The organism is uncultured Sphingomonas sp. (assembly GCF_936927845.1).
Taxonomy (GTDB): domain Bacteria; phylum Pseudomonadota; class Alphaproteobacteria; order Sphingomonadales; family Sphingomonadaceae; genus Sphingomonas.
In genome coordinates this window covers 112,420-225,239 of record NZ_CAKZHV010000057.1, presented here as the reverse complement: position 1 = coordinate 225,239, position 112,820 = coordinate 112,420, and the positions used below count along the sequence as shown (strand labels likewise).

Below are 112,820 nucleotides of genomic sequence, written 5' to 3'. Positions count from 1 at the left end.
CGCGCCAGTTTCAAGATCGTCGGCAATGTCGCGATGGGCGAGCCGACGACGCTGATCCCCGGCGCAATCGGCCGCGATGCGATCGAGAACCTGTCGGACCACGTCGTTGACCTCGACGTGACCGAGGTCGTGCTTGCGATCGAGGAGCGGCGCAACTCGCTTCCGCTGCGCGACCTGCTGCGTGTCAAGACGACCGGCGTCGGTGTCATGGATTACTCGACCTTTCTCGAGCGCGAGACGGGTCGGATCGATCTCGACAGCGTCAACCCGTCGTGGCTGATCTTCTCCGATGGTTTCTCGTCGGGGCGGATGCTGTCGAGCATCTCCAAGCGCGCGTTCGACGTCGCGGTGAGCCTGCTGCTGCTCGCCTTCGCGTTGCCGGTCATCCTCGTTACCGCGATCGCGATCAAGCTTGAGAGCGCGGGGCCTGCCTTCTACCGCCAGCGCCGCGTCGGGCTGTTGAACCAGCCGTTCGACATCCTGAAGCTGCGCTCGATGCGGCAGGATGCGGAGATCGCGGGAACAGCGGTATGGGCCGCGGAGGATGATCCCCGCATCACGCGGATCGGCAAGTGGATTCGCAAGGTCCGCATCGACGAGCTGCCACAATGCTGGAGCGTGCTGAAGGGCGAAATGAGCTTCGTCGGACCGCGTCCCGAGCGGCCGCAGTTCGTCGCCGATCTGGAGCGCGAACTGCCATATTATGCCGAGCGGCATATGGTGAAGCCGGGGATCACCGGCTGGGCGCAGATCAACTATCCCTACGGCGCCTCAACCGAGGATGCGCGTCACAAGCTCGAATACGACCTGTATTACGCCAAAAACTACACGCCCTTTCTCGACCTGCTGATCCTGCTTCAGACGCTGCGCGTCGTGTTGTGGCCCGAAGGCGCACGCTGAGGTGACCGGCGGCGCGTTCATCATCTGGCTGCACGGATTGTCGGCGCTCTTGTTCTGCGGCGCGGCGATCGTCGAAGCGCAGCGACCGTCGCGCTTCGTTGGGCATCACTTGCTGCTCGCGGCGCTTGGGATCACCGCATTGTGGGCGCTGGGTGTCGCGGGGATCGGCGACGGCGAGATGCCGGTGCGTGTCGCCTTGACGTTACGCAACCTCGCTTGGCTCGCGGTGCTGTTCGCTCTGTCTCGCCGCACGCTGCGGCATGTGCGCGGGCGGCAGGGCGCGTTTGTTGCCGCGGCGGGTTGCGCCGCGCTCGCGGGCGTGGTCGCGATCACGCTTGCGAACCTGCAGGCGAATGCCGCGCGCGCAGCAGCGGAGATGACGTGGCTGGTATTGCGCCTGCTCTCGACCATCACCGCTTTGGTCCTGCTTCACCATCACGCGAGCGCTTCTACGAAGCGACGCAGCGGCGGTGAGACAATGCTGGTGGCGGCAATCGGGATGATGTGGTCGACCGACCTGCTCGTGCTGGTGTTCGCCTATGCGGCGGGTAGCTGGTCGGAGTGGTTGACTGCGCTGCGCGGCGTCGTGACCGTGGTTGTGGCACTCGCGGTCACGATCGCGCTGCAACGCGAGGGTGATCGGTCGCTGAGCGTGTCGCGGACCGCAACCGCACAGGCGATTCTGCTGCTCGGTGCAATGCTGTACGTCGCGGCGGCGATCGGCGTGACGGGGGCGCTCGGCCAAGTGGGGGGCGCGCACGCGCGCGTGATCCAGACGGCCTTCGTGTTCGGAAGCGGCGCGGCGTTGCTGACGTTCCTTACGACGCCGTGGCTGCGCGCCTGGGCCAAGGTGATGGTCGCGAAGCACCTGTTCAGCCACCGCTACGATTACCGCGCCGAGTGGATGCGTTTCACCGACACGCTCGGCATCTCGGGCGACGATGTCTCGGCCTTGCCGAACCGCGTCGTGCAGGCGGTGGCGGATCTGACGGCATCGCCGGCGGGCCTGTTGCTGCTCGCCGAGCGTGACGGCATGGTCGCCGGTCCGGCGTGGCGCTGGGACGAAGCCCCCGCGATCGCGGCGACCACGGCTCTGACCGACTATCTGGCGCGCACCGCACGCATCATCGATCTCGATTCCTGCCGCGTAGGCGAGGCACCGGCCGCGGAGATCGCGGCACTGCCCGAGTGGCTGGTCGCGCGCCCGGAGGCTTGGGCGGTCGTGCCGCTGTTACGTGCCGATACGCTGATCGGCGCCATCGTGCTCGCGCGACCGCCGCTCACGCGCGCGCTCGATTGGGAAGATTTCGATCTGCTCGGCGCTGCCGGACGGCAGGCGGCAAGCTATCTCGCGGAAGAGCGCGCGCATGCCGCACTGGCTGACGCGCAGCGCTTTGACGAGTTCAATCGCCGCTTCGCCTTCATTATGCACGATCTGAAGAATCTCGTCAGCCAGACCGCATTGGTCGCGCGCAATGCGGAGCGGCACGCCGACAACCCTGCATTCCGCGCCGACATGATCGCCACATTGCGCGATACGTCGCAGCGGATGACGGGACTGCTCGCGCGATTGTCGCACCACCAGCTGACGGCTGGTGATGCGGTGCAGCCGGTTGAGCTGCTCAGGCTTGTCAAACGCCTGGCCGAGGCGCGGCGCACGCAGCATGTGGTGCGCGTGAGCGGGGGCGAGGCGATCGCGTTGGCCGACGCCGCGGCGCTAGAGACACTGCTCAGCCACCTGGTGCAGAATGCGATCGAGGCGACACAGAGCGACGCCCCGGTCGAACTGCACGTGGAGACGATCGCGGGCGGGGCGGCGGCCGGAGAGGCCGTGGTCACCGTTGTCGATCACGGCTGTGGCATGACCCCGGCGTTCGTGCGCGATCAGCTGTTCCGTCCCTTCGTCTCGGGTAAGGCGGGTGGCTTCGGATTGGGTGCGTTCGAGGCGCGTCAGATGATTGAGAAGATGGGTGGCAGCATCACCGTCACGACGCGTGTGGGCGAGGGCAGCAGCTTTCGCGTTACGCTGCCGCTCGCCCCCGCGCTGGAGCAGGCGGCATGAGTGCACCCAAGACGCTGCTGATCGTCGAGGACGATCTTGGGCTGCAACGCCAGTTACGCTGGTCGTACGAGGATTACGAGGTTGTCGTCGCCAGCGACCGCGCGAGCGCCATCGACGCGGTGCGCGCGTCCGAGCCGCAGGTGGTAACGCTCGACCTTGGCCTGCCTCCTGATCCCGACGGCGCGTCCGAAGGACTGCGCGCGCTGGCTGAAATACTGGCGATCAAGCCCGACACCAAGGTGATCGTTGCCTCGGGGAATGGCGCGCGCGACGCGGCGTTGGCGGCGATTGCGGGCGGGGCGTGGGACTTCTACAGCAAGCCTATCGAGATCGACGCGCTCGGCCTGATCGTCGCGCGTGCGTTCCACGTCCACGCGCTTGAGGCCGAGAACCGGCGGCTCGCCGCTCGCGCGCAGACGGGCGCGGGGCTGGGCGGGCTCATCACTGCAGCGCCTGAGATGTTGCACGTTACCCGCACGATCGAGCGCGTCGCCCCTGCTGACGTGTCGGTCATGCTGCTGGGCGCGAGCGGCACCGGCAAGGAATTGCTCGCGCGCGGGCTGCACGACGCCAGCCCGCGCCGCGATGGGCCGTTCGTCGCGATCAACTGTGCCGCCATTCCCGAGACGTTGCTGGAAAGCGAGCTGTTCGGGCACGAAAAAGGCGCGTTCACCGGCGCGGTTAAGACAACGGCGGGCAAGATCGAGGCCGCGGACGGCGGCACCTTGTTCCTCGACGAGATCGGCGACGTGCCGCTGGCGTTGCAGGTCAAGCTGCTGCGGTTCCTGCAGGAACGCGTGATCGAGCGTGTCGGTGGGCGACGGGCGATCCCAGTCGACGTGCGGATCGTCTGCGCGACGCACCAGAACATCGACGCGATGGTCGCGGACGGGCGTTTCCGCGAGGACCTTTATTACCGTCTGGCCGAGATCGTGGTGCGCATCCCGGCGCTCGCCGAGCGGAGCGGCGACGCGGCGCTGCTCGCGCGGCATTTCGTGCAGCAGCACAAGCGTACGCTCAATCCGGCGGTGCAGGGGTTGAGCCCCGACGCCGCCGCCGCGATCGATGCGTGGGGCTGGCCCGGCAACGTGCGCGAACTGGAGAACCGCGTAAAGCGCGCGGTGATCATGGCGGAAGGCAAATACGTCACCGCTGCCGACCTGGACCTGCCGGGCACGCCGGACGCGCGACCGATCAACCTGCGTGCCGCGCGCGAGCGGGCGGACCGCAGCGCGATCACGCGCGCGCTGGCGCAGGCCGACGGCAATATCTCGGGCACCGCGCGACTGCTCGGTATCAGCCGGCCGACGCTCTACGATCTGCTGAAAAGCTACGATCTGCATGCGTGAAGGCCCGGCGACCTATCCGCTGCTGCGCGGTCGGCGCAAGCGGCGGCGGGGCTGGTGGCTGCAGCGATTGAACGCTCTGATACGCACGCGTGTCGTGCAGCGTGCCGGGATCATAACGGCCGCTGCGGTAATCGCGTTCGGCATCGCGCTCCTCGCGCGGCGCGCCGACGTTCCGGCCGCCAGCGAGTCGATCGCGCGCGGGCAGGCCGCGCTCGCACGCGCCAATTATTCAGCGGCGCGCAACGACTTCATCGAAGCAACCCGCGCCGAGCCGGGCAACGCGGCCGCGCAGATCGCGCTCGCACGAACCTATCTGCTGCTGGAGGACGGCGTCGCCGCCGGCGGCGCGATCGACCGTGCGCGCAGCGCAGGGGCGTCGGCGGCCCGGCTCCACCACCTGCGCGCCGCGGCATTGCTGCTGCAAGGTGACGAGGACGGCGCAATCGTCGAAGCCGATCAGGCGACCGGCGGAGATACCGCATTCGCCCAGCGCGCAAAGGCACGCGCGCTCGCCGCGCGGGGCGATCGCGCCGCGGGTGCAGCGTTGCTCGAACGATTGATCGCGCGTGACCCGCGCGATGCGGGCGCGTGGCGCGATCTCGCGCGCATCCGGCTCGACATCGGCGATATCGGCGGCGCGAACGTGGCGGCACAGCGCGCACTCTCGCTCGAGCCGAACGATCTTGCCGCGCTGGTGCTGCGCGGCGAACTGGTGCGCGGCCAATATGGGCTGATCGCGGCGCTGCCGTGGTTCGAGGCCGCGCTCGCCCGCGACGCTTACTATCACCGCGCGCTGATCGAATATGCCGGAACACTGGGAGATATAGGCCGTAGCGCCGATAGTGTCGCGACCGCGCGCCGTGCGCTCGCCGCGCGGCCCGGTGACCCGCAGGCATTGTACCTGCTGGCGGTGATTGCGGCACGCGCGGGCGATCTGTCGCTCGCGAGCGACCTGCTCGATCGGAGTAGCGGCGGGCTCGACGGCCTGCCCGGCGGGCTGCTGCTGTCGGGCGCGATCGATTACGCCAATGCGCGCTATCAGCAGGCAGCGGTCAAGTGGCAGGCTCTGTTGGGGGCACAGCCGATGAACCTCGTTGCCCGGCGGCTGCTCGGTGCCGCGCTGCTGCGGTCGGGTGACAGCAAGGGGGCACTCGACGTGCTACGTCCCATCGCGCTGCGCGAGGACGCCGACCGCTACACGCTGACGCTGGTCGGGCGCGCGTTCGAGGCGCAGGGGCTGCGCGACTGGGCGGCGCGCTTCCTTGATCGTGCCGCCCGCGCGCCCATCACGCGCGCGGCGCCGTTCGGGCAGGACGACGACGCGGGTGTGCTCGCCGAGGCCGTTGCCGAAGCGCCGAGCGATCCCGCCGCGGCGGTGGACGCGATCCGCGGCCTGATCGAGCGCGGGCAGTTCGCCGAGGCGGTGCGGCGGAGCGAGGAGATGGCGCGCGCCTCTCCGGGCGCACCGCCGGCGCAACAATTGCTGGGCGACGCGCTGACCGCCGCCGGCCGGTCCGTGCCCGCGGCCAACGCCTACGCACGCGCGGCGGATCTGCGTTTCGATCAGCCGGTGCTGCTGCGGCTGGTGGAGGCATGGGTGCAGACGGGCGATCGGGCGGGTGCCGCGCGTGCGATCGCGCTGTACCTGGCGCAGAACCCGGCATCGGTGGTCGCGAGGCGGCTGCTGGCCAATCTTCAGCTCGCCTCCGGCGACAGCGCCAACGCGGTCAGGACGCTGGAGCAATTGCGCCGCCAGATCGGTGACGGCGACGCGTTGGTGCTGATGCAACTTGCGCAAGCCTATACCGAGGCGGGCGATCCGAAGGCGGCGCTGCCGTTCGCCCGCGCGGCCTATCGACTGTCGCCGATGAGCGCGGGCACGAGCGACGCTTATGGTGCCGCGCTATTCGGCCTGGGCGATACGCGCGGCGCGCTGCAGCTGCTGACCAAAGCGGTGCGATTGGCGCCCGCGGCGGCCGACATCCGCTGGCATTATGCGCAGGCGCTGGCCGATGCGGGTCGGGTCGGCGAGGCGCGGCAGTCAATCGCGCTCGCGCTCAAGGATGGAACGTTCACCCAGCGCGTGGCGGCGACACGGCTGCTGGCGGCGCTGCCGCGCTGACGCGCCCAATTGAGCACACTCGGTTGAGTGAGCGCTGACCCGGCGTATAGCCGCCTGATGGACGACGCCCTGATCCGCATCGCCGCCGCACTGGAGCGGTTGAGCCCGCCACCGCCCGCGCCGGCCGATCCGATCGCGCAGCCGGCCTATGTGTGGCGCGATGGCGTGCTGATCGCGGCGCGCGACTTTCGCCCGCTCCGGCTCGATCTGCTGCACGGTGTCGATGCGCAGAAAGGGGCGTTGCTCGGCAATCTCGAACGATTGGCGGCGGGGCACGCGGCGCAGGACGTGCTGTTGTGGGGCGCGCGCGGCACCGGCAAGTCGGCGCTGGTGAAGGCGAGCGTCGGCTCGGTGCAGGCGGCAGGCGGTGCGCTGGCACTGGTGGAGGTGGCGGCGGATTGGCTCGGTACGCTGCCGCGGCTGTTCGACGCGATCGCGGGCGTGCCGCGCGCGTTCGTGCTGTTCCTCGATGATCTCGGTTTCGACGCGGTCGGCGACGCGCGCGCGTTGCGCTCGCTGCTGGAAGGCGGGGCGGAGGCGCGGCCGGCGAACGCGCGGCTGGTGGTGACCTCGAACCAGCGCCACCTCGTGCCGCGCGACATGGGCGCGCAGGAACGCGCGGTGAATGCGCGCGACGTCGCCGACGACCAGCTCGCGCTCGCCGATCGTTTCGGGCTGAGCCTGGGCTTTCACGTCGTCGATCAGGAACAATATCTCGGCATCGTGCGTGGCTATACCGAGGCGCATGCGCTGCCGTTCGACGCGTCCGACGCGGTGCAATGGGCGACACGGCGCGGCAGCCGGTCGGGTCGCGTCGCGTGGCAGTATGTCGTCGACCTCGCCGGGCGCGAGGGTCGCGCGCTCCCGAACTAGCCGAGTGCCTCGACCTGCTCGGCGAGGTCGAGCCAGCGCAGCTCGGCGCTGTCCTTTTCATCGCGCAGCGCGGCGATTTCGCGCATCAGCCGGTCGAACGCGGCGGGATCACGCGCGTAGAGGCCGGTGTCGGCGAGCAGATCCTCCTTCGCCGCGATCTGATTGTCGATCTCCTCGATCCGGCGCGGCAGCAGCTCGAAGTCGCGCTGGTCCTTGTAGCTGAGCTTGACGCGCGTCGGGGGTGGAGGCGCGGGCGGCGTGGCGCTCGCCTTTGCCGCCGACCGCTTCGCCTCGACGCGCGGGCGGCGCTTGGCGACCCAATCCTCGTACCCGCCTGCCACCACGTCGACGTGACCGCTGCCATCGAGCCCGAGCGTCACCGTCACGGTGCGATCGAGGAAGTCGCGATCGTGGCTGACGATCAGCACGGTGCCGTCGTAATCGGCGATCACTTCCTGCAACAGGTCAAGCGTTTCGAGGTCGAGGTCATTGGTGGGCTCGTCCATGACCAGCAGGTTGGACGAGCGCGCGAACTCGCGCGCGAGCAGCAGCCGCGAGCGCTCGCCGCCCGACAGCGTGCCGACGCGCGCGTCGACCATGTTGGGATCGAACAGGAACTCTTTCAGGTATCCGTGGATGTGCTTGCGCGTGCCGAGCACGTCGATCCACTCGCCGCCGTCCGCCAGCACGTCGCGCACCTTCTTCTCGGGCGCCATCAGGCTGCGTTGCTGGTCGATGACGATCCCGTCGAGCGTCTTGGCAAGCTTGACGGTGCCAGCGTCGGGCTGGAGCTCGCCGGTCAGCAGCTTGAGCAGGGTCGACTTGCCCGCGCCGTTGCTGCCGACGATGCCGATGCGGTCGCCGCGCGTGACCCGCAACGAGAGGTCGCGGATGATCGTGCGGTCGCCGAACGATTTCGATACATGTTCGGCGTCGATCACGACCTTGGTCTTCACATCGTCGCTGCCGACCGAGAGCGCGGCGGCGCCCTGCGGCCCAATCATCGCGGCGCGTTCGGCGCGCATCTCCTTCAGCTTGGTCAGCCGGCCCTGGTTGCGGCGGCGGCGGCCGGTGACGCCGCGCTGGAGCCAATGTTCCTCGAGTTTCAGCTTGGCGTCGAGCTTCTGCGCGGCGCGCTCCTCTTCGGCGTAGACGGCTTCGGTCCAGGCGTCGAACCCGCCGAAGCCGACCTCGTTGCGGCGCAGCGACCCGCGCTCCAGCCACAAGGTCTGGCGCGTCAGCCGCGTCAGGAAGGTACGGTCATGGCTGATGACGACGAACGCGCCGGTGTAGCGGTTGAGCCATTCCTCCAGCCACTCGATCGCGCCGAGGTCGAGGTGGTTGGTCGGCTCGTCGAGCAGCAGCACGTCGGGGTTGAGCGCCAGCGCTCGCACGATCGCCGCCCGCCGCCGCTCGCCGCCCGCCGCCGACGCGCAGACACGGGTGAGGTCGATGCCGAGCTGCCCCGCGATCGCCTCCGCCTCGTACGGCTCGGGCGCGCGATCGCCCGACAGGACGTAATCGGCCAGCGTCTCGAACCCGGCGAGGTTCGGTTCCTGTTCCAGCATTACGACATTGGTGCCCGGCACAATCGTGCGCCGGCCTTCGTCGCTATCGATCGCGCCCGCGATGAGCTTGAGCAGCGTCGACTTGCCCGCGCCGTTGCGCCCGATCAGCGCCAGCCGATCGCGCTGACCGATGTATACGTCGAGGTGGCGGAACAGCCATCCCGCACCCTGCACCAGGCCGAGGTCTTCATACGCTAGGATCGGAGCTGCCATGCCAGCGCACCTAGGGAACCGACCGCGACCGGGCAAGTTACCGACCGCTGACCGCGTTATTCACAGGGTGTTCAATCCGTTGTGGCTATGCAACTCCTCGTGAAGATGATCGCGTTCCTTCTGCTGCTGTCCCTGGCACCCTCCGCCGCAATCGCCGCGCCCGGCGAGCAGGAGAGCGAGCGCGCGTTCGCGTGGCGCGCGACGCGATCGGGCAAGCTGCTGCCGATCAAGGAGATCGAGCGGCGCGTGATCCCGACGATGAAGGGCGCGCAATATATCGGCTTCAACCTCGATCCGCAGTCGGCGGTCTACACGCTCAAGTTCCTCCACGACGGCGAGGTGATCTGGGTCGACGTGGACGGGCGATCGGGGCAGGTGCTGGGGCAGACCGGCCGCTAACCATTGATCTGGCCCGGCGCTCGCCGATAAGCGGGTGCCGACGTGCCGCAGGGAGACAATAATGCGTGTTCTGATCGTCGAGGACGAGCCGAACCTCGGCCAGCAGTTAAAGTCGACGCTGGAAGGGGCGGGTTATGCGATCGACCTCGCGACCGATGGCGAGGAGGGGCATTTCCTCGGCTCGACCGAGAATTACGACGCGATCGTGCTTGATCTGGGTTTGCCCGAGATCGATGGGCTGACGGTGCTCGATCGCTGGCGCAAGGAGGGGAAGGTGACCCCGGTGCTGGTGCTGACCGCGCGCGACAGCTGGTCGGACAAGGTGGCGGGGCTGGACGCGGGCGCGGACGATTATGTCGCGAAACCGTTCCAGACCGAGGAGCTGATCGCGCGGCTGCGCGCGCTGATCCGTCGCGCCTCGGGCAATGCCTCGTCGGAACTGACCGCCGGCGACGTGCGGCTCGATACGCGCAGCGGCAAGGTGACGCGGGCGGGTGAGCCGGTGAAGCTGACCGCGCAGGAATATAAACTGCTCAGCTACCTGCTGCACCACAAGGGCAAGGTGGTGAGCCGAACCGAGTTGATCGAGCATATCTACGATCAGGATTTCGACCGCGATTCGAACACGATCGAGGTGTTCGTGACGCGTATCCGCAAGAAGCTGGGGCAGGACGTCATTACCACGATCCGCGGGCTGGGCTACAGCCTGGAGGACCCGGACGGCTGAGGCGTGGCGGCTTCGTTACAGCTCCTGACCGCTGGCGTGCGCCGCTTCGACGCGGGCGGCGATCTGCTGCACCGTGGTCAGGTCGGCGAACCCGTCCTGCTCGGCCGGGATCACGCGCGCGGTGCGAAGCGGGGGGGGCGGCAGGTAATTGGGGGTGACACCCGCGACCGCGTAGGACGCGAGCAGCATACCGGACAGCATCGACACCAGGGTTCCACCCAGGACTGCAACGATCATGGCGGGTATGTTTCTACCTCTCCGCATGGTCTTTCCTCCTGTTTGTCGCTGAACCGGCGTGCGACGACATGGTTCCGGAACGCGACGAGATGAGCAGGCGGCGACGAACGCAGGGCTCGCTGTCGCGGCGGATGATCCTGATCGCGGCGGCGTGGATATCGATCCTGCTGGCGGGCGGCGGCTTCGCGCTCGACCGCGTGCTGGTCGCCGCGGTCACGCGCAACGCCGACGATCAGCTCGGCTACGTGCTGCGCTCGCTGCTCGTCTCGGCGGAGATCGACACAGCGGGAGAGGTGACGTTCAACCGCGAACCCGCCGACCAGCGCTTCCTCGAACCCTATTCGGGGCTCTACTGGCAGGTGTCGGCGCCGGGGCACGAGACCTGGCCGTCGCGTTCGTTGTGGGATCGTCAGCTCGCCTACGGCCAGCCGCACAACGACCGCAGCGTCCACAGCTACGACAGCCGCCAGTTCAAGGACGAGAAGCTGCGCGTCGTCGAGCAGGACGTGAAGCTGCCCGGATCGCCCGTGCGCTGGCGCTTCCAGGTCGCCTCAAGCCGCGAGGCGCTCGATGCGCAGATCACCATTTTGCGCCGCACGCTGATCCGCAGTTTTCTGCTGCTGGGCATCGGGCTGGTCGCGCTTGCCGCGTTGCAGACCTTCTACGGCTTGCTGCCATTGCGGCGGGTGCGTCTGGCGATCGCGCGGATGCGGGCGGGCAAGGCGAACCGGGTCGAAGGCGACATGCCCGTCGAGGTGCTGCCGATGATCGACGAGCTGAACGCGCTGGTCGAACATAACGAGCGGCAGGCCGAGGAAGCACGGCGGCACGCCGGCAATCTGGCGCACGCGCTCAAGACGCCGCTGACCGTCATCATGAATGCCGCCACCGCCAACTCGGACGATCTCGCCGACACCGTGATCCGCGAAGCGCGCACGATGCGGCGGCAGGTCGACCATCATCTGGCGCGCGCGCGCGCGGTCGGGCGGCGCGGCTCCGCGCACAGCCGCGCCGAAGTGTGGCCAAGCGTCGAATCGGTCGAGCGCGCGGTGCGCCGGCTCTACCCGCACGTCCGCGTCGACATGGACGGACCCAAGGATCTGGTCGCGCACATCGAACGGCAGGATTTGGACGAGATCATGGGCAATCTGGTCGAGAATGCCGCCAAATACGGCGGCGGCAGCGTATTCGTGACCGTCGGCGCGCATTCGGGTTTCGTGGAAATCCAGGTCGAGGACGACGGCGTCGGCATCCCCGAGGCCGACCGCGTGCGCATCTTCGATCGCGGCGTTCGGCTCGATTCGGGCAAGCCCGGGACGGGCCTTGGCCTCGCGATCGTCCGCGACGTGGCCGAGATCTACGACGGCACGGTCAGTCTCGAGGAAAGCGAGGATCTGGGCGGACTGCTGGTGCGGTTGCGGCTGCCGGCGGCTGCGCCGGTCGACGCCTAGACTCGGCTTCTGCTGCGACGCCGACCGGCGGGAAGCGCGCACATCTGGTCACGCGCGTTTCGCCGGCCGGGTCCTAGTATATCGCGCGGCGTCTGTTCTAACGGCGCGGCATGGCGCACGGTCATCACCACCACGGACACTCGCACGGCCATGGCCATTCGCATGGTCACGCGCACGGCCACGGCCATGCCCACGCAGCGCCGCCCGAGCGCTGGGATCGCGCCTTCGCGATCGGGATCGGGCTCAACCTGGCCTATCTGATCGTCGAGGCGGTCGCGGGCTGGCTCTACGGCTCGGTCGCGCTGCTGGCGGATGCGGGGCACAATCTGTCCGACGTGCTGGGGCTCGCGATCGCCTGGGGCGGGGCGGCGCTGGCGCGGACACCACCGTCCAAGCGCTTCACCTACGGACTGAAAGGCTCAACCATTCTCGCCGCGCTCGCCAATGCGTTGCTGCTGCTGGTCGCGCTCGGCGCGATCGCGGCCGAAGCGGTGCAGCGCTTCGCCGAGCCGCCGCACGTCCCGGGCCTGTCGGTCGCGGCAGTGGCGGCGGGCGGGATCGTGGTCAATGCGATCACCGCCTGGCTGTTCGCGCGCGGGCGGAAAGGTGACGTCAACATTCGCGGCGCGTTCCTCCACATGCTGTCCGACGCCTTGGTGTCGGCGGGCGTGGTCGTCGCAGGGATCGTCATCTGGGCGACCGGGGCGGGCTGGATCGACCCGCTCGTCAGCCTAGTGATCGCGGGCGTGATCTTCTGGCAGACCTGGGGCTTGCTGCGCGAAACGGTCGAGATGTCGCTCGCCGCGGTGCCGCGTGGCATCGATTATGACGGGGTGCGCGGCGCGCTCGTCGACTTGCCCGGCGTCACCGAGGTGCACGATCTGCACATCTGGCCGATGTCGACCACCGAGCCGGGGCTGACCGCGCACCTATGCGTGCCCGCGGGCCATCCCGGCGACGCGTTCCTCCACGGCATTCAGACCATGCTGCACGATCGGTTCGGCATCGGCCACGCGACCATCCAGGTCGAGACCGGCGTGCACGGTTGTGAGCTGGCGGACGAACGACGGGTCTGACCCGCGGATCCCTCGACCAACTAGGTCAATACGCGCGCGCCACCGCGAACTCGACCGCCTCGACCATCGCATCCTTGGCGGCACCCCCCGCGAACGGCCCGAGTGCGTCGATCGCGCGCTGACCATAGTGGCGCGCCCGCGCCAACGTGTCGTCAACCGAACGGGTGGCGCGGACGAGCTCGATCGCGTGCGCGAAATCGGAGTCGCTCGAGCGGCGGCCCTCGATCGCGTCCTTCCAGAAGGTGCGGTCCTCCGCCGAGCCGCGCGCATACGCGAGGATGACGGGCAGGGTGACCTTGCCCTCGCGGAAGTCGTCGCCCGCATCCTTGCCCATCGTGCCCGCGTCCGAGGTATAGTCGATCGCGTCGTCGACCAGCTGGAAGGCGATGCCGAGGTAGCGGCCATAGGCGTCGAGCGCTTCCTCCTCGGCGTCGGGCCGTTCGGCGACCACGGCCGAGATACGGCAGGCGGCGGCGAACAGCGCGGCGGTCTTCGCGCCGATGATGTCGAGGTAGCGGTCCTCGCCCAGGTCGACGCGGCGCACCGCGGTCAGTTGGTTGACCTCGCCTTCCGCGATCACGGCGGACGCGTGGCTGAGGATCTTGAGCGATTTCAGACTGTCGGCCTCGACCATCAGCTCGAAGCTGCGGCTGAACAGGAAGTCGCCGACCAGCACGCTCGCCGGATTGCCCCAGATGATGTTGGCGGTGCGCTTGCCGCGGCGCAGGTCGGAGCCGTCGACGACGTCGTCGTGCAGCAGCGTCGCGGTGTGGATGAACTCGACCGCGGCGGCGAGGCGGTGGTGGCGCGTGCCGGTGTAGCCGATCAGCTTCGCGCTCGCGAGCGTCAGCATAGGCCGCATCCGCTTGCCGCCGCCCGCGATCAGATGCCCGGCGAGTTTGGGGATCAGCGGGATCTGCGACTGCATCCGGTCGAGGATCACGGTGTTGACCGCATTCATGTCGGCGGCGACCAGATCGACCATCGGATCGAGCGAAGGGGTGCGGCCCGAGAGCCGGTGGATCGATGCACTCATCTCCCCGCGCGTGTACGAGCGGACGCCGGGGCAAGGCAAGTCGCGATCGTCCTTGCGAGCCGGGCGTGTCTGCGCAACATGGGCCGCGGAGGGCCGCATGACCGACGACGTGCTGAAGGGTTACCGCAAGAGTATCGACAATATCGATGCCGCGCTCGTCTGCCTGCTGGCCGAGCGGTTCAAGGTGACGCAGGCGGTCGGGCGGCACAAGGCGGCGAGCGGTCTGCCTGCCGCCGATCCGGGCCGCGAGGAACAGCAGATCGCGCGGCTGCGTCAACTCGCGCTCGATGCCGAGCTCGACCCCGAATTCTCCGAAAAATTCCTGCGATTCATCATCGACGAGGTGATCCGTCACCACCGTGCTGCCGCGAGGTCATGATCGTCTCGACTTGGTAACATGGATTAGCTAATGCGCCAGGATGACTGACCAGCAAGATGCGCGGTTTCGACGCATCGTCTACTCCAGCACGGCGACCGCCCCGACCGACGACGATACGCAGATCGACATCCTGCGCCAGTCGCGCGCCAACAACGGGCTGAATGGTATTTCGGGCATCCTGCTGTCGGACGGGCGGCGCTTTCTCCAGGTGCTGGAGGGCACGCCCGAGGCGATCGAGCATGTGTTCGCGCGGATCAGTGCCGACCCGCGCCACGCCGAGGTGAAGACGCTGCACGACGAACTCGACTCGCGCCGCATCTTCAGCGGCTGGACCATGGCGAGCATGTCGGACAGTCGCCAGACCGACGCGATCCGCGAGCGGTTGCAGGTGCTGCTGCGCAGCGCGCCCGACGACATCCGCGTGGAGTTCGAGGACATTCTGCGGACGGTGAACTGACCGCGAGCGCGGGCGACTATCGCGGTAGCGCGGCGACCACCTCGTCATATTCCGCCATCGTTTCGGCGAAGATCTGCGCCACCGGTTTCACTGCGTCGATCCGCCCCGCGACCTGCCCGGTCAGCGCGATACCTGCTTCCAGGTCGCCGCCAAAATACACCGCCTGCGTGTCGGCGAATTCGGCGAAGATGCTGGGGCTTCCGTCCGCCTCGATCCGCGTCGTGCGTTTCGTCCGCAGCGCGCGCAGCGCCGGGCCCGGGCCGCTGCGGTTCAGGAACACCGTGTCGGTCGCGTCGGCGTCGATGATCGCCTGTTTCCAATTGTCGTGCACCGGACATTCGCTGGCCGAGAGGATGCGCGTGCCCATCAACACGCCCTCCGCGCCGAGCGCGAAGGCGGCCGCCATCGAGCGTCCGTCGACGATGCCGCCGGCGGCGACCACGGGCACGTCGACCGCCGCGACCACCTGCGGCACCAGCACCATCGTCGACACGTCCTTGGCGTTCTTGAACCCGCCGCCTTCGCCGCCCTCGACGATCAGCCCGTCGACGCCGGCCTCGACCGCGCGCAAGGCACCGGCGAGATTGGGCACGACGTGAAAGACGGTCAGCCCGGCCGCTTTCAGGGTCGCGGTGTATTTCATCGGATCACCCGCCGAGGTGGTGACGAAGCGGACGCCCTGATCGATCACGAACTGGATGATGCAGGGGTCGCGCACGAACGCCTGCGCGACGTTGACCCCGAACGGTTTGGTGGTGAGGTCGCGCATCCTGACGATCTCGCCGCGGATGACGTCGAGTTCGGCCGACGAGGTTTCGATGATCCCCATGCCGCCCGCGTTCGACACCGCGCTCGACAAGGGCGCGCGCGCGATCCAGCCCATCGCCGCCTGGATGATCGGCTTCTCGATGCCGAGCATCTCGGTCACGCGCGTCTTCATGCGAAGACCTCGCTCAGGAAATTCTGCATCGCCTGCCAGCTCCGACGGTCGGCCCGCTCCTCGTAAGCGACGCCGGGGATGGTCGATCCCCTCATGCTCGCGTCGGTGAAGGCGTGGCCGGCGTTGCCGTAAGCGTGGATCTGCCAGTCGGCGCCGCTCTGCGTCAGCTCCTGTCCCAGCGCGACCACCGTCTCTGGCTTGCCGAGCGGATCGTCCCAGCCGTGGCAGATCAGCAGCTTGGTCCTGATCGGTGAGACATTGTCGTAATCGGGGCGATCGTAGACACCGTGGAAGCTGACACCGCCCAGGATGTCGAGGCCGCTGCGCGCCATGTCGAGTACGCACTTGCCGCCGAAGCAGAAACCGATCGCGGCAGTCTTCGCCGCGTCGACCTCGGGCTGGGCCTTCAGTGCCGACAGGCTGGCGTCCAACCGGTCGCGCAGCAGCGCGCGGTCTGCGTTCATCTCGTCCATGTAGCGCGATGCCTCGGGTCCGCGCTGCGTCCGCTTGCCCTGACCATAGACGTCGCCCGCGAAGGAGGCGTAGCCGAGCGCGGCGAGCGCCTCTGCCTTGGCGTTGTCCTCCTCCTTCTGGCCGAGGATGTTGGGGATCACCAGGACGCCGGGGCGGGGGCCTGGGTGTGCGCTGTCCCAGGCGAACACGCCCTCGAACCGGCCACCCGGGCCGTCATGGATCAACGTCCTGCGCTCAACTGCCATGTGCGATCCTCCGTGCTTGCCCGCCGGCCGCGGCGCGATACACCGCTACACAACACCTTGGCAGCGGAGCGCGCAAGTGCAGGTACGTCGCGACGATCCCACCAACCCAGCGATCGCAGCGCTGCTCGCCGCGCATGTCGCCGAACAGCGCGGCGCGGTGCCCGAGGGCTTCTCCTTCGCGCTCGACGGGCGGGCGCTGTCGGCGCCCGAGATCGCGTTCTTCATCGCATGGAACGATGGCGTCGTCGCCGGCATGGGCGCGCTCAAGCAACTGGGTGACGGGGGCGGGGAGGTGAAGTCGATGCGCAGCACGGCCGCCGCGCGCGGGCGCGGCGCGGGCCATGCGATCCTGTCGGCGATTATTGGGGAGGCGCGTCGGCGCGGTTTGACGCGCCTTTATCTGGAGACGGGCACGACGCCGGCGTACGACGCCGCGATCCGGCTCTACAAGCGCGCCGGCTTCGTCCCCTGCGATGCGTTTGCCGATTATCGGCCCAGCCCGCACAATCGTTTCTTCGTGCTGCACCTGTAGCCATCGCGGCTTGCCCGCGCCCGCCGCTTTCCCCTAGCGAGGGGTAAACCGCCGCCGCCGTGCGGCCCCGCACAGAGGTTCCATCCATGCCCACACTTGTCCTCATCCGCCACGGCCAGTCGTCGTGGAACCTGGAGAATCGCTTCACCGGATGGTGGGACGTCGACGTGACCGAGAAAGGCGCGGCCGAGGCGCGTGCGGCGGGCGAACTGATGGCGGCGAAAGGCCTCGACTTTGACCAAACGTTCACCAGCCTGCAGACGCGCGCGATCAAGACGCTCAACCTCGCGCTGGAGGCGATGGGGCGGTTGTGGCTGCCGGTCGAGAAGCATTGGCGGCTGAACGAGCGGCACTACGGTGGGCTGACCGGGCTCGACAAGGCGGAGACCGCGGCCCGCCACGGCGACGAGCAGGTGCATATCTGGCGCCGCAGCTTCGATGTGCCGCCCCCAGTGATGGAGGCGGGGAGCGAGTACGACCTGTCGGGCGATCGTCGCTACGCGGGCATCGACGTGCCCGCGACCGAGAGCCTGAAGGACACGATCGCGCGCGTGCTGCCGTACTGGGACGAGCGGATCGCCCCTGCGCTGAAGGACGGGCAGCGCGTGCTGATCTCCGCGCACGGCAATTCGTTGCGCGCGTTGGTCAAGCATCTAAGCGACATTCCAGACGACGAGATCACCGGGCTGGAGATCCCGACCGGCCAGCCGATCGTCTACGAACTCGACGCGGACCTGAACGCGACCGATCGCTACTATCTGAGCGAGCGGTAAGCGAAAGCGCGCGCGGCGCTCAGGCGGGTTCGAGCAGACGCTCGGCCTGCGCGCGCGCCTCGTCGGTGACGGTCGCGCCCGACAACATCCGCGCGATCTCCTCGCGCCGCTCGGCGGCTGACAGCGGGCGGACACCGGTGCGTGTGACCTTGCCGTCGTTGCTCTTGGCGATCAGCAGGTGCGCAGCGCCACGTGCCGCGACCTGCGGCGAGTGCGTGACGACGAGCAGTTGCGCGCGCGTCGCCAGCCGCGCGAGCCGGTCGCCGATCGCGCTCGCCACCGCGCCGCCGACGCCGCGGTCGATCTCGTCGAAGATCATCGTCGCGGCACCGCCCTGCTGCGCCAGCGCGACCTTGAGCGCGAGAATGAAGCGCGACAGCTCGCCGCCGCTCGCAATCTTGGCCAATGGTGCGAAGGGCGCGCCGGGGTTGGTCGAAATCTCGAACTCGACGCGGTCACATCCGGCGGGCGACCACTCACCCTCGCTAAGCGGGGCAACGATCGTGCGGAACCGCGCGGCGTCGAGCTTGAGTGGCGCGAGCTCGCCCGCGACTGCAGCATCGAGCCGTTTCGCCGCGGCGGCGCGCTGCTTCGTGAGGGCGTCGGCGGCCGCGACATAGGCGGCGCGCGCCTTGTCGACCCGCGCCTCCAGCCCGGCGAGACCTTCCTCGCCCGCGTTCAAACGTTCGAGCTGCGCGCGCTGTCGATCGGCGAGCGCGGCGAGGTCGTCGGGCTGGACGCGGTGCTTGCGCGCCATCGCGCGCAGCTCGAACAACCGTGCCTCATCCTCCTCCAGCTGACGTGGATCGTGCATCAGCGCGGCGGCAGCATCGCGCAGCTTTTCCTCCGCGACCGCCCCCTCGATCACCGCGCGGTCGATCGCGGCGAGCGCTTCGGCGAGCGCGGGGTGATCCTCCGCGATGCGCTCGAGCACGCGCGCGGCCTGGCGCAGCTGCGTCATCGCGCCGTCGCGGCCGTCAACGTGTCCGGTCACGTCGTTCAGATCGTCGGCGATCTTCTCCGCGCGCTGCATGCCGCGGCGGCGTTCGGCGAGCGCTTCCTCCTCACCGGGTTCGGGCGCGAGCTTGTCGAGTTCGGCGACCGCGTGTTCGAGCCATTCGCGGTCGCGCTGCGCGGTCGCGATCTCGGCCTGCGCGTCCTCCAGCGCGGACGCGGCGGCGCGCCAGGCGGCATGGGCGGCGGACACTTTCGCCACGTCGGCGCGCGCAAACGCATCGAGCAGCGCGCGGTGGCCGGCGGGGGCGAGCATGCCGCGGTCGTCGTGCTGTCCGTGGATCTCGACCAGCATCTGCCCGATCTCGCGCAGCAGCGCGGCGGAGGCGGGCTGGTTGTTGACGAAGGCGCGACTGCCGCCGTCCGCCTTGACGATGCGGCGGACAATCAGCGGCTCGCCCGGTTCGGCGTCGATGCCATTTTCCTCCAGCACCGCGTCGACGCCCGCGGGTGCGTCAAACGTCGCGGTGACGCTCGCCTGCGCGGCACCGTGACGCACCAGCCCGCTGTCGCCGCGCCGCCCGAGCGCGAGGCCGAGCGAGTCGAGCAGAATCGACTTACCCGCACCCGTTTCGCCGGTCAGCACACCGAGCCCGTCGCCGAACTCAAGGTCGAGCGCTTCGATCAACACCACGTCGCGAATGGAAAGGGCGGTCAGCATAGGTCGCCAACGCCTTTAGCGCAGATCGGACGCGAAGTTACCCTTTTTGTTCCGCGAACACGCACGTCGCGCCCCTTACGGGGTCGGCGTGCTCGACGTCGGATTGGGGGTGTTCGCGGGCGAGGTCGTATCGGGCGGCAAGGTGCCCGCGGGATCGCCGCCGGTGGTCGCCGGCGTGACCGCGTTCGGCGCATCGGCCTTGGCCGGCACGCTGGTGGTCGCTTCGCCCGCCACCGTCGTGGTGCGCGTGCCCGGCGGCACCACCTGCGCGCCCGGCGCGAGCGGCGCGATCGCGGTCGAGGGATATTCGCGCATCAGCTTGTAGGCGCGCTGATACCAGTCGGAGCCCGGGTAATTGGCGCCGAGCACGGCGGCGGCCTTTTCCGCTTCGTTGCGGACGCCGAGCGCGAGATAGGTCTCGGTCAGTCGCATCAGCGCCTCGGGCGCGTGCGTCGTTGTCTGATATTCGTCGATCACCTTGCGGAAGCGCAGCGTCGCGGACAGCCACTGCCGGCGGCGTTCGTAGAAGCGGCCGACCTCCATCTCCTTGCCCGCGAGGTGATCGCGCACGAGGTCGAGCTTCAGCCGCGCATCGGCGGCGTAGCGCGTGTTGGGGTAGCGCCGGACGAGCTCGCCGAGCGATTCCTGCGCCTGCGTGGTGATCTTCTGATCGCGCGTCACGTCGCTGATCTGCTCGTAATAGCTCATCGCGACGAGGTAATAAGCGTAAGGCGCGTCGCGATTGCCCGGGTGGACCGACAGGAAGCGCTGCGCACCCTGGATCGCGTTGGTGTAATCGCGCGCGAGATAATAGCTGAAGGCACCCATCAACTGCGCGCGGCGCGCCCAGACCGAATAAGGATGCTGGCGCTCGACCTCGTCGAACAGCGCGGCCGCTTCCTTGTAGCGCCCCTGATCCAGCCGCGTCTTGGCCGAGGTGTACAAGGTGCCGACGTCGCGCGCGACATAGGGCAGGTCGCTGCCAGCGCGGCTGCGCGCACAACCAGCAATGGGGAGCGCGAGCGCGGCGATCAGCGCGATTGGCAGACCACGAGCCGAAAGGCCACGAACGGGAAGGGTACGCATCGGCGCAGGCCTTAGCGCATGCGAACGCGTCGGAACAACGGCTTTTGCGTTACGCTCACCGATCAGCTGTTTGCACTCGCGTTGCGCAACGGACGTGTTACCGCGGGCGTTGTTCCGCCTCTTACGACCAACAGGAGTTCCCATGCCCGCCACCCTGCTTGCCACCAAGCGCGTCGAGAAGCCGTGGGGCCGGCACACGCTTTATCCCGGCTTTCCCGATCCGTCGCCCGAAGGCGAGCCGATCGGCGAGGTGTGGTTCCAGTCACCGCGTCCGGAACAGTCGGAATTGCTGATCAAATATCTGTTCACCAGCGAGAAATTGTCGGTGCAGGATCACCCGTCGGACGAGGAAGCGCAGAAGCGTGGCCTGCCGCGCGGCAAGGACGAATGCTGGACGATCCTGGATGCCGAGCCCGATTCGACGATCGCGATCGGTCCGCTGGCGCCGATGACCGCGGATGAACTGCGGGAAAGCGCGCTCGACGGGTCGATCGAGCACAAGCTCGATTGGAAGCCGGTGAAGAAGGGCGACTTCTTCTACTCGCACTCAGGCGTGATCCACGCGATCGGCGCCGGGCTGACGTTGATCGAGGTGCAGCAGAATTCGGACACGACCTACCGCCTGTACGATTACGGCCGCCCGCGCGAACTGCACCTGGACGACGGGATCGCGGTCGCGGAGCTGACGCCGTGGACGCCGCCGAGCGCGCCGGGCGAGGTCGAGCCGGGTCGCACGATCCTGGTCGAAGGGCCGAAGTTCGTGCTGGAGCGCTGGACCGGCGGCGACCGGGAGATTGACTTGCCCGAGGGAAAGACCGGCTGGCTGGTGCCGATCAAGGGTGAGGGCGTCGTCGCAGGCGTCGCGTGGAAGGCGGGCGAGTGCGTCACCGTGACGGGTACGGAGAAGCTGCACGCGTCGAACGATGCCGACCTGCTGTTCGCTTACGTGGGTGGCCACCGTATCTGATTGCGCATGAGCCCGGCGGACCTGACGCGCCGGGCTGACCATCAATGGAAACATGAACGGGCGAGATGCTGGAGCAGCTCGCCCGTTCCTCGTTCAGATCGCGCCCGAGAAGGTGTCGCACGCCGCGGGGTCACCGCTTTCCATCCCGCGGCGCAACCAGAACTGGCGCTGCGCCGAGGTGCCGTGGGTGAAGCTGTCGGGTACGACGCGGCCCTGCGCCTCGCGCTGGAGCGTGTCGTCGCCGATCGCCTGCGCGGCGCGCATGCCTTCCTCGACGTCGCCCGGCTCTAACCGATCGCGATTCTTCGCCGCCCAGACGCCGGCGTAGCAATCGGCCTGCAGCTCGAGCCGGACCGAGGCGGCGTTGCCCTCCGTCTCGCTGCTGCTGCGCTGGACCTGCTGCACCTGCGCCGATGTGCCGAGCAGGTTCTGGATGTGGTGGCCGAATTCGTGCGCGACGACGTAATATTGCGCGAAGTCGCCCGGCGCCTTGAAGCGGTTGGTCAGCTCGTTGAAGAAGCTGGTGTCGAGATAGATGTCGCTGTCCGTCGGACAGTAGAACGGCCCCATCGCGCTCTGCGCCGCGCCGCAGCCGGACTGACCCTGGCCGCTGAAGAAGCGCAGACCGGGTGCGCGGAAAGGCTGGCCCGAGGCGGCGAAGATCTGTTCCCAAGTATTCTCGGCATTGCTGAACGCGTTGCAGGTCGCGCGTCGTTCGGGGCTGGCGTCGCAGATCTGCTGCACGCTGCCGCCGCCCGACTGCTGGCCGACCTGCGTCGAGGGGGCGCTGCCTCCGCCGCCGCCGAGGATGCCGCCCAGCCCGCCGAGGCCGCCACCGAATACCGCCATCAGGATCAGCACGACGACGATCCCGCCGCAGCCGAACCGGCTGCCGATCAGCGGCAGCAACCCGAACAGCAGCCCGCCGCCGCCGCCGCCGAAGCCGCCGCGCGATGTGGCATCGCCGACGTCGATGTCATTCTCGTAATCGTCGAGCCGCATGGCCTGCCCCCCGGTGCAATCGTTGCTGTTGCGGCATGAACCCCTTTGGCGGGCTCCGGGTTGCAACGCGTCGGCTAGTGGTTGATGCAGAGCGGAGAGGAGAAGGCCATGTTCCTGAAGGGTAAGAGCGCGATCGTTACCGGATCGACCTCGGGCATCGGCCTCGCGATCGCGCGTGCGCTGGCGGCGGAGGGCGCGAGCGTGATGCTGAACGGCTTCGGCGAGGCCGACACGATCGAGCAGGCACGCGCGGAGATCGAGGCGACGAGCGGCGCGCGCGCGCTCCACGACGCGGCCGACATGACCAAGCCCGACGAGATCGCGGCGATGGTGGCGCGGGCCCACGCGGAGCTCGGCGGGCCCGACGTGCTAGTCAACAATGCCGGCATCCAATATGTCGCCCCGGTTCACGACTTTCCGGTCGAGAAATGGGACGCGATCCTGGCGATCAACCTGTCGAGTGCGTTTCACGCGATGCGCGCGGCGGTGCCGTTGATGCGCGAAAAGGGCTGGGGTCGGATCATCACCACGGCGAGCGCGCACAGCCTCGTCGCCAGCCCGAACAAATCGGCCTATGTCGCGGCCAAGCACGGCGTCGCCGGATTGACCAAGGCCGTGGCGCTTGAGAATGCGACGCACGGCATCACCGTCAACTGCATCTCGCCCGGCTATGTCTGGACCCCGCTGGTCGAGAGCCAAATTCCCGACACGATGAAGGCGCGGGGCATGACGCGCGAGCAGGTGATGAACGACGTGCTGCTCGCCGCGCAACCGACCAAGGAGTTCGTGACGCCCGAGCAGGTCGCCGCCTTCGCGCTGTTCCTGTGCCGCGAGGAGGCAAAGGCGATCACGGGTGCGAACCTGTCCGCGGACGGCGGCTGGACCGCGGCGTGAGCGCCAAGCGGCTCGCCTGCGCCGGGCTGGTGCTGGCGGTGCTCGGTGGATGCGGTGGAGGGAGTGCTGACATGGGTGTGCGGTCGGCCGTGGACGAGCCGGCCGGGCGCTCGGCGGGTGACGCGCGTGGCTGGCGAACGATCGCGACCGGGTCAGACCGGCAGCGGCTGCGCGGATGGCGTACCGCCTGGATCGCGGCGCTGGGCAAGGCGCGCGGCAGCGGTGCGGGGGCCAAGATCGACGCCGATCCGCCGCTCTACGCCTATGACACGGCGCTACCCGATCCGCTGCCGCCCGCGGGCGATTACCGCTGTCGCACGGTGAAGCTCGGCGCCAAGACGCCTGGCGGGCTCGACTATGTTGCTTACCCGTTCTTTCGCTGTCGCGTCGCCGCCGAAGGAGGCGAGGTGACGCTCGCCAAGCTTACGGGATCGCAGCGCGTGATCGGGACCATCTATCCGCACGACACGACGCGCGCGGTGTTCCTGGGCACGATCGCCCTCGGCGACGAGCGGAGCGCGATGCGGTACGGGCGCGACGCGACCCGCGATGTCGCGGGCTGGGTCGAGCGGATCGCGCCGGCGCGCTGGCGCGTCGCGCAACCCTATCCGGCGTTCGAGTCGACCCTTGACGTGCTGGAGTTGGTGCCCGCGTGAGGTGCCGGGACTATTGGGTGTCTGGCTTGCCCTTCATCGTGCCGGGGTCGGAGACGGGCGCGTCGATCGGGCGCACGCCGTCGATTGCGGGCAGCGTGGCAAGATAGTCCTTTCCGGCCTTCTCGATCACGCTGACATGGCCGGCGTTGGCGTTCTCCACCGCGAGCAGGAAGCTGCTCGGCTTCTTCATCAGCTTAGGGTGATCGAGCCCGGTCAGCCCGCTCGCCCGCGCCGCCTCGCGCACGAAGTGGACGCAGTTGCGCTTGCCCAGATTGTAGGTGCTGTCGCCCGTCTTTTCGCTCCAGCCCGCGATCAGCCGCAGCACCGCGTCATATTGCGCGTCGGTCAGCGTGACCGCGAAGCGCACGTGACTGCCGTTCATGTAGTTGAGCTTGGGCGTCTCGACGCGCCCCTTGACGTTGCCAAACAGCAGCGCCGGGGTGACCGACTGCGCGGTGAAGCCGTAGCTGGCGTCGACCGCCGGCCCGCCGCGATCGGGTGCGCCGCGCAGCATGAAGAAGGCGTGCGGAAAGTAGTTGCCGAAGTCGCGGTTCCAGAAGGTGATCGTGACCGCCGCCTGCGCCGGCAGCGCGGTGGCGAGCAGCAGCATGGCGCCAAGCGAGCTGGCGAGCCGGTTGAACAGCGTCATCACGCAGCGGCTCCGTCCGACACCGCGTCGCTCGTCTTTTCAGGGCGAATGTAGATCGAGGACAAGCGCGGCTCCGCCTTCTTCAGCGTTTGTTCGATCTCCTCGATCATCGTCTCGCCCTGTCCCATCGTGAGATTGTCGTCGAAATCGGCGCTGATCGCAACGAAGATGCTGTCGGGCGCGGTGTGGATCGTGCGGACGTGGTTGACCGCGGTGATCGCCGGATGTGCCGCAACTGCTTCGCGAACGCGCGCGACCACCTGCGGGTCGGCACGCTCGCCGATCAACAGGCCCTTCGCCTCGCGCGCGAGCAGCACCGCGACGATGCCAAGCACGCCGCCGATCGCGACCGAGGCGTAGCCGTCGATCCGCGGGTCGCCGAACGCGTGACTTGCCCAGACGCCGACCGCGGCGAGGACGAGCCCGGCGAGCGCCGCCGAATCCTCGAACAACACGATGAAGCCGGGCGGGTCCTTCGACTGGTGGATCGCCTCCCACCAGCCGAGATCGCCCTTTGATTGCTTGAACTCGCGCCGCGCGATCCACCACGACGATCCCTCCAGCGCGAAGGAGATCGCGATCACGACATAGTTGATCGTCGGGTTGGTCAGCTCCTCGGGCTCGATGATGTGGAGATAACCCTCGTAGACCGAGACGCCGGCGCCGATCGCGAAGATCAGGATCGCGACCACGAACGCCCAGAAATACAGCTCGCGTCCGTAGCCGAACGGATGCGCCGCGTCCGCCGGGCGCTTGGCGCGTTTCTGCCCGTAGAGCAGCAGCACCTGGTTGCCGCTGTCCACGACCGAATGGACCCCCTCGGTCAGCATCGACGACGATCCGGTGATGCCGGCGGCAACGAATTTCGCCACTGCGATGCCGAGGTTGGCGGCGAGCGCGCCGAACAGGACGATGTTGTCGCGGATACGGGCGGTAAGGTCGGACAGCGTGCGGGTTCCCGGTTCAGTTCGGGCGTGTAAACAAATGTGTCGCCAAGTCGTTCATCGCCGCGTTGCGGGGGCGAGGGCGACGCGATACGCCTGCGTCATGACGCCACGCCTCACGCTCGCCGCGCTCGCGCTGTCCACCGCAACCGCAGCTCACGCGCAAGAGCGCGTAACCCCGATGACCCCCGACGTCGTCGCCTCCTACGATCAGGTCCGCGCGCAGGCAGATTACATCAAGCGCGTGGTGATGGTGCCGATGCGCGACGGCACCAAATTGTACACTGTCATCCTGATGAAGAAGGGCACGCGGAACGGCCCGATCCTGTTGTCGCGAACGCCCTATGACGCGGCGGGATCGACCGCGCGGACCGCGAGCCAGCGGCTGGTCGACATCCTGCCGGTGATGGACGCCGAGTTCGTCGACGACGGCTATGTCCGCGTTTATCAGGACATTCGCGGGATGCACCATTCCGAAGGGCAGTTCGTCATGACGCGGCCGCTGTCGGGGCCGCTCAACAACACGGGCATCGACGAGTCGACCGACGCCTACGACACGATCGACTGGCTGGTGAAGAACGTGCCGGAAGGAAACGGCAAGGTCGGCGTGATCGGCAGCAGCTACCTGGGTTTCACCACCTTGATGGCCGAGATCAATCCGCATCCCGCGCTCAAGGCCGCGATGCCGCAGAGCCCGATGGTCGATACCTGGATCGGCGACGACGATTTCCACAATGGCGCGTTCCGCGTCGGCACGCTCGATTATGCGGTCGAGATGAGCACCGGCCACGGCGACGCGGGCGCGAAGATCGCGCGCGGGGCAGGGGACGATTACACGACCTACCTGAACGCAGGATCGATCGGCGATTACGCGCGGGCTTGGGGAATCGAGCACTATCCCACCGTGCGCAAGGTGATGGAGAACCCGGCCTACACCGATTTCTGGTCATTGCAGGCGGTCGACAAATGGATGGCGGCGCGCCCGCTGACCGTGCCGACGATGCTGGTGGTCGGGCAATGGGACCAGGAGGACAGCTACGGCGCCCCCGCGGTGTACGAGGCGCTGGAGCCGAAGGACAGCGCCAACAACATGGTGTCGCTGGTGATCGGGCCGTGGCGGCATTCGGGCGTCAACCATTACGGATATGAGCTCGGCGCGCTGACGTTCGACGGCGATACCGCGCTGCAATTCCGCCAGCGCTACATGAAGCCGTTCTTCGACCATTACCTGCGCGGCACCCCCGCCGCGATCCCGCCGGTACTGACCTATGCGACGGGCGCGAACCGGTGGCAGGTGTCGCCGAAGTGGCCGATGGGGACGCCGACGCCGCTCTACCTCGGCGCGAACGGCACCGCTTCGTTCGCGAAGCCGGCGGGCGCGGGGAGCACCAGCTACGTGTCCGATCCCGCCAGCCCGGTGCCGTTCCTGCCGCGTCCGATCGACATCGGCGACGGCGACCAGTGGAAGACGTGGCTGGTGCGCGACCAGCGCTTCGTCGCCGGGCGCCCTGACGTGGTCGAGTGGCAGACGGGCGCGCTCGACAAGCCGGTCCACATCATGGGCGCGCCTGAGGTCAATCTGTTCGCCGCCACCAGCGGCAGCGACAGCGACTGGGTCGTGAAGGTGATCGACGTCTATCCCGACACCCTGCCCGAGCCGGCGAGCCAGGGGTCGAAGCCCGCGATGACCGGCTATCAACTGCCGATCGGGATCGAGATCTACCGCGGGCGCTACGTCCACGGGCGTGCGACACCCGCCAAGCTGACTCCGGGCAAGATCGAGAACTACCGGTTCGCGCTGCCCAACGTCGACCACGTCTTCCTGCCGGGCCACCGCATCATGGTGCAGGTGCAGTCGAGCCTGTTCCCGCTCTACGACCGCAATCCGCAGACGTTCGTACCTAACATCTTCAACGCGAAACCCGGCGACTATAAGGCTGCGACGCAACGCGTGACCTGGGGTGGTGCGCAGGCGAGTTCGGTGCTGCTGCCGATCGTCGACGATGCCGCGGCGGCGCAGGTGACGGCGGCGCGCTGAAAGTCAGAACCGCCAGGCGAGCGTCACGGGAATGATGTGGTTGACGTACGTTCGTTCGGAGCGAAACACGTGCTCGTTGTAATAAGCGACATTGAGTGTCGCCTGGTCGGTCAGCTTGGTCGACACGGTCGCGGTTAGCCGTAGCTGGTCGAGCGTGCGCGGCGCGTCGCTGTTGCGGTTGATCGTCACGAACGGCTCGGCTGCGCCGGAGATCTCGACCATGTCGCTGATCGGCAGCGTCAGGCGGACCTGCTGGCGCAGTCGCCACGCCATGTTGCCGCTGTTGCGAAAGAACCGCGCTTCCGCACGGCTGCGCAGCGTGAGGTCGAATGGACCGAGCGCGCCGGCCCTCCAGTCGAGCTGTCCCGTGGCGCGCTGTTCGAGGCCATGGCGGCGATCGTGGTTGAACGTTTCGGCACGAACGTAGCCGAGCCAGATCGTCACCTCGTCCGACAGCGCGCGGCCGGCTTGCAGGCGCACGAGTAATTGCCGTGCGCGATTGTCGGTCGCGCTCCGGCCCGAGATGTCGCTGGCGAGCAACCAGCCATCCGCGACCCGGCCGGTGAGCTGGAGTTGCGACCATACCTGGACGCCGCCCGCGGACACGGGCGTCGCGGCGAACGCAGCGAACAGCAGCCCGCCGCGGACTGCCGCCGGTCGCGCGATCAAACGCCTGCGTCGGTCAGGCGGGCGAGTTGATCGTCGCTCAGGCGCAGTTCCATCGCGGGCAGCAGGTCGGCGATCTGCTCCGCCGAGGTCGCGCTCGCGATCGGTGCGGTGACGCCGGGCTGCGCGATCAGCCACGCCAGCGCGATCTGCGCGTGGGTGGCGCCGGTTTCCTCCGCCACGCCGTCCATCGCGGCGAGCATCGCCTGCCCCTTGCCCTCGAGCAGTTCCGCCATCCGCCCGCCGCGCACGCTCTTGTTCAAGTCCTCGGCGGAGCGATATTTGCCGGTCAGAAAGCCCGAGGCGAGCCCGTAATAGGGCACAACGCCGATGTTGAACTCGACGCAATAATCCTGCAGCTCGCCCTCGAACTTGGTCCGGCTGACGAGATTATATTCGGGCTGGAGCACCTGATAGTGCGGTAGCCCCGCGGCGCGCGCGCCTTCGATCGCCGACTTCAACCGTGCGGCGTGGAAGTTGGACGCGCCGAGTACACGCACCTTTCCCGCCTCGACCAGCCGGGCGAACGCTTCTGCCACCACGTCCTGCGGGGTCGCGTCATCGTCCTGATGCGCGAAATACAGGTCGATATGGTCGGTGCCGAGCCGCTGGAGCGAGGCGTCGCACGCGGCAGCGATGCGGGCCGGCGACAGTTTCTCGCCGCCGTCGCCCGGCAGCATCCCGACCTTGGTCGCGATCTGCACGCGGTCGCGCTTGCCGCTGGTCCGCAGCCACTCGCCGATCATCGTCTCCGACTCGCCGCCGCGGTGGCCGGGCACCCAGGCGGAATAAACGTCCGCGGTATCGATCATCGTGCCGCCGCCGTCGACGAACGCGTCGAGCACCGCGAAGCTGGCGTCGCGGTCGGCCGTCCAGCCGAACACGTTGCCGCCGAGCACCAGCGGTGCGATCTTGAGGTCGGAAGCGCCCAGGCGGCGAAGGTCGGTCATTGTTCGTTCTCCACGGCGATTTGGTCGGGCTCGTCTTCCAGCGCGACGCTGTTGGCGTCGAGCATCTCGGCAGAGCGATTGAGGCGGGCGTCCTGATCGGCGGTCAGTTGCCCCGGCTGGTCGGGCGACGAGCAGGCACCGAGCGCCGCTAGCGTTGCCGCCGCGATCCACCGCATCAGCGTCGCATCGCGTTGCCGGTGTCGGTCAGGGCGTTGCCCGTCGCGTCCGTTGCCGCATCGGCCGTGTTGGCGGCGGCATTGCCCGCGCGGTCGATCGAGCTGGCGGCGCGATCGAGCGCGGCGTCGCTCGCCGCCTGCACGTCGTTCACCGCATTGGCGGTGGTCGCGCTGGTGTCGGCCGCGACTGCATTCGCCGCCTCGGCGCTCTCATTCTGCGCCTTCTGGCTGCACGCGGCGAGCGACAGTGCGGCGGCAGCGAGTGCGATGACGAGCTTCATGATGTTTCCCCTTCGTTGATCGTGCCGCGCCAACGCCGCAACATCGCGCAGGCTCCCGCGCTCTCATATCGTGCTGCCGCGTTGACCGCATATAAAGATATCTTTATATCTTGAGATCATGGACGCCGCGCTCGACATCTTTCGTGCCCTCGCCGATCATTCGCGGCTTCGGATCGTCTGCCTGTTGCGCACGATGGAACTGTCGGTCGGCGAGCTCGCGCAGGTGCTGGGGCAGAGCCAGCCGCGCGTCAGCCGGCACGTCAAGATCCTGACCGACGCGGGTCTTGCCGAGCGGCGCAAGGAAGGTAGCTGGGTGTTCGTCGCGCTGGGCGAGGAAGCGCGCGTCGCGCCGGTGCTCGCCGCGCTCGACGCGTGGGAGGCGGGCACGTCCGACCGGCAGACGAGCGCCGATGCGGCGCGGCTGGCGGCGGTGCGCGCCGATCGCGCGGCGGCGGCGGCGGGCTGGTTCGAGAGCCACGCGCGCGAGTGGGATGCGATCCGCTCGCTCCACGTTGCGGAGGAGCAGGTCGAGGCCGCGATGGTTCGCGTGCTGGCGGGCGAGCCGATCGGGCGGTTGATCGACATCGGCACCGGCACCGGCCGCATGATCGAGCTGTTCGCGCGTTCGGCCACCACCGCGCTCGGCATCGATCGCAGTTCGGAAATGCTGCGGCTCGCGCGCGCGAAGCTCGGCGAGCAGGGGCTCGGCAATGCCGAGCTGCGCCAGGCCGATCTCTACGCTTTGCCGCTCGCCGACGGGGGCGCGGACGTCGCGATCCTGCACCACGTGCTCCATTTCGCGCAGCAGCCGGGGGCGGCGATCGCGGAGGCGGCGCGGGTGTTGTCGCCGGGCGGGCGGCTGCTGATTGCGGATTTCGCGCCGCACGACCGTGAGGAATTGCGCACGCAGGACGCGCACACGCGTCTGGGCTTCTCCGACGCGCAGATCGAGGGCTGGTTCGCCGCTGCCGGGTTGATGCCCGCGCGGATCGAAACGCTGGAGGGTGGCGAACTGACGGTGAAATTGTGGCTCGCGCGTCAGGCGGGGCGCGCAGGCGAGGTGAAGGCGGCATGACCAAGCAGGTGAACGAAGCGGTGCTGGCGCACGACGGTCCGCTCTACGCCGATGTCGGCGGCGATATCGACGTGAGCTTCGAATTCTCGCCGCCCAAGACCGACAAGGCGGAGGAAACCTTGTGGCAGTCGATCGCGACGCTGCAGCCGCTCGCACCCCGTTTCCTGTCGGTGACTTACGGCGCGGGCGGATCGACGCGCGACCGCACCCATGCGACCGTGGCGCGGATCGCGCGCGAGACCGACGTGCCCGCGGCCGCGCACCTCACCTGCGTTGAGGCGACGCGCGAGGAACTGGACGCCATCGCGCAGGAATATTGGGCGGCGGGGGTGCGTCACATCGTCGCGCTGCGGGGCGACGCGCCCGCGGGGGCGGACGGCTACGCGCCGCATCCGGGCGGGTATGAGAATGCGGCGGCGCTGGTGGCGGGCTTGCGCCGGCTGCACCCGTTCGAGATTTCGGTCGCGGCCTATCCCGAGTGCCACCCGGATTCGAGCGATGCCGCGGCCGACCTCGACAATCTCAAGCGCAAGATCGACGCCGGCGCGAACCGCGCGATCACGCAATTTTTCTTCGAACCCGACACCTTCTTTCGCTACCGCGATGCGGCCGCTGCGGCGGGGATCAGTGCCGAGATCGTTCCCGGCATCATGCCGATCGCGAGCGTCGCGGGCGTGATGCGGATGGCGGCGATGTGCCAGACCGACGTGCCCGCGTGGCTGACGCGGCTGTTCGACGGGTTGGACGATCGTCCCGCCGCGCGCCAGCTCGTCGCCGCGACCGTCGCCGCCGAGCTTTGCCGCAAGCTGTACGCGGGCGGGGTGAAGCAATTCCACTTCTACACGATGAACAAGGCCGAGCTGAGCTTCGCGATCTGCCACCTGCTGGGCGTCCGCGCGGGCGGTGCTGCGCAAGCGAGGGCGGCGGCATGAGCGGGTTGGGCGACGCGAGCGTGCGCGACATCTTCAACGCGGAAGCCGCCAAGCGCATCCTCATCACCGACGGCGCGTTCGGAACCGAGATCCAGAACTGGAAACTGTCGGAGGCCGATTATGCCGGCACGCTGTCGCTCGGCCACGATCAGAAGGGCAACAACGACATCCTCGCGCTGACCAAGCCCGAGGTCCCCGCCGCGATCCACCGCGCCTATTTCGAGGCGGGGGCGGACATCGCCGAGACCAACACCTTCTCCGCCAACCGCATCAGCCAGGCCGATTACGGCGCCGAAGCGCTGGTGCGCGAGATCAACGTCGAGAGCGCGCGGCTGGCGCGGACCATCGCGGACGAGTTCACCGCCAGCGACGGACGCCCGCGCTTCGTCGCGGGCGCGGTCGGGCCGACCAACAAGACGCTGTCGCTGTCACCCGACGTCAATGATCCCGGTTATCGCGAGATCGACTTCGATTACCTGAAGGACGTGTACCGCGAGCAGATCGATGCTTTGGTCGAGGGCGGGGCGGACTTCGTGCTGATCGAGACGGTGTTCGACACGCTGAACGCCAAGGCGGGCGTGATGGCGGCGATCGAGGCAGGCGCAGCGCTCGGGCGCGACCTGCCGATCATGCTGTCGATGACGCTGACCGACCTGTCGGGGCGCAACCTGTCGGGGCATACGGTAGAGGCATTCTGGCACGCGGTGCGTCACGCGCGACCGCTGACGATCGGGCTTAACTGCTCGTTCGGTGCCGAGCAGCTCCGCCCGCACGTCAAGACGCTGAGCGAGATCTGCGACACGTTGATCATGGTCTATCCCAACGCCGGGCTGCCCAACGAACTAGGCGCGTACGACGAGGCACCCGCGACGACCGCGGGGCTGGTCGGGCAGTGGGCCGAGGCGGGGCAGGTCAATGTGCTGGGCGGCTGCTGCGGCTCGACGCCCGCGCATATCGCGGCGATCGCGCAAGGCGTGCGCGGGCTCGCACCGCGCGCCGTGCCGGTGCCGGCGGTCCGCACGCGGCTCGCCGGGCTGGAGCCGTTCTTCATGGCGGCGTGATTTATCCTCCCCGAAACGGGGAGGGGGACCAGCCGCAGGCTGGTGGAGGGGGAGCGCCGCGAACGCTCTCCTCACGGCGACCCCCCTCCACCATGCTTCGCACGGTCCCCCTCCCCGTGCCGGGGAGGATAGAGAAGGCACGATGACCAACACTTCCGCCAATTTCGTCAACGTCGGCGAGCGCACCAACGTCACCGGGTCGGCGGCGTTCAAGAAGATGATCATGGCCGGCGACTATACCCGCGCGGTCGAGGTCGCGCGCAGCCAGGTCGAGAACGGCGCGCAGGTGGTCGACGTCAACATGGACGAGGGCCTGCTCGACGCGGTCGAGGCGATGACCACGTTCCTGAAACTGATCGCGGCCGAACCCGATATCGCGCGCGTGCCGATCATGATCGATTCGTCGAAATGGGAGGTGATCGAGGCCGGGCTGAAATGCGTGTCGGGCAAGCCGATCGTCAATTCGATCAGCATGAAGGAAGGCGAGGACGCATTCCTCCATCACGCGCGACTGTGCATGAACTACGGCGCCGCTGCGGTCGTGATGGCGTTCGACGAGACGGGGCAGGCGGACACCAAGGATCGCAAGATCGAGATCTGCGAGCGCGCCTATAAGCTCCTGACCGGCATCGGCTTCCCGCCCGAGGACATCATCTTCGACCCCAATGTGTTCGCGGTCGCGACCGGCATCGAGGAGCACAATAATTACGGTGTCGACTTCATCGAGGCTTGCCGAGAGATCAAGGCGCGCTGCCCGCACGTCCATATCTCGGGCGGGCTGTCGAACCTGAGCTTCAGTTTCCGCGGCAATGAGCCGGTGCGCCGCGCGATGCATTCGGTGTTCCTGTACCACGCGATCCCCGCGGGCATGGACATGGCGATCGTCAACGCGGGGCAGCTCGACGTCTACGACACGATCGACCCCGAGCTGCGCACCGCGTGCGAGGACGTGGTGCTCAACCGCGATTCCGAAGCAGGCGATCGGCTCGTCGCGCTGGCAGAACGCTACCGCGGCACCGATGCGGTGGCGGAGAAGCAGGCAGCGGAGTGGCGTGGGCTGCCTGTCACCAAGCGGCTCGAATATGCGCTGGTCAAGGGCATCGACGCGCATGTCGTCGACGACACCGAGGAGTGCCGGCAGGCGTTCGCGCGCCCGATCGAGGTGATCGAGGGGCCGCTGATGGACGGGATGAACGTCGTCGGCGACCTGTTCGGATCTGGCAAGATGTTCCTGCCGCAGGTGGTCAAGTCCGCGCGCGTGATGAAAAAGGCGGTCGCGCACCTGCTGCCCTTCATCGAGGCGGCGAAGGAACCGGGGGCCAAGGGCAAGGGCCGGATCATCATGGCGACCGTCAAGGGCGACGTGCATGACATCGGCAAGAACATCGTCGGCGTCGTGCTCCAGTGCAACGGCTTCGAGGTCGTCGACCTGGGCGTGATGGTGCCGTGGTCGAAGATCCTGGAAGCGGCGAACGAGAATGACGCCGACATGATCGGTCTGTCGGGCCTCATCACGCCAAGCCTCGACGAGATGGTGACGGTCGCCGAGGAGATGCAACGCAGCGGCATGTCGATGCCACTGCTGATCGGCGGCGCAACCACCAGCAAGGTCCACACCGCGCTGCGCATTTCACCCGCATATCAAGGCCCGGTTGTCCACGTGCTCGACGCCAGCCGCGCGGTCGGCGTCGCGACGACATTGGTGTCGAATACGCAGCGCGACCCGTACGTGGCGCAGGTCGCGGCCGATTATCAGGCAGTGCGCGACGCGCGCGAGGGCAAGGGGCAGAATGCGCTGCTACCGCTCGCCGAGGCCCGCCGCCGCGGGTTCAAGGCCGACATGGCGATGAAGGCACCGGCGGTGCGCCAACCGGGCGTCCACGTGTTCGACGATTGGGGCCTCGCCGATCTGGTCGGCTACATCGATTGGACGCCCTTCTTCCGCGCCTGGGAACTCGCCGGCACCTACCCGGCTATCCTGTCGGACGAGATCGTCGGGGAAAGCGCCACGGGTTTGTACGAGGACGCGCGCGCGATGCTCGACCGCATCGTGTCCGAAAAGTGGCTGACCGCGCGCGGCGTTGCCGGGCTGTGGCCGTGCCACCGTCACGACGACGACGTCTGGGTGCACGATCGCCACGCCGAGGCGCACCGCAGCCCCGATGGCGCGGCCATCCCGGCAGGGTTCAGCGTCCCCAATCTCGACCGCCGCGACGAACATTCGACCCGGCTGCCGTTCCTGCGCCAGCAGATCGCCAAGCGAGAGGGCCGCGCCAACATGTGCCTGGCCGACTTCATAGATCCCGCGGGCGACTGGATCGGCGGCTTTGCGGTCGGCATCCACGGTATCGAACCGCATCTGGCAGCGTACAAGGCGGCGCACGACGATTATAACGACATCCTGCTCAAGGCGCTGGCCGACCGCCTGGCCGAGGCGTTCGCCGAACGGCTGCACCAGCACGTCCGCACCGAGTTGTGGGGGTACGCTCCCGATGAGCAACTGACCAACGAGGCGCTGGTGCGCGAACAATATCGCGGCATCCGCCCTGCGCCCGGCTATCCGGCGTGTCCCGAGCATTCGCTCAAGCGTACGTTGTTCGACCTGTTGAACGCCGATGCGAACGCGGGGCTGGAGTTGACCGAGAGTTTTGCGATGCTGCCGACCGCGGCGGTGAGCGGGTTCTACTTCGGGCACGCGCAGGCGGAATATTTCGGTGTCGCGCGGATCGGTGAGGACCAGTTGGAGGATTATGCGCATCGTCTCGGCGTCGACCGCGAGCGCGCCACCCGCTTGCTGCGCCCGAACCTCGACTGACCTTCGCGCGTTGGGCGGAGCGATGGCGCACAAGAAGCTAAACCTCCCCACCAAAACCTGCCCGGTATGCGAACGGCCATTTGCGTGGCGCAAGAAGTGGGAGCGCGACTGGGACAATGTCCTTTACTGTTCCGACCGCTGCCGTCGCGACGCTGGTTCTGCGAGACGTTAGCAACAGAAAGGCTGCGGTTGCAGAATTTGCATCCTGACAGCGATGACATTGCACTTGCGTCGATTGCTGCTGCGATGCACAAGGATCGGGCCTTTCAGGCATCCTCTCCTAAAAACTTTCACAGGCCGGGTCTTCCCGGCCTTTTTTTTGGTCTCGCGCTCGTCTAGGCGACCATCTTAGCCGCAAGCCATAATAATGCGCGCAGGAGGATGTCGCCGGTCGGACCGGCGTTGCAAGGGGGGTGAGCGGCGCGATGGCCGCTCACCCGGAAAGCCTCCCCCGGGTTCAGACACGCAGATAGCGGAAATACCAGACTTCGTGCCCGTAGCGGCGCGCCTTGCGCTCGTAGCGCGTCTCGGGCCAGTCATGGGGTCGCTCCAGAAAGTCGCGCGGGCTCTGTGCGGCCCACACGAAGTCGCGGCGCTGGTTCATGATCATCATCGCCCAGCGACAGTAAATCTCATCGTCGGTGCCGAGTCGGAACTCCGCCCCCGGCTTCAGCTTGGCGGCGACCAGGTCGAGCGGTCCGTGGTTGATCATCCGCCGCTTGGCATGGCGCGCCTTGGGCCAGGGATCAGGATGGAGCAGGTAGACACGCTCCAGGCTCTCGTCGGGCAGACGCTCGATCACGTCGAGCGCGTCGCCCATGTGGACGCGGACATTGCCAAGCGTGCCATCGCGGATGTGCCCCAGTGCGCCGACCACACCGTTCAGGAACGGCTCGCAGCCGATGAAGCCGGTGCCCGGCGCAGCCTTCGCCTGTTCGGCCAGATGCTCGCCCGCGCCGAAGCCGATCTCCACCTGCATCGCGCGCGCATCGCCGAACAACCGTTCGGCAGTGAGGGGGCCGTCATCGGGTACCGCAACGCGCGGCAGCATCTCGTCGACAAGCGCGGCCTGTCCCGCGCGCAACACATGGCCTTGCCGGCGTCCGTATAGCCGGCGGATCGTGGTGGGATCGTTCATCTGCGCGCGCCTAACCGCTGTGCTGGAAAAACGGAACGGGCCAAAACGAGGGCGGCTCGAACCAGGAGGAGCAAAGCAGCCTGCGTCGTCGATGGTTGCGCACTGCTGGCCAACCCGCTCGGCCTCGATACGGCAGCACTGCAACCCTGAACCCCGTCGCTTGTTCAGGAGCAATGTCAAAGCCTGACCCTTCCGAGCCCAACGACGAACGCCAAGAGATCGAAGAACTCAAGGCCGCCGACGCCAAGGAGGTGCACCGTGCCGTGCGCGAGGAGGGCGAGGAGGAGGTCAATCGCCCCGCCGCATCGCTGTTGTGGTCGGGGCTGGCCGCGGGGTTCGCGATCAACGCGTCGCTGCTCGCCGAAGCGGCCTTGCACGCCAGCATCGGCGACACCCCTTGGCGGACCCTGGTCGTCTCGCTCGGCTACCCGATCGGCTTCGTGATCGTGATCCTCGGCCGCATGCAATTCTTCACCGAGTCGACGATCACCGCGATGCTGCCGCTCGTTACGCGCCCGTCGATGTGGACGTTGAAGCGCACGCTACGGCTATGGGCGCTGGTCATTCTCGCCAATCTCGCCGGCACGGCGCTGACGACGCTGGCGCTGACGCACCTGCCGATGCTCGATCCGTCGTTGCGAGATGGGATGGTGAGCGTGTCGGAGGTGATCCTGCGCCACGACGCGGGGTCGACCTTCTGGACCGCGATCCCGGCCGGTTTCATGATCGCCTCCATCGCCTGGATGCTCCCCAACGCGCGCGAGCAGTCGTTTCTCGTCATCTTCGCCGTCACTTATGCCGTGGGTATCACGGGGTTGAGCCATTCGGTGGTCGGATCGGCGGAGGCATTCACCCTTTTGTGGAGCGGCCACATCGATCTCGCACGGGCGTTGCTGGTGCAGATCGCACCGGCGGTGATCGGCAATCTGGTCGGCGGAGCAGGGCTGTTCGCGGTGTTGGCGCACGGGCAGGTGCGGCCCGAGATGCCCGACGGAGGATCGGACCGATGAGCGTCGGGCGCGCGATCGAGCAGGCGGCGGTGACCGAGCACCGGTTGCTCGAACCCGTGCTCGGATGGAAGAACAGCGCGATCGTCGGCGCGCTGACGCCGTTGTGCAAGCTGGCCGACGAGATGCCGCTCATGATCATCAGCGGGGCGACCGTGGCCGCTGGCATCCTGTTCCGACGACCGGCGTTGGCTCGCACTGGTGCGCGGATGCTTGCCGCGCATCTGGTCGCGAATGCCGCCAAGACGGTGCTGAAAGGCAGCGTCGATCGTCTGCGCCCGAACGCGGTCGAGGACCAGCCCGCGATCAGCCCCGGCAGCGGCACCGACGACAAGGCGGAAAATGCGTTTCCATCGGGCCATACCGCCGGCGCGGTCGCGGTCGCACAGGCGGTGGCGCACGAAGCTCCCCGCTATGCCGTGCCTTCGCGCGTGATCGCCGGGGTGGCGGGCGCGACGCAGGTGCCGCGCGGCGCGCATTACCTCACCGACGTGCTGAGCGGGGCGGCAGTCGGATGGCTGTCGGAGCGCATTGCCGGGCAGATGGTGGACCGCGTCGCGCGCGTCATCGCCGAACGCCAACGCTAAACACGAAAGCCCTCCGCCATCATGCCGATAGCGAAGGGCTTTCATTATCCCGCCAGAGACTGGCTCAGCCGGCGACCGCGGCCTTGAGCTGATCGACGAGGTCGGTCCGCTCCCACGTGAACGTGTCACCTTCCGGCTCGCGGCCGAAGTGACCGTAAGCGGCGGTCTTGGAATAGATCGGCGCGTTGAGCGACAGATGCTCGCGGATGCCCTTGGGCGTCAGGCGGACGAGCTTCGGCAGCGCTTCCTCCAGAATTGCCTCGTCCACCTTTCCGGTGCCGTGCAGGTCGACGTAGACGCTTAGCGGTTCGGCGATGCCGATGGCGTAGGAGAGCTGGATGGTGCAGCGCTTGGCGAGCCCCGCCGCGACGACGTTCTTGGCGAGATAGCGTGCGACGTACGCGGCCGAGCGGTCGACCTTGGTCGGGTCCTTGCCGCTGAACGCGCCACCGCCGTGCGGGGCGGCACCGCCGTAGGTATCGACGATGATCTTGCGGCCGGTGAGGCCGGCGTCGCCGTCGGGACCGCCGATCTCGAACGCGCCGGTCGGATTGATGTAGATCGCGGTGTCGTCACCCACGAAGCCGTCGGGCAGTACGTCGCGCAGCACGCCGGTGACGTAATCCTTCAGCTGCGCGTACTTGGCGGCGTCGGCATTGTCGCCCTTCTCGCAGAAACCCTTCTTGTGCTGGGTCGAGACGACCAGCGCGGTGGCCTTGGTCGGCGTGCCGTTCTCATAATGCAGCGTCACCTGGCTCTTGGCGTCGGGCTCCAGGAACGGTGCGGCGCCCGAGTGCCGGTCGGCCGCCATGCGCTCGAGGATCTGGTGGCTGTAGTAGAGCGTCGCGGGCATCAGGCCCGGCGTCTCGTCGGTCGCGTAACCGAACATGATGCCCTGGTCGCCCGCGCCCTCGTCCTTGTTACCCGCCTCGTCGACGCCCATCGCGATCTCGGCCGACTGACCATGCAGGTTGTTCGAGAAATCGAACGTCTGCCAGTGAAAGCCGTCCTGCTCGTAACCGATGCGCTTGACCGTCTCGCGCACCGTCCGCTCGATCTCTTCCTCGATACCCGGTGCCCATGCACCGTTCTCGTACACGCCCTTGCCGCGGATCTCGCCCGCCAGCACGACCTTGTTGGTGGTGGTCAGCGTCTCGCACGCAACGCGCGCCTGCGGGTCCTTCGACAGGAACAGGTCGACGATCGCGTCGGAAATCTGGTCGGCGACCTTGTCGGGATGGCCCTCGGACACGGATTCGGAGGTGAACAGGAACGACTGGCGCATGAAAGCTCCGCAGCAGATAACGATATAAAGATAGCTTTAAGTGACCCCTATCGCGCCCGGCGGCGTAGGACAAGGGCAGCGAGGACGAGCAGGAGCGCGGTCGCGCCCGCCGCGAGATTACCCAGGCGGGAGAACAACGTCGGCGCGGACGCGGGCGGCAGCGCGGCCTCGATCGCGCCCGCCTGCATGTGCGGCACGGTGGCGAGCAGCGCGCCGTCCGCGGCGATCACCGCGGAGATGCCATTGGGCGTCGCGCGCACGATCGGCAATCCTTCCTCGATCGCGCGCATCCGTGCCTGCGCCAGATGCTGCGGTGGCCCCCAGCGGCCGAACCATGCATCGTTCGACGGATTGAACAACAGCCGCGGGCGATGCGCGGGATCGATCACCCGGCCCGAGAAGATGATCTCGTAGCAGATCTGGACGCCGATCGCGCCGAAGCCGGCGGTGTGGAGCGTCCGCGGCCCGGGCCCGGGCAGGAAGTCGACGTCGCCCGGCACCAGTCGCGCGAGGCCGAGCGGCTTCAACAGCCATGGCATCGGCAGATATTCGCCGTAGGGGACGAGATGCGCCTTGTCGTAGCGCGCGGTGATGCGCGCGTCGGGCGAGATCGCGAACACCGAATTATAGCCAGCGGCGATGTCGCCCGAGCGATCAAAGGTCAGCGCGGTGCCGCCCGTCAGCAGCAGGTCACGCGGGCCGAGCAGCGCGGCCATGCGCTCGCGAATGACGGCGGGGCTGCGATCGCCGTACACCCAGTAGGGGTAACCGTCCTCGACGAAGTCGCGCACCACACCCTCAGGCCATAGCACCAGCCGCGGCGCAGCGCCGGGACGACCGGAAAGCGCGGACAAGCGCCGCAGCATCATTTCGCCATCGCTCTCGCCGCGCTGGTCCTGCGCGACGTTGGGCTGGACGACGACGATGCGCGGGGTCGTCGGGCCGAGGCGAGGTGCAGCGCTGCGATAGCTGAACGCTTGCGCGATCAGCAGCGCCGCCACGACGCCGCCGGCGGCCACCAGCGCCGATCGCCGCGACAGCACCAGCGCCGCACCCGCCAGCGCGATCGTCAACCCCGACAGACCATAGGTGCCGACCCACCGTGCCAGCGCCGCGGCGGGCTGCACCGGCACCCAGATGACGCCGAGCGGATCCCAGGCATAGCCGGTGAACATCCAGCTTCGCACCCACTCGGTGGCGATCCACGCCGCAGCGAACAGCAGCACCCAGGCGTAGTCGATGCGTTGCTGGCGAAAGCGCCACGCGATCCCCGCCGCGATCATCGGATATACGGCCAGGTACAAGGCGAGCGCGAGCGGCGCGACATAGCCGAGCACCGGCGGCATCTTGTCCTGAAAATCGAACGAATGCTGAAACCAATTGTCGTTGATCGTGAAATGGCCGACCCCGAACACCCAGCCGCGCCACAGCGCCGCCTTCCACGTCGGCGCCGCGTGCACCAGCCACATCCAGCCTGCGAAGCAGGCGAGCGTCAGCATCCAGAGTTGCAGCGGCGCGAACCCGCACGCGGCCGCTGCGCCCAGCAACAGGGCAGAAAGAGCAGGGCGACGGGTAAGCAATGCGAACAATCGGAGTTCCTCGGATCACCGCCCGACCGAGTGGCGGCAGGCGGCACGTCGCGGCTGTTTGGGCGAGCGGCTCGCCCCGCACAAGCACCTCGTTCCGGCTTGCAACAAGCGAGTGACGCGCCCGCATCTACGCTGTAGCATATGGGCATGACACTCAGGCCATTCCACCTTGCCTTTCCCGTTCACGATCTTGCCGCGGCGCGTGCCTTCTACGCCGGCGTGCTCGGCTGCGGCGAGGGGCGATCGAGCGCGCAGTGGATCGATTTCGACCTGATGGGGCATCAGATCGTCGCCCACCTTGATCCGGCGGCCAAACCTGTCATGGTCGAGAATGCGATCGATGGTCACCATGTGCCCGTGCCGCACTTTGGCGTCGTGCTGACCATGTCCGACTGGCAGGCGCTCGCCGACCGAGTCAGCGCCGCGGGCGTGACCTTCGGCATCGAACCGCACGTCCGCTTCAAGGGCCAGGTCGGCCAACAGGCGACGATGTTCTTCCGCGATCCTTCGGGCAACGCGCTGGAGTTCAAGGCGTTCGCCGATGACGCCATGTTGTTCGCGACCGAGGAGACGCCGTCATGACCCAGCCGATCGAAGTCGACCTGCCGCACCGGTTGGGCAAGGCCGCGGCGAAGCAGCGGATCGAGGGCGGCTTCGGCAAGCTGGCTGGTTTCATCCCCGGCGGTCACGTCGCCGAGCATCAGTGGACCGGCGACACGCTCCATTTCGTCGCGGAGGGCATGGGCCAGCGTGTCGCGGTGCGCCTCGACGTGGGCGACAGCAACGTCCACGCCTCGTTCGAGCTACCCGGTTTCCTGTCGATGTTCGGCGAGCAACTACGCGCGAAGTTGCAGAAGGAAGGGCCCAAGCTGCTCGAATAGCGAATTGCCTCCGTTCTGGAGGATCGCGGAACGAAGGCGCGTGCCGGTCGCTTCCGGATGTGAAGGGACCTTTGTTGAATGTGTGACATGATGATTCCGGTGCTCGATGCGCCGGTGGGTGGGTCGGCGACGCCGGCACGCGACGATGCCGCCATGTTGCTGGCGCTACATAGGAATGTGCTCGAGACGATCCGAACGACGATCGCGCGGTGCGCGCATCCGGGCTGCCCGTCGTGCCACGAACTCGCCGCCGTGCTGGATGATTATCTGATCGCCTGATGGGGCCGGGCGAGGCGTCGCCTCATCGTGACCCGCACGATCGCCGCGGCTGCGACGATTGGCGCGGCACCGATAAAGGATGCCGCATCGAAGCCGATGGTCGGACCAAGCCGGTCCACCGCCGCATATTGCGCCACCTTTGCCAGCGTCACACTCACCGCGATGAACAGCAGCGCGCCAAGCACACGGCGCGATCGAGCCAGCACCCGCTGAACGTGCGCGCCGTATGCGATCGTCAGCGCGCCGTCGCGATCGGCTGCGGTGCGCTGACCCGCCAGATCGTGTTGCCGACATCGTCCGCCACCAGCAGCGCGCCGCGTCCGTCCGGCTTGATGTCGACCGGGCGGCCGTGCGCCTCGCCGTCGGCGTTGACGAAGCCTGTCATCACGTCGATCGGCTTGGCGCCCTTCACCGGCCAGCCCTGCGGGGTGAACGGCACGAACACGACCTTGTAGCCCGACAGCGGCTTGCGGTTCCACGAGCCGTGCTCACCGATGAAAGCGCCGCGCGCGAACTGCCCTCCGAGCCGAGTCTCGTTGGCGAACGACAGGCCGAGTGCCGCGACGTGCGACCCGAGCGCGTAATCCGGGCGCTTGGAATATTGCTGCAATTGCTGGTTCTTCGGCTCGACCCGCGGGTCAGGATAGCCGCCCCAATAATACCATGGCCAGCCGAAGTGATCGCCGAACTCGACCGCGGTCAGATAATCGGGGGCGAGGTCGGAGCCGAGCATGTCGCGCTCGTTGACCACGGTCCACAAGGCGCGCGTGTCGGGGTTAAGTGCCATGCCATTCGCGTTGCGCAGGCCCGCGGCATAGATGCGGAAGGTCTTCTCCTTGGGATAGACCTGCAGGATGACTGCGCGGTTTCGCTCCTGATCGAGGCCGTTCTCGGCGATATTCGACGACGATCCGACAGACAGGTAGAGCGTGCGCCCGTCCTCGGACGGAATGACGTTGCGCGCCCAATGATTGCCGCCGCCGGGATAACGCACGACGAGCTCGGGCTTCGCGGTGATCTTCGTTTCGCCCGCCGTGTAGGGCACGCGCACCAGCGAGTCGGTGTTGGCGATGTAGAGCGCGCCATCGAACAGGGTCATGCCCGACGGCGAGTTAAGCCCGGTCATGAACGGCGTCTTCACCTCGGCGACACCGTCGCCGTTCGCGTCGCGTAGCAGCGTGATGCGGTTGGCCGAGGGTACCCCTGCGCCAACCTTGCCGAGCAGGTGCTTCATCACCCAGCCCTGGATGCCGCCGCCCTCACGCGGGGGTGAGTTGGTTTCGGCGACCAGCACGTCGCCATTGGGCAGGCGATAGAGCCAGCGCGGATGCGCGAGTTCGGTCGCGAAGGGTTGAACGGTCAGGCCCGCGGCGACGGTCGGCTGCTCCCCGTTCTTCCACCCGATCGGGTCGGCGGTGCCGACGGTCGGGATCACCTGCTCTCGCGGCGCGGTGATGTCGGGGCGTCCGCCCGCGACTGCGTTGACGTCGAGCCGCGCCTTGTCGGGCCAGGCGAGATAAAGAAAGATGCCAACGGCGACGAGGGCGATCAGGCCGAAGACGGCGAGCACGTGCTTGAGCATGATCGCTATGTAGGCGCGATCGCCGTGCGATGCATCAAGCTTGTGCAGGTTCCCCGTCGCCAGTGACGCGGAGAACGGAGGTGGACCGCCGGCATGGGGGGCATACCGGCGGCCCCCGGCGGTTCAGCCAACGGGTGCGACCCGAAGGGCTTGTTCCGCCGGTCCGAAGGGAAGGGGGCGGGGCGCGCTTACCGCATCCCGCCCCCCGCCGAGCTCAGGTTCGTTTCGGTACCGGGCAGTGCCCGGCAGCGCAAGCATCACGCGTCGAGCAGGTCGTAGCGATCCGCGTTCATCACCTTGTTCCAGGCCGCCACGAAGTCGCCGACGAACTTGTCGCCCGCGTCGTCCATCGCATAAACCTCGGCTACCGCGCGCAACTGCGAGTTGGAGCCAAAGATCAGGTCGGTCCGTGACGCGGTCCAGCGATGCTCGTGCGTCAGGCGGTCGGTGCCGACATATTCCTGATCGCTCTTCTCATCGACCTGCTTCCACGCCGTCTTCATGTCGAGCAGGTTGACGAAGAAGTCGTTGGTCAGCTGACCCGGACGGTCGGTGAACACGCCGTGCTGCTTCGCCTTCGAGTGGTTGGCACCCAGCACGCGCAAACCACCAATCAGCACCGTCATCTCGGGCGTCGACAGGCCGAGCAGCTGCGCCTTGTCGACCATCAGCTCCTCGGTCGGCACGGTGAAGCGCACCTGCAGGTAGTTGCGGAACGCGTCCGCCTTGGGCTCCAGCACGTCGAAGCTCGCCGTGTCGGTCTGCTCCTCCAGCGCGTCGGTGCGGCCCGGGGTGAACGGCACCTCGATCGCCTTGCCCGCTGCCTTCGCCGCAGCCTCGATCCCGACGTTGCCGCCGAGCACGATCAGGTCCGCGATCGAAACCTTCTTGTCACCCTTGCCGTCGAACTCGGCCTTCAGCCCCTCGTAGACCGAGAGGACGCGGGCGAGCTGCTCGGGCTCGTTGACGTCCCAGTCACGCTGCGGCGCGAAGCGGATGCGCGCACCATTGGCACCGCCGCGGTGGTCCGACTTGCGGTAGGTCGAGGCCGATGCCCAGGCGGTGGTGACCAGCTCGCTGATCTCCAGCCCCGAATTGGCGATCGCCTGCTTGAGCGAGGCTACGTCCGACTGGTCGATCTGTGGATAATCGGCCTTGGGAATCGGATCCTGCCAGATAAGATCCTCCGACGGCACTTCCGGACCGATGTAGCGCTGCTTGGGACCCATGTCGCGGTGCGTCAGCTTGAACCACGCACGCGCCCAGGCGTCGGCGAAGTACGCCGGATCGGCGCGGAACTTCTCCATCACCGCGCGGTAGGCGGGGTCCTCGCGCAGCGCCATGTCGGCCGAGGTCATCATCGTCGGGACCTTCTTGCCCTCGACGTGCGCCGACGGGGCGAGCGTGTCCTCGGGATCGCCGACCGGATGGTACTGGTTCGCACCCGCCGGGCTCTTGGTCAGCTCATATTCGTGGTCCAGGAGCATGTCGAAGTACGTCATGTCCCAGGTGATCGGCGTCGGCGTCCACGCGCCCTCGATGCCCGAGGTGATCGTATCGTCGCCCATGCCGGTGCCGTGCGTGCTGGTCCAGCCCAGGCCCTGTGCCGCGATGTCCGAGCCTTCCGGCTCACGCCCGACCTTGGACGAGTCGCCGTTGCCGTGCGCCTTGCCGAACGTGTGACCGCCCGCGGTCAGCGCGGCGGTTTCCTCGTCGTTCATGCCCATGCGCGCGAACGTTTCGCGCATGTCACGCGCCGAGCCGAGCGGGTTGGGCTTGCCGCCCGGACCTTCGGGATTGACGTAGATCAGACCGTGCTGGATCGCGGCCAGCGGGCTCTCGAGCGCGAGACCAGCCTCCTCGTCGATGCGGGTCTGGCCGAGCCACTCTTCCTCGGTGCCCCAGTAGATGTCCTTGAGCGGCTCGAACACGTCCTCGCGCCCGCCCGAGAAGCCGAAGGTCGGTCCGCCCATCGACTCGATCGCGACATTGCCGGTCAGGATGAACAGGTCGGCCCAGCTGAGCGCACGGCCGTACTTCTGCTTGATCGGCCACAACAGGCGACGTGCCTTGTCGAGGTTGCCGTTGTCCGGCCACGAGTTGAGCGGGGCGAAACGCTGCGCGCCCGACGACGAACCGCCGCGACCATCGCCGGTGCGGTACGTGCCAGCCGAGTGCCACGCCATGCGGATGAAGAACGGGCCATAGTGACCGTAATCGGCCGGCCACCACGGCTGGCTGTCGGTCATCAGCGCCTTGAGGTCCTCCTTAACCGCGGCATAGTCGAGCGTCTTGAACGCTTCGCGATAGTTGAACTCGGCGCCCATCGGGTTGGCAGGCTGGCCATCGGTCTGCAGGATCTCGAGCGGCAGCGTGTCGGGCCACCAGTCGCGCGCAGTGCGGCCCAGCAGCGAGCGCATCGCGGCGGGCTGCTTGTTGGGATCGTTGATCGGGCTGCCTTCGGTAATCGCGTCCATCAGTATCGGCTCCTCGTCGGCGCGTTGCGGCCGCTTGGCCTCCGCGAATAGGCGGAGGAAGCTGCGGCTCGTGATAATGGGTATGTATGTCTAGCGCGTGACCAGTGATCGGGGAAACGTGAAATCACACGTGTATTGATCGCCGTGCTCGATCAATCATCGTCGCTGTCGGATGGCGTGACCGGAGGGTGGAGGCGGACGCGGTTGACGCGACGCTCGTCCGCATCGATTACCTCGATCTTCCAACCGCTCGGATGATCGAGGCAGTCGCCTACGACCGGAACATGGCCTGCGAGCACCGCGGTCAGCCCGCCGATCGTATCGACGTCATTCTCGACCTCGGCGAGCCGGGGATCGATCGCCTCGGCGATGTCCTCCAGTTCGACGCGCGCGTCGGCTTCCCACGCGCCGCGGTCGATCGGCACCAGCAGCGGGGCAGGCGCCTCGTCATGCTCGTCCTCGATCTCGCCGACGATCTCCTCGATCAGATCCTCGATCGTGACGAGCCCTTCGGTGCCCGAATATTCGTCGAGCACCACCGCCAGATGGACGCGCGTCTGGCGCATGTCGGCGAGCAGGTCGAGCGCGCCGCGCGACATCGGCACGTACAGCGGCTGGCGGATCAGGGCAGCGATGTCGGCCGGCCGCGCGGCGCTGCCCGCCAGGATGTTGAACACGTCCTTGATGTGGACCATGCCGATGATCGTATCGAGATTGTCGCGATATACGGGCAGGCGGCTGACGCCGGCCTCGGCGAACACCTGCACCAGATGGTCGAAGGTGGTGCGCTCTTCCACGGCGATGATGTCCGCGCGCGGCACGCCGACGTCGCCCGCGTCACGCTCGCCGAAATGGAGCAGGTTGCGCACCATCTGCCGCTCGAGCGGGGTCAGGTCACCCTTGGCGTCGGGGGAGGGATCGTCCTCGTGCCGGTCGATCACCTCTTCGAGCTGGTCGCGCAGCGTTTCCTCGCGCTGTTCGCCGAAGATCAGGTTGCGCAGACCGCTCCAGATATTCTGTTCATTGGGGTCGCCGCCGTGCGCGGCGCTACTTCGGTCCTCGGCCATGATGGCTGCGTCATTCCTCTCGGATTAGATACGGGTCGGCGATGCCGAGCTCGGAGAGTGCCGCGCGTTCGATTTCCTCCATCGCGTCCCCCTCTTCGTCGGTGCCGTGGTCATAGCCTAGCAGATGCAGCGTGCCGTGCACCACCAAGTGCGACAGGTGATGCTGGACCGAGATGCCGCGCTCTGACGCCTCAGCCGCACAGACACCGTGCGCGAGCACGATGTCGCCCAGCAGCACCTCACCGTCGTCGCTGTTCTGCGTGACCGTATCGATCAGGTCGGGCTGGACCATCGGGAAGGACAGCACGTTGGTCGGCTTGTCCTTGCCCCGATACTGCTTGTTGAGCGCGTGCACCTCGTCGTCGCTGGTCAGCCGCACGCTCACCTCGACGTGCGCCGGGGTGGTGAGCAATTCGCCGTGCGGCGTATGCGACACCGCCGCGCGCGCGGCAGCGAGGATCAGCGCTTCCCAGTCGGCGCGGTCCTCCCACGGTTCCTCGCGCGTCAGCTCGACGTGGATCACGCCTCGACCCCCTCGTACGCCTCAACGATGCGCCCGACGATCGGGTGGCGCACGACGTCGGCGGCGGTGAAGCGGCACAAGGAGATGCCCTCAACCCCGTCCAGCCGCTGCGTCGCGTCGGCGAGCCCGCTCGCGCGGACGCCGCCGGGCAGGTCGGTCTGGTTCGGGTCGCCGCAGATCACCATGCGGCTGTTCTGTCCGAAGCGGGTCAGGAACATCTTCATCTGCGCCGGCGTCGTGTTCTGCGCTTCGTCGAGGATCACGAACGCGTCGGCGAGCGTGCGCCCGCGCATGAACGCGATCGGTGCGATCTCGATCTCGCCGCTCGCGATCCGCCGCTCGACCTGCTCGGCGGGCAGGCAATCGTACAGCGCGTCGTACAGCGGGCGGAGGTAGGGATCGACCTTCTCCTTCATGTCGCCGGGCAGGAAGCCGAGCCGCTCGCCCGCCTCGACAGCCGGGCGCGACAGGATCAGCCGCTGGACGCTGCCGGTGATCAGCTGCGCCACCGCCTGCGCGACCGCGATATAGGTCTTGCCCGTGCCCGCGGGGCCGAGTGCGAAGATCATGTCGTGGGTGGTCAGCTCACGCATGTAATGCGCCTGCGCCGCGGTGCGCGGCACGATCGTCTTCTTGCGCGTGCGGATCATCACCGACGGCGCGCCGGGGCCGGCGTCGGCGCGGATGATCCCGGTCAGCACCGGCTCCGCTGCCATCGCGATTGACGCGTCGACGAGACCGGTATCGACCTCCTCGCCGCGTTGCAGCCGCTGGTAAAGATCGTTCAGCACATCGCGTGCGAGCGCGACCTGCTCGGCGGTTCCCTCCAGCCCGACGCGATTGCCGCGCGCGGTGATGTAGACCCCCAACCGGTTTTCCAATGCGACCAGATGCTGATCGTATTGTCCGAATAACTGCACCAGCAGTTGCGGCCTGTCGAACAGGAGTTCGACGCGGGCACGTTCCCCCGTCTGGGCGGGAGCAGGCTTGCGACTCATGCGGTCCTTTCGTTGCACACCCCAAGGTGAGCACTCGCGGGCGCGCGCGCAACTGCCGCGTGCATCGCCCAGATCAGGAAATCGTCACTCCCTGCGCTCAGGCGGCGACCGCGACGCGTGGCTCGCCCGCCAGCGAGTTCGGCCCCGCCTGTGTCAGGGTGACCTCCACCACGTCGCCGATCGCGTAATCGCCGATCAGATGCACCGATTGCAGCCACGGCGACTTGCCGAGCCACTGCCCCGGCAGCTTGCCGCGCCGCTCAACCAGCACGCTGCACGTCTGCCCGAGCGTGGCCGCGTTGAACGCCGCCTGATCGCGGTTGAGCGCGGCCTGTAGGCGTTGCAGGCGATCGTCCATCACCTCGGGCGCGACTTGATCGGTCATGTCGGCCGCCGGTGTGCCGGGGCGGGGGCTGTACTTGAACGAGAATGCCTGCGCGTAGCCTACCGCGTCCACCAGGCTCAGCGTCTCGGCGAACTCCGCCTCGGTTTCGCCGGGAAAGCCGACGATGAAGTCGCCCGACAGCGCGATGTCGGGACGCGCGTCGCGGATGCGGTCGAGCAGCCGCAGGTAGCCGTCGCGCGTGTGGCTGCGGTTCATCGCCTTCAGAACGCGATCCGCGCCCGCCTGCACCGGCAGGTGGAGGAATGGCATCAGACTTTCCACGTCGCGGTGCGCGTCGATCAATCCTTGTCGCATGTCGTTGGGATGGCTGGTGGTGTAGCGGATGCGCGACAGACCCGAGATGCGGTCCATCGCGCGTATCAAGTCGTGCAGGCCCCGACCATCCGCGTCCTCCCACGCGTTGACGTTCTGCCCAAGCAACGTGATCTCGCGCGCGCCGGCGTCGACCAGCGCCTTCGCTTCGTCGAGCACCTGCGCGAACGACCGGCTGACCTCCGCGCCGCGCGTGTAGGGGACGACGCAATAGGTGCAGAACTTGTTGCATCCCTCCTGCACGGTCAGGAACGCGCTCGGCCCGACCTTCCGCCGGGCGGGCAGTGCGCCGAACTTGGAGGCGAGCGGCATGTGGGTGTCGAGCGCGGCATTGCCCGACGCCGCGTCGGCGACGAGGCGCGGGAGGTTGTGGTACGCCTGCGGTCCGACCACCACGTCGACCTTGGCGCGACGCACGATCTCTGCGCCCTCGGCCTGCGCGACGCAGCCCGCCACCGCAATCATCGGCGCGCGCCCGTCCTTGCCGGCGTGCTTCCTGATCCGGCCGATATCCGAATAGACCTTCTCCGTCGCCTTTTCGCGAATGTGGCAGGTGTTGAGCACGACAAGGTCGGCGACGTTGGCGTCGTCGGTCGCGACCAGGCCGTCGGCGGCCATCAACTCGGCCATGCGCTCGCCGTCGTAGACGTTCATCTGGCAGCCGAACGACTTGACGTGAAAGGTTTTCGGGGGCGATTTCATGCGCGTGCCCATAAGACAAAGCGCTGCGGATCGCTACTGTGCGGCAGCGATCCGCGCGCGCGCCTCGGCCGCGATCGCCTTGCGGTCGCCGCTGGGCGCGAAGGGTTCGAGGAAGTGCAGCGTCGCGGTGAAGCGCCCGGGTCGTGCCAAGACGCGGCGCGCGTGGTCGATGCCGGGCTCGGCGCCAACCCAGGCGAGCTCGGCTGTCGCCGCACCATAATCGATCCGCACGGGCTGGACCATCAGCCCCGCGGGTGCGGGATCGAGCGCGCCGAGCAGCGCCGCCTTGAACGGCAGCAGCGTCACGCCGTCGCCGGTCGTGCCCTCGGGAAAGATCGTGACGGGCCACGGTTGCGCCAGCGCCGTGCGCAATTGCGCCACCTGCGCCGCGACGTTCATCCGGTCGCCGCGCGCGACGAAGATCGTGTGGTTAAGCGTGCACAGCCAACCGATCAGCGGCACGCCGCGCAATTCTTCCTTCGCGACGAAGGCGGTGCCGTTCGCGCCCGCGAGCAGCAGGATGTCGATCCAGCTCAGGTGGTTGGACAGCACCACCACGTCGCGGTGCAGCGGCTGCCCGATCACTTGCACCCGCGCGCCGACGATTCCCGCGACGGTGCCGAGAAACCGGCGCGGCCAGGGAGAGGGCGCGCGCGCCAGCCGCCATGCACCGTGCAGCACGAGGTCGACCAGCAGCGCGACGACGAGCAGCACCAGCCGCGCCGCTGTCCGCATCGCGCCGATCACGGTTGCGGGTCCCGCGCCGCGCTCAATCCTTGCGGCTGAGGCTGACGCCGTACAATTCCATCCGGTGATCGACCAGGCGGAAGCCGAGCTTCTCCGCGATAGCCTTCTGCAACTGCTCCAACTCGGGGTCGACGAACTCGATCACCTTGCCCGTCTCGACGTCGATCAAATGATCGTGGTGCGCCTCGGGACTCGGCTCGTAGCGCGCGCGCCCGTCACCGAAATCGTGTCGATCGAGAATGCCGGCTTCCTCGAACAGGCGCACGGTCCGATAGACGGTCGCGATCGAAATGCCGGAGTCGATCTTCGACGCGCGCTCATACACCTTTTCAACATCGGGATGGTCGTCGGCTTCGGACAGCACGCGCGCGATGACGCGGCGCTGCTCGGTGATGCGCAGGCCCTTCTGCTGGCACAGGGCTTCTAGATCGATGTTGCGAGGCATGAACGGGCTCTTAGTGCCTCGGGCTTGTTGCGAAAAGCGCTACCGACTCGCAAAAAGCCTAGACGTCGCGGGCATAGGTATGCGCGTCGAAGCTCTCGCCCGATTTGGCGCGGTAATAATCGCACCGCTCGCCCGCCTTCACGAAGCCGTGGGCGGCGTAGAGCGCGACCGCGGGGTTGTTGGCGCGCACCTCCAGGTGGACACGGCGCACGCCGCGTCCGCGGCATTCGGCCAGCATCGATCGCATCAGCGCACCCGCGACGCCGCGGCGGCGGCAGGCCGGATCGACCGCGATCAGCAGCAGTTCCGCCTCGTCGATGATCGCGCGCACCAGGGCGAAGCCGACCACATCGCCCTCGATCCGCGCCAGCGTCAGCCACACGCCCGGCATGGTCAGGATGCCGACGCACTGCGCACGCGTCCACGCTTCGCCGTAGCGCGGCTCGAACGCCGCCTGCATCACGCGGTCGACCGCGTCGGCGTCGCTGACGCGGCCGCTCGTCAGTTCGACCAGGTGGAGCCGCGTGTTCACCGCGCCACCTTGGGCGCCGCCCTGGACGTCGGCACCTTGGCATCGGGCGCGCGACCGTAGAGCGGCGCGGGGGGCAACGTGCGATACTCGGCGGGCAGCAGCAATGCGTTCGCGGCATCGGGCCACGCTTCCGAGACCGGAACGTCGGGATCGATGTCCGCCAGCCAGCGCGTTCCACTACCCAGCAAACGGCGCTTGCCCAGCGCGGCGAGCGCGGCATCGGGGCGGAGCGACTGCACCTCGCCCAATGCGCGGAAAGGGGCGGCGAACGCCTGCATGAAGACCTCACCGTGCCCGCCTTCGGTCACCACTGCAAGTTCGGGTGCAACCTCAGCCGCATCGTCCTCGGCCAACGCCGCGGCGGCGATCAGCGCGAGTGCGCTGTACCCGTGCGCCTCGGCACCCCAACCGAGCGCCAGCGCCCGCGCCGCGGCGATCCCGACGCGGATGCCGGTGAAGCTGCCCGGCCCGACATCGACCAGGATGTGTTGCGCGCGCCCACCGCCCGGCAGATCGGCGATCATCGGCAGCAACCGCTCGGCATGGCCGCGCCCGACCACGTCGTGCCGGCGTGCGAGTAGGGTCTCGCCCTCGAACAGCGCGACCGAGCAGGCGGCGGTCGCGGTGTCGATGACGAGCAGGCGGGCTGCGTCGCTCACGTCAACGGCTTGGTGATGAGGATCAGATGCATCGCGCAGGCTTTCGCCGCCCGCGCGGCTTCATGCAACCGTGTTGAACTTCTCGAACGCCGGGCGCGGGCTGCGATCAAAGATCGAGGCGGGATCGCCGTGGCCGATTGTCATGATAAAGTTGGTGCGCACCGCCGGCTGATCGGCGAAGAACGCCTTGTCGACCGCGCCGCCGTCGAACCCCGACATCGCGCCGGTATCGAACCCGAGCGCGCGCGCCGCCAGTAGCAGATACGCACCCTGCAACGACGAGTTGCGGAACGCCGACGCCTCGCGCAGTTCGCGATTGCCGTCGAACCAGCTCTTCGCATCGGTATGCGGGAACAGCTCGGGCAGATGCTCATGAAAGTCGGTGTCCATGCCGACGATGACCGTCACCGGCGCCTTCAACACCTTGGGCTTGTTCGCCTCCGAACAGCAGTCGGCGAGCTTCGCCTTGGCCGCGTCCGAGGTGCACCACACCAGCCGCGCGGGCAGCTGGTTGGCCGACGTCGGCCCCATTTTCGCCAGCTCCCAGATTGCGCGGCAATCGTCCTCGCTGACCGGCTGATCGGTATAACCGTTGTAGCTGCGCGCGGTGCGGAACAGCTGGTCGAGCGCGGCGTCGTTGAGCGGCTGGGACATGGAAACTCCGGCTAGTCGAGGCAGGGATGGCAGGGCGTGCCGCGGATCAGACCGCGCGCACCTCGCTCACTTCGGGCACGTAGTAACGCAGCAGTTGCTCGATGCCGTTCTTCAGCGTCGCGCTCGACGATGGGCAGCCCGCGCACGCCCCCTGCATCCGCAGATACACCTTGCCCTTATCGAACCCGCGATAGACGATGTCGCCGCCGTCGTTCGCCACCGCCGGGCGCACGCGCGTTTCAATCAAATCCTTGATCTGCGCGACGATGTCGGCGTCGGCGGGGTCGTCGGCAAAGGCTTCCTCCTCCGCCGGTACCGAAAAGCCGGCGGTGGCGGGGCGGAACAACGGCATCTGCGCCGCGAAATGATCCATCAGGATACCGAGCACATCGGGCTTGAGCGTCGCCCACGACGTGCCGGGCGCTGCCGTGACCGACACGAAATCGCGCCCGAAGAACACGCCGGTCACGTCGCCCAGGTCAAACAGCGCCTGCGCCAGCGGGCTGGCCTCGGCTTCCTCGAACGTCGCGAAGTCGCGCGTGCCCGCGTCCATCACGACGCGGCCGGGCAGGAACTTGAGGGTCGCCGGGTTCGGCGTGATTTCGGTCTCGATCAGCATCGCCGCGATGTGGCGTGGTGGGGCGACCGGATCAAGCGGCGCTTGCGAAAGCGATCGTTTCAGTGCGCGTGCCCGGCCTTCACACGTCCAACTGCTTCACCGCCGCGTTCCACTTGGCGACGTTGTCGCGCGCCTCCTGCACGAACGCGCTGCGCTTGACGAAGCCGAGGAACAGGTCGGCGAACCACTTGCCCGGCTGACGCAGCGGGCGCTCGAACTGGATCAGCAGCACGACGCGCGTGCTCTGCGTGTCATTCCACACCTCGTGATCGTAGGTGTCGTCGAACACGAGCGTCTGCCCCTCCGACCAGCGCACGATGCGGTCGTCGACGCGCATCCGCACGTCGCCCTCGCGCGGCACGATCAATCCCAGGTGACAGGTGATCAGCCCCTTGGTCACGCCGCGATGCGCCGGTATGTGCGTGCCTGGCGCCAGGATCGAGAAGAATGCCGAGTTCAGCCCCGGGATCGCCTCGATCACCGCCTTGGTGCGCGGGCAGCGCGCCAGATTGTCGTCGATCGGATAGCCGTAGCCCCATAGGAAGAACGACCGCCACTTGTTCACTTCCGCGATCGAGCGGTGGTCGGGCGAAATCGTCGCGAGGCTGGGCGCGGCGTGGCCGACCAGCGCGACCGCAGTCGCCTCGGCGCGGATCGCCTGCCAGTGATCGCGCAATCCTTGCGTCCACGCGAAATCACGCATGTCAAGCACCGGATCGTTCGGCACCAGCGACGATCCCGCGATCAGCCGATCGAACAAACCGCGCAGATGCTTGCCGACCCGGATGATCAGCGGACGATTGCCCTCCGCCTTCATCGCCGCGCCCGCGCTCGGCGCGCCCGAGATGACGTTCAGGTCGGGTGTCGTCGCCTTCGCGCCCGTGCTGCGCTGCCACGTGCGGGGTTCGACGACCTGTTCTGCAATCATGGTTACGTCCACTGCTTCGCTCGATCCGCTCCGGCCATGCGCGTGCCCGGGGTCAGTGGCGGTGTGCTAGCGACGCAACGCGACGAAATGATGGCATCGATGCGGCGAAGCGTGAGCAGTTGCGGCCAGGCCGGTAAGCATGTGTTTCCCCGCGCCTTCCTGGGCGGGCTCCGTGTCGCGCAGGCGTTGCGGACGCGCCCGGCGAGGCCTACACAGGTTACATATGAGTCTATCCGCACGCGCGCTGTCGAAGCCGCTCGTCGCCTTTCTCCTCGCCACCGCGCTTGTTCCGGCCGCTGCCGGACAGCGTGTCGGGAACGGCAAGCCGGCTCCGGCGGTCAAGGCGTCCACGCCCGACGCGACTCCGGTCGATCCCGCCTCGGTCAAGGTCGACACCGCACCCTGGCTGTTCAAGGGATCGGACATTCCGCCCGACCCGGCATGGTATTTCGGCCGGCTACCGAACGGGCTGCGCTACGCGGTGCGCAAGAACGGCGTGCCGCCGGGTCAGGTCGCGGTGCGCGTCCGCATCGACGCGGGATCGCTGTACGAGAAGGACGACGAGCAGGGGTTCGCGCACCTGATCGAGCATCTGTCGTTCCGCGGTTCCAAATACGTGCCCGATGGCGAGGCCAAGCGCGTGTGGCAGCGCTTCGGGGCGACCTTTGGCTCTGACTCGAACGCGTCGACTACGCCGACGCAGACGGTCTACAAGCTCGACCTGCCAGGGGCCACGCAGGCGAATCTCGACGAAAGCCTCAAGATTTTCGCCGGCATGATGCAGGAACCCGCGATCACCGCGCAGGGGCTCGCCGCCGAGCGTCCCGCGGTGCTCGCCGAGCAGCGCGAGGCGCCGGGGCCGCAGGTGCGTTACGGCGACGCGCTGCGCCAGACCTTCTTCGCGGGGCAACCGCTTGCCGACCGTTCGCCGATCGGCACGATCAAGACGCTGGAGGCTGCGACCCCGGCAGCGGTGCAGGCGTTCCACGATCGCTGGTACCGGCCCGAGAATACGGTCGTGATCCTGTCGGGCGACATCGACCCGGCCACGGCCGCGTCGCTGATCGTCAAGAATTTCGCGAGCTGGACCGGTCACGGCCCGTCAGTGCCCGCGCCCGATTTCGGCAAGCCTGATCCCAAGGCGGCGCCGACGAAAACGGTGGTCGAACCCTCGCTGCCCCCGATCGTTGCCACTGCGGTACTGCGCCCGTGGGAGTACCGCGACGACACGATCGTCTTCAATCAGAAGCGGCTGGTCGATTTCGTCGCGTTGCGCGTCATCAACCGCCGGCTGGAAACGCGCGCGCGCGCCGGCGGCAGCTTCCTGCAGGCATCGGTCAGCCTCGACGACGTGTCGCGCTCGGCGAACGGCACCTTCACCAACATCGTGCCGTTGGGCGACGATTGGGAGGCGGCGCTGAAGGACGTGCGCGCGGTGATCGCCGACGCGATGGCGACCGCGCCAACGCAGGCAGAGGTCGATCGCGAGCTGACCGAGTTCGACGCGGCGATGAAGAACGACGTCGCCACTGCGCGTGTCGAAGCGGGATCGAAGCAGGCCGACGATATGGTCGGCGCGCTCGACATCCGCGAAACGGTCGCGGGACCGGAGACTTCGTACAAGATCCTGCAGGATGCTCGCGCGAAAGGGTTCTTCACCCCCGCGGCGATGCTCGAATCGACCAACCGCCTGTTCAAGGGCGATGCGACCCGTGCGCTTCTCAACACGCGCACCCCCGACGCGGGCGCCGCGGCGAAGCTCGCCGCTGCGCTCAAAGCCGACGTGTCGAAGCTCGCGGGCAAGCGCAGCCAGCAGGCGGCGGTCGATTTCTCCAAGGTGCCCAAGCTCGGCGTGCCGGGGAAGGTAACCGCGCGTGCCACCGTTTCCGCCGATCCGGGGATCGAGCAGGTCACCTTCTCGAACGGCGTGCGCGCGCTGCTGTATCCAAACACATCGGAAACGGGCCGCGTCTACGTCCGCGTGCGCTTCGGCCGCGGCAATCTCGCGCTGCCGGGCGACAAGCCGACCGTCGCCTGGGCCGGCGACAATGCGCTGGTCGCGAGCGGGATTGGCAAGCTCCGCCAGGGCGATCTCGACCAGCTCACCGTCGGCCGCCGCATGGGCCTCGATTTCGACATCGGTGACGATGCGTTCACCTTCAGCGCGATCACCACGCCGGGCGATTACGCCGACAATCTGACGCTGATGGCGGCGAAGCTCGCCGCGCCCGGCTGGGACCCGCAACCGGTGGCGCGCGCGCGTGCCGCCGCGCTCGCGGGCTATGCCGGGCTGTCGTCCTCGCCCGACGGCGTGCTGTCGCGCGACCTCGAGCGACTGTTGCGAGACGGCGACCCGCGCTGGGGCACGCCGACGCTGCAGCAGATCGAGGCGCTCAACGCCGCCGACTTCCGCCGCTTGTTCGAACCGCTGCTGGCGACCGGCCCGATCGAGGTCGACGTGTTCGGCGACGTGAAGGCGGACGAGGCGATCGCCGCGATCGCCAAGAGCTTCGGCGCGCTCAAGCCCCGCGCGCCCGCGCCGACCAGTGCCGCACCCGTGCGCTTCCCCGCGCACAACGCGACGCCGGTTCTGCTGACGCACGACGGCGCCGATACGCAGGCCGCCGCAGTGATCGCCTGGCCGACCGGCGGCGGCTCGGCCGACCATGCCGAGGCGCGCCGCCTGGACGTGCTCGCCGCGGTCTTCTCCGATCGCCTGTTCGAACGGCTACGGTCGGTCGCGGGCGCGAGCTATTCACCGAGTGCGCAGAGCCAGTGGCCGACCGGACTGCCCGGCGGCGGGCGGCTCGTCGCGTTGGGACAGGTCGCGCCCGACCGCGTGCCCTTGTTCTTCCAGCTCTCGCGCCAGATCGCCGCCGAGCTGGTGTCGACCCCGATCGGCCCCGACGAGCTCAAGCGCACGATCGTGCCGATGCTCCAGTACATGGCGCGTGCCTCGTCGGGAAACCAGTTCTGGCTGATGCAGATGCAGGGCGGCAGCTACGATCCCAAACGGGTCGAGGCGACGCAGAGCATCGTCACCGACATGACGAGCATCACGCCCGAACTACTCCAGGCCACCGCGGCCAAATACCTGCGCCCGAACAAGGACTGGACGCTGGCGGTCATGCCGAAGAAAGCCGCGCCGGCCGGCGCCGCCGGCAGCAATTAGGCGCGGCACAGCGATGACGGCGGCGGCGCTGCGGCAGGAGTTGGAGGCGACAGCACGCCGCGCCGGGCTGGTCGCCGCCATCGACCTGCTGCGTACCCGTGCTGATGCGGGCGAGGTGCCTGCGCTGGAGATGCTAGCGCACTGGCATCTGTGGGGTAGCTACGTCCCGCGCGACGCGGCGGCTGGGCATGCGGCGCTGACACGCGCATCCGAGGCGGGATCGGTCGAGGCAACACTGACCCGCGCGGCGTTGCTGGCGACCGGCACCGGTGTCGCGGAAAATCCTGCCGCGGCGTTTGAGGTCGTACGCACCCTTGCCGATTGTTCGCCGCTTGCCGCACGCCAAATCGCCTTGATGGAAGCGCAGCCGGTCGGCTGCCCGGCGCGCGTGGTCCAGGCCGATCCGTATGTTGCCGTCATCGAAGGGCTGCTTAGCGCCGCGGAGTGCCGCTACCTGATCGATACGATCGGTCCGCGCGTGCAACCGTCGATGGTGGTCGATCCCGCCACGCGGCGGCGCATCCCCAATCCGGTCCGCGACTCGCATGGCACCAACGTCTCGCCGGTCGAGGAGGACGTGGTCGTGAACACGATCAACCGCCGCATCGCGACCGCTACCGGCACAGACTGGACGCAGGGCGAGCCGCTGCACCTGCTGCGCTACGCAGCCGGGCAGCAGTACAAGCCACATCTCGATGCGCTGCCGGGTGTCGACAATCAGCGCTCGGTCACGGTCCTGCTCTACCTGAACGACGCGTTCACGGGCGGGGAGACGTGGTTCAAGGGCGGGCTGACCCTACGCGGGCGGACTGGCGACGCGATCGTGTTCCGTAACCTCGACGACGACGGTCAAATCGACCGCCGCACCGAACATGCCGGGCTGCCGGTCACGTCGGGCACCAAATGGCTCGCGACGCGCTGGATACGCGAGCGCAGCTTCGATCCGTGGAGCGGGCAGGGCGGCTAGGCGCCCTTGTACAACCCCTCCAGCCGCTCGCCGTAGATTTTCCGCAACACGTGGCGCCGGATCTTGAGACTCGGCGTCAGCTGCTCGTTCTCGATGGTGAATGGCTCGTCCGCGATCACCCAGCGGCGTACCCGCTCGATCACCGACAGGTCGCGGTTGGTACGGTCGACCGCTTTTTGCAGCGCGGCGCGGTAATCCTGATTGTCGATCAAGCCCTTGTACCCGCCCGACAGGCCCTGTCCGCGCGCCCATTCCTGCGTCCACTCGGCGTCGGGCACCAGCACCGCGACCATGTGCGGCTTGCGGTCGCCAGTGATCATCGCCTGCGCGATCTCGGGCTGGAGCGTCAGCATGCCCTCGACCTTGGCGGGGGCGACATTGTCGCCCTTGTCGTTGATGATCAGGTCCTTCTTGCGGTCGGTGATGCGGATGCGCCCGGCTGCGTCGATCTCGCCGATATCGCCGGTGTGGAGCCAGCCGTCGTGGAGCACGCGCGCGGTCTCCGCCGGGTTGCGCCAGTAACCGTGCATGACGAGCTCGCCCTTGACCAGGATTTCGCCGTCCGCCGCGATCCGCACCTCGGTGTTGTCGAGCGCGGGTCCGACCCCGTCCATCGTCACCCCGGCCGACGGGCGGTTGCACGAGATCACCGGCGCCGCCTCGGTCTGGCCGTAGCCTTGCAGGAAGGTGAGCCCGAGCGACTGGAAGAACACGCCGACCTCGGGCGTCAGCGGCGCGCCGCCCGAGATCATCGCCTTGATCCGACCGCCAAATTTCTTCGCGATCTTGGGCTTGAACAGCGCGTCGACGAGCAGCGCCTTAGGCCGGTCGGCGAAGCGCAGCGTGCCCGCGTATCGCTTCGCACCGATGTCGAGCGCCGCCGCGAGCAGCCGCGCGGACATCCCGCCCTGCTTCTCGATTGCCTTCGAGATCCGCGTGCGCAGCACCTCGAACAGCCGCGGCACGACGAACATGATCGTCGGGCGCACCTCCTCGATGTTCGCGGCGAGCTTCTCGATCCCCTCGGCATAGTAGATCTGCCCGCCCATCCCGATCGGGAAATGCTGCCCGCCAGTATGCTCATAGGCGTGGCTGAGCGGCAGAAACGACAGGAACACCTCGTCGCCCCAGCCGAAATCCTCCGCCACGACGGCCGAGCAGCCCGCGACATTGTGCAGGATCGCGCCGTGGTGTTGCATCACCCCGCGCGGCGCCCCACCGGTGCCCGAGGTGTAGATGATGCAGGCGAGGTCCTCGCGCGCGAAATCGGCCTTGGCGCGCGCGCCCTCGACGCTCGCGGGGTGCGTGTCGATCAGCGTCTGCCAGTCGTAGACGTCGAACGGCGTCTGCCCGAGCCGCACGGGATCGATCCCGATCAGGATCTGCGGCTGGATCGAGCGCAGGATCGCGGGCATCAGCGTCTTTGCGAGCTTGTCGGTCGAGACGATCACCGCCTTCGCACCCGAATTCTCGATGATGTGGGTGTGGTCGCGCTCGGTGTTGGTGGTGTAGGTCGGCACCGTCACCGCGCCCGCCGCCATGATGGCGAGGTCGGACAGGCACCATTCGGGCCGGTTCTCGCTCACCAGCATGACGCGGTCGCCGCGCTCCACCCCGATCGCGGTCAGCGCGGCGGAGAGGCGCGCGACCTTCTCCGCCGCCTCGCGCCACGTGATCGCAGTCCAGGCGCCGTCGCGCTTTGCCCACAGGAACGGCGCGTCGCCTTTCTCGGCTGCGCGGGTGAGGAACATCGCGACCAGATTGGGGAAATGCTCAAGCCTGCGTGTCACCGATCATCCTCCCGCGCGCGGTGTCGATCGGCCGCGCTTCGGCCTTGCTCTAGGGGCAGGTGAGAAAAGGCGCTAGTGTGTGGCAGCGACACTTGGGCGAGGGACCATCATCGCCTCATCCTGGACTTGATCCGGGATCCCGCTTCGTTGTTCCGTCCGATAGCGAGCGGGAGACGACGAATGATCGTTGTATTTGGGTGAACCCTGTCGGCTTCGTAGGTCAGAAATCGCCGCCGCGGTCGTTCACGCCCCGATCATGGACGCGCTCACCCGCGAGCGTTATCGCAGCCTGATGCGCTTCCGCCTCCTCGCCGCCGCTGCTCTCCTCCTTGGCTCCTGCGCGCAGGTGCCCCCCGGCGCGCCGCGCGCTGCTCCGGACACCGCTGCCGCACCCCGCGCGCCGGGCTTCGTCGTTGCCGCCAACCCGCTCGCGGTCGACGCAGGGATGGCGGTGCTGCGCCGCGGCGGCAGCGCGGTCGACGCGGCGATCGCGGTGCAGGCGATGCTGTCGCTGGTCGAGCCGCAGAGCTCGGGCATCGGCGGCGGCGCGTTCATGACCTATTACGACGGTACGACGCGGGACGTGACCGTCTATGACGGCCGCGAGGTCGCGCCAGCCGGGGCCACGCCCGACATGTTCCTCGATCCCGCGACGGGCCAGCCGCTGCCGTTCGCGCAGGCCGTGCTGTCGGGTCGCGCGACCGGCGTGCCCGGCGCCGTCGCCATGCTCGCCGAGGCGCATCGCCGTCACGGCGCGCTCGCGTGGAGCGCGTTGTTCGACGACGCGCAGCGGACCGCGCGCAATGGATTCATTGTCTCGCCGCGGCTCGCGCGCATGCTCGGCGGCAGTTACGCTGAATTGTCCGCGCCCGACGTGCAGCGCTATTTCGCGCGGCCAGGCGGCGGGTTGCTCCAGGCCGGTGATCGATTGCGCAACCCGGCCTACGCCGCTTTCCTCTCACGCTTGGCGGCGCAAGGGTCGGCCGCCCTATATCGCGGCGAGACGGCACGGCGGATCGTCGCGCGCGTGCGTGCCGCGCCGCTCGCCGGCAGCCTGAGCGAAGCCGATCTCGCCGCTTACGCACCTGTTGCGCGCACGCCGGTTTGCGGTGCGTGGCGCGTCTACCGCGTGTGCGCCGCGCCGCCGCCCGCCAGCGGCGTCGGGCTGATCGAGCTGCTCGGGCTGCTCGAGCGTACCGACATTGCGAAGCGCGGGCCGAACGATCCGCAGGGATGGTACCTGTTCGCCGAGGCGAGCCGGCTGATGTATGCCGACCGCGACCGCTACGTCGCCGACCCCGCCTTCGTACGGGTGCCCGTCGCGGGGATGATCGATCGGGCCTATCTCGACGCGCGCGTGCGTCTGATCGGCCCGCGCGCCGGCCCGGCGCCGGTCGCGGGCACGCCGCCCGGAGCGCCGTCAACCGGTCCCGACGCGACGCGTGAGCCCGCCGGCACCTCGCACTTCATCGTCGGCGACGGCGCGGGCAACTTCGTATCGATGACCACGACGGTCGAGTCGATCTTCGGATCGGGCCGGATGGTCGACGGTTTCTTTCTCAACAATCAAATGACTGATTTCTCGTTCGCACCCCGCAATGCTGACGGCCGCGCCGCAGTGAATGCGGTGGCTCCGGGCAAGCGCCCGCGTTCGTCGATGACGCCGCTCGTCCTGCTCGATCGCGAGGGTCGTTTCGCGGGCGCGATCGGATCGGCGGGCGGCAACGCCATTCTTGCTTATGTCGCCAAATCGCTCGTCGCGGCGATCGACTGGAACCTGTCGGCGCAAGACGCGCTTGCGCAGCCCAATCTCGTTGCGCGCGGTGACGCGTTCCAGGGTGAGGTGACGAAGTTCTCGGCCCCAGTGCTCGCCGGCATCGCCGCCCGCGGTGTCGCGCTCAGACCGGGGCAGGGGGAGGATTCGGGCGTCCACGCGATGATCGTGCGCAGCGGCAACCGCTACGACGGCGGCTACGATCCGCGCCGTGAGGGCAAGGTGGTGGTCGAGGCGGTGCCCGTGCCGCGAATCAGGGGCTCAGCCATCCGCCCCGACCGCGTCCCCGACGCACGCGAACCCGTCGCGGCGCAGTAACGTATCCAATTCGCGCAGCATCCGCGCGGGCAGGGCGGGGCCGCCGTAGACCATCGCGGAATAGACCTGCACCAGGCTAGCGCCCGCCCGAATGCGCGCATAAGCTTCCGCGCCGGTATCGATCCCGCCGACCGCGACCAGCGGCAGCGCAGCTCCCGTGGCCCGCCGAAAGTCGACCAGCCGCGCGCGTGCCAGCGGCCTGAGCGGCGCGCCCGACAGCCCGCCCGCCTCGCCCTTGTGCCGCGACGCGAGCGCGGGCCGCGACACGGTGGTGTTCCCGATGATCAGCGCGTCGACCCCGCCATCGATCGCGGCGCGCGCGATGTCGTCGATCTGCGCGTGGGACAGATCAGGGGCGACCTTAAGGAACAGCGGCGTCGTGCCCTTGGCCGTGCTGGCGGCGGCGAGCAGGTCGCGCAGCGCCGCCCCCTCCTGCAGGTCGCGCAAGCCCGGCGTGTTGGGCGAGCTGATATTGATCGTCACGTAATCGGCGACCCGCGCCGCCGCGGTCACGCCGGCGACGTAATCCGCCACACGGTCCGCCGCGTCCTTGTTCGCGCCGACGTTGATGCCCAGCACGCCGCCGCGTGTCGCTGCCGCCGCACGCGCGATGCCCTCGGCTTGTCCGCCGTTGTTGAACCCGAAGCGGTTGATGACGCCTCCGTCCTCCTCCAGCCGGAACAGCCGCGGCTTCGCGTTGCCCGGCTGCGGCAGCGGCGTCAGCGTGCCGACCTCGACCGCACCGAAGCCGAGCGCGAACCAGCCGGAAATCGCGCGCGCGTCCTTGTCGACCCCGGCGGCGAGGCCGAGCGGATTGGCGAAGGTCAGCCCGGCGACGCGCGTCTCCAGCCGTGGCACGCGGGGTCGCATTGGCGCGCCGGCTGCGCCCCAGGCGGACAGCAGCCGCACCGCGGCGACGTGCGCGCGTTCGGGATCGAGCAGGCGAAGCAGGCGGGTGGCGTCGGGCATGACGCGCCTCTTCGCCGATCACGCGGGCCTGATCAAACCGGCATTTCGCGCCGCGGTTGTAAGGAACGTATGATCCGGCGCTTCTTCCGTCCAATACTTCGCCGATTAATCATGGTCTAACGTATCTGCGACCCGAAGGGCTTCGTTCCGCGAGGCTCTTGCACTCAGGCCCGGCACTCCCGCCGGGCCTTTTTTGTGTGCGGGCCGTCGATCGTTCTGATCGAGCTTTCCGCAATGCAGCACGCGCTTGATTTCCGCGGCCGCGCGCGCCATCTGCCAATCGGAACGATCTGATCCGATTTGAGAATTATTCGCAACATGCGCCTGTCATCGCTCACCGATTACGCCGTCGTGCTGCTCACCGCAGCCGCGCGTCATTGCGGCGGCGTGGCGCGGTTGAACGCGACGATGCTGGCGGAGGAAACCGGCGTGCCGCTGCCGACTGCGCAGAAGCTCGTCAGCCGCTTGTCCGCCGCGGGGCTGATCGACAGCGTGCGCGGCACGGGTGGCGGCTTTCGCCTGTCGCGCCCGCCCTCGGCGATTACGATTGCCGACGTGGTCGAGGCGGTCGAGGGTCCGATTCTGATGACCGCCTGCGTCGACGCGAGCGATCACGACTGCAATCTCTCCGGCGCGTGTCGCGTCAAGCCGCACTGGAACGCGGTCAACGAAGCGGTGCGCGGCGCGCTCGCGGGCATCACGCTCGCGCAGCTCGCCGTTCAGCCTGCTTCTTCTGAAACTCCGACAAAGGTTCTGGCATAATGGCCACCAAAAACGCCGAAGCCTATGCGGCCGTCTCCAAGACGTACGAATGGGGCTTCTCCTCCGACGTCGAGCAGGACTTCGCGCCCAAGGGGCTGAGCGAGGACACGGTCCGCTACATTTCCGCGAAGAAGGGCGAGCCCGAGTGGATGCTCGACTGGCGGCTGAAGGCGTATGCGCGCTGGCTCGAGATGGAGACGCCCGACTGGTCGAAGCTCAACATCGCGCCGATCGATTATCAGGACGCCTATTATTACGCGGAGCCCAAGGCGAAGCCCAAGCTCGGCTCGCTCGACGAGGTCGACCCCGAGATCCTGCGCGTTTACGAGAAGCTCGGCATTCCGATCGCCGAGCAGAAGATGCTCGCCGGTGTCGAGGAGCTCGACGAAAACGGTCAGCCGAAGCGCCGCGTCGCGGTCGACGCGGTGTTCGACAGCGTCTCGGTCGCGACGACCTTCCGCAAGGAGCTGGAGGCCGCCGGCGTCATCTTTCGCTCGATCTCGGAGGCGATCCGCGAGTATCCCGATCTGGTCCGCAAGTGGCTTGGCAAGGTCGTGCCGCAGCACGACAATTATTTCGCGACCTTGAACTCCGCGGTCTTCTCCGACGGCACCTTCGTCTACATTCCCGAGGGCGTCCGCTGCCCGATGGAGCTGTCGACCTATTTCCGCATCAACGCGGAGAACACCGGGCAGTTCGAGCGCACGCTGATCGTCGCCGACAAGGGCAGCTACGTCTCCTATCTGGAGGGCTGCACCGCTCCGATGCGGGACGAGAACCAGCTTCACGCCGCGGTGGTCGAACTCGTCGCCCTCGACGACGCCGAGATCAAATATTCGACCGTGCAGAACTGGTACCCCGGCGACGAGAACGGTGTCGGCGGGATCTACAATTTCGTCACCAAGCGCGCGCTTTGCCAGGGCAAGAACAGCAAGGTGTCGTGGACACAGGTCGAAACCGGCTCCGCCGTCACGTGGAAATACCCGTCCTGCGTGCTCGCGGGCGAGAACAGCGTCGGCGAATTCTACTCGGTCGCGGTCACCAACAACCGCCAGCAGGCCGACACCGGCACCAAGATGATCCATCTGGGCAAGGGTAGCCGCTCGACCATCGTATCGAAGGGGATCAGCGCGGGGCGCAGCGACAACACCTATCGCGGGCTCGTCCGCGTCGCGCCGACCGCGGAGGGCGTGCGCAACTTCACCCAGTGCGACAGCCTGCTCCTCGGTGACCAGTGCGGCGCACACACGATCCCGTACATCGAGGTGCGCAATCCTAGCGCGCAGATCGAGCACGAGGCGACTACCTCGAAGATCAGCGAGGATCAGCTCTTCTACGCGATGAGCCGCGGGCTCGATCAAGAGGCGGCGGTCGCGCTGATCGTCAACGGCTTCGCGCGCGAAGTACTGCAACAGCTTCCGATGGAGTTCGCGGTCGAGGCGCAGAAGCTGCTGGGCATCAGCCTTGAAGGAAGCGTGGGTTGAGCGCGGCCAGTTAGGGCGACGAACGCCACACGAGACATCAGCATCATTTTCCGAACGAGAAGCAAATGCTCAAAATTGAAAACCTCCATGCCGAGATCGACGGCAAGCCGATCCTCAAGGGCCTGTCGCTCACCGTGAACGCGGGCAAGATCCACGCGATCATGGGGCCGAACGGCGCGGGCAAGTCGACGCTCGGCTACGTGCTGGGCGGCCGTCCTGGCTACGAGGTGACCGAGGGATCGATCACCTTTGACGGGCAGGAACTGCTCGAGATGGAACCGCACGAGCGCGCCGCCGCGGGCGTGTTCCTCGGCTTCCAGTACCCGGTCGAGATCCCCGGCGTGTCGAACGTGCAGTTCCTGCGTGAGAGCCTGAATGCGCAGCGTAGCAGCCGCGATGAGAAGCCGCTGTCGGGTGCCGAGTTCCTGAAGCTTGCTCGCGCGGAGGCCGCGCGGCTGGAGATGGACGCCGAAATGCTCAAGCGTCCGGTCAACGTCGGCTTCTCGGGCGGCGAGAAGAAGCGCAACGAGATGGTGCAGATGGGGATCATCAGCCCGAAGTTCGCGATCCTCGACGAGACCGACTCAGGGCTAGACATCGATGCGCTGCGCATCGTCGGCGACGGCATCAACCGCATCATGCGTCAGCCCGACAAGTCGGTGCTGCTCATCACGCACTATCAGCGCCTGCTCGATTACGTGAAGCCCAACGTCGTCCACGTCCTCGCCGACGGCCGCATCACCCGCACCGGCGGCCCCGAGCTCGCGCAGCAGCTCGAGCGCGAAGGCTATACGGGCATTGAGGCCGAGGTCGCTGCGTGAGCATGCTCGAACTTCCCTCCAACCGCGCCGAGGCGTGGCGCTGGGCCGATCTCGGCGCGCTGTCCGCTGCCGCGGCGATGGCGCCGATCGCGCGTCCCGAGCACGATTTCCTCGACCTGCCCGGTGCACGGCTGCTCTTCGTTGATGGCGTGCTCGATGAGGGCGCCTCGACGCTCGGCGCGGTAACGCTCGGTGAGGTCATGGGCAGCGACCATGCGCTCGGCCGCCACGCGCGCGCCGGCTGGTCGCTCCGCCTCGACGCACGCGCTGCCGCCGACCCGGTGCAGATCGTCCATGTCGCGACGGCGGGCGAGAACCACCTCGCCGCCGAGATCGTACTGGCTGAGGATGCGGTCGGCGAAGTGGTCGAAACCTTCGTCGGCGCCGGCTGGGCCAATCGCTACACGCGCACCCGGCTCGCGCGCGGCGCGCGGCTGATGCGCAGCGTCCGTTTGCTCCAGCCCGCCGGCTTCGTGTCGCTGCGCGAGGAAGCCGACGTGGGCGAGGCGGCGAGCCTCGTGACCACCTTCCTGGGCGCGGGCGGGCAAGGCAGCCGCATCGACGCGCAGCTGACGATGTCGGGCGAGGGCGCCTTCGCCGAGTACGGTGGCGCGCTGCTCACCAGCGACACCCAGGCGCAGGAATGCGCCGTTCGCGTCAACCACGCGCAGCCCAACGGCTCCTCGCGCCAGGTGTGGCGCGCGGTCGCCGCCGACCAGAGCCGCGCCAGCCTCGCCGCCGCGGTTGAGGTCGCGCGCCACGCGCAAAAGACTGACGGTGAGCAGTCTCTACGCGGCCTGCTGCTCCATCGCACCGCAACGGTGAATTTGAAGCCCGAGCTCGAAATCTTCGCCGACGACGTCAAGTGCGCGCACGGCGCGACCGTTGGCGAGCTCGACCCGCGCGCGTTGTTCTACATGCAGAGCCGCGGCATCCCGCGTGCCCGTGCGCAGGCGATCCTGACGCACGCCTTCGTCGGCGACGTGCTGGAGCGGATCGGCAACGAAACCGTCCGCGCCGCTTTCGAGGCCGACGCAGACGCCTGGCTCAACGCCGCGCTGTGACTATGCACGCGCCGACCCGAGTGTCCTACACCGGCCATGCCGCCTACGCGCCGGTGTCGGCTCCGGGCCGGAACGTTTTCGCGCGTGCGTATATGCGTAGGGGTGTGACTTTAGCGACTTTCCAGCAGGTGCCGGCATGACCACGATCACCCAGGAACGCCCGCTCGACACCGTCGCCGACTTCCCTGCGATCCCTGACGGCTGGGCCTATCTCGACACCGCCGCCACGTCGCAGAAGCCGCAGACGGTGATCGACGCGATCACCCGCGGCTACGCCGAGACCTACGCCACCGTTCACCGCGGCGTATACCAGCGCAGTGCCGACATGACGCTCGCCTACGAGGCCGCCCGCAACCGCGTCGCCGCGTTCATTGGCGCTCGTGCCGATGAGATCGTTTTCGTCCGCGGCGCGACCGAGGGGATCAACCTCGTCGCGCACTCTTGGGCCGCGCAGCAGTTGAAGGCGGGCGACCGCATCCTGCTGTCGCAGCTAGAACACCACAGCAACATCGTGCCGTGGCAGATCGCGGCTGAGCGCGTCGGTGCCGCGATCGACGTGATCCCGCTGACCGAGGATCACCGCGTCGACCTTGACGCGATGGCGGCGATGATCACCCCCGCGCATAAGTTCGTCGCGCTCGCCCACGTCTCCAACGTGCTCGGCTCGGTGCTCGACGCAAGCCGCGCGAGAGAGATCGCTCATTCGGTCGGCGCGAAGATCCTGATTGACGGCTGCCAGTCGGTGCCGCGGATGGCGGTCGACGTCGCCGCGATCGGCTGCGACTTCTACGTCTTCTCCGGCCACAAGCTCTACGGCCCGACCGGCATCGGCGTGCTGTGGGGCAGGGGCGACTTGTTGAACCAGATGCCGCCCTACCAGGGCGGTGGCTCGATGATCGACCGCGTCTCGTTCGAGCGCTCGACCTATGCGCCTGCGCCGACCCGCTTCGAGGCCGGCACGCCGCACATCGTCGGCGCGCTGGGCTTGCACGCTGCGATCGACTACGTGTCCGCGATCGGGTTGGAGCGCATCCACGCGCACGAGGCGGCGCTGGTCGCCGACACGCGCGTCGCGCTGTCGCACCTCAATTCGGTTCGCGTGTTCGGCCCCGCTGACTCTGCCGGCATCGTCTCCTTCGCGATGGAGGGGGTGCATCCGCACGACATCGGCACCATCTTGGACGAGAGCCGGGTCGCGATCCGCGCCGGGCATCACTGCGCGCAGCCGCTGATGGCGAGCCTGGGCGTCGATGCCACCGCGCGGGTCAGCTTCGGCGTCTACAATGGACCTAGGGACGTCGAGGCGCTGGTCGCCGGCATGGAACGGGTGAAGAGGATTTTCGGATGAGCGAAGACGCCGACCGGATCGAAGTTCAGGAGGTAGCGGCGGTGACCGCACCGCCACGCGCGCGCGTCGAGGATGCGGTCGATGCTCCCCGCGAGCGCGACTATTTGACCGGCTTCCTTCAGCAGAAGCCTGCGGGCGACAAGCCCGGCGAACCCGGCGGCGCGCTGTACGAGGGCGTGATCGACGCGCTCAAGGACATCTTCGACCCTGAAATCCCGGTCAACATCTATGACCTTGGGCTGATCTACGGCGTCGAGGTGACCGACGAGGGCCAGGCGATCGTAACCATGACGCTCACCACGCCGCACTGCCCGGTCGCCGAGTCGATGCCGGCCGAGGTCGAGATGCGCGTGGCGGCGGTTCCCGGCATCGCCTTCGCCGACGTCAACCTCGTCTGGGACCCGCCGTGGGACCCGCAGAAGATGTCCGACGACGCCAAGCTCGAACTCGGCATGTTGTGAGGATCACTTGGTGACCAATCTAAAGACCCGCGCACGCCCTGCCGCACTCAACATGACGCCGACGGCCGAGGCACGCATCGCCGCGCTGATGGCGCGCGCACCTGAGGGCGCCATCGGCGTCAAACTCTCGACCCCGCGCCGCGGCTGCTCGGGCCTTGCCTATTCGGTCGATTACGTCACCGAGGCGAAGCCGTTCGACGAGAAGATCGAGACACCCGGCGGTACGCTCTACGTGGACGGCGGCTCGATCCTCTATCTCATTGGCTCGACGATGAACTGGGTCGAGGACGATTTCACCGCCGGCTTCGTGTTCAACAATCCCAATGCTAAGGGTGCGTGCGGCTGCGGCGAGAGCTTCACCGTTTGAGCGAATTCCTTCCGCTGATGCGACTGGACGTGACAAGAGGGCGTTCATCCCCCTAATTCTGTTCCAAGCAACATTCGGGGGTCCTGCTTGAACGCTCCAACCGTCGTCGCCGCGCCAACAACCGAGCGCGGGTCCTTGGCATCCGCCATCCTCGACACGCTCGTCCACCGTATCGGCAAGGACGAGCACGCCGCGCGCCCGCACGATTGGCTGGCGGCCACGATCCTGACCGTCCGCAACGACATCATCGAACGCTGGATGGACTCGACCCGCGCCGCGCATGCCGCGGGCGCCAAGCGCGTCTATTATCTCAGCCTCGAATTTCTGATCGGCCGGCTGCTGCGCGACACGCTGTCGAACTTGCTTAAGACCGACGAGGTCGCCTCGGCGCTGTCCGAACTCGGCGTTGGCCTCGCCGAGCTGGAGGAGATCGAGCCCGACGCGGCACTTGGCAACGGGGGCCTCGGCCGGCTCGCCGCCTGCTTCATGGAAAGCATGGCGACGCTCGATCTCCCTGCCTATGGATACGGCATTCGCTACGTCAACGGCATGTTCCGGCAGCGGATCGACAATGGCTGGCAGATGGAACTGCCCGAAACCTGGCTCGCCCACGGCAATCCGTGGGAGTTCGAGCGCCGCGAGAGCGCCTATTTCGTCGGTTTCGGCGGCGAGGTGACGGGGAACGAGCAGGGCGCGGTCCACTGGCACCCGGCCGAGGCGGTCGAGGCGGTCGCGGTCGACACGCCGATGGTCGGCTGGCGCGGTCGGCGCGTCAACACGCTGCGCCTGTGGACCGCGCGCGCGTTCGATCCGATCAAGCTCGACGCCTTCAACGCCGGCGACTTCCAAGCTGCGCTCGCCGATCAACTCCGCGCCGAGACGCTGACCCGCGTCCTCTACCCCAATGACAGCACCGCGGCGGGGCAGGAGCTGCGGCTCCGGCAGGAGTACTTCTTCTCCTCCGCCTCGATCCAGGACATTGTCCGTCGCCACGTCCAGTATTTCGGCGACATCCGCACGCTCCCAGACAAGGCCGCGATCCAGCTCAACGACACGCATCCCGCGGTATCGGTCGCGGAACTCATGCGGCTGCTGATCGACTATCACGAACTGACCTTCGACGAGGCGTGGGACGTGACCCGCGCCACCTTTGGCTACACCAACCATACGCTTCTGCCCGAAGCGCTGGAGAGCTGGCCGCTACCGCTGTTCGAGCGGATGCTGCCGCGTCACATGCAGCTCGTCTACGCGATCAACGCCAAACTGCTGCGAGAGGCGCGCGGAACGCAAGGCATCGACGACCGCGCGATCGCCGCGATCAGCCTGATCGATGAGGGCGGCGAGCGGCGGGTGCGGATGGCCAATCTCGCCTTCGCCGGCTCGCACAGCGTCAACGGCGTCGCCGCGCTCCACACCGATCTGATGAAGCAGACGGTGTTCGCCGACCTCCACCGGCTCTACCCGACGCGGATCAACAACAAGACCAACGGCATCACTCCACGGCGCTGGCTGCAGGAGTGCAATCCCGCGCTCACCGCGCTGATCCGTGACGCCATTGGCGACCGCTTCCTCGACGACGCGACCGCGCTGTCCGATCTCGCCCCGTTCGCCGAAGACGCCGCGTTCCGCGAGCGTTTCGCCGCAGTCAAGCGCACCAACAAGGCCGCGCTCGCGCAGTATCTGCGCGGCGACATGGGCCTCCGCCTCGATCCCGACGCGATCTTCGACGTGCAGATCAAGCGCATCCACGAATACAAGCGCCAGTTGCTCAACCTCGTCGAGACGGTCGCGCTCTACGACCAGATTCGCTCGCATCCCGATCGCGACTGGACCCCGCGCGTCAAGCTGTTCGCAGGAAAAGCGGCGTCGAGCTACCACAATGCCAAGCTCGTCATCAAACTGGCGAACGACGTCGCGCGCCGCATCAACGCCGACCCTGCGATCGGCGACCTGCTCAAGGTCGCGTTCGTGCCGAACTACAACGTCAGCCTGGCCGAGCGCATGGTTCCCGCCGCCGACCTGTCCGAGCAGATCTCGACCGCAGGGATGGAGGCATCGGGTACCGGCAACATGAAGTTCGCGTTGAACGGCGCGCTAACGATCGGCACACTCGACGGAGCGAACGTCGAGATCAGGGATCATGTCGGTGCGGACAATATCGTGATCTTCGGCATGACCGCCGACGAGGTCGCAGCAAAGCGGAGCGGCGGCTACGATCCGCGCCAAGTGATCGAGGGTTCGCGTGAGCTGTCGCAGGCGATCAACGCGATTGCCTCGGGCGTGTTCTCGCCCGACGATCCCCACCGCTACCGCGACCTGATGCAGGGATTGTACGACCACGATTGGTTCATGGTCGCCGGCGATTTCGACGCTTATGCCGCAGCCCAACGCGACGTCGATGCGCGCTGGCGCGACCGCGATGCCTGGGGACGCTCGGCCGTGCTCAACGTCGCCAACATGGGCTGGTTCTCGTCCGATCGCACCATTGCCGAATATGCCCGCGACATCTGGGGTGTGATGTGACGCCGCCGAGCGAGGCGATCGCCGCGCTGCTGGAGGGGCGGCACGACGATCCCTTCTCCCTCCTTGGCCCCCATGCCGGCCCCGAGGGCACGTTCGCGCGCACCTGGATCCCCGGCGCCGACCGCGTTGTCGCCCACTCGCTCGCCGGCGAGCCGCTCGGCGGGCTCGCGCGCGTCGATGATCGCGGGCTGTTCGAGGGCGTGATCGCCGGCGACCCGCAGCCGCTGCGCTACCGCGCCAGCGGGGCGGGCGGCGATTGGTGGGTCGGCGACCCGTACAGCTTCGGTCCTGTCCTGGGCCCGATCGACGACCTGCTAATGATCGAGGGCACGCACAAACGACTCTACGACAAGCTCGGCGCGCATCTGATCGAGCACGAGGGCGCGAGCGGCATTCACTTTGCGGTCTGGGCACCCAATGCGCAGCGCGTAGCGGTCGTCGGCGACTTCAACAATTGGAACGGCGCGCGCCACACGATGCGGCGCCGCGGCGACGCGGGGGTGTGGGATATCTTCGTGCCCGACCTCGGTGCGGGCCGCGCCTACAAATACGAGATCGTCGGACCCGACGGGCTGACGCAGCCGCTCAAGGCCGATCCCTTCGCCTTTGCCGCCGAACTGCGCCCCGCCACGGCGTCCATCACCACCGCCGCCCCCGCGCACGTCTGGGGCGACGACGCCCACCGCGCGGCGTGGAGCAAGGTCGATCCGCGCCGCGTCCCGATCAGCATCTACGAGGTCCATGCCGGATCGTGGGAGCGCGACGAGCATGGCTGGTTCCTCTCCTGGGACGCGCTCGCCGACCGGCTGATCCCTTACGTCGTCTCGATGGGGTTCACCCACATCGAGTTCATGCCGATCAGCGAATATCCGTACGATCCGAGCTGGGGTTATCAGGCGACCGGGCTCTACGCGCCGTCCGCGCGCTTCGGCGACCATGAAGGGTTCGCGCGCTTCGTCGACGGTGCGCATCGTGCCGGATTGGGCGTCATCCTCGACTGGGTACCGGCGCATTTCCCGATCGACGCGCACGGGCTCGCCCGCTTTGACGGCACCGCACTCTACGAGCACGAGGACCCGCGGCTCGGCTTCCACCCCGACTGGAACACCGCGATCTACAATTACGGCCGGCGTGAAGTCGCGTCGTTCCTGACCAACAATGCGCTGTTCTGGGCCGATCGCTACCACGTCGACGGTTTGCGCGTCGATGCGGTCGCCTCGATGCTTTACCGCGACTACAGCCGCAAGGCGGGCGAGTGGATCCCCAACCAGGCCGGCGGACGCGAGAATTGGGAGGCGGTCGACTTCCTGCGCGGCGTCAACCGCGCGGTTTACGCCGACCATCCCGGCGTCTTCACGGTCGCCGAGGAATCGACCTCATGGCCCGGCGTCAGCCAGCCCGCCTATGATGAGGGCGCACGCGAGAACCTGGGGTTCGGGTTCAAGTGGAACATGGGCTGGATGCACGACACGCTCCAATACATGGCGCGCGAGCCGGTGCACCGAAAGCACCACCACGAAGGGCTCACCTTTGGGCTGATGTATGCCTTCAGCGAGAATTTCGTCCTCCCGCTCAGCCACGACGAGGTCGTCCACGGCAAGGGTTCGCTCCTCACCAAGATGTCGGGCGACGATTGGCAGCAGTTCGCCAACCTGCGCGCTTATTACGCGATGATGTGGGGTTACCCCGGCAAGAAGCTCTTGTTCATGGGCCAGGAGTTCGCACAGCGCCGCGAGTGGAGCGAGGAGCGCGCGCTTGACTGGCATCTGCTCAAATCATCCGCGCACGATGGTGTGCGCAAGCTGGTGCGCGACCTGAACCGTCTCTACCGCGAGAAGCCGGCACTCCACGCGCGCGATTGTGAGGCGGAAGGCTTCGAGTGGGCGGTCGCCGACGATGCGGAGAACTCCGTGTTCGTCTGGCTACGCAAGGCGCCCGGTGCGCCGACGATCGCGGTGATCGCCAACATGACCCCCGTCGCGCGCATGCCCTATCCCGTGCCGCTGCCGCATGACGGGCGCTGGCGCGAAATCCTCAACTCCGATGCGCACGATTATTGGGGTTCGGGGCTCGGCAATCTCGGTGGCGTGGTGGCAAAGGATGGCAGCGCCAGCGTGACGCTGCCACCGCTCGCGACGATCATGCTGGAATATGTCGCGTGAGCGTGCCGCATCTAGGCCCAACGCTAGGCGAGCATCTCCCACGCGACGAACAGCAGCAGCCACAGCACGAGCGATATCAACGTGGCGATGGCCATCCCGAACATGGGAGAGGTTACTTGGTCGGCGTGCTCGGTCGGCAGGATGGGGGAAAGGGACGGGACGTCCGAATGAACCTGTTCCAGGGTAATGCGCTCCTAATGTCGCCACCTCTTCGCGGGTGATGACAACAAACGTACGTTAGGCATCTCACCCGCGCAACGAAAAGAAAGGACAGGCTGAATGACGGAGAGGGAACACCGACGCAGCCATCCACTGGCGCGTGACGCAATGGCCTATGTCCTGGCGGGCGGTCGCGGCAGTCGGCTGGCAGAGCTGACCGACACGCGCGCCAAGCCCGCGGTTTATTTCGGCGGCAAGAGCCGGATCATCGACTTCGCGCTGTCGAATGCGATCAATTCAGGCATCCGCCGCATCGGCGTCGCGACGCAGTATAAGGCGCACAGCCTGATCCGGCATTTGCAGCGTGGCTGGAACTTCCTGCGGCCCGAGCGCAACGAGAGTTTCGACATTCTCCCCGCGTCGCAGCGCGTCAGCGAGTTTCAATGGTATGAAGGCACCGCCGACGCGGTCTACCAGAACATCGACATCATCGAGAGCTACGCGCCCGAATTCATGGTCATCCTGGCGGGCGACCACATCTACAAGATGGACTATGAGGTGATGCTCCAGCAGCATTGCAACAGCGGCGCCGACGTGACCGTCGCGTGCATGGAGGTGCCGCGGATGGAAGCGGTCGGCTTCGGCGTGATGCACGTCGACGCCGACGATCGCATTATCGATTTTGTCGAGAAACCCGCCGATCCGCCCTCGATTCCCGGCCAGCCCGACGTGGCGCTCGCCAGCCTCGGCATCTACGTCTTCTCCACCCGCTTGCTGATCGACGAGCTGCGACGCGACGCCGACACGCCCGGCTCGAACCGCGATTTCGGCAAGGACCTGATCCCGTACTTGGTCAAGCACGGTCACGCGCAGGCGCACCGGTTCGGCGACAGTTGCGTCCGCACTGCCGAGGAACCCGCCGCCTATTGGCGCGATGTCGGCACCGTTGATGCTTATTGGGAAGCCAACATCGACCTGACCGATGTCGTCCCGCAGCTCGACCTGTACGACCGCAGTTGGCCGCTGTGGACCTACTCGGAGATCACCCCGCCAGCCAAGTTCGTCCACGACATCGACGGGCGGCGCGGCTCGGCGGTGTCGAGCCTGATCGCGGGCGACTGCATCGTCTCTGGCTCGACGATCCACCGCTCACTGCTGTCGACGGGCGTTCGCGCGCACAGCTACTCGTGCCTCGATGAAGCGGTGGTGCTGCCCTACACGCACATCGGCCGCGGGGCGCGGCTGAGCCGGGTCGTCATTGACCGCGGTGTTCACATCCCCGACGGGCTGGTGGTAGGCGAGGACCCGGCTGCCGACGCGCACCGTTTCCGCCGGACCGACAAGGGTATCTGCCTCATCACGCAACCGATGATCGACCGGCTGGGCTGATCCGCGAATGACGATCCGCGTCCTCTCCGTTGCGTCGGAGGCGTTTCCGCTGGTCAAGACCGGCGGGCTCGCCGACGTGGTCGGTGCGCTGCCCGCCGCGCTCGCCGCACACGACGTGGAGACGACTACGCTGATACCAGGCTATCCCGCAGTCACCGTCGCACTCGGCAAGGCGCGCGCGGTGCACCGCTGGCCGGCACTGCTCGGCGCGCCGGCGCGACTGCTGGCGGGTGAGATCGAGGGATGTCCGCTACTGGTGCTCGACGCGCCGGAGTTGTTCGCGCGCGACGGCAACATCTACACCGATCCGGGCGGCAAGGATTGGCACGACAATTGGCGCCGCTTCGCCGCACTCGCGCGCGCCGCGGCCGATCTGGGTTCGGGCGGGGTGAAGAGCTATTGCTACGATGTCGTCCACGCGCACGACTGGCAAGCGGCACTCGCGCCGGTCTACTTGCGCCACGCACCCGCGAGCGAGCGAGTGGTGCGGTCGGTCATCACCATCCACAACATCGCGTTCCAAGGCTGGTTCGACCCCGGCATCCTGCCGTGGCTGGGTCTGCCCGACGACCTGTTCACCGTCGACGGCATCGAGTTCTTCGGCGGCGTCGGTTACCTGAAGGGCGGGATGCAGTTCGCCGACGCGATCACCACCGTCAGCCCGTCCTACGCGCAGGAAATCCTCAGCGCCGAGTTCGGCATGGGGCTGGAGGGCCTGGTCGCCGCGCGGCGCGAGCGTGTGTCGGGTATCGTCAACGGGATCGATCCCGCGATCTGGAACCCCGCCACCGACACGGCGCTGCCGGCGCGCTACACCGATCGGACGCTTGGCCGGCGCGCGGCGAACAAGCGCGCGGTAGAGGCACGCTTCGGTCTCGAACCCGGCGACGGCCCGATCTTCACCGTGGTCAGCCGGCTGACGTGGCAGAAGGGCATGGACGTGCTCGGCGAGTGCGTCGACGATCTCGTCGCCATGGGCGGTCGGCTTGCCATGCTCGGCTCGGGCGACCCGGCGCTGGAGGAAGCGTTCCGGCTCGCCGCCGATCGCCACCCCGGCCGCGTCGGCGTGACGATCGGCTACGACGAACCCGTTTCGCACCTGCTCCAGGGGGGCGCCGACGCGATCCTGATCCCTTCGCGCTTCGAGCCATGCGGGCTGACGCAGCTATACGGCCTCGCCTACGGCTGCGTCCCCGTCGTCGCGCGGACCGGTGGGCTCGCCGACACGATCATCGACGCGAACGAGGCGGCGCTGGCGGCAGGCGTCGCGACCGGCGTGCAATTCACCGGCGTGTCACGTGACGCGCTCACCGCCGCGATTGCGCGCACCGTGCGCCTCTACGCCGACCGCGCGACCTGGACCACGATCCAGAAGCGCAGCATGCGCAGCGACTTTTCCTGGGACCGTAGCGGGCTTCGCTACGCCCAACTCTACCGGGGGCTCCTCGACACATGATCCGCGCCGTTCCAACGACCCCGTACCTCGACCAGAAACCCGGCACCTCCGGGCTGCGCAAGAAGGTGCGCGTGTTCCAGCAGCCGAACTATGCCGAGAACTTTATTCAGTCGGTGTTCGACGTGATCGAGCACGAGCGTGCCGGCGCGACGCTGGTGGTCGGCGGCGACGGCCGCTTCCTCAATCGCGAGGTCATCCAGATCGCGATCCGCATGGCGGCGGCCGCGACCTTCGCGCGCGTGATCGTGGGGCAGGGCGGCATTTTGTCCACCCCGGCCGCCTCCAACCTCATCCGTAAGCGCGGCGCGCTCGGCGGACTGATCCTGTCGGCCAGCCACAATCCCGGCGGCCCCGACGAGGATTTCGGCATCAAGTACAACGTGTCGAACGGCGGCCCCGCGCCCGAGGGCGTAACCGACGCAATCTACGCGCGCACTAAGGCGATCGAAACCTGGTATGCTGCAGACACCCCCGACATCGACCTAGACGCACTCGGCGAGGTGAATGTCGCCGGCATGACGGTCGAGGTGGTCGACCCCGTCGCCGATTACGCCGAGCTAATGGAGGCATTGTTCGACTTCGACGCCATCCGCTCGGCCAATCTGACGATGGCCTTCGACGCGATGAGCGCCGTGACCGGCCCCTACGCGACCGAAATCCTCGAACGGCGCCTCGGCTTCGCGCCCGGTACGGTGCGCAACGGCACGCCACTGCCCGATTTCGGCGGCCATCATCCCGACCCCAATCTCGTCCACGCGCGCGCGCTATACGACACGATGATGGAGGAGGATGCACCCGACTTCGGCGCAGCGTCGGACGGCGACGGCGACCGCAACCTCATCATCGGACGCGGTCGCTTCGTGACCCCGTCGGACAGCCTCGCCATGCTCGCCGCCAACGCGCATCTCGCCCCGGGTTACGCCGCCGGTCTGAAAGGCATCGCGCGCTCGATGCCGACCAGCGCGGCGGCCGACCGCGTCGCGGCCGCGCTCGGCATCCCCGCCTATGAGACGCCCACGGGGTGGAAGTTCTTCGGCAACCTCCTCGACGCCGGCATGGCGACGATCTGCGGTGAGGAGAGCGCGGGCACGGGCAGTGACCATGTCCGCGAGAAGGACGGGCTGTGGGCGGTGCTGCTCTGGCTCAACATCCTCGCCGCGACCGGCAAAAGCGTCGATGAATTGGCGCGTGATCACTGGGCACGCTTCGGCCGCAATTACTACGCCCGCCACGATTACGAGGGCGTCGACAGCGTTGCCGCCGACACGCTGATGCGCGATCTGCGCGGCAAGCTCGCGACGCTGCGGGGAACGACGATCGGTGCGCTGACGATCGCCCAGGCCGACGACTTCGCCTACACCGACCCGACCGACGGCTCGGTCAGCGCCAACCAAGGCGTGCGCATTCTATTCGACGGCGGCAGCCGCGTCGTGTTCCGCCTGTCGGGCACCGGCACCAGCGGCGCGACCGTGCGCGTTTACCTCGAACGCTACGAACCCAAAGACGGCGACCTCGACGCGGACACGGGCGCGATGCTCGCCGACATCGTCGCCGCGGCGGACGAACTCGCCGGCATCCACCATCACACCGGTCGCAACGAGCCCGATGTCGTCACCTGAGCTCGGCGCGCACGTCGGGCCGGACGGAACCAGCTTCGCCGTCCACGCGCCGGCGGCGGACGCGGTGTGGCTGTGTTTGTTCGACGGCGAGGCGGAGCGCCGCATCGCCATGACCCGCGATGGCGCGATCTGGCGCGTGGACGTGCCGAGCGCGGGCGAGGGCACGTGCTACGGATACCGCGCCGATGGCGCACCGGCGCACGACGCGTCCAAGCTGCTGGTCGACCCTTACGCCACGACGCTCGACCGCGCCTTTGTTTACGACCCGCTACTGACCGCGCAAGGCGCCGACACCGCCGCGCTCGTGCCCAAGGCGGTGGTGAGCGTACCGTCACCTGTCGCACTCGCGCCGCCCGTATTCCGCCACGGTGGCCTGATCTACGAGCTCAACGTCCGCGGCTTCACGATGCTGCACCCCGACGTGCCTGATGCGCAGCGTGGCACGATCGCGGCGCTCGCGCACCCGGCGGTGATCGCAAACCTGACGAAGCTCGGCGTCGACGCGGTCGAACTGATGCCCGTGGTCGCCTGGATCGACGAGCGACACCTGCCGCCGCTCGGCCTCGCGAACGCCTGGGGCTATAATCCGGTCGTGCCGATGGCGCTCGATCCCCGGCTAACACCCGGCGGCGTCGCCGAACTGCGCGACACCGTCGCTTCGCTTCGACAGGCGGGCATCGGCGTGATTCTCGACTTGGTGTTCAACCACAGCGGCGAAAGTGACGAGCACGGTCCCACGCTCTCCCTCCGCGGGCTCGACGACGCGGCCTATGCGCGCGACGGCGGGGGGCGCCTGATCAACGACGCGGGCACCGGCAACACGCTCGATTTCGCCAACCAGGCGGTGCGCGACCTGACCCTCGCCAGCATGCGCCACTTCGTCGCACACTGCGGGGTCGACGGCTTCCGCTTTGATCTTGCCACCGTCATGGCGCGCGGTCCCGGCTTCGACGCGCAAGCACCGATCTTCGCCGAGATCGCGGCCGACCCGCTGCTCGCCGACCGCGTGCTGATCGCCGAGCCGTGGGATACCGGTCCTGGCGGCTACCAGCTCGGGGCATTCCCATCCAACTGGCTCGAGTGGAATGATCGCTACCGCGACGACGTGCGCCGCTTCTGGCGCGGCGATGGCAGCAGCGGCACGCTGGCGACCCGGCTGTCTGGATCGAGCGACGTGTTCGGTGACCGCGCCACCCGCAGCGTCAACTTCGTCGCCGCGCACGACGGCTTCACGCTCGCCGATACCGTCGCCTACGCCGAGCGCCACAACTACGCCAACGGCGAGCACAATCGCGACGGCCACGCGCACGAAATATCGTGGAACAACGGCGCGGAGGGCGCCTGCGACGACGCCTCGGTCGCCGAGCGCCGCCACGCCGACCAGCGCGCGCTGCTTGCCACATTGTTCGCCAGCCGCGGCACGATCATGCTGACCGCGGGTGACGAGTTCGGCCGCTCGCAAGCAGGCAACAACAACGCCTACGCGCAGGATAATGCGATCACGTGGCTCGACTGGCACGCGCGCAACCGGCAGCTGGAGGACTATGTCGCCGGCCTCTCGCGCCAGCGCCGTACATGCGCGGCGCTGTCCGTTCCTGCGATCCGACACGACGCGCGCTGGCACCGGCTCGACGGCGGCGAGATGACGCAGGCGGACTGGGACAGCAGCGCGGGGTTCGCGATGACCGTTGGCGACGTCACGCTGCGGGTGGATCGTAACGGACGGTCGGTGACGATCGAACAGGGTTGAGAAGGCTCGCGCCTGACCGTGTCATATCGACCTGACGATCGGCTAACGTCTGAAAGCACAGCGCCGCGGGCCAAGCCCGCGTCGTCGGTCGGCGCGGTCGCGCCGCCGGCCGCGCTGGTCGCCGGAGCGCGCAATAGCTTTGGCTATTGCGCCGCGACCAGCGGCTATTTCGTTGCGACCAGCGGGAGTCCCGGCTGCACTTCTTCATACCCGCGCACGATCCCGGACAGCGTCAGCCCCAGCAGCCGGATGCCGCCCGCGACCGGCAACTCCGGCGCGATCAGCATGCGGCCGATCGCCAGCATATCCGCCTCGCTTGCCACCGGATCACTCACCGATCGGGCGCGCGTGATGGTGTGGAACTGGCTGTCGCGCAGCTTGAGCGTCACCGTGCGCCCGCGGGCCTGTTTGCGCTCGACCCGCGCCCAGGCAGCCGACGCGACGTGCGCCAGCGCGGCGTCGATCTCGTCGGGCGCGGACAGATTGGTCTCGAACGTCCGCTCCGCCCCGATCGACTTGCTCTCGCGGCTGGATCGCACCGGCCGCTCGTCCACGCCGCGCGCGGCGCGATGGAGATAGTCGGCGTAGTTGCCGAAATGCGCGCGCAGGAACTCGACCGGCCGGTCGCGCAGGTCGGCGCCCGTCTCGATCCCCAGCCGCGACATCTTCGCCGCGGTGACCGGACCGACGCCGTGGAAGCGCTTGACCGGCAGGCTGGCGACGAACGCCGCGCCCTTGCCCGGCGGGATCACGCACAGACCGTCGGGCTTGTTCTGGTCGGAGGCGAGCTTGGCGATGAACTTGTTGTAGCTGACCCCCGCCGAGGCAGTCAGGCCGGTCACTTCCTTGATCCGCGAGCGGATCTCCTCGGCGATCGCCTTGGCGGAGCCGAGCCCGCGCCGGTCGACCGTTACGTCGAGATACGCCTCGTCCAAACTGAGCGGCTCGATCTCGGCCGTGTAATCGGCGAAGATCGCGTGGATCTGCCGGCTGACCGCGGCATAGACCTCGAACCGCGGCTTGACGAACAAGAGCTCGGGACAGCGCCGCCGCGCGACCGACGAGGGCATCGCCGAGCGGACCCCGAACACGCGCGCCTCGTAACTCGCCGCCGCCACCACCCCGCGCGCGCTCGATCCGCCGACCGCGAGCGGACGCCCGCGCAAGGCCGGATCGTCGCGCTGCTCGACCGACGCGTAGAAGGCGTCCATGTCGACGTGGATGATCTTGCGGACGGGCGCCTCGGTCACGTGCGTCGTATAGCGGCTGCGCGCGCTGTCGTGTACCCGTTTCGTTCGCGCGGGCGCGGCTGTTTTCGCGGAGCCGCAAATCCGCTATGCCGCGGCGCATGAGCGATCTACAACGCCCCGTCCTCGTGCCGCCTAATGGCGAGAAGAAAGTGCTGCTTCATTCCTGCTGTGCCCCGTGCTCGGGCGAGGTGATGGAAGCGATGACAGCGAGCGGCATCGACTACACGATCTTCTTCTACAACCCCAACATCCATCCCAAAGAGGAATATCTGCTCCGCAAGGAGGAGAACATCCGCTTCGCCAAGGAGCATGACGTTCCCTTCGTCGATGCCGATTATGACACGGTGAACTGGTTCAAGCGCGCGAAGGGGATGGAGTGGGAGCCCGAACGCGGCGCGCGCTGCACGATGTGCTTCGACATGCGGTTCGAGCGCACCGCGCTCTACGCGCACGAGCATGGCTTCCCGGTCATCACCTCCTCGCTCGGCATCTCGCGTTGGAAGGACATGAACCAGATCAACAGCTCGGGCGAGCGCGCCGCGTCGCATTATCCCGGCATCGATTACTGGACGTTCAACTGGCGCAAGGGCGGTGGCGCCGCGCGGATGATCGAGATCTCCAAACGCGAGCGCTTCTACCAGCAGGAATATTGCGGCTGCGTCTATTCACTGCGTGACAGCAACGCGCACCGTGTCTCGCAGGGTCGTGAGGAAATCCGCATTGGCGAGTTGTACTACGGCGACGACGCCAAGGGCTGATCAGCCGATCGCGACCCTGATCGTCAACACGTCGCGAGGTCGTGCTGCAAGGCTGGATCGTCCCGCGCGTTAGGTGCGGCGCGCGTCACGGGACGTGACCGATGCGTGACGCTTTGGCTTTTGCGCTGCGCCTGCTAACGCGCGCGGATCATGGCTACCCCGCTCTCGCACATCCGCAATTTCTCGATCATCGCGCACATCGACCACGGCAAATCGACGCTCGCCGACCGGCTGATTCAGGCGACCGGCGGCCTGTCCGACCGCGAGATGAGCGAGCAGGTGCTCGACAACATGGACATCGAGCGCGAGCGCGGCATCACGATCAAGGCGCAGACCGTGCGGCTCGCCTACAAGGCCAAAGACGGTGAGACCTACACGCTCAACCTGATGGACACGCCCGGCCACGTCGACTTCGCCTACGAGGTTTCGCGGAGCCTGGCGGCGTGCGAGGGTGCGCTGCTGGTGGTCGACGCGGCGCAGGGCGTCGAGGCGCAGACGCTCGCCAACGTTTATCAGTCGATCGAGCATGATCACGAGATCGTGCCTGTCATCAACAAGATCGATCTGCCCGCCGCCGAGCCCGAGAAGGTCCGTGCCGATATTGAGGACGTGATCGGCCTCGACGCATCAGGCGCGGTGCTCGCCAGCGCGAAGTCGGGGATCGGCATCGCCGACATCCTCGAAGCCGTCGTCACCAAGATCCCGGCGCCGAAGGGCGACGCGAACGCACCGTTGAAGGCGATGCTGGTCGACTCGTGGTACGATCCGTACCTCGGCGTCGTGATCCTGATCCGCGTGATCGACGGCACGTTGAAGAAGGGGCAGCAGGTCACCTTCATGCAGGCGGGCACGCAGCATCTGGTCGACCGGGTGGGATGCTTCCGCCCCAAGATCGAGCAGCTGACCGATCTGGGCCCCGGCGAGATCGGCTTCATCACCGCGCAGATCAAGGACGTGGCGCAGGCGCGCGTCGGCGACACGCTGACCGACAGCAAGAAGCCGACCGCCGAACCGCTCGAAGGCTTCAAGGAAGTGCAGCCGGTGGTGTTCTGCGGCTTATTTCCGCTCGACGCCAACGACTTTGAGAAGCTGCGCGAGTCGATCAGCAAGCTGCGGCTGAACGACGCTTCGTTCAGCTTCGAGATGGAGACTTCCGCCGCGCTCGGCTTCGGTTTCCGCTGTGGGTTCCTGGGGCTCCTCCATCTGGAGATCATCCAGGAGCGGTTGATGCGCGAGTATGACCTCGATCTCATCACCACTGCGCCGAGCGTGGTGTATGAAATCGAGCTGACGCACAACGGTGGGCGGGTCGAACTCCACAATCCGGCCGACATGCCCGACCCCAACAAGATCGCGACGATCAGCGAGCCGTGGATCGAGGCGACGATCTACGTTCCCGACGAATACCTCGGCTCGATCCTGAAGCTGTGCCAGGACCGCCGCGGCATTCAGAAGAACTTGACCTATGTCGGCGGGCGCGCACAGGCGACGTACGAACTGCCGCTTAACGAGGTCGTATTTGATTTCTACGACCGGCTCAAATCGCTGTCGAAGGGCTATGCCAGCTTCGACTATCACCAGATCGGTTATCGCGAGGGCGACCTCGTCAAGATGTCGATCCTCGTCAACGAAGAGCCGGTCGACGCGCTTTCGATGATCGTGCACCGCGGCACCGCCGAGACGCGCGGGCGCGGCATGTGCGAGCGGTTGAAGGAGCTGATCCCGCGTCACCTGTTCAAGATCCCGATCCAGGCGGCGATCGGCGGCAAGGTGGTCGCGCGCGAGACGATCAGCGCGATGCGCAAGGACGTGACCGCCAAATGTTACGGCGGCGACGCGACGCGTAAACGCAAGCTGCTCGACAAGCAGAAGAAGGGCAAGCTCAAGATGCGCGAATACGGCAGCGTGCAGATCCCGCAGGAGGCTTTCATCGCCGCGCTCCGCATGGGTGACGAGGGCTGATCAACGTGTCGGGGTGAGCCGCGATCCTGCGGCTACGCCTCGACCCGCAACGCACCGCGCGCATCCTTGAGCATCCACGCGCGGGCGGCACGCTGTACCCGCGGCAGAATGACCCATTGCAGCAGCGAGGTGAGCAGCAGCGACGAGACGATGATCTGCACCGGCGACGGCAGCGTCGGCAGCAGCGCGCGCACGATCGTGCTGACGATCAGCAGGACGGGCAGCACCGATAGCTAGGTGACGATGAAGCGTTTCCACGGCGACGCGCTCGCGTCGCTCGGCAGTTCGATGTCGATGTCGCGTCCGCTCGCGACCTGGTCGGTGCCGACCGTCAGCTCGTCGCCGTGCGCGGCGAGTGCGCGATAGGCGACATCGGCCCGGAAACGGTCGAGTGCGGCGCGGTCCGCGAAGCGCAGCAGCAGGTGCTGCAACGCATCGGTCTGCCCCAGGCGGACGAGGCCGGAAAAGCCCTCCGCTGCTCTCGCTGCCGCGCTCAGTTCCTCGATCCAGCGCGCAAAGGCTTCCGCCTTGCCGGGCAGAACGGCGCGGCTGATCACGAGCGTGGCGGGGCGGGCATCGTCCATGCCGCGTCAACGAGCGTCGCGCGTGCGTGTTGCGCTGCGGCGGATGACGGGTGCATCGACGTGGCTGGCGCCGCGGTATCCACCGCGATACAGCGGTCGCGATGATCCGCCGCACCGTTCTGTTCACGCTTGTCGCACTGATGGCGACGCCGATCGCAGCGCAGCAGCGTGCGCCCATCGTGCTCGCCGCCGCCAGCATGCAGGAGGCGGTGAGTGACGCGGCAGACGCCTGGGCCCGGCAGGGGCATCCGCGGCCGGTGCTCGCCTTTGCCGCGTCCTCGGCGCTCGCGCGGCAAGTCGAGGCCGGCGCACCCGCCGACCTGTTCGTCTCGGCCGACAGTGAATGGATGGACGAGCTGGCGCGTCGGCGTCTGCTCGCGCCCGGGACCCGCGCGGTGCTGGCGCGTGGACGGCTGGTCGTGGTTGCGCGGCCGGGTTCCGCATCGGTCAACGGGTTGCGGGGCGCGGCGCTCGCGCGTCTGCTCGCGCGCGGACCGCTCGCGATGGCTGATCCTGCGTCGGTGCCGGCGGGGCGATACGGACAGCAGGCGCTGACCCGCATGGGCGCCTGGGGCACCGTTGCCCCGCGTGTAGTCCGCGCCGAGAACGTCCGCGCGGCGCTCGCGCTGGTTGAGCGCGGCGCGGCGCCGTACGGGATCGTCTACGCAACCGACGCGCGTGCCTCGGCGCGGGTGCAGGTGGCGGGCGTGTTCCCCGCCGCCAGTCACGCGCCGATCGTTTATCCGATCGCGCGTCTCGCGCGTTCGCGCAGCACGGAGGGTGAGGGCTTCCGCCGCTTTCTGCTATCTTCGGCCGGGCAGGCGATTTTGGCGCGCAGAGGCTTTGGCGCGCGGTGAGCGACGTGTCCGCGGTCGTCCGCCTGACGCTGCTGATCGGCGGAACCGCGACGCTTGCCTGCCTGCCGCTCGCTTTCCTGCTCGCCTGGGTGCTCGCGCGCTGGCGCTTCCCGGGCAAGATCCTGCTCGACGGTATCGTTCATCTGCCGCTGGTCGTGCCGCCGGTCGTGACCGGTTGGGTGCTGCTGCTCGCCTTTGCACCTGCCGGACCGATCGGTGGATGGCTGGAGCGGTGGTTCGGTTTCAGCGTGCTGTTCCGCTGGAGCGGGGCGACAATCGCGGCGGCGGTGATGGCGCTGCCGCTGATGGTGCGCGCGATGCGGCTGTCGATCGAGGCAGTTGATCAGCGACTGGAGCAGGCCGCCCGCACGCTCGGCGCATCGCGGTGGCGTGCCTATGCGACGATCACGCTGCCGCTCGCGCTGCCGGGCGTGCTCGCCGCGGCGGTCCTGGGTTTCGCGCGTTCGATCGGGGAGTTCGGCGCGACCGTCACCTTTGTCAGCAACGTGCCGGGTGAGACGCAGACGCTGCCGCTCGCGATCTACGCCGCGCTTCAACAACCTGGTGGCGAGCAGCAGGTGTGGCGACTGGCCGCGATTTCGGTCGCGTTGTCGCTCGGCGCGCTGATCGCGTCGGAGGCGCTGGTGCGCCGTGCCGGACAGGGGACGCATGTCCTTTGACATCGACGTGACCGGCCGCGGCGGGCGCGTGTCGGCTCGCTTCGCGGTGCCCGGTGGCGTCACGGTCCTGTTCGGCCCGTCGGGTGCCGGCAAGACTACGGTCCTCGACATGATCGCCGGCCTGGTCACGCCCGAGCGCGGCCATATTCGCGTCGGCGGCGAACCCTTGTTCGACGCAGCGACGCGCGTGAACGTGCCGCCCGAACGGCGCCGCGCTGGCTATGTCTTTCAGGATGCACGGTTGTTTCCGCACCTGCGCGTGCGCGAGAACCTGCGCTACGGAGCGAAGGATGGCGATCAAGTCACTGAGACTGCGCGCTTGCTGGGTGTCGAGCATCTGCTCGCACGCTGGCCGCGGACGCTGTCGGGGGGTGAGGCGAAGCGCGTCGCGATCGGGCGCGCGCTGCTCAGCGACCCGGCATTCCTGCTGCTCGACGAACCGCTCGCGTCGCTCGATGCGGCCCGGCGCGCCGATGCGATGCGCGCGGTACAGACGCTGCGCGACGCTACGCGGCTGCCGACACTGCTCGTTACCCACGATCGCGACGAGGCCGAGCGGCTCGGCGATCGCATCATCGACCTCTCCGCGTAGAGGTGGCGCGCCCGGCTGGATTCGAACCAGCGGCCCCAAGCTTAGAAGGCTCGTGCTCTATCCAACTGAGCTACGGGCGCGCGCGGAACGCGGATTAGCGCGGATTGCGGCGCTGCGAAACTGCCGCGTATAAAAGCTGCATGGACGAGCCCAGTTCGCACCCGACCGATGCCGCGCTCACCCGTGTCGAGGCCGATGCGCTGGCCGGGCGATCGCTCCGCTTCTACGATTTCGTGATGGCGGCGTTCGTCGCCATCCTGCTGCTGTCGAACGTGCTGGGCGCGGGCAAGGTAGCGGTGATGACCTTGCCCGTCGTCGGCGAATGGCCGTTCGGCGCGGGCCTCCTGTTCTTCCCGGTCAGCTACGTCATCGGCGACGTGCTGACTGAGGTCTATGGCTATGCGCGGGCGCGGCGCGTGATCTGGGCGGGGTTCGCCGCCACCGTGTTCATGGCGTTCATGGCCTGGGTCGTCGTGGCATTGCCGCCTGCACCCGATTGGACCAACCAGGCGGCGTATGAGACGGTGTTCGGGCAGGTGCCTCGGATCGTCTTTGCCAGCATGTGCGCATTTTGGGCCGGCGAGTTCGTCAACTCCTACGTGCTCGCGCGGATGAAGGTGTGGAGCGGCGGGCGGCACCTGTGGATGCGCACGATCGGTTCGACGATCGCGGGGCAGGGCGTCGACAGCCTGATCTTCTACCCGCTCGCGTTCCTCGGCGCGGCCGGGTGGACCAGCGATCTGGTCGTCACCGTATTGTTCACGCAATGGGCGCTGAAGGTCGCGTGGGAGGCGCTGCTGACGCCAGTCACCTATCTGGTGGTCGGCGGACTCAAGCGAGCCGAGGGGATCGACGTGTTCGATCAGGCGACGAACTTCTCGCCCTTCCGTACGCGCGTCTGACGCGGTGTGAACCGTTCCGCGTAAGCCGCTGCGCTTATTAAACGAAGTGCCGATCAGCTGATCGTGTCGAGCAGGCTTTCGAACAAACGGCGTCCGTCGGTGCCGCCATGGGCCGCTTCGACGCGACGTTCGGGGTGCGGCATCATGCCGAGCACGTTGCCGCGCGCATTCACCAGCCCGGCGATGTCGCGCGCACTGCCGTTGACCGGCTCGGCATAGCGGAACGCCACCTGTCCCTCGCCTTCCAGCCGATCGAGCGTTTCGGCATCGGCGACGTAATTGCCGTCATGATGCGCGACCGGCACGCGGACCGTCTCGCCCGCCGTGTAACCACTGGTGAAGCGTGATCGCGAGTCGCCGACAGTCAGCGACACGTCGCGGCAGACGAAGTCGAGCCCGGCGTTGCGCATCAGCGCGCCCGGGAGCAATCCCGCCTCGGTCAGCACCTGGAACCCGTTGCAGATGCCGAGCACCGGCAGACCCGCATCCGCGCGCTCAACCACGTCGCGCATGATCGGCGAACGTGCGGCGATCGCGCCGGAGCGGAGATAGTCGCCGTAAGAGAAACCACCGGGCACGGCCACCAGCGACACGTCGTCGGGCAGCGTGGTGTCGCGGTGCCAGACCATCACCGGCTTGGTGCCCGTCACCTGTTCCAGCGCGACGGCGATGTCGCGGTCGCAATTGGAGCCGGGGAAGACGACAACCGCCGTCTTCATGCGCGCTCGATCCGGTAATTCTCGATCACGGTGTTGGCGAGCAGCTTGCGGCACATCGCGTCGACGTCGGCGTCGCTGGTGCCCTCGTCGACGTCGAGCTCGATCAGCTTGCCGACACGCGCGCCATGCACGCCGGAGAAGCCGAGGCCGGAGAGCGCGTGCTCGATCGCCTTGCCCTGGGGGTCGAGGACGCCGGGTTTGAGCGTGACGTGGATGGTGAGCTTCATGCCGCGCGCCTATGCCGTGCGACGCGCGTGGGGGCAAGGTTTTCGCGAGTCCACCGCCCGATCAGAAGTAGCGTGCGAGGCCGATCGAGAAGCGGCTGCGCCTGGTACGATACAGGTCGAGCGAGGAGAGGATGCCCGTCGCCGCCCATGATACCTGCGGCGAGAAGCCGAGCACGCGCAGCTTGCGGTTGCCGAGCGTCACCTGCGAGGTGACGCGCCAGTCGCGCCGCGGCTGGAGCGAGAAGATCGGGATCGCGGCATCGAAACGCGCGCGGCTGACGCTGCCGCCGAAGCCGACGTTGAACCCGCGCGGCAACTCACCCGCGACGTTCGCGCCGACGCCCACCTCGATGTTCGAGTAAGCCTTGGCGTTGAGCCAGTCACGCCGCACGAATGCCTGCCCGGCGGCGACGAAGGTGCGGCGAAAGCTCGTCTCGTAGGATAAGTAAAGGCCGCCCTGCCAACCGTCGAACGCTCGATCGAACTCGGTGTCGGTGCGCCGGACGTCGAGCTGGAGTCCCAGGCGTCGCGTCGCGTCGAGCGACCATTGGCCGCCACCACGCACACCGATCTGCCGACTGGCAACCCGCCCGCCGTACCAGCGCTGCGCACCGATCACCTGCGCCGACACGCTGGCGTCGTTGGAGAGCTGCGCTTCGCCGCCGGCGGCGGCCTGCACCAGATAATCGTCGAAGCGAGTGCCCGAATAATTGAGCCCGCTCAGGTCGAGGTTGCCGAGAAAGAACAGGTCACCGCCGACCGGCAGCCGTGCGGCGGTTGAGGCGGTCGCCGTTTGCCCCGTGCCCGAGCGCCGCCGCGCGCCGGCGTCGAGTTCGAGCGGCAGGCTGTAGTCGCCGAGGTGCACGTCGACCGTGCGCGCGTCGGTCGCGTTGTTGATGTTGGTGTCGGGCGCCAGCGCCAGCGACACGTCGGCGCGGAAGGCGCGGGCGGAACGGATCACGTCGCGTGCGCCGCGAACCAGCCGCGCCAGATCGGGGTCGAGCTCGCGGCTCTGCTGCGCGAGGCGGAGCTGGCGGTCGGCCGCGGCACTCTGGCCCATCGCAATCATGGTGCGACCGAGTTCCAGCCGGACGCGGGTCTGGTTCGGATCGTCGGCCAGGATCGCCTTGTATTCACGCGCGGCGGTGGCGAGGTCGCCTTCCTGCGCCGCCATATAGCCGGTCAGGAAACGCGTCTGCATCGTGAAACCCGGCGCCAGCCGCAGCGCGGCGATGAGCGCGCGTGCCTCCGGGTATTTGCCCGCGTGCACCAGCCGTTCGGCCGAGGCGAGCAGTTGCGATGCGGTGAGCCGCACCTGGCACGGTCCGGCCGCAGGGCAGGTGGCGGGCGGGGGCACCGGGGCGGGGGCCGCCATCGACGGTTCCGCCGCGCCGCTGCTCGCCACCGCCGGCCACGGCGCGAGCAGCAGCAGGACGGCCGCGAGGAACCGGTGCAGCATGGTTGGTCTGTCCGCCCGAGCGTCGCGTGCGCTTACTTCTTGCCCGTGAACGCACCCTGGATGTCGATGCGCTGCCCCGGCACGCCGCCGACGATGCGGAAGTTGCCGCCGACGTTCGCCGCATTGGGCCCGAAGAAGGTACCGTCGATCGAACTCGCCCCCGCCGTGCTCGTGCCGCTGGCGGCGCTGGTGAAATCAATCGCCTTGCCGCCCAGCGTCGCGCTGGTGAACGCGCCCGAGAAGCCGCCGTAGCGCAGCAGGTCGATCTTTGCCGAGCCGACCGCCTGGAATGCGGTGCCGGTCGGATTGGTGAGCGCCGCGTCGCTGACGCGAACGCCGTTCTGGAACGTCGGGCCGACCGCGCCATCTATCCGGACATCGACCGTTGAGCGACCGAAGTCGACCGACACGGCGCTCGTGCCGGTGAGCCACTGCATGTAGCTCGATGCTTGCGTGCCGTCGTTCAGCACGGCCGAGGCGAGGAAGCCGCCGGTGTAGCTGCCAGTGCCCGAGATTGGGATCTGCGACTGGATGGTCGGTGTGCCGAACACCAACGCCCCGTGCTGGCGGTTGGTGACACCCTTGTCGTCGTGGACGCTGCGCGTGAAGCCCGCGAGCGTCACGTAGGTCCCGTCACCTGGGCGTTGGTAGAAGAAGCTCGTCGTCTCGGTCGACGTGCCCGACTCGAGATAATTGAAGCCGGCCAGGTTGGGCGCTTCGAGGTTCGGCGTCGCCTCCGGGTTGTAGTCGGCGCGGTGTGCGGGGTCCTGGAAACGATTGTTCTGCGCGAAACCCGCCTTCTCGTCGGTCAGCGCGACCGTGAATACGCCGTCGCGTGGATCGTAGCTGATCGTTCCGCTCGGCACCTTCACGGTGCTGGCATTGCCTTGATATAGCTGCCCGGTGTCGCTGAAGGTGAACGAGTGGAGCGCACCGATCGCGGTGAAGCTGGTGGCGGTGGAAACCGCGAGCAGGTTGCTCGGGCTGGTCGAGCCGGTGCCGGTGCCCGGCGTGCCGACGCCGGTGCCGCCACCCGTCGTGCCACCCGCCGAGGCCGGCGGCGCGATGCTGCCCACGCTTTCCGGCCCGGCACCGCCGCACGCGGCGAGCGCCAGCAGCGGCAGCGCCAAGGCAATCGAAGAAACGCGCATAAGAAAACCCCCTCGTCGGACCCGTATCGACGAGGGGGTTAGCGGGCGCTGGTTAATTCGCGGTCAACGCACTCACTTGCCGCGCTTCTTGCGATGCGTTTCCATGTCGAGCACCGCATTCTCGCTGCCCTCGGGCAGCAGCCCGAGACGGCGTGCAACCTCCTGATAAGCCTCGACCTCGCCACCCAGGTCGCGCCGGAAGCGGTCCTTGTCGAGCTTCTCGTCGCTGTCCATGTCCCACAGACGGCAGCAATCGGGGCTGATCTCGTCCGCCAGGATGATGCGGCTGTAATCGTTGTCCCAAATCCGCCCGAACTCGAGCTTGAAGTCGACCAGTCGGATGCCGACGCCCGCGAACAGGCCGCAGAGGAAATCGTTCACCCGGATCGCCAGGTCGGCGATGTCGTGCATCTCCTCTTGGCTCGCCCAGCCGAACGCCGCGATATGCTCGTCGGTGATCATCGGATCGCCGAGCTCGTCCGACTTGTAGGCATATTCGATGATCGTGCGCGGAAGCTGGACGCCTTCCTCGATCCCCAGCCGCTTCGACAGCGAACCGGCGGCGACGTTGCGCACCATCACCTCGACCGGCACGATCTCCACTTGACGAATGAGTTGTTCGCGCATGTTGAGACGCCGTATGAAGTGCGTCGGCACGCCGATATGACCCAGCAGCGTGAAGATATGCTCGCTGATGCGGTTGTTGAGCACGCCCTTGCCGTTGATCGTGCCCTTCTTCTGCGCGTTGAAGGCGGTCGCGTCGTCCTTGAAATACTGGATCAGCGTGCCGGGCTCGGGACCCTCGTACAGGATCTTGGCCTTGCCCTCGTAGATCTGCCGCCTGCGCGCCATTGATCGCCCTTTCGCGAAATAATGACGCCCCGGAAACGCGGACCTTGGCCGCGCGACCGGGGCGATGTTGCGCGGCGCTATACGGGAAAGCCCGCCGGCCGAAAAGAGGCTGTGCTGCGATGCGGCGATCAGCGCGCGCTGTCGAGTTGCCGATCGCGGACGCCAAGCTGCGTCAGCAGCAGCTGCTTCGCCTCGCGCCACGCCGCCGTGTCGGGCGTGACAAGCTCGACATGACCCGTGTTCGGGACGGTGTGGAGCACGGCGCGATCACCCGCGGCGGTCGCGCGCGCGACATAGTCGGTCGCCATGCGGTACGGAATTATCCGATCCTGGCGCCCATTGACGAGGTCCTGGTCGACGCCGAGCGGCAGCAGCCGAGGAACCGACGTGTCAGCGTACGGGTCGGCGCGATCGGTGCCGACGAGCTTGCCGACCACCTCGGTACCGCAGCCATTGTCGGGGCTGTTCGCGGTTGCTTCGAGATCGGGCAAGCCGCCGAGGCTGACGACATGCGCGAGGCGAAGCGGGTGCGTCACACGCAGCGGGCTGTCGGCGGGCAGCCGCGTTCTAGCTGCCAGCCACAAGGCAAGATGTCCTCCGGCGGAATGTCCAACGGCGACCACCCGGCCGGTGTCGAGGTTGAACTTGCGTGCCGAAATAGACAGTTGGTCCGCAGCCTTGGCAGCATCACTGAAGGTGCCGGGATAACCGCCGCCGGCGCGATCGACGCCGCGATAGTCGATATTCCACACCGCCACTCCCGAGCGCCGCAGGTCGTCGGCGACCCAGTTCATCAGCGTGCGGTCGGCAATCGAGGTCGTCCAGCAGCCTCCGTGCACCATCAATACGGTCGGGAATGGCCCCTTGCCACGCGGCAGCCACACGTCGACCTTCTGCATCGAGTCGGTGCCGTAGGCGACGGTCGCGTCGGGTTCGGGCCGCGGGCGCTTGGTCAGATCGTCCCACGTCAGCGGCTTGAACGCAGGGCTGGCAGGTGTGGCGGCGTCGGACATCAGCGGAACGCTCCCGGACAGGACACAGGCGATCAGCGCGGTGGCGAACAGGCGATGAGGCTTTATGCAGCTAGCCTGCCACGCGCGGCTGACGGCGTCACGCGCGCGATTGCATGGAGAACGTGGCGCAGCAGACCGGCCTCGTCGTGGCGGATGTTGTGCCCGCCCGGCATGCCGACGATCCGGGCACCAGCGACGCGTAGGTGTGGGCAGAGGCTGTCTTCCTCCTCCACTCCGTAGATGCAGGTGAGCGGTGCCCAGGTGAGCGTGCGCGCCGTGGTGATGCCCATGCTGTCGGGCGTGCCCCGGTATTCGAGACTGCTCGGGTCGGCGCGGAAGAACACGGTTTCGCCCGGCAGGATCAGGACGATCGCCGCGACGCGCGTGCGGAGGTCGGCGGGCAGATCGGCAAGGCCGGTCTGCACAATGTCGGCGCCGTAGGATTGTCCCATCACGACGATCCGGCGCGCGCCGGTACGTGCCAATGCGGTGCGGATGCCGTCGGCGACGATCGCGTCGACCTCGGCGCGGGTCCGATGGCGGCGGAACAACGCCGGCGTGACCACCGCCATCGTTGTGACGCCGTGCTCGGTCAACCCGCGCATCGTCGACGCGCCAAGCAGGAAGCGCACGCCCATATCACCCGAGAAATTGACCGCCGCGATCGGCAGGGCGCCTCGCTTGGCCGGATAAAGCTCGTACGGGTCGCGGTTGAAATAGCCGGCGAGCCCGACCAGAGCGCAGATGATCGCGGAAATGACGGCAGTGACGATGACGCCGCGGCGGACGCGGCGGGAGGAGGCGGAGGAACGCGGCACGATCATTCTCACGACTGACGAGCGCGGGCCATAGCGCGCGAGCGCGGGCAAGCCCATGCGGCACGGCCTCTTAACGCCGGGCGCGCGGACTGATAGGTGGTTGCGCGACGATGCCCACCAAGATCACCGACTTACCCGACAATCCGCCCGTCGGCGTGCTCGACGCACCGTTCGACAGCGCGCTGTCCGAGCGTTACCTCGTATACGCGCTGTCTACGATCACCGCACGATCGCTGCCCGACGTGCGCGACGGGTTGAAGCCTGTCCACCGCCGATTGTTGTGGGCAATGAGGCTGTTACGGCTCGATCCTGCTGCGGGATACAAGAAGTGCGCGCGCGTCGTCGGTGACGTGATCGGCAAATATCACCCGCACGGCGACCAGTCGGTCTACGACGCGATGGTGCGGCTCGCGCAGGACTTCGCGCTGCGCTACCCGCTGGTCGACGGGCAGGGCAATTTCGGCAACATCGACGGCGATAACGCCGCTGCCTACCGCTACACCGAGGCGCGACTGACGCAGGTAGCGATCGACCTGATGGATGGGCTCGACGAGGATGCGGTCGAGTTCCGCCCGACCTACAATGGCGAGGAGCAGGAACCCGAGCTGTTCCCCGGTGCCTTTCCCAATCTGCTTGCGAATGGCGCAGCGGGCATCGCGGTCGGCATGGCGACGAGCATCCCGCCGCATAACGCGGCCGAGCTGCTCGATGCGGCGGTCATGCTGGTCGACCGACCCGACGCGAGCGACGCCGATGTGCTGGCGTTGGTAAAGGGGCCGGACTTTCCGACCGGCGGGCTGGTCGTCGATCCGCAGGCGGCGATTACTGAGGCCTATGTTACCGGGCGCGGCGCGTTCCGCGTTCGTGCCCGCTGGACCGTCGAGCGCGAGAAGGGGGGCGGCTGGCAGGTCGTCGTCTCCGAGATCCCCTACGGCGTGCAGAAGGGTAAGCTGATCGAACAGATCGCGAGCCTGATCAACGACAAGAAGCTGCCGATCCTGAACGACGTGCGCGACGAGAGCGATGCGGAGGTGCGGCTGGTGCTGGAGCCACGCAGCCGCACGGTCGACGCGCAGACGTTGATGGACGGGCTGTTTCGCCTGTCCGACCTGGAAACGCGTATTCCGCTGAACCTGAACGTGCTCGACAAAGAGCGCACACCGCGGGTGATGTCCCTGCGCGATGCGTTGGCGGCCTGGGTCGAGCATCAGTTCGTCGTGCTGATCCGCCGTACCGAGCATCGATTGGGCAAGATCGCCGATCGGCTGGAGCTGGTCGGCGGCTATATCGTCGCCTTCCTCAATCTCGATCGCGTGATCGAGATCATCCGCACCGAGGACGAGCCCAAGGCGGTGATGATCGCGGAGTTCAGCCTGACTGATCGGCAGGCGGAGGCGATCCTCAACATGCGGCTGCGGTCCTTGCGGCGGCTGGAGGAAATGGAGCTCAAGCGCGAGCAGGCGGCGTTGGAAAAGGAGCAGGCCGACCTCACGCTGCTGCTCGGCAGTGAGGCGCGGCAGCGCACGCGGTTGAAGCGCGACTTTGGCCGCGTTCGTGCGCGCTACGGCCCCGACACGGCCCTGGGCGCGCGGCGCACGACGATCGAGGAAGCCGCGCCGACGCGCGACATTCCGCTGGAAGCGATGATCGAGCGCGAGCCGATCACGGTGATCCTGTCCGAGCGCGGCTGGATTCGCGCAATGAAGGGCCACGTCGACCTGTCCGCGCCCGAAGCGCTGAAGTTCAAGGAAGGCGACGGCCCCGGCTTCGCGTTTCACGCCCAGACCACCGACAAATTGCTGCTCGCTGCCGCGAACGGGCGCTTCTACACGCTTGCCGCGGACAAGCTGCCCGGCGGCCGCGGTTTTGGCGACCCCGTGCGCGCGACGATCGACCTCGACGGCAGTGTCGGGATCGTCGCCTTTCTTCCGGTCCGCGGCGCCGAGCGGCTGCTGGTTGCGGCCAGCGACGGGCGCGGCTTCGTTGTCAGCACCGCCGACACGATCGCGGAAACGCGCAAGGGCAAGAACGTGATGACGCCGCGAACGGGCGCCAAGCTGGTGATCGTGCGCCCGGTTGCCGCCGAAGACGATTACGTCGCGGTGATCGGCGACAATCGAAAGCTTCTCGTGTTCCCCATTGCCGAACTGCCGGCGCTGGCGCGCGGGCAGGGGGTGCAGTTGCAGCGCTACCGCGAGGGTGGGCTGGCCGACGCGAAGACCTTCGTCTTCGCGCACGGGCTAAGCTGGACGATGCGCGGCGAGACGAAGCGGACGCGGACCGAGGCGGACCTTAACCCCTGGCGGACGGCGCGCGGTGCGGCGGGGCGGATGCCGCCAACCGGCTTCCCGCGCGACAACCGGTTCTGACCGCCCCGACTCCGACCCTGCTATCGCTGATGATGCCGGTTTAGGGCTGGCACGCTCACGCGTCACCGCGAGGTAAGTCGGTCTTAATCGTTGTTTGGCTATCGTTGTCAGCGATGGCCCTCAGCTTGTTCCCTGTTGCCGATCACGAACCACCGCTCGTGCTGCCGCCCGGGCTGTCAGCCGGCGAGCGCGCGCTTGAACTCGTGCCGCTGCCGCTGCTGATGGCCGCGCTACGCGGGACCGAGGTGGTTCACGAAGCGTCGAACAAGGCATTCGTCCGGGCGCAGATCGGCGCCAAGACCAGCCTCGACCCGATCATTCGCGAGTTCCTGCAAGGCAGCGCGCGCTCCGCCGAGCACGAGTGGCAATCGGGCGGTGAGGTCGAGCGACGCCATTTCCGCGTTTGCCTGTCGCGCATTACCGTCCGCGCGGAGCCGGTCTGCGTCGTCTCGCTGGTCGATCATACCGCCGAGGTGCGTACCGAGGAGACGCTCCGCCGCGAGATGGCGACCGACTCGCTGACCGGTTTGCCCAATCGCGGCGGCTTCACCGACGCGCTCGATACCACGATCGCCAATCACGCGGGGCGGTGGGCGGTGCTGATGGTGGATCTGGAGCGGTTCAGCCGCATCAACGCGTGCCTCGGCAGCATGGCGGGCGACGAGTTGCTGATCACGGTCGCGCGGCGGATCAAGGGTGCGTTGCGCGCGCGCGACGTGCTGGCGCGTACCGGAGGCGACGAATTCGGCATCCTGCTCGCGATCGACGAGCGCGACGACGAGGCGCAGCACGTCGCCAAGCGATTGCAGGCCGCGCTCACCACTCCGTTCCGCCTGAGCGAATATGAGATACGCGTCACCTCCGCGATCGGCATCGCGTTCGGCGACTCGAACGTCGAGCATCCCGAGGACGTGATCCGCCACGCGCAGGTCGCGATGAAGAAGTCGAAAGCGAGCAAGAAGGCCGAGGCATATCAGACGCGCGCGCTCGATTCGGCGCGCGCGGAATTCGCGATGGAGACGGCGCTGCGCCGCGCAATTGAGAACGGCGACCTCACGCTACGCTACCAGCCGATCTGCAATCTCGCGACCGGGCGGGTAGAGAGTTTCGAGGCGCTGGCGCGCTGGACCGACGAACACAACATCCAGCACCAACCGTCCGCTTTCATCCCGGTGGCGGAGGAATCGGGGCTGATCGTTCCGCTCGGTCGCTGGGCGATCGATTCGGCGCTCGCCACGCTGGCGGGATGGGACCGCCGCGGCGATGCCAGCCACGCGATCAGGGTCGGCGTCAACGTTTCTCCGATCCAGCTACAGCGCGACTCGGTACCCGACGTGGTTGAACACGCACTCGCCGCCTCGGGCATGTCGGGTGATCGGCTCAAACTCGAGCTGACCGAAAGTGCGCTGATCACCGAGCCGGCACGCATGGCGCGGCTGCTGAATGCGCTAAAGGCACTGGGGCTGACGATCGCGATGGACGATTTCGGCACCGGCTTCTCCAACCTCGCCTCTCTCCAGAAACTGCCGATCGACGTCCTGAAGATCGATCGCAGCTTCATCACCGGCATGCTCGCCGATCGCGACAAGATCGCGATCGTTCGTGCGATCTTGAGCCTGTCGCAGGCACTCAACATGTCGACCGTCGCCGAGGGGATCGAGACGCACGATGTCGCTCAGACACTTGCCGCGCTCGGCTGCGCATCGGGGCAGGGTTATGCCTTCGCGCATCCGCTCGAAGCCGAGGACGCTTATCAGTTCCTGCTGACGCGCAACGCCTGATCCGCATCCGCGAGGACGGCGGCGACCTCCTCGTCGGCGATCACGGTGGTCCGTGCGGCATCGGGGAAGCCCTCGGCGATCCACCGCGACTCGACTCGTTTGAGCGTGCGCGCGACGAGCGGCCCCTTGCTCAGCCCGCGCGCGACCAGATCACCACCGCCGATTACCATGCGCGGCGCGCTCCAGACGGTGAGCGGCGACACGTCCTCGCCCGCGAGCAGCAGCCGGTCGAGCGCAACCTCGACACCGTGGCGATAGGCGAGCCCGCGCGGACCCTCGTCACCCGCGCCCTGCGTCGCGAGCAGCAGCCGCTTGCGGTCGGCGTTGCTCAACTTCAATCGCGCGCCGACGCCTTCCGCGCTCGCCGGCGGCAGCAGCGCCGCGAGCCGGCGGATCGCATCGGGCGCGACATGACTTGCAGCTTCGCGATCGGCCAGATCGCGCAGGCGCGCGATGCCGGCCGCGTCGATCTCGGGTATGATCGGGCGGAAGATGCCGGTGTCGTGCATCAGCGCGACGACCGGTACCGCCGATCGCGCCACCAGCAGCTTGGTCAGCTCGGCTGCGACGCGCTCGCGGCTGAGCGCCATCAGGTCGTTCGCGCGCGCGACGCAGGCGGCAAGACCATCGCCGTCCACCGCATCGCCGAAGCGCGCGTGGAAGCGGAAGAAGCGCAAAATTCGCAGATGATCCTCGGCGATGCGCTGGTACGGATCGCCAATGAAGCGCACGCGCCCGGCGGCAAGGTCGGCGAGCCCGCCGAACCAGTCGAATACCTCTCCGCTAACCGGATCGGCGTAGAGCGCGTTCATCGTGAAGTCGCGCCGCGCCGCATCCTCGCGCCAATCGTCGGTATAGGCGACGAACGCGTGCCGCCCGTCGGTCGACACGTCGCGGCGCAGCGTCGTGACCTCGACGACGGTGCCGGCGGAAACGGCGGTCACGGTGCCATGTGCAATGCCGGTCGGCACCGCCTTGATCCCCGCCGCTTCGAGCCGACGCACGACCTCGTCGGGCGCGTGGACGGTCGCTAGGTCGACATCGTGCGCGTCGAGCCCGAGCAACGTGTCGCGCACCGCGCCGCCGACGAAGCGCGCTTCACTCGCCTCGCCGCCCAGTACCGCCGCCAGTCGATCGAGCCCGAGACGGTGCCGCCACGCGGCATCGGGCAGACGCGCGTCGCTCAACCCGTCCACTGCAGCCGCTGCGCCAGATTGACGATCATCCCTGCGGTCGCACCCCAAATCCGGCGATTGTCCCACGTCATCTCCCAATAGGTTCGCGTCGCACCCTGCCAATCGACCGTGCGCCGCTGGTGGTTCGCAGGATCGAGCAGGAACTCGAACGGCACCTCGAACACGCTCGCCACCTCGCCCTCGTTCGGGTGGAGCGGCAGGTCGGGCGGCACCACGCCCAGCACGGGCGTGATCGAGTAACCGGTGCCGGTGCGGTAGCGATCGGTCGGGCCGATCACCTCAACCGCACTCACCGGCAGTGCGACTTCCTCCTCGGCCTCGCGCAGCGCCGCGGCGATCGCGTCCTCGCCCGGGTCGACGCGACCGCCGGGAAAGGCGACCTGGCCCGCGTGCTTGCGCAGCGTCTCGACCCGCTGGGTCAGGATGACACCGGGGCGCGTCCGATCGGTGATCGCGATCAGCACGGCGGCGGCGGTCAGCGTGTCGTGCGCGGGCAGGTCGTCGTGATCGCCCTGAAGCAGCGCCACCTCGTGCGGCGAGACGAGCGCGTGCGCCAGCCGCTCGGCCAGCGTCGTCGGGGCAGGGGCGGTGATCACGCCGCGCTGGCGGCGGGCGCGAGCGGGAAAAAGGTGCCCGCGCTCCACACGCCCGGCACGTCTGCATCGGCGGCGAGTGCGAGTTCGGCCAGATCGTAGTAGATCGCCCGCGCCACCAGCGCTTCGAGCACGCCGCGCACGTGCACATAGGGGTGCGGACCGTCACCCCGCTCCTCGAAGCGTATCGGATGCTCGGCCGACGCGGTGATGACGTCGCCGGTGTTCAGCCGGAAGGCGAGCGATTGTGCCTCGCCCGCGCCCTCGACCTTCATTTCCACCGCGACGAAGGGCGCGTCCTCGACCGCGATGTCGAGCTTTTCGGCCGGGGTGACGAGCACGTAGCTGCCGTCCGGCTCACGTCGCAGGATACGGCTGAACGCGCGCACCATCGCAGATCGTCCGATCGGCGAGCCCTGGTGAAACCAGGTGCCGTCACGCGCGATGCGCATCTCGCTGTCGCCGCAATGCGCGGGATGCCAGCGCTCGACCGGCGGCAGGCGATCATTGTCGGCGAGCCGCGCGATGTCGGCGATGGTCAGCGTATCGAAATCGGGAGAGGGCGCCATCGGCATGGCTAGCAGGTAGGGTCGCGGTCGCGCGCGGTAAAGTCGTGATCAGGCGTCAACCGCGACACGCGGCTCGATCGTGCCCGCGCCCGATGGTACCTGGCAACCGCGCGCGAGCAGGCGACGGCGCTCGACGGGGCCGGGCAGCCGCCATTCGGCAGTATGTTCGGCCGAGAAATCGAAGAAGCGCGCGTAATATTCGGGATCGCCGATCAGCATCAGCGTGGCGTCCTCGCCCGCGGCGGCAAGCGCCGCATGCATCAACCGCCGGCCGATCCCGTCCTGCTGTCGCTCGGGAGCGACCGCGACCGGCCCGACCAGCACCATCGGCACGCGGGCGCGCGCCGGCTGATCGGCGATGAACCACACGGGCCAGCACTGGATCGAGCCGAGCAGGGCACCGTTCTCGACCGCAGCAACGCTCAGCCGCGGCAGCACGCGGGTTCCCGCGCGTAGCGCATAGGCAGTCCGGCCGTGGCGGTCGGGTCCGAACGCGCGATCGAGCAAGCACTCCACCGCTTGGGCGTCGACCGCCTCGATCGGCACCAGATCGATCATCCGCGTTCCTTTCGCGCCCGCGACGTGGCCGGGCGCCGCGCCCTTAGCCGAGCACCCACCGAACGCAAGCGCAGCGTGCGATCGGGCGGTGTGCCGGCCCTTCGTCAACGCCGTGGCTGGCGTCACCGCTGCGTCGCGGCTAACGGCCGCGGCATGAACGATACGCTCGAACTCGAGGTGCACGACCTTGAGGTGCCGGTGCTGACCGGCATCTATTCCGAAGAAACACACCTGCCGCAGCCGCTGCGCATCTCGCTGACGGTGTTGCTCGACGCGCCCGCGAATTTCGCGCCCGACACGCCGTTATCCGCGTCGAAGAACTACCTCGATCTGAAGTTCGCTGCGACGACCGCATTGGAGAGCGCCGGGCATTTCACGCTGATCGAGGCCGTGGCCGATCATATCTGCGACACGTTGTTCCTGCAGGACACGCGCGTGCAGCGGGTCAAGGTCAAGATCGTCAAGCTCGCCATCGCCGAGGCGGGAGAGGCGATCGGCATCACCCTGATACGCCACCGCCGCTGATCGTGCCCGCGCCAACAGGGCCCGCCGCATCGCCGCGACAGGGGCCGAGCTGCTGGACCACGAACGCGTAATCCTCGCGCGCGTGCGCGGCCTCGCTCTCCTCCAGCGCGGCCGTCGCATTGTCGGGCAAGGTACGCGGCAGGAAGCAGGCGAGGCGATACCATAACAGGGTGTCGCGCGCAGGTGCGGTCGCATTCTCGTCGATCACCTCGCTCAGCGCGATCGACCAGCGCGGCTGCTCGCCCGGACGCCGCAGCACCGACAATGCGGCAGGGCGATCGTTCCTGGTCAGCAGGAAAATCTGCGTCTCGCCTTCTCCCGGCAGGCTGCCGGGGACGTAGAAGGCGCTTTTCACACCGGTGACGACGGGTGGCGCGTCCGCGCTTGCGGCTTCGGCCGCGATCCGACGGGCGAGCGCGTCGGCGGCGGGGGACCACGCGCGCTGCGCGTCCTTTGCGATCAGCTGCACCTGATCGGGACGATTCGCGACCGGTCGCGCAAAGGCGAGCACGCGCTGTTTCTTGACCGCGGGCGCGCGCCCGCGCGGGTCGAGCGGCACGTCGACCAGCCAGCCGATGCGCGCCGGGATCGCGCCCGTGCCCCGCACCAGCGTGCCGACATCACCCTCGACGTAGAAACGCGCGGAGCCGGCCGCGACCCCGGCCGCCTCCGCTCCCTTGATTCGCGTGGCCGAGCGGATCGTGGCGTCGATGATCAGCGGGCTGGCGACAACCAGATCGGCGAAATCGGCGTAGGACGGGGCAGCGCGGGGCGCGACTCCGACAACGCTGACAGGACCGACCGGGGGAGCCGATTGCGCGCAGGCGGGCGCGACAAGGCTTAGAATGGCCGGAACGGCGAGCAGGGTGAGCGGCTTACGGGCAGACATGGCCCATCAATACGCCCGCGCAGGTGAACGAAACAGAAATTATTCTGTCATCTCGCGCTTGTACGTTTGTTGCGCCCGACAAAGCGTTTGCGTCGCTTCCGGTGCCGCGATAGAAACCATGACGCTACGGCCTTCCCATCCGGGGGGTGTCGTGGGTTGTTTTCGACGGTCGGGTTTGTCCGACCGCCCAACAGGGCCGCAGGATGAGGGAGTTTCGTTGCTGAATGGCCTATTCTGACCAGAAGATGAGCGGGAGCAAAGTCACCGCATTGGTGATCGTGGCATTGGTCCACCTTGCTCTCGGCTACGCCTTCGTGACCGGCCTTGCGACCAACTTCGTGAAGAAGCAGGTTGAAAAGCTGAACACGTTTGACGTGGAAGAACCGCCGCCCCCGCCGCCGGATGAGCCGCCGCCCCCGCCGCCCGACATTCCCATGTCGCCGCCGCCCGTCGTCTCGCCGCCGCCGATCGTTCGTAACCCGAACCCGCCCCCCGTCGTGATCAACACGACGCCGACGCCGCCGCCGGTATACATTCCGACGCCGGTCACGGCGCCGCCTGCTCCGCCGGCACCTGCTCCTGCCCCGCCGGCCCCGCCTGCGGTCAGCAAGGCCGCGGGTCTGAAGGGTAATCCGGGCCAGTATTTCGGTGCGGACAATTATCCTCCCTCGGCCATTCGCGCCGAAGAGGAAGGTCGCGTCGTCGCGAAGTTGACGGTGGGAACCGATGGTCGTGTGACGGACTGTGTCATTACGACGTCGAGCAACTCGTCCGCGCTCGATCAGGCGACCTGCCGCATTGCCAAGAGCCGCGTGCGTTTCTCGCCCGCACTCGACGCGTCGGGAGCAGCGATCACCTCCAGCTACACGCTGCCGGTGCGCTGGGTGCTGCCGCGCGATTGATTGCCACACGACATTCGAGCTTAGCTTTTTAGAGGGAATACCACCGCATGATCACCAACATCCTGGCCGCGGGTGGAGCCGCGGCCGCTGAGAACCAGTTCGGTCTCCAGCAGGCGCTGCGCGAAGGCGGCATCATCTCGCAGTCGGTCTTCACCATCCTGGTGCTGATGTCGGTTGTGTCGTTCTACATCCTGTTCTCCAAGCTCTTCGAGCAGCAGAAGATCATCAACCAGGCCAAGCGCATGCGCGCAGGCTTCTGGTCGTCGAACTCGCTGCGCGAGGGCTCGGCCAAGCTGGAGAAGAACTCGGCCTACAAGCAGCTGGTCGACGACGGCCTGGCGGCGCAGGACCAGCACGCGCAGCTGACCGATCCGGTCGAAGCGCACGACTGGCTCCACGGTTCGCTGGCGCGTTCGGAAGCAGCGATCAACTCGAAGCTGGGCGGTGGTCTAGCGTTCCTCGCGACCGTTGGTGCGACCGCACCGTTCATCGGTCTGTTCGGCACCGTGGTCGGCATCTACCGCGCGCTGATCAAGATCGGCGCGTCGGGCGATCCCTCGATCGACAAGGTCGCGGGCCCCGTCGGTGAGGCGCTCATCATGACCGCGCTCGGCCTGGTCGTCGCGGTTCCGGCCGTGCTTGCCTACAACTGGCTGCAGCGCCGCAACAAGTCGATTGCGGAGGACCTGTCGGCCTTCTCGAACGACGTGCTCGGCTTCCTCGCTTCGAACGGCAAGGTCCGTCCATCGATCGGCAACACCGCGACCAAGGCGCCGGTGAAGCCGGCCGGTGCGACCGCCACCGCCGGTCAGGCGGGTGGCGTGCAGACCCGCGCGTAAGAAAAGGGTGGGGGATCGCGCCGACAGGCGTGGTCCCGCCACTGGTCCGGCGAGCGGTTTCTCGTCGGATGGAGAATAGGAAAGCCTGACATATGGCGATGAGCGTTGGTGGCGATTCCACCGAGAAACCTCTGTCGGACATCAACACGACGCCCCTCGTGGACGTCATGCTGGTGCTCCTCATCATCTTCCTAATTGCGGTTCCGGTCGCGATCCAGACGGTCAAGGTGAAGCTGCCGGACGTCCGCTTCGATCCGACCACCACCAAGCCGGAAAACGTGTCGCTGTCGATCACCTCGGACCCGTCGGGCGCGTGCAAGGTCTATTGGGGGGTCACCCCCGTCACGCAGACCGAACTGCTCGACCGCGCGGTGGCCAAGCTGAAGACCGAGATCGCGCGTCAGGGTGGTCCGAACGCGGCTGGCCTCGAACTGCCCGAGGCCCACATCCGCGGTGACGTGGATACGCCGTGGCATTGCATCGGTGGCGCGATCTTCAACATGCAGCAGGCGGGTTTCGCACGCGTCGGCTTCATCTCGCAGCCCGGCGTCGGCGCCGGCGCCTGACACCCGGCAAGAGGAGTAGCTTTTATGGCAATGAGTGCTGGGAGCGACGACGGCGAACCCATGATGGAGATGAACACGACGCCGTTGATCGACGTCATGCTCGTGCTCCTCATCATGTTCATCATCACGCTTCCGATCCCGACCCACGCGGTGAAGGTCGATCTGCCGGTCAACGATCCCAATGCGACCAAGCCGCCGGTTGATCCGATCAAGAACAAGATCGCGATCGACGCGGCCGGTACCATCACCTGGAACGGCGCACCGGTGAACGACACCACGCTGCGGCAGTATCTCGATACGTCGGCGGGGATGACCCCGGAGCCGGAACTGCAGTTCCAGCCCGACCGGAATTCACGCTACGAGGTCGTCGACAACACGTTGGCGATCATCAAGCGCTCGGCGGTGACGAAGCTCGGCTTCGTTGGCAATGAGCAATATTACAAGGACTTCTGATCGCGCCTCGCGTGGTCGGTTGACCAGAAACAGGGCGGGTACTCCCATGCGGAGTGCCCGCCCTTTTCGTTTCCAACTGGTGCGATGAACGGCTCGGCACCTGGGTTCGCGTGACTGTTCAATCGTCGCTCGCACGATCTACCTGCGGGCGCTTAACGAAGGCTGCGACAGCAATTCCGCGACCTCCAGCTTGGCCAATAAGATTGCGGCGTGTTCGATAGCGGAGGTGACGCGTCGTTGCCGCAAGGACGGTCCACCTAGTCGCCAGTAATGGGTAGATGTCGCGGACTCGCCCGCACACCGTTTAGCGTCACAAGAGGTGGGATGCGCGTGGAGCTCGCGCGTCGGCGCCGGCTCGGCAATCGTCAAGCCAGAGGCGGAAACGCGGCCGACCACTCCGCTTCCATGTTCTTCGTCGCCCTCGGCGCCGCACGGACTCACGAAATTTCGCCACCAGATCACCCCTGCGAAACCGCTCTTGCGCGCGTGTAGCAAAAGTGACATCACGGTGTCACAAAAGTGAAACGTGAGGAGATGGTCATGCGCGCTTCGTCAGTTCTCATCATCGCCGCGGTGGTTGCGACGCCCGCGCTCGCGAAGGATCGTTCGGGCTATACGGCGATCGCCGCGGGGAATTTGTCGCAGGCGGAGGCGACGCTCTCTGCCGAGCGCGCGATCTTCCCGCGACGCCCCGAAGTGCTGCTGAACCTCGCGGCGGTATATGCGCGCACCGATCGCGCCGCGCAGGCGCGCGCGCTCTACGACGACGTGCTGGCGTCCGAGCCGGTCGCGCTCGATCTCGCCAACGGTGGAACGGTGTCGTCACACGAGATTGCGCAGCGTGGATTGTCCCGGCTCAACACGACCGTGGCGACACGCTGAGCGGCACGGGGCCACGAGCTGCGCGCGTTTGCCAGTCCGCAGCTCGTCGCCATCGTGACACAACTGAGACGGGTGGTACGCCGCGCGTCAGCCTCGCGGTTCTGCGGTCGGCGCTAGCGACTCACCGCGCCGGCAATCGCCCGCACACATGCGGCTGAACAAGTGAGCGCCGATCCTCACAACCGCGGCAAGGTCACCCCGCGCTGTCCCATGTATTTGCCCGCGCGGTCGGCGTAGCTGACCTCGCACGGCTCGTTGCCCTTGAGGAACAGGAACTGGCACGCGCCCTCGTTGGCGTAGACCTTGGCGGGCAGCGGCGTCGTGTTCGAGAATTCGAGCGTGACATGACCCTCCCAGCCGGGCTCGAGCGGCGTCACGTTCACGATGATGCCACAGCGTGCGTAGGTCGATTTGCCGAGACAGATCACCAGCACGTCCCGCGGCACGCGGAAATATTCCACCGTCCGCGCCAGCGCGAAGCTGTTGGGCGGGATGATGCAGACGTCAGTCTTGCGGTCGACGAAGCTGTTGTGCGCGAAATCCTTCGGGTCGACGATTGCATTGTCGACGTTGGTGAAGATCTTGAATTCGTCCGCCACCCGCGCGTCATAGCCGTAGGAGGACAGGCCGTAGCTGATGCACGACTCACGGCGTTGCGCCTCGACGAAGGGCTCGATCATACCGTCGGCGATCGCGCGCTCGCGGATCCAGCGATCGGATTGAATGGACATGATGGCTCCCCGTTCGATGATCGCCCTGTCGCGTGGTTGCGCGGTGGAGGCAAGGGGCAGCAGGCGGAGCATGTGTGCGGCGCGGGCGATGTTGCTTACGCCGTCCAGCACCGGGCGCCTATGCTTCTTCGGGGATGCTGCCGGGGTGAAGCGAGGCGAAGTGTCGGTCGATGCGACATGGCGTGAGCTTCGTCAGTGCATTCGCGGGCGCGCCGCGGCGCTACTTTATTTGGGGGTTATCGATCAACCTTGGAAGGTAGCGGCGACTCGATCGATCTCCGCATCTCCTAAGTGGCGGGTAAGCCGCTCGCCAATGGTCACGACCGCGCGCTTCTTCGCGCCCGGCGATCTGCCCGTCGACCTGTCACGTGCAACGAGGCGATAATTGGCGGAGTGGCGCGGTGAATGTGCGCTCGACGGCTGCTGGTGACGGGTCTCACTGCACCCGAACGCACGCCCCGCTTGGTCGCCAGAGCATTAATCTGCCGAGTCGATCAGCCGCTAGCGTCGTATCCTCCAGGTGCGTGCCGCCGCCTCAGCCCTCGCTCATCGCCCGCGCGGCAGCGTGATCTCCGCGCAGAGCCCGCCACCGTCGCGATTGCTGAGCGCGATCTGTCCGCCGGCTTCCTCGACGATCGCGCGTGCGAGCGCGAGGCCGAGCCCGATCCCGCCCGTCTCCCGGTTGCGCGACGTCTCCAGCCGGGTGAACGGCACGAACACGTCGGCGAGCCGGTCGGACGGGATGCCGGGGCCGCGATCGCCGATCGAGATCACCACCGCCTCCGCGCTCGGGCGCAGCGTCACCGCGGCACCATCGGCATATTTGATCGCATTCTCGATCAGGTTGCGGATTGCGCGGCGGATCAGCGACGGGCGCAGCCGGATGCGCAGCCGCTCGGCTTCCCCGAACGTCACGTCGGCGCCTAGATCGCGAAAATCCTCGACCACTGCATCAACCAGCGCGGCCAGATCGACCTCGGTTATCGGCTCGCTCGGCCGGCCGAGCCGTGCGAGCGAGAGGATGTCGTCGAGCGTGCGGTTCATCTCCGCGATCGTGTCCGCCATGCGCGCGCGGTCCTGCTCGTCCTCGACCGACTCGATCCGCACGCGCAGCGCGGCGAGCGGGGTGCGCAGATCGTGGCCGATCGCGCCCAGCATCCGATCCTTTTCATCGAGCATCGCGGTGACGCGCAGTCTCAGATCGTTGAACGCCGCCGTCACCGCGCGCACGTCGGACGGGCCGTCTTCCGTGATCGGAGATGGCGCAACGCTGGGATCGAAATGGTGGGCGGCGAGCGCCAGCGCGCGCAAGGGTCGCGAGATGCGGCGCGCGATCCACAGCACGGCGGCGAGCATGATCGCATAGAGGATCAGCGTCTGCGCGAACAATCGCCAGAAGATGTAGCCGCCACCGCCGGGCCATGGCGCGACCACGGTCAACCAGCCGCGGCCCGGCTGCTCCACCGCGATCAACAGGCTGGGTCCGTCGTGGCCGAGGCGCATGTCGCGCTCGTCGGGGTGAACCGGGGCAGGTTGCAGCCCGGTATCGATCTGCCCGACACGCAGGCCCAGCTCCTTCAACTGATCGCGAAGCTCGCTCGATACTTCGGGGTGACGGGGCAGCGCGGGTGCGATCGGATTGGTGTCGACGCGTCGCACGCGACCGCGTTCGGGGCTCAGCGTGCGGCCGGCCTGCTCGCGTTCGAGCGCGTCGGCGATCCGTGTCGCGACGGGCCGGGTCGCCTGGGCGAGGCGGAAGTTGGCACGATCTCGCAGCACCAGGGTGAAGTTGATCGCCTGCGCCACGAACAAGGCGAGTGCGACCAGCAGCGCCATCTGCCCGGCAAGGCTCTGCGGCCAGCCGACGCGCGCGCGGGTCACAGCCGCGTCACCTCGGCCGACAAGGCGTAGCCGCCACCCCACACCGTTTTGATCAGTTCGGGGTTGCGCGGGTCCGGCTCGATCTTCTTGCGCAGCCGGCTGACCTGATTGTCGATCGCGCGGTCGAAGGCGGCTGCCTCGCGCCCCTGTGTGAGGTCCAGCAACTGGTCGCGCGTCAGCACCTGGCGCGGGCGCTGCACCAGCGCGAGCAGCAGGTTGTACTCGCCGGTCGACAGCGCGACCGACACGCCCTCGCGGTCGACGAGCGCGCGCTCGCCCGTTTTCAGGACCCAGCCGGCGAAGGCGTAGGCGCCGGCATCGGGTGCGTGCTGTCGCGTGCCGCCGGTTGCGGTGCGGCGAAGCACCACCTTGATGCGTGCGGCGAGTTCGCGCGGTGAGAACGGCTTCACGACATAATCGTCCGCGCCCATCTCGAGCCCGACGATGCGGTCGGTCTCCTCGCTGCGCGCGGTCAGCAGGATCACGGGCGTCTCGCTCGTCTCGCGGATGTGGCGGCACAGCGACAGCCCGTCCTCGCCGGGCATCATGATGTCGAGGATGACGAGGTCGATCGCGTAAGCGGCGAGACGCGCGCGCGCCGCCTCCGCCTCGCCAACCTGGGTGACGCGAAAGCCCTGCTTGGTGAGATATTGCGCGAGTGGTTCGCGGATCGAACGCTCGTCATCGACCAGCAGCAGGTGGGGAATGTCGGTCATGGTGTCAGCGTCTGACATCTTCGCGCTTTCTGTGAAAGGCGGACGTGCCGGCGGGGGTCGCCCCGCCGGCACGTGCTCAGCGCTGCTCGTCACCGGGCAGTGGGCCGCGTCGGTCGCCATCGGACGATCCGGCGAATCGTGCGCGCATCAGCAGCCGCATCGCGTCGATCTCCTGTTGGTCGACGCGGCCGTCGTGGTTGGTGTCGGCGCGATCGAACATGCGCAGCGCGCGCTCGCGGGCCTCTTCGCGCGTTTGCGGGCGCATCGCGCGATGCTGACCATCATCACCGCGGGCAGCCGACGGCGGAGGCGCGCTGTCCGGTTCGGGCGGGGGCGGCGGAACCGTGCCGACCGCACCGGAGGGACGTGTCTCGCGCCGCGCCTCACGTGCGGCGCGTCGCTCGTCGCGGCTGATCTTGCCATCGCGATTGCCGTCGAGCGCGGCGAAGCGCCGGTCGGCCTCGGCGATCACCTCCTCACGCGTGATGATCCCGTCATCATTGGCGTCCGCGCGCATCAACCAGCCGCCGCGCATGCCACCGCGCGGCTCGGGCGGCGTATCACGGGCCGCCGTCGTCGGCGTGGTCTGCGCAACGGCGGGCAAACCCGCGCCCGCGGTCAGCGCGGTCGCGCCGAGCAGGGCGGCGAGCACAAATCTGTTCATCGATGATCCCTCGAACACGGACCCGACCATTCCGCGCCCGTGCTGCTCATCTAGCCGCGGTCCGTCGCGCGACTGTGTCCGGGATCTCCGTATTTGTCGCGAATTGTCGCCACGAACTCCGTCAGGGCTCAGGCGAACAACGCGACCGATTGCATCTGCTCCGCCACCATCTCGCCGGCCGCATTCCAGATGCCCATCTGCTGCGACGACGATCCAGCGCGCGCGTAATCGGCGTTGGAGCGCAGCAGCCACCAGCCGTCCTCGGTGCTGGGCGCAGGGCCGAGCACGTTCAGGATCCACGTCATCGAACTCATCGGCACGTTGCGTCCCAGCAGGCGCAGCGCGGCGGGCGGCAGGCAATCGCCGATCGCGATCAGCTCGACCATCGGGTCGAGCCCGTCGCGCTCGTTCAACCGAGTCCAGCGCAGCCACTCGGCGGGTTTGAGCGCCGGCCCTTCGCGACGATCGAGGAACTCGAAATTGCGTGTGAAGGCGACGTGCGGATTGCCCTTGAACGTCGTGTCATTCGGGCCGGGGCGCGGGAAGTCGGGCAGGTCGGTTGTCTGATAATCGACCTCACTCTCGATCGCGCGCATGAACACGAACGTGCAGCGCAGGCCGAGCCCGGCCTCGCTCTCGACATCGGCCTGGATGAAGGCCGCGTTCTTGCCACGACGCAGCTTGTGCGCGGTGACCATGATCGGACCCGACAGCGGCCCGATGAAGCTGACCTGCGCCGATCTGAGCGGTGGCAGGTCGTCTTCCAACTGCATCGCGCAGTGCAGCGCGATCGCGGCGGACAATCCGCCATAGGCGGTGCGCCCTTGCAGCCAATCGTCGGGGATCGCTCCGCGCCACGCCATCTGGTCGCCGGTCGGCTCGAGCTCGTCGAGCACCTCTTTCAACGTCGTCATGCGAACTCCCCCGCGGCGAGCCGGTCGCGCAGCTCGCGCTTCAACACCTTGCCGATTGCGCTGCGCGGCAGTTCGTCGGCCTGGTAGAGCGCCGACAATCGCTGCGTCTTGCCGAGCCGCGCATTGACCTCGGTCAGCACGTCCCCCGCACCGCCGGTCGCGCCCTCGCGCGGCACGTAGAAACCGACCGGCGTCTCGCCCCACGCGTCCGATGCGACCCCCACCACGGTGCAGTCGGCGACCGCCGGATGCTGAGCCAGCACCGCCTCGATGTCGGACGGAAAGATGTTGAACCCGCCCGAGATGATCATGTCCTTCTTGCGGTCGGTCAGGATCAGGAAGCCGTCGGCGTCGAAGCGGCCGACGTCGCCGTGGCGGATGAAGCGCTCTCCCTCCGGCGATATCCAGGTGGCGTCGGCGGTCGCCTGCTCGCGGCCGTGATAGCCGTTCATCATCGCGCCCGAGCGACCGACGATCTCGCCCATCTCACCTGCCGGCACCTCGCGTCCGTCATCG

General features: G+C 67.6%; 111 protein-coding genes and 1 tRNA gene (2 of these 112 only partly in view). 57 read left to right on the top strand and 55 right to left on the bottom strand.

The window, feature by feature from the left end; all coding sequences use genetic code 11:
- The 5 genes in view from Q0579_RS08875 to Q0579_RS08855 are tightly spaced (at most 57 nt apart) and all read left to right on the top strand, a layout consistent with a single transcriptional unit that may run on beyond the window.
- Positions 1–900, top strand: partial view of a TIGR03013 family XrtA/PEP-CTERM system glycosyltransferase gene (locus tag Q0579_RS08875; RefSeq protein ID WP_298811399.1) — the 3' portion only. 489 nt of this gene lie to the left of the window's left edge; only the last 900 of its 1,389 coding nucleotides appear in the window; the start codon falls outside the window, past its left edge; the stop codon is at positions 898–900.
- 1 nt (position 901) lies between these two features.
- Positions 902–2,962, top strand: a complete 2,061-nt coding sequence (gene prsK / locus Q0579_RS08870; protein ID WP_298811396.1) for an XrtA/PEP-CTERM system histidine kinase PrsK — start codon at positions 902–904, stop codon at positions 2,960–2,962.
- Positions 2,959–4,311, top strand: a complete 1,353-nt coding sequence (gene prsR, locus Q0579_RS08865; protein ID WP_298811394.1) for a PEP-CTERM-box response regulator transcription factor — start codon at positions 2,959–2,961, stop codon at positions 4,309–4,311. Before prsK ends, prsR begins: the two co-directional genes overlap by 4 nt.
- Positions 4,304–6,433, top strand: a complete 2,130-nt coding sequence (locus tag Q0579_RS08860; protein WP_298811392.1) for a tetratricopeptide repeat protein — start codon at positions 4,304–4,306, stop codon at positions 6,431–6,433. The genes prsR and Q0579_RS08860 overlap by 8 nt, the downstream gene beginning before the upstream one ends.
- Positions 6,434–6,490: 57 nt before the next feature.
- Positions 6,491–7,306 (top strand): ATP-binding protein, encoded by an 816-nt coding sequence (locus Q0579_RS08855; protein WP_298811390.1) that lies wholly within the window; start codon positions 6,491–6,493, stop codon positions 7,304–7,306.
- Here Q0579_RS08855 and Q0579_RS08850 read toward each other — a convergent pair.
- Positions 7,303–9,087: an ATP-binding cassette domain-containing protein gene (locus Q0579_RS08850; RefSeq protein ID WP_298811387.1), complete on the bottom strand. Its 1,785-nt coding sequence runs from the start codon at positions 9,085–9,087 to the stop codon at positions 7,303–7,305. The two genes, Q0579_RS08855 and Q0579_RS08850, sit on opposite strands and share 4 nt — an antisense overlap.
- 105 nt (positions 9,088–9,192) lie before the next feature.
- Between Q0579_RS08850 and Q0579_RS08845 the strand changes: the two genes are divergently transcribed.
- Both Q0579_RS08845 and Q0579_RS08840 read left to right on the top strand, forming a co-directional pair.
- Positions 9,193–9,486, top strand: a complete 294-nt coding sequence (locus Q0579_RS08845) for a hypothetical protein (protein WP_366522280.1) — start codon at positions 9,193–9,195, stop codon at positions 9,484–9,486.
- Between the two features lie 61 nt (positions 9,487–9,547).
- Positions 9,548–10,213, top strand: coding sequence for a response regulator transcription factor (locus Q0579_RS08840; protein ID WP_298811383.1), 666 nt, complete (start codon positions 9,548–9,550; stop codon positions 10,211–10,213).
- Positions 10,214–10,228: 15 nt separating this feature from the next.
- Here the strand turns inward: Q0579_RS08840 and Q0579_RS08835 are convergent, their stop codons facing one another.
- Complete coding sequence (locus Q0579_RS08835; protein WP_298811381.1) at positions 10,229–10,450, bottom strand: hypothetical protein; 222 nt, start codon at positions 10,448–10,450, stop codon at positions 10,229–10,231.
- A 68-nt stretch (positions 10,451–10,518) separates the two neighbouring features.
- On the opposite strand from Q0579_RS08835, the gene Q0579_RS08830 reads away from it, so the two are divergent.
- Both Q0579_RS08830 and Q0579_RS08825 read left to right on the top strand, forming a co-directional pair.
- Positions 10,519–11,901 (top strand): HAMP domain-containing sensor histidine kinase, encoded by a 1,383-nt coding sequence (locus Q0579_RS08830; protein ID WP_298811379.1) that lies wholly within the window; start codon positions 10,519–10,521, stop codon positions 11,899–11,901.
- A gap of 110 nt (positions 11,902–12,011) precedes the next feature.
- Positions 12,012–12,977 (top strand): cation diffusion facilitator family transporter, encoded by a 966-nt coding sequence (locus Q0579_RS08825; protein ID WP_298811377.1) that lies wholly within the window; start codon positions 12,012–12,014, stop codon positions 12,975–12,977.
- Positions 12,978–13,002: 25 nt separating this feature from the next.
- Here the strand turns inward: Q0579_RS08825 and Q0579_RS08820 are convergent, their stop codons facing one another.
- Positions 13,003–14,013, bottom strand: a complete 1,011-nt coding sequence (locus Q0579_RS08820; RefSeq protein ID WP_298811374.1) for a polyprenyl synthetase family protein — start codon at positions 14,011–14,013, stop codon at positions 13,003–13,005.
- 97 nt (positions 14,014–14,110) lie between these two features.
- Between Q0579_RS08820 and Q0579_RS08815 the strand changes: the two genes are divergently transcribed.
- Together Q0579_RS08815 and Q0579_RS08810 are read left to right on the top strand one after the other, a co-directional pair.
- A complete protein-coding gene (locus Q0579_RS08815; RefSeq protein WP_298811371.1) occupies positions 14,111–14,392 on the top strand; it encodes a chorismate mutase in 282 nt (93 codons plus the stop codon).
- A 40-nt stretch (positions 14,393–14,432) separates the two neighbouring features.
- On the top strand, positions 14,433–14,849 hold the full coding sequence (locus tag Q0579_RS08810; RefSeq protein WP_298811368.1) for a BLUF domain-containing protein: 417 nt from the start codon (positions 14,433–14,435) through the stop codon (positions 14,847–14,849).
- A 16-nt stretch (positions 14,850–14,865) separates the two neighbouring features.
- Here Q0579_RS08810 and Q0579_RS08805 read toward each other — a convergent pair whose 3' ends face one another.
- Positions 14,866–15,789, bottom strand: a complete 924-nt coding sequence (locus Q0579_RS08805; protein ID WP_298811366.1) for a nitronate monooxygenase — start codon at positions 15,787–15,789, stop codon at positions 14,866–14,868.
- The gene (locus Q0579_RS08800) at positions 15,786–16,508 is read right to left on the bottom strand and encodes a dienelactone hydrolase family protein (protein WP_298811355.1); all 723 of its coding nucleotides are present in this window, start codon (positions 16,506–16,508) and stop codon (positions 15,786–15,788) included. The genes Q0579_RS08805 and Q0579_RS08800 overlap by 4 nt, the downstream gene beginning before the upstream one ends.
- Before the next feature lie 76 nt (positions 16,509–16,584).
- Here Q0579_RS08800 and Q0579_RS08795 point away from each other — a divergent pair, with 76 nt between their 5' ends.
- Together Q0579_RS08795 and gpmA are read left to right on the top strand one after the other, a co-directional pair.
- Positions 16,585–17,040, top strand: a complete 456-nt coding sequence (locus Q0579_RS08795; RefSeq protein ID WP_298811352.1) for a GNAT family N-acetyltransferase — start codon at positions 16,585–16,587, stop codon at positions 17,038–17,040.
- An 86-nt stretch (positions 17,041–17,126) separates the two neighbouring features.
- Positions 17,127–17,813, top strand: coding sequence for a 2,3-diphosphoglycerate-dependent phosphoglycerate mutase (gpmA, locus tag Q0579_RS08790; protein ID WP_298811350.1), 687 nt, complete (start codon positions 17,127–17,129; stop codon positions 17,811–17,813).
- Between the two features lie 19 nt (positions 17,814–17,832).
- Here the strand turns inward: gpmA and recN are convergent, their stop codons facing one another.
- A complete protein-coding gene (recN, locus tag Q0579_RS08785) occupies positions 17,833–19,488 on the bottom strand; it encodes a DNA repair protein RecN (protein WP_298811348.1) in 1,656 nt (551 codons plus the stop codon).
- A 75-nt stretch (positions 19,489–19,563) separates the two neighbouring features.
- On the bottom strand, positions 19,564–20,574 hold the full coding sequence (gene bamD, locus Q0579_RS08780) for an outer membrane protein assembly factor BamD (RefSeq protein ID WP_298811345.1): 1,011 nt from the start codon (positions 20,572–20,574) through the stop codon (positions 19,564–19,566).
- Between the two features lie 142 nt (positions 20,575–20,716).
- Between bamD and Q0579_RS08775 the strand changes: the two genes are divergently transcribed.
- A complete protein-coding gene (locus Q0579_RS08775) occupies positions 20,717–21,541 on the top strand; it encodes a class I mannose-6-phosphate isomerase (RefSeq protein ID WP_298811342.1) in 825 nt (274 codons plus the stop codon).
- Between the two features lie 93 nt (positions 21,542–21,634).
- Here Q0579_RS08775 and Q0579_RS08770 read toward each other — a convergent pair whose 3' ends face one another.
- Positions 21,635–22,543: a neutral zinc metallopeptidase gene (locus Q0579_RS08770; protein ID WP_298811340.1), complete on the bottom strand. Its 909-nt coding sequence runs from the start codon at positions 22,541–22,543 to the stop codon at positions 21,635–21,637.
- A gap of 108 nt (positions 22,544–22,651) precedes the next feature.
- Here Q0579_RS08770 and Q0579_RS08765 point away from each other — a divergent pair, with 108 nt between their 5' ends.
- Positions 22,652–23,437: a 3-hydroxybutyrate dehydrogenase gene (locus Q0579_RS08765; RefSeq protein ID WP_298811337.1), complete on the top strand. Its 786-nt coding sequence runs from the start codon at positions 22,652–22,654 to the stop codon at positions 23,435–23,437.
- Entirely contained in the window at positions 23,434–24,093 is a 660-nt protein-coding gene (locus Q0579_RS08760; RefSeq protein WP_298811335.1) for a DUF4893 domain-containing protein, read from the top strand. The genes Q0579_RS08765 and Q0579_RS08760 overlap by 4 nt, the downstream gene beginning before the upstream one ends.
- Positions 24,094–24,103: 10 nt before the next feature.
- Here the strand turns inward: Q0579_RS08760 and Q0579_RS08755 are convergent, their stop codons facing one another.
- The gene (locus Q0579_RS08755; protein ID WP_298811333.1) at positions 24,104–24,742 is read right to left on the bottom strand and encodes a hypothetical protein; all 639 of its coding nucleotides are present in this window, start codon (positions 24,740–24,742) and stop codon (positions 24,104–24,106) included.
- Positions 24,742–25,689, bottom strand: coding sequence for a cation diffusion facilitator family transporter (locus Q0579_RS08750; protein ID WP_298811440.1), 948 nt, complete (start codon positions 25,687–25,689; stop codon positions 24,742–24,744). The genes Q0579_RS08755 and Q0579_RS08750 overlap by 1 nt, the downstream gene beginning before the upstream one ends.
- 100 nt (positions 25,690–25,789) lie before the next feature.
- Here Q0579_RS08750 and Q0579_RS08745 point away from each other — a divergent pair, with 100 nt between their 5' ends.
- Positions 25,790–27,724 (top strand): CocE/NonD family hydrolase, encoded by a 1,935-nt coding sequence (locus tag Q0579_RS08745; protein ID WP_298811331.1) that lies wholly within the window; start codon positions 25,790–25,792, stop codon positions 27,722–27,724.
- 3 nt (positions 27,725–27,727) lie between these two features.
- Here the strand turns inward: Q0579_RS08745 and Q0579_RS08740 are convergent, their stop codons facing one another.
- From Q0579_RS08740 to Q0579_RS08725, 4 genes are read right to left on the bottom strand one after another with little or no spacing between them, the layout of a single operon-like run.
- The gene (locus tag Q0579_RS08740; RefSeq protein ID WP_298811330.1) at positions 27,728–28,393 is read right to left on the bottom strand and encodes a DUF2490 domain-containing protein; all 666 of its coding nucleotides are present in this window, start codon (positions 28,391–28,393) and stop codon (positions 27,728–27,730) included.
- Positions 28,390–29,340: an aldo/keto reductase gene (locus Q0579_RS08735; RefSeq protein WP_298811329.1), complete on the bottom strand. Its 951-nt coding sequence runs from the start codon at positions 29,338–29,340 to the stop codon at positions 28,390–28,392. Before Q0579_RS08735 ends, Q0579_RS08740 begins: the two co-directional genes overlap by 4 nt.
- Complete coding sequence (locus Q0579_RS08730; RefSeq protein ID WP_298811326.1) at positions 29,337–29,516, bottom strand: hypothetical protein; 180 nt, start codon at positions 29,514–29,516, stop codon at positions 29,337–29,339. Before Q0579_RS08730 ends, Q0579_RS08735 begins: the two co-directional genes overlap by 4 nt.
- Positions 29,516–29,797: a hypothetical protein gene (locus Q0579_RS08725; RefSeq protein ID WP_298811324.1), complete on the bottom strand. Its 282-nt coding sequence runs from the start codon at positions 29,795–29,797 to the stop codon at positions 29,516–29,518. The genes Q0579_RS08730 and Q0579_RS08725 overlap by 1 nt, the downstream gene beginning before the upstream one ends.
- 118 nt (positions 29,798–29,915) lie before the next feature.
- On the opposite strand from Q0579_RS08725, the gene Q0579_RS08720 reads away from it, so the two are divergent.
- The 5 genes from Q0579_RS08720 to Q0579_RS08700 all read left to right on the top strand — a co-directional run bounded on the left by Q0579_RS08720 (position 29,916) and on the right by Q0579_RS08700 (position 35,852).
- The gene (locus Q0579_RS08720) at positions 29,916–30,872 is read left to right on the top strand and encodes a metalloregulator ArsR/SmtB family transcription factor (RefSeq protein ID WP_298811322.1); all 957 of its coding nucleotides are present in this window, start codon (positions 29,916–29,918) and stop codon (positions 30,870–30,872) included.
- Positions 30,869–31,804, top strand: coding sequence for a methylenetetrahydrofolate reductase [NAD(P)H] (gene metF, locus Q0579_RS08715; RefSeq protein ID WP_298811319.1), 936 nt, complete (start codon positions 30,869–30,871; stop codon positions 31,802–31,804). The genes Q0579_RS08720 and metF overlap by 4 nt, the downstream gene beginning before the upstream one ends.
- Positions 31,801–32,865 (top strand): homocysteine S-methyltransferase family protein, encoded by a 1,065-nt coding sequence (locus Q0579_RS08710; RefSeq protein WP_298811315.1) that lies wholly within the window; start codon positions 31,801–31,803, stop codon positions 32,863–32,865. The genes metF and Q0579_RS08710 overlap by 4 nt, the downstream gene beginning before the upstream one ends.
- Before the next feature lie 142 nt (positions 32,866–33,007).
- Complete coding sequence (gene metH, locus Q0579_RS08705) at positions 33,008–35,680, top strand: methionine synthase (RefSeq protein ID WP_298811311.1); 2,673 nt, start codon at positions 33,008–33,010, stop codon at positions 35,678–35,680.
- 22 nt (positions 35,681–35,702) lie between these two features.
- Positions 35,703–35,852 (top strand): DUF2256 domain-containing protein, encoded by a 150-nt coding sequence (locus Q0579_RS08700; RefSeq protein ID WP_298811309.1) that lies wholly within the window; start codon positions 35,703–35,705, stop codon positions 35,850–35,852.
- A gap of 285 nt (positions 35,853–36,137) precedes the next feature.
- Here Q0579_RS08700 and Q0579_RS08695 read toward each other — a convergent pair whose 3' ends face one another.
- Positions 36,138–36,818: a tRNA (guanine(46)-N(7))-methyltransferase TrmB gene (locus tag Q0579_RS08695; protein ID WP_298811307.1), complete on the bottom strand. Its 681-nt coding sequence runs from the start codon at positions 36,816–36,818 to the stop codon at positions 36,138–36,140.
- A gap of 173 nt (positions 36,819–36,991) precedes the next feature.
- On the opposite strand from Q0579_RS08695, the gene Q0579_RS08690 reads away from it, so the two are divergent.
- On the top strand, positions 36,992–37,828 hold the full coding sequence (locus Q0579_RS08690; protein WP_298811304.1) for a formate/nitrite transporter family protein: 837 nt from the start codon (positions 36,992–36,994) through the stop codon (positions 37,826–37,828).
- Positions 37,825–38,412: a phosphatase PAP2 family protein gene (locus Q0579_RS08685; RefSeq protein ID WP_298811301.1), complete on the top strand. Its 588-nt coding sequence runs from the start codon at positions 37,825–37,827 to the stop codon at positions 38,410–38,412. Before Q0579_RS08690 ends, Q0579_RS08685 begins: the two co-directional genes overlap by 4 nt.
- Positions 38,413–38,476: 64 nt before the next feature.
- Here the strand turns inward: Q0579_RS08685 and metK are convergent, their stop codons facing one another.
- On the bottom strand, positions 38,477–39,697 hold the full coding sequence (metK, locus tag Q0579_RS08680) for a methionine adenosyltransferase (protein ID WP_298811298.1): 1,221 nt from the start codon (positions 39,695–39,697) through the stop codon (positions 38,477–38,479).
- Between the two features lie 47 nt (positions 39,698–39,744).
- Positions 39,745–41,286, bottom strand: coding sequence for an apolipoprotein N-acyltransferase (gene lnt, locus Q0579_RS08675; protein ID WP_298811296.1), 1,542 nt, complete (start codon positions 41,284–41,286; stop codon positions 39,745–39,747).
- 147 nt (positions 41,287–41,433) lie between these two features.
- Between lnt and Q0579_RS08670 the strand changes: the two genes are divergently transcribed.
- From Q0579_RS08670 to Q0579_RS08660, 3 genes are all read left to right on the top strand, one after another.
- The gene (locus tag Q0579_RS08670; protein ID WP_298811294.1) at positions 41,434–41,868 is read left to right on the top strand and encodes a VOC family protein; all 435 of its coding nucleotides are present in this window, start codon (positions 41,434–41,436) and stop codon (positions 41,866–41,868) included.
- Positions 41,865–42,167: a polyhydroxyalkanoic acid system family protein gene (locus Q0579_RS08665; protein ID WP_298811293.1), complete on the top strand. Its 303-nt coding sequence runs from the start codon at positions 41,865–41,867 to the stop codon at positions 42,165–42,167. The genes Q0579_RS08670 and Q0579_RS08665 overlap by 4 nt, the downstream gene beginning before the upstream one ends.
- 87 nt (positions 42,168–42,254) lie before the next feature.
- Positions 42,255–42,446 carry a hypothetical protein gene (locus tag Q0579_RS08660; protein ID WP_298811291.1) on the top strand — a complete coding sequence of 64 codons (192 nt, stop codon included), beginning with the start codon at positions 42,255–42,257 and terminating at the stop codon, positions 42,444–42,446.
- On the opposite strand, the gene Q0579_RS08655 is transcribed toward Q0579_RS08660, so the two are convergent.
- The 14 genes from Q0579_RS08655 to Q0579_RS08590 all read right to left on the bottom strand — a co-directional run bounded on the left by Q0579_RS08655 (position 42,431) and on the right by Q0579_RS08590 (position 55,097).
- Positions 42,431–42,631 carry a hypothetical protein gene (locus tag Q0579_RS08655; protein WP_298811290.1) on the bottom strand — a complete coding sequence of 67 codons (201 nt, stop codon included), beginning with the start codon at positions 42,629–42,631 and terminating at the stop codon, positions 42,431–42,433. The two genes, Q0579_RS08660 and Q0579_RS08655, sit on opposite strands and share 16 nt — an antisense overlap.
- Positions 42,632–42,681: 50 nt before the next feature.
- Positions 42,682–44,028 (bottom strand): sorbosone dehydrogenase family protein, encoded by a 1,347-nt coding sequence (locus tag Q0579_RS08650; RefSeq protein WP_298811288.1) that lies wholly within the window; start codon positions 44,026–44,028, stop codon positions 42,682–42,684.
- Between the two features lie 257 nt (positions 44,029–44,285).
- Positions 44,286–46,505, bottom strand: coding sequence for a catalase/peroxidase HPI (katG, locus tag Q0579_RS08645; protein WP_298811285.1), 2,220 nt, complete (start codon positions 46,503–46,505; stop codon positions 44,286–44,288).
- A 152-nt stretch (positions 46,506–46,657) separates the two neighbouring features.
- Positions 46,658–47,572: a hemolysin family protein gene (locus Q0579_RS08640; protein WP_298811283.1), complete on the bottom strand. Its 915-nt coding sequence runs from the start codon at positions 47,570–47,572 to the stop codon at positions 46,658–46,660.
- 10 nt (positions 47,573–47,582) lie between these two features.
- Positions 47,583–48,095 carry an rRNA maturation RNase YbeY gene (ybeY, locus tag Q0579_RS08635; protein WP_298811281.1) on the bottom strand — a complete coding sequence of 171 codons (513 nt, stop codon included), beginning with the start codon at positions 48,093–48,095 and terminating at the stop codon, positions 47,583–47,585.
- Positions 48,092–49,093, bottom strand: a complete 1,002-nt coding sequence (locus Q0579_RS08630; protein WP_298811280.1) for a PhoH family protein — start codon at positions 49,091–49,093, stop codon at positions 48,092–48,094. The genes ybeY and Q0579_RS08630 overlap by 4 nt, the downstream gene beginning before the upstream one ends.
- Before the next feature lie 97 nt (positions 49,094–49,190).
- Positions 49,191–50,513, bottom strand: a complete 1,323-nt coding sequence (miaB, locus tag Q0579_RS08625) for a tRNA (N6-isopentenyl adenosine(37)-C2)-methylthiotransferase MiaB (RefSeq protein WP_298811278.1) — start codon at positions 50,511–50,513, stop codon at positions 49,191–49,193.
- 33 nt (positions 50,514–50,546) lie between these two features.
- Positions 50,547–51,248: a lysophospholipid acyltransferase family protein gene (locus Q0579_RS08620; RefSeq protein ID WP_298811275.1), complete on the bottom strand. Its 702-nt coding sequence runs from the start codon at positions 51,246–51,248 to the stop codon at positions 50,547–50,549.
- 34 nt (positions 51,249–51,282) lie between these two features.
- Positions 51,283–51,705 carry a Fur family transcriptional regulator gene (locus Q0579_RS08615; protein WP_219767610.1) on the bottom strand — a complete coding sequence of 141 codons (423 nt, stop codon included), beginning with the start codon at positions 51,703–51,705 and terminating at the stop codon, positions 51,283–51,285.
- A gap of 58 nt (positions 51,706–51,763) precedes the next feature.
- On the bottom strand, positions 51,764–52,237 hold the full coding sequence (gene rimI, locus Q0579_RS08610; protein WP_298811272.1) for a ribosomal protein S18-alanine N-acetyltransferase: 474 nt from the start codon (positions 52,235–52,237) through the stop codon (positions 51,764–51,766).
- Entirely contained in the window at positions 52,234–52,896 is a 663-nt protein-coding gene (gene tsaB, locus Q0579_RS08605; protein WP_298811269.1) for a tRNA (adenosine(37)-N6)-threonylcarbamoyltransferase complex dimerization subunit type 1 TsaB, read from the bottom strand. Before tsaB ends, rimI begins: the two co-directional genes overlap by 4 nt.
- Positions 52,897–52,956: 60 nt before the next feature.
- Positions 52,957–53,550, bottom strand: a complete 594-nt coding sequence (locus Q0579_RS08600; protein WP_298811267.1) for a malonic semialdehyde reductase — start codon at positions 53,548–53,550, stop codon at positions 52,957–52,959.
- Positions 53,551–53,596: 46 nt separating this feature from the next.
- Positions 53,597–54,169, bottom strand: coding sequence for a NifU family protein (locus Q0579_RS08595; RefSeq protein ID WP_298811264.1), 573 nt, complete (start codon positions 54,167–54,169; stop codon positions 53,597–53,599).
- 79 nt (positions 54,170–54,248) lie between these two features.
- Positions 54,249–55,097: an aspartyl/asparaginyl beta-hydroxylase domain-containing protein gene (locus Q0579_RS08590; RefSeq protein ID WP_298811263.1), complete on the bottom strand. Its 849-nt coding sequence runs from the start codon at positions 55,095–55,097 to the stop codon at positions 54,249–54,251.
- A 223-nt stretch (positions 55,098–55,320) separates the two neighbouring features.
- On the opposite strand from Q0579_RS08590, the gene Q0579_RS08585 reads away from it, so the two are divergent.
- Together Q0579_RS08585 and Q0579_RS08580 are read left to right on the top strand one after the other, a co-directional pair.
- Positions 55,321–58,269 (top strand): M16 family metallopeptidase, encoded by a 2,949-nt coding sequence (locus Q0579_RS08585; RefSeq protein ID WP_298811261.1) that lies wholly within the window; start codon positions 55,321–55,323, stop codon positions 58,267–58,269.
- Between the two features lie 13 nt (positions 58,270–58,282).
- Positions 58,283–59,236 (top strand): 2OG-Fe(II) oxygenase, encoded by a 954-nt coding sequence (locus Q0579_RS08580; protein WP_298811258.1) that lies wholly within the window; start codon positions 58,283–58,285, stop codon positions 59,234–59,236.
- Here Q0579_RS08580 and Q0579_RS08575 read toward each other — a convergent pair.
- Positions 59,233–60,987 (bottom strand): AMP-dependent synthetase/ligase, encoded by a 1,755-nt coding sequence (locus tag Q0579_RS08575; protein ID WP_298811438.1) that lies wholly within the window; start codon positions 60,985–60,987, stop codon positions 59,233–59,235. The two genes, Q0579_RS08580 and Q0579_RS08575, sit on opposite strands and share 4 nt — an antisense overlap.
- 295 nt (positions 60,988–61,282) lie before the next feature.
- On the opposite strand from Q0579_RS08575, the gene Q0579_RS08570 reads away from it, so the two are divergent.
- Entirely contained in the window at positions 61,283–63,118 is a 1,836-nt protein-coding gene (locus Q0579_RS08570; protein ID WP_298811256.1) for a gamma-glutamyltransferase family protein, read from the top strand.
- Here the strand turns inward: Q0579_RS08570 and Q0579_RS08565 are convergent.
- Positions 63,062–64,087, bottom strand: coding sequence for a quinone-dependent dihydroorotate dehydrogenase (locus tag Q0579_RS08565; RefSeq protein ID WP_298811254.1), 1,026 nt, complete (start codon positions 64,085–64,087; stop codon positions 63,062–63,064). The two genes, Q0579_RS08570 and Q0579_RS08565, sit on opposite strands and share 57 nt — an antisense overlap.
- A gap of 318 nt (positions 64,088–64,405) precedes the next feature.
- Between Q0579_RS08565 and Q0579_RS08560 the strand changes: the two genes are divergently transcribed.
- The 13 genes from Q0579_RS08560 to glgX all read left to right on the top strand — a co-directional run bounded on the left by Q0579_RS08560 (position 64,406) and on the right by glgX (position 81,452).
- On the top strand, positions 64,406–64,849 hold the full coding sequence (locus Q0579_RS08560; RefSeq protein ID WP_298811252.1) for an SUF system Fe-S cluster assembly regulator: 444 nt from the start codon (positions 64,406–64,408) through the stop codon (positions 64,847–64,849).
- Entirely contained in the window at positions 64,849–66,333 is a 1,485-nt protein-coding gene (gene sufB / locus Q0579_RS08555) for a Fe-S cluster assembly protein SufB (RefSeq protein ID WP_298811250.1), read from the top strand. Before Q0579_RS08560 ends, sufB begins: the two co-directional genes overlap by 1 nt.
- A gap of 65 nt (positions 66,334–66,398) precedes the next feature.
- The gene (gene sufC / locus Q0579_RS08550) at positions 66,399–67,154 is read left to right on the top strand and encodes a Fe-S cluster assembly ATPase SufC (RefSeq protein ID WP_298811248.1); all 756 of its coding nucleotides are present in this window, start codon (positions 66,399–66,401) and stop codon (positions 67,152–67,154) included.
- Positions 67,151–68,218, top strand: a complete 1,068-nt coding sequence (locus Q0579_RS08545; RefSeq protein ID WP_298811245.1) for a SufD family Fe-S cluster assembly protein — start codon at positions 67,151–67,153, stop codon at positions 68,216–68,218. The genes sufC and Q0579_RS08545 overlap by 4 nt, the downstream gene beginning before the upstream one ends.
- A 136-nt stretch (positions 68,219–68,354) precedes the next feature.
- The gene (locus tag Q0579_RS08540) at positions 68,355–69,566 is read left to right on the top strand and encodes a cysteine desulfurase (protein WP_298811231.1); all 1,212 of its coding nucleotides are present in this window, start codon (positions 68,355–68,357) and stop codon (positions 69,564–69,566) included.
- Complete coding sequence (locus tag Q0579_RS08535; protein ID WP_298811229.1) at positions 69,563–70,027, top strand: SUF system Fe-S cluster assembly protein; 465 nt, start codon at positions 69,563–69,565, stop codon at positions 70,025–70,027. The genes Q0579_RS08540 and Q0579_RS08535 overlap by 4 nt, the downstream gene beginning before the upstream one ends.
- A gap of 52 nt (positions 70,028–70,079) precedes the next feature.
- Positions 70,080–70,394, top strand: coding sequence for an iron-sulfur cluster assembly accessory protein (locus Q0579_RS08530; protein WP_298811434.1), 315 nt, complete (start codon positions 70,080–70,082; stop codon positions 70,392–70,394).
- A gap of 135 nt (positions 70,395–70,529) precedes the next feature.
- On the top strand, positions 70,530–72,917 hold the full coding sequence (locus tag Q0579_RS08525) for a glycogen/starch/alpha-glucan phosphorylase (RefSeq protein WP_298811226.1): 2,388 nt from the start codon (positions 70,530–70,532) through the stop codon (positions 72,915–72,917).
- The gene (gene glgB / locus Q0579_RS08520) at positions 72,914–75,079 is read left to right on the top strand and encodes a 1,4-alpha-glucan branching protein GlgB (RefSeq protein ID WP_298811223.1); all 2,166 of its coding nucleotides are present in this window, start codon (positions 72,914–72,916) and stop codon (positions 75,077–75,079) included. Before Q0579_RS08525 ends, glgB begins: the two co-directional genes overlap by 4 nt.
- Before the next feature lie 279 nt (positions 75,080–75,358).
- Positions 75,359–76,627 carry a glucose-1-phosphate adenylyltransferase gene (gene glgC / locus Q0579_RS08515; RefSeq protein ID WP_298811222.1) on the top strand — a complete coding sequence of 423 codons (1,269 nt, stop codon included), beginning with the start codon at positions 75,359–75,361 and terminating at the stop codon, positions 76,625–76,627.
- Between the two features lie 7 nt (positions 76,628–76,634).
- Positions 76,635–78,083 (top strand): glycogen synthase GlgA, encoded by a 1,449-nt coding sequence (gene glgA / locus Q0579_RS08510; RefSeq protein WP_298811220.1) that lies wholly within the window; start codon positions 76,635–76,637, stop codon positions 78,081–78,083.
- Positions 78,080–79,702: an alpha-D-glucose phosphate-specific phosphoglucomutase gene (locus Q0579_RS08505; protein WP_298811217.1), complete on the top strand. Its 1,623-nt coding sequence runs from the start codon at positions 78,080–78,082 to the stop codon at positions 79,700–79,702. The genes glgA and Q0579_RS08505 overlap by 4 nt, the downstream gene beginning before the upstream one ends.
- Complete coding sequence (glgX, locus tag Q0579_RS08500) at positions 79,689–81,452, top strand: glycogen debranching protein GlgX (protein WP_298811214.1); 1,764 nt, start codon at positions 79,689–79,691, stop codon at positions 81,450–81,452. The genes Q0579_RS08505 and glgX overlap by 14 nt, the downstream gene beginning before the upstream one ends.
- 164 nt (positions 81,453–81,616) lie before the next feature.
- On the opposite strand, the gene dinB is transcribed toward glgX, so the two are convergent.
- The gene (gene dinB, locus Q0579_RS08495; protein ID WP_298811211.1) at positions 81,617–82,702 is read right to left on the bottom strand and encodes a DNA polymerase IV; all 1,086 of its coding nucleotides are present in this window, start codon (positions 82,700–82,702) and stop codon (positions 81,617–81,619) included.
- Positions 82,703–82,800: 98 nt separating this feature from the next.
- Here dinB and Q0579_RS08490 point away from each other — a divergent pair, with 98 nt between their 5' ends.
- Both Q0579_RS08490 and lepA read left to right on the top strand, forming a co-directional pair.
- Positions 82,801–83,460 (top strand): epoxyqueuosine reductase QueH, encoded by a 660-nt coding sequence (locus Q0579_RS08490; RefSeq protein WP_298811208.1) that lies wholly within the window; start codon positions 82,801–82,803, stop codon positions 83,458–83,460.
- A 150-nt stretch (positions 83,461–83,610) separates the two neighbouring features.
- Positions 83,611–85,422 (top strand): translation elongation factor 4, encoded by a 1,812-nt coding sequence (gene lepA / locus Q0579_RS08485; RefSeq protein ID WP_298811204.1) that lies wholly within the window; start codon positions 83,611–83,613, stop codon positions 85,420–85,422.
- Between the two features lie 32 nt (positions 85,423–85,454).
- Here lepA and Q0579_RS08480 read toward each other — a convergent pair whose 3' ends face one another.
- Both Q0579_RS08480 and Q0579_RS08475 read right to left on the bottom strand, forming a co-directional pair.
- Complete coding sequence (locus Q0579_RS08480; RefSeq protein ID WP_298811203.1) at positions 85,455–85,649, bottom strand: hypothetical protein; 195 nt, start codon at positions 85,647–85,649, stop codon at positions 85,455–85,457.
- 6 nt (positions 85,650–85,655) lie between these two features.
- Positions 85,656–86,006, bottom strand: a complete 351-nt coding sequence (locus Q0579_RS08475) for a hypothetical protein (protein WP_298811201.1) — start codon at positions 86,004–86,006, stop codon at positions 85,656–85,658.
- A 101-nt stretch (positions 86,007–86,107) separates the two neighbouring features.
- Here Q0579_RS08475 and modA point away from each other — a divergent pair, with 101 nt between their 5' ends.
- The 3 genes from modA to Q0579_RS08460 are packed head-to-tail and all read left to right on the top strand — an operon-like array spanning position 86,108 to position 88,135.
- Positions 86,108–86,863, top strand: a complete 756-nt coding sequence (gene modA / locus Q0579_RS08470) for a molybdate ABC transporter substrate-binding protein (protein WP_298811199.1) — start codon at positions 86,108–86,110, stop codon at positions 86,861–86,863.
- The gene (modB, locus tag Q0579_RS08465) at positions 86,860–87,543 is read left to right on the top strand and encodes a molybdate ABC transporter permease subunit (protein ID WP_298811197.1); all 684 of its coding nucleotides are present in this window, start codon (positions 86,860–86,862) and stop codon (positions 87,541–87,543) included. Before modA ends, modB begins: the two co-directional genes overlap by 4 nt.
- The gene (locus tag Q0579_RS08460; protein ID WP_298811195.1) at positions 87,533–88,135 is read left to right on the top strand and encodes an ATP-binding cassette domain-containing protein; all 603 of its coding nucleotides are present in this window, start codon (positions 87,533–87,535) and stop codon (positions 88,133–88,135) included. Before modB ends, Q0579_RS08460 begins: the two co-directional genes overlap by 11 nt.
- Positions 88,136–88,138: 3 nt before the next feature.
- On the opposite strand, the gene Q0579_RS08455 is transcribed toward Q0579_RS08460, so the two are convergent.
- Positions 88,139–88,215: transfer RNA gene (locus tag Q0579_RS08455), tRNA-Arg, on the bottom strand.
- 60 nt (positions 88,216–88,275) lie between these two features.
- Between Q0579_RS08455 and Q0579_RS08450 the strand changes: the two genes are divergently transcribed.
- Positions 88,276–89,037, top strand: coding sequence for a queuosine precursor transporter (locus Q0579_RS08450; protein ID WP_298811192.1), 762 nt, complete (start codon positions 88,276–88,278; stop codon positions 89,035–89,037).
- 53 nt (positions 89,038–89,090) lie between these two features.
- Here Q0579_RS08450 and purQ read toward each other — a convergent pair whose 3' ends face one another.
- The 7 genes from purQ to Q0579_RS08415 form a co-directional block, all read right to left on the bottom strand.
- Complete coding sequence (purQ, locus tag Q0579_RS08445; protein ID WP_298811191.1) at positions 89,091–89,756, bottom strand: phosphoribosylformylglycinamidine synthase subunit PurQ; 666 nt, start codon at positions 89,754–89,756, stop codon at positions 89,091–89,093.
- Positions 89,753–89,983: a phosphoribosylformylglycinamidine synthase subunit PurS gene (purS, locus tag Q0579_RS08440; protein WP_298811189.1), complete on the bottom strand. Its 231-nt coding sequence runs from the start codon at positions 89,981–89,983 to the stop codon at positions 89,753–89,755. The genes purQ and purS overlap by 4 nt, the downstream gene beginning before the upstream one ends.
- A gap of 61 nt (positions 89,984–90,044) precedes the next feature.
- Entirely contained in the window at positions 90,045–91,442 is a 1,398-nt protein-coding gene (locus Q0579_RS08435) for a surface lipoprotein assembly modifier (protein ID WP_298811188.1), read from the bottom strand.
- Positions 91,443–91,474: 32 nt separating this feature from the next.
- Positions 91,475–92,593 (bottom strand): hypothetical protein, encoded by a 1,119-nt coding sequence (locus Q0579_RS08430; RefSeq protein ID WP_298811186.1) that lies wholly within the window; start codon positions 92,591–92,593, stop codon positions 91,475–91,477.
- A 72-nt stretch (positions 92,594–92,665) separates the two neighbouring features.
- Entirely contained in the window at positions 92,666–93,445 is a 780-nt protein-coding gene (purC, locus tag Q0579_RS08425) for a phosphoribosylaminoimidazolesuccinocarboxamide synthase (RefSeq protein WP_174192303.1), read from the bottom strand.
- Between the two features lie 128 nt (positions 93,446–93,573).
- Positions 93,574–94,458 (bottom strand): alpha/beta hydrolase, encoded by an 885-nt coding sequence (locus Q0579_RS08420; protein WP_298811180.1) that lies wholly within the window; start codon positions 94,456–94,458, stop codon positions 93,574–93,576.
- Positions 94,459–94,520: 62 nt separating this feature from the next.
- Complete coding sequence (locus tag Q0579_RS08415; protein ID WP_298811179.1) at positions 94,521–95,276, bottom strand: AcvB/VirJ family lysyl-phosphatidylglycerol hydrolase; 756 nt, start codon at positions 95,274–95,276, stop codon at positions 94,521–94,523.
- Between the two features lie 110 nt (positions 95,277–95,386).
- Between Q0579_RS08415 and parC the strand changes: the two genes are divergently transcribed.
- Both parC and Q0579_RS08405 read left to right on the top strand, forming a co-directional pair.
- On the top strand, positions 95,387–97,645 hold the full coding sequence (parC, locus tag Q0579_RS08410; RefSeq protein ID WP_298811178.1) for a DNA topoisomerase IV subunit A: 2,259 nt from the start codon (positions 95,387–95,389) through the stop codon (positions 97,643–97,645).
- A 113-nt stretch (positions 97,646–97,758) separates the two neighbouring features.
- Positions 97,759–99,426 (top strand): bifunctional diguanylate cyclase/phosphodiesterase, encoded by a 1,668-nt coding sequence (locus Q0579_RS08405; protein ID WP_298811177.1) that lies wholly within the window; start codon positions 97,759–97,761, stop codon positions 99,424–99,426.
- Here Q0579_RS08405 and Q0579_RS08400 read toward each other — a convergent pair.
- The 4 genes from Q0579_RS08400 to Q0579_RS08385 form a co-directional block, all read right to left on the bottom strand.
- A complete protein-coding gene (locus Q0579_RS08400) occupies positions 99,399–100,622 on the bottom strand; it encodes a CCA tRNA nucleotidyltransferase (protein WP_298811176.1) in 1,224 nt (407 codons plus the stop codon). The two genes, Q0579_RS08405 and Q0579_RS08400, sit on opposite strands and share 28 nt — an antisense overlap.
- The gene (locus Q0579_RS08395) at positions 100,610–101,149 is read right to left on the bottom strand and encodes a CoA pyrophosphatase (protein WP_298811431.1); all 540 of its coding nucleotides are present in this window, start codon (positions 101,147–101,149) and stop codon (positions 100,610–100,612) included. Before Q0579_RS08395 ends, Q0579_RS08400 begins: the two co-directional genes overlap by 13 nt.
- A gap of 65 nt (positions 101,150–101,214) precedes the next feature.
- Entirely contained in the window at positions 101,215–101,790 is a 576-nt protein-coding gene (locus Q0579_RS08390; protein WP_298811175.1) for a DUF1285 domain-containing protein, read from the bottom strand.
- 42 nt (positions 101,791–101,832) lie between these two features.
- Positions 101,833–102,342, bottom strand: coding sequence for an N-acetyltransferase (locus Q0579_RS08385; RefSeq protein ID WP_298811172.1), 510 nt, complete (start codon positions 102,340–102,342; stop codon positions 101,833–101,835).
- Between the two features lie 153 nt (positions 102,343–102,495).
- On the opposite strand from Q0579_RS08385, the gene Q0579_RS08380 reads away from it, so the two are divergent.
- Entirely contained in the window at positions 102,496–102,867 is a 372-nt protein-coding gene (locus tag Q0579_RS08380) for a dihydroneopterin aldolase (protein WP_298811170.1), read from the top strand.
- On the opposite strand, the gene Q0579_RS08375 is transcribed toward Q0579_RS08380, so the two are convergent.
- Positions 102,842–103,756: a hypothetical protein gene (locus Q0579_RS08375; protein ID WP_298811168.1), complete on the bottom strand. Its 915-nt coding sequence runs from the start codon at positions 103,754–103,756 to the stop codon at positions 102,842–102,844. The two genes, Q0579_RS08380 and Q0579_RS08375, sit on opposite strands and share 26 nt — an antisense overlap.
- A 224-nt stretch (positions 103,757–103,980) precedes the next feature.
- On the opposite strand from Q0579_RS08375, the gene Q0579_RS08370 reads away from it, so the two are divergent.
- From Q0579_RS08370 to Q0579_RS08350, 5 genes are all read left to right on the top strand, one after another.
- Positions 103,981–104,658, top strand: coding sequence for an energy transducer TonB (locus Q0579_RS08370; RefSeq protein WP_298811166.1), 678 nt, complete (start codon positions 103,981–103,983; stop codon positions 104,656–104,658).
- 47 nt (positions 104,659–104,705) lie between these two features.
- Complete coding sequence (locus Q0579_RS08365) at positions 104,706–105,497, top strand: MotA/TolQ/ExbB proton channel family protein (protein ID WP_298811163.1); 792 nt, start codon at positions 104,706–104,708, stop codon at positions 105,495–105,497.
- 92 nt (positions 105,498–105,589) lie between these two features.
- A complete protein-coding gene (locus Q0579_RS08360; protein WP_298811160.1) occupies positions 105,590–106,063 on the top strand; it encodes a biopolymer transporter ExbD in 474 nt (157 codons plus the stop codon).
- Positions 106,064–106,087: 24 nt separating this feature from the next.
- Positions 106,088–106,516: a biopolymer transporter ExbD gene (locus Q0579_RS08355; protein WP_298811158.1), complete on the top strand. Its 429-nt coding sequence runs from the start codon at positions 106,088–106,090 to the stop codon at positions 106,514–106,516.
- A gap of 540 nt (positions 106,517–107,056) precedes the next feature.
- Positions 107,057–107,398 (top strand): tetratricopeptide repeat protein, encoded by a 342-nt coding sequence (locus tag Q0579_RS08350; RefSeq protein ID WP_298811156.1) that lies wholly within the window; start codon positions 107,057–107,059, stop codon positions 107,396–107,398.
- 176 nt (positions 107,399–107,574) lie between these two features.
- Here the strand turns inward: Q0579_RS08350 and dcd are convergent, their stop codons facing one another.
- The 6 genes from dcd to Q0579_RS08320 form a co-directional block, all read right to left on the bottom strand.
- Positions 107,575–108,129, bottom strand: a complete 555-nt coding sequence (gene dcd / locus Q0579_RS08345; RefSeq protein WP_298811153.1) for a dCTP deaminase — start codon at positions 108,127–108,129, stop codon at positions 107,575–107,577.
- Positions 108,130–108,675: 546 nt separating this feature from the next.
- Positions 108,676–109,965: an ATP-binding protein gene (locus tag Q0579_RS08340; RefSeq protein ID WP_298811429.1), complete on the bottom strand. Its 1,290-nt coding sequence runs from the start codon at positions 109,963–109,965 to the stop codon at positions 108,676–108,678.
- 41 nt (positions 109,966–110,006) lie between these two features.
- Complete coding sequence (locus tag Q0579_RS08335) at positions 110,007–110,726, bottom strand: response regulator (RefSeq protein ID WP_298811150.1); 720 nt, start codon at positions 110,724–110,726, stop codon at positions 110,007–110,009.
- Between the two features lie 76 nt (positions 110,727–110,802).
- Positions 110,803–111,390 (bottom strand): hypothetical protein, encoded by a 588-nt coding sequence (locus Q0579_RS08330; RefSeq protein WP_298811148.1) that lies wholly within the window; start codon positions 111,388–111,390, stop codon positions 110,803–110,805.
- A 128-nt stretch (positions 111,391–111,518) separates the two neighbouring features.
- Positions 111,519–112,304, bottom strand: coding sequence for a thioesterase family protein (locus Q0579_RS08325; protein ID WP_298811146.1), 786 nt, complete (start codon positions 112,302–112,304; stop codon positions 111,519–111,521).
- A protein-coding gene (locus tag Q0579_RS08320; protein WP_298811144.1) for a class I adenylate-forming enzyme family protein crosses the window boundary here: on the bottom strand, positions 112,301–112,820 show its end. 1,022 nt of this gene lie beyond the right edge of the window; 520 of the gene's 1,542 nt are visible here — the last part of the coding sequence; its start codon lies off the right edge, out of view; its stop codon occupies positions 112,301–112,303. The genes Q0579_RS08325 and Q0579_RS08320 overlap by 4 nt, the downstream gene beginning before the upstream one ends.

Coding starts and splice junctions, on each gene's coding strand:
- Q0579_RS08840 (WP_298811383.1), top strand. CDS start 9,548: ATGCGTGTTCTGATCGTCGAGGACGAGCCGAACCTCGGCCAGCAGTTA.
- Q0579_RS08600 (WP_298811267.1), bottom strand. CDS start 53,550: ATGTCCCAGCCGCTCAACGACGCCGCGCTCGACCAGCTGTTCCGCACC.
- Q0579_RS08570 (WP_298811256.1), top strand. CDS start 61,283: ATGGACGCGCTCACCCGCGAGCGTTATCGCAGCCTGATGCGCTTCCGC.
- Q0579_RS08505 (WP_298811217.1), top strand. CDS start 78,080: ATGATCCGCGCCGTTCCAACGACCCCGTACCTCGACCAGAAACCCGGC.
- Q0579_RS08620 (WP_298811275.1), bottom strand. CDS start 51,248: ATGCGGACAGCGGCGCGGCTGGTGCTGCTCGTCGTCGCGCTGCTGGTC.
- Q0579_RS08535 (WP_298811229.1), top strand. CDS start 69,563: ATGAGCGAAGACGCCGACCGGATCGAAGTTCAGGAGGTAGCGGCGGTG.
- Q0579_RS08350 (WP_298811156.1), top strand. CDS start 107,057: ATGCGCGCTTCGTCAGTTCTCATCATCGCCGCGGTGGTTGCGACGCCC.
- Q0579_RS08435 (WP_298811188.1), bottom strand. CDS start 91,442: ATGCTGCACCGGTTCCTCGCGGCCGTCCTGCTGCTGCTCGCGCCGTGG.
- Q0579_RS08690 (WP_298811304.1), top strand. CDS start 36,992: ATGTCAAAGCCTGACCCTTCCGAGCCCAACGACGAACGCCAAGAGATC.
- Q0579_RS08805 (WP_298811366.1), bottom strand. CDS start 15,789: ATGAAGACGCGCGTGACCGAGATGCTCGGCATCGAGAAGCCGATCATC.
- Q0579_RS08405 (WP_298811177.1), top strand. CDS start 97,759: ATGGCCCTCAGCTTGTTCCCTGTTGCCGATCACGAACCACCGCTCGTG.
- Q0579_RS08375 (WP_298811168.1), bottom strand. CDS start 103,756: ATGTCTGCCCGTAAGCCGCTCACCCTGCTCGCCGTTCCGGCCATTCTA.
- Q0579_RS08450 (WP_298811192.1), top strand. CDS start 88,276: ATGGACGAGCCCAGTTCGCACCCGACCGATGCCGCGCTCACCCGTGTC.
- Q0579_RS08615 (WP_219767610.1), bottom strand. CDS start 51,705: ATGCCTCGCAACATCGATCTAGAAGCCCTGTGCCAGCAGAAGGGCCTG.
- Q0579_RS08590 (WP_298811263.1), bottom strand. CDS start 55,097: ATGATTGCAGAACAGGTCGTCGAACCCCGCACGTGGCAGCGCAGCACG.
- Q0579_RS08815 (WP_298811371.1), top strand. CDS start 14,111: ATGACCGACGACGTGCTGAAGGGTTACCGCAAGAGTATCGACAATATC.
- Q0579_RS08860 (WP_298811392.1), top strand. CDS start 4,304: ATGCGTGAAGGCCCGGCGACCTATCCGCTGCTGCGCGGTCGGCGCAAG.
- modA (WP_298811199.1), top strand. CDS start 86,108: ATGATCCGCCGCACCGTTCTGTTCACGCTTGTCGCACTGATGGCGACG.
- Q0579_RS08640 (WP_298811283.1), bottom strand. CDS start 47,572: ATGGCCGAGGACCGAAGTAGCGCCGCGCACGGCGGCGACCCCAATGAA.
- miaB (WP_298811278.1), bottom strand. CDS start 50,513: ATGAAATCGCCCCCGAAAACCTTTCACGTCAAGTCGTTCGGCTGCCAG.
- Q0579_RS08380 (WP_298811170.1), top strand. CDS start 102,496: ATGAACGATACGCTCGAACTCGAGGTGCACGACCTTGAGGTGCCGGTG.
- glgX (WP_298811214.1), top strand. CDS start 79,689: ATGTCGTCACCTGAGCTCGGCGCGCACGTCGGGCCGGACGGAACCAGC.
- sufB (WP_298811250.1), top strand. CDS start 64,849: ATGGCCACCAAAAACGCCGAAGCCTATGCGGCCGTCTCCAAGACGTAC.
- Q0579_RS08490 (WP_298811208.1), top strand. CDS start 82,801: ATGAGCGATCTACAACGCCCCGTCCTCGTGCCGCCTAATGGCGAGAAG.
- Q0579_RS08565 (WP_298811254.1), bottom strand. CDS start 64,087: ATGCCCGACGCCACCCGCCTGCTTCGCCTGCTCGATCCCGAACGCGCG.
- Q0579_RS08810 (WP_298811368.1), top strand. CDS start 14,433: ATGACTGACCAGCAAGATGCGCGGTTTCGACGCATCGTCTACTCCAGC.
- glgC (WP_298811222.1), top strand. CDS start 75,359: ATGACGGAGAGGGAACACCGACGCAGCCATCCACTGGCGCGTGACGCA.
- Q0579_RS08685 (WP_298811301.1), top strand. CDS start 37,825: ATGAGCGTCGGGCGCGCGATCGAGCAGGCGGCGGTGACCGAGCACCGG.
- Q0579_RS08365 (WP_298811163.1), top strand. CDS start 104,706: ATGATCACCAACATCCTGGCCGCGGGTGGAGCCGCGGCCGCTGAGAAC.
- Q0579_RS08735 (WP_298811329.1), bottom strand. CDS start 29,340: ATGACCGACCTTCGCCGCCTGGGCGCTTCCGACCTCAAGATCGCACCG.
- Q0579_RS08420 (WP_298811180.1), bottom strand. CDS start 94,458: ATGTCCGACGCCGCCACACCTGCCAGCCCTGCGTTCAAGCCGCTGACG.
- Q0579_RS08530 (WP_298811434.1), top strand. CDS start 70,080: ATGACGCCGACGGCCGAGGCACGCATCGCCGCGCTGATGGCGCGCGCA.
- purC (WP_174192303.1), bottom strand. CDS start 93,445: ATGGCGCGCAGGCGGCAGATCTACGAGGGCAAGGCCAAGATCCTGTAC.
- Q0579_RS08460 (WP_298811195.1), top strand. CDS start 87,533: ATGTCCTTTGACATCGACGTGACCGGCCGCGGCGGGCGCGTGTCGGCT.
- Q0579_RS08765 (WP_298811337.1), top strand. CDS start 22,652: ATGTTCCTGAAGGGTAAGAGCGCGATCGTTACCGGATCGACCTCGGGC.
- Q0579_RS08560 (WP_298811252.1), top strand. CDS start 64,406: ATGCGCCTGTCATCGCTCACCGATTACGCCGTCGTGCTGCTCACCGCA.
- Q0579_RS08385 (WP_298811172.1), bottom strand. CDS start 102,342: ATGATCGATCTGGTGCCGATCGAGGCGGTCGACGCCCAAGCGGTGGAG.
- Q0579_RS08820 (WP_298811374.1), bottom strand. CDS start 14,013: ATGAGTGCATCGATCCACCGGCTCTCGGGCCGCACCCCTTCGCTCGAT.
- Q0579_RS08755 (WP_298811333.1), bottom strand. CDS start 24,742: ATGACGCTGTTCAACCGGCTCGCCAGCTCGCTTGGCGCCATGCTGCTG.
- Q0579_RS08630 (WP_298811280.1), bottom strand. CDS start 49,093: ATGAGTCGCAAGCCTGCTCCCGCCCAGACGGGGGAACGTGCCCGCGTC.
- Q0579_RS08585 (WP_298811261.1), top strand. CDS start 55,321: ATGAGTCTATCCGCACGCGCGCTGTCGAAGCCGCTCGTCGCCTTTCTC.
- Q0579_RS08695 (WP_298811307.1), bottom strand. CDS start 36,818: ATGAACGATCCCACCACGATCCGCCGGCTATACGGACGCCGGCAAGGC.
- Q0579_RS08580 (WP_298811258.1), top strand. CDS start 58,283: ATGACGGCGGCGGCGCTGCGGCAGGAGTTGGAGGCGACAGCACGCCGC.
- Q0579_RS08665 (WP_298811293.1), top strand. CDS start 41,865: ATGACCCAGCCGATCGAAGTCGACCTGCCGCACCGGTTGGGCAAGGCC.
- Q0579_RS08540 (WP_298811231.1), top strand. CDS start 68,355: ATGACCACGATCACCCAGGAACGCCCGCTCGACACCGTCGCCGACTTC.
- Q0579_RS08710 (WP_298811315.1), top strand. CDS start 31,801: ATGAGCGGGTTGGGCGACGCGAGCGTGCGCGACATCTTCAACGCGGAA.
- katG (WP_298811285.1), bottom strand. CDS start 46,505: ATGGACGCGATTACCGAAGGCAGCCCGATCAACGATCCCAACAAGCAG.
- Q0579_RS08360 (WP_298811160.1), top strand. CDS start 105,590: ATGGCGATGAGCGTTGGTGGCGATTCCACCGAGAAACCTCTGTCGGAC.
- Q0579_RS08855 (WP_298811390.1), top strand. CDS start 6,491: ATGGACGACGCCCTGATCCGCATCGCCGCCGCACTGGAGCGGTTGAGC.
- parC (WP_298811178.1), top strand. CDS start 95,387: ATGCCCACCAAGATCACCGACTTACCCGACAATCCGCCCGTCGGCGTG.
- bamD (WP_298811345.1), bottom strand. CDS start 20,574: ATGCGTACCCTTCCCGTTCGTGGCCTTTCGGCTCGTGGTCTGCCAATC.
- Q0579_RS08845 (WP_366522280.1), top strand. CDS start 9,193: ATGATCGCGTTCCTTCTGCTGCTGTCCCTGGCACCCTCCGCCGCAATC.
- Q0579_RS08730 (WP_298811326.1), bottom strand. CDS start 29,516: ATGCGGTGGATCGCGGCGGCAACGCTAGCGGCGCTCGGTGCCTGCTCG.
- Q0579_RS08835 (WP_298811381.1), bottom strand. CDS start 10,450: ATGATCGTTGCAGTCCTGGGTGGAACCCTGGTGTCGATGCTGTCCGGT.
- lepA (WP_298811204.1), top strand. CDS start 83,611: ATGGCTACCCCGCTCTCGCACATCCGCAATTTCTCGATCATCGCGCAC.
- Q0579_RS08800 (WP_298811355.1), bottom strand. CDS start 16,508: ATGGCAGTTGAGCGCAGGACGTTGATCCATGACGGCCCGGGTGGCCGG.
- Q0579_RS08850 (WP_298811387.1), bottom strand. CDS start 9,087: ATGGCAGCTCCGATCCTAGCGTATGAAGACCTCGGCCTGGTGCAGGGT.
- dcd (WP_298811153.1), bottom strand. CDS start 108,129: ATGTCCATTCAATCCGATCGCTGGATCCGCGAGCGCGCGATCGCCGAC.
- Q0579_RS08770 (WP_298811340.1), bottom strand. CDS start 22,543: ATGCGGCTCGACGATTACGAGAATGACATCGACGTCGGCGATGCCACA.
- Q0579_RS08725 (WP_298811324.1), bottom strand. CDS start 29,797: ATGAAGCTCGTCATCGCACTCGCTGCCGCCGCACTGTCGCTCGCCGCG.
- Q0579_RS08335 (WP_298811150.1), bottom strand. CDS start 110,726: ATGACCGACATTCCCCACCTGCTGCTGGTCGATGACGAGCGTTCGATC.
- Q0579_RS08830 (WP_298811379.1), top strand. CDS start 10,519: ATGGTTCCGGAACGCGACGAGATGAGCAGGCGGCGACGAACGCAGGGC.
- recN (WP_298811348.1), bottom strand. CDS start 19,488: ATGCTGACCGCCCTTTCCATTCGCGACGTGGTGTTGATCGAAGCGCTC.
- glgA (WP_298811220.1), top strand. CDS start 76,635: ATGACGATCCGCGTCCTCTCCGTTGCGTCGGAGGCGTTTCCGCTGGTC.
- Q0579_RS08650 (WP_298811288.1), bottom strand. CDS start 44,028: ATGCTCAAGCACGTGCTCGCCGTCTTCGGCCTGATCGCCCTCGTCGCC.
- Q0579_RS08370 (WP_298811166.1), top strand. CDS start 103,981: ATGGCCTATTCTGACCAGAAGATGAGCGGGAGCAAAGTCACCGCATTG.
- Q0579_RS08330 (WP_298811148.1), bottom strand. CDS start 111,390: ATGAACAGATTTGTGCTCGCCGCCCTGCTCGGCGCGACCGCGCTGACC.
- purS (WP_298811189.1), bottom strand. CDS start 89,983: ATGAAGCTCACCATCCACGTCACGCTCAAACCCGGCGTCCTCGACCCC.
- Q0579_RS08430 (WP_298811186.1), bottom strand. CDS start 92,593: ATGCGCGTTTCTTCGATTGCCTTGGCGCTGCCGCTGCTGGCGCTCGCC.
- Q0579_RS08575 (WP_298811438.1), bottom strand. CDS start 60,987: ATGTTCCTCACCCGCGCAGCCGAGAAAGGCGACGCGCCGTTCCTGTGG.
- Q0579_RS08670 (WP_298811294.1), top strand. CDS start 41,434: ATGACACTCAGGCCATTCCACCTTGCCTTTCCCGTTCACGATCTTGCC.
- Q0579_RS08325 (WP_298811146.1), bottom strand. CDS start 112,304: ATGACGACGTTGAAAGAGGTGCTCGACGAGCTCGAGCCGACCGGCGAC.
- Q0579_RS08390 (WP_298811175.1), bottom strand. CDS start 101,790: ATGCCGATGGCGCCCTCTCCCGATTTCGATACGCTGACCATCGCCGAC.
- metH (WP_298811311.1), top strand. CDS start 33,008: ATGACCAACACTTCCGCCAATTTCGTCAACGTCGGCGAGCGCACCAAC.
- Q0579_RS08660 (WP_298811291.1), top strand. CDS start 42,255: ATGATGATTCCGGTGCTCGATGCGCCGGTGGGTGGGTCGGCGACGCCG.
- Q0579_RS08720 (WP_298811322.1), top strand. CDS start 29,916: ATGGACGCCGCGCTCGACATCTTTCGTGCCCTCGCCGATCATTCGCGG.
- Q0579_RS08700 (WP_298811309.1), top strand. CDS start 35,703: ATGGCGCACAAGAAGCTAAACCTCCCCACCAAAACCTGCCCGGTATGC.
- Q0579_RS08340 (WP_298811429.1), bottom strand. CDS start 109,965: ATGGCGCTGCTGGTCGCACTCGCCTTGTTCGTGGCGCAGGCGATCAAC.
- metF (WP_298811319.1), top strand. CDS start 30,869: ATGACCAAGCAGGTGAACGAAGCGGTGCTGGCGCACGACGGTCCGCTC.
- Q0579_RS08475 (WP_298811201.1), bottom strand. CDS start 86,006: ATGGACGATGCCCGCCCCGCCACGCTCGTGATCAGCCGCGCCGTTCTG.
- Q0579_RS08355 (WP_298811158.1), top strand. CDS start 106,088: ATGGCAATGAGTGCTGGGAGCGACGACGGCGAACCCATGATGGAGATG.
- Q0579_RS08745 (WP_298811331.1), top strand. CDS start 25,790: ATGACGCCACGCCTCACGCTCGCCGCGCTCGCGCTGTCCACCGCAACC.
- purQ (WP_298811191.1), bottom strand. CDS start 89,756: ATGAAGACGGCGGTTGTCGTCTTCCCCGGCTCCAATTGCGACCGCGAC.
- gpmA (WP_298811350.1), top strand. CDS start 17,127: ATGCCCACACTTGTCCTCATCCGCCACGGCCAGTCGTCGTGGAACCTG.
- prsR (WP_298811394.1), top strand. CDS start 2,959: ATGAGTGCACCCAAGACGCTGCTGATCGTCGAGGACGATCTTGGGCTG.
- sufC (WP_298811248.1), top strand. CDS start 66,399: ATGCTCAAAATTGAAAACCTCCATGCCGAGATCGACGGCAAGCCGATC.
- Q0579_RS08595 (WP_298811264.1), bottom strand. CDS start 54,169: ATGCTGATCGAGACCGAAATCACGCCGAACCCGGCGACCCTCAAGTTC.
- metK (WP_298811298.1), bottom strand. CDS start 39,697: ATGCGCCAGTCGTTCCTGTTCACCTCCGAATCCGTGTCCGAGGGCCAT.
- Q0579_RS08775 (WP_298811342.1), top strand. CDS start 20,717: ATGCCCGCCACCCTGCTTGCCACCAAGCGCGTCGAGAAGCCGTGGGGC.
- Q0579_RS08825 (WP_298811377.1), top strand. CDS start 12,012: ATGGCGCACGGTCATCACCACCACGGACACTCGCACGGCCATGGCCAT.